The sequence below is a fragment of the Nonomuraea sp. 3-1Str genome (assembly GCF_031570565.1).
GTDB lineage: Bacteria > Actinomycetota > Actinomycetes > Streptosporangiales > Streptosporangiaceae > Nonomuraea.
Genome location: NZ_JALHBK010000025.1, coordinates 1 through 113,690, shown reverse-complemented (window position 1 = coordinate 113,690; position 113,690 = coordinate 1). Strand labels below are relative to the sequence as shown.

The window sequence follows — 113,690 nt, the reverse complement described above, 5'->3', positions numbered from 1 at the left end:
ATCGCGCCGATCAGCCCGGTCGTGGCCGCCGGCGGGGTGCCGATCAGCGTCGTCTGCGGGCTGCCGACCATGCCGAGCCTGGCGTACTGCTCCAGCTTGGCGCGCGAGTCGGCGATGTCGAGGTTGCGCATGGTGAGCTGGCCGATGCGGTCGACCGGCCCGAAGGCGGAGTCCTCGGTCCGCTCCATGGACAGCTTGTCCGGGTGGTAGCTGAACGCCGGGCCGGAGGTGTCCAGGACGGAGTAGTCCTCGCCGCGGCGCAGCCGCAGCGTCACCTCGCCGGTGATCGCCGTCCCGACCCAGCGCTGCAGTGACTCGCGCACCATCAGCGCCTGCGGGTCCAGCCAGCGGCCCTCGTACATCAGCCGGCCCAGCCGCCGGCCCTCGATGTGGTAGCTGGCGAGGGTGTCCTCATTGTGGATCGCGTTGACCAGCCGCTCGTACGCCGCGTGCAGCAGGGCCATGCCCGGCGCCTCGTAGATGCCGCGGCTCTTGGCCTCGATGATCCGGTTCTCGATCTGGTCGGACATGCCCATGCCGTGCCGGCCGCCGATGGCGTTGGCCTCCAGCACCAGGTCGACGGCGGAGGAGAACTCCTTGCCGTTGATCGTCACCGGCCGGCCCTGCTCGAAGCCGATCGTCACGTCCTCGGCGGCGATCTCGACCTCGGGGTCCCAGAACCGCACGCCCATGATCGGCTCGACGATCTCGATGCCCGCGTCGAGGTGCTCGAGCGCCTTGGCCTCGTGGGTCGCGCCCCAGATGTTGGCGTCGGTGGAGTAGGCCTTCTCCGTGCTGTCCCGGTACGGCAGGGCGCGGGCGAGCAGCCACTCGGACATCTCCTTGCGGCCGCCCAGCTCGCTGACGAAGTCGGCGTCCAGCCACGGCTTGTAGATCCGCAGGGAGGGGTTGGCGAGCAGGCCGTAACGGTAGAACCGCTCGATGTCGTTGCCCTTGAAGGTGGAGCCGTCGCCCCAGATCAACACGTCGTCCTCGAGCATCGCGCGTACCAGCAGGGTGCCGGTGACGGCCCGCCCGAGCGGGGTGGTGTTGAAGTAGGTGCGGCCGCCGGAGCGGATGTGGAAGGCCCCGCAGGCCAGCGCCGCGAGCCCCTCTTCGACGAGGGCCGCGCGGCAGTCGACCAGCCGGGCGATCTCGGCCCCGTAGGCGGTGGCGCGACCGGGCACCGAGGCGATGTCGGGCTCGTCGTACTGGCCGATGTCGGCGGTGTAGGTGCAGGGCACTGCACCGTTCTCGCGCATCCACGCGACCGCTACCGACGTGTCGAGGCCGCCGGAGAAGGCGATGCCGACACGTTCACCGACAGGCAGGGAGGTGAGTACCTTGGACACGAGCAGAAGTATATACACACCAATGCATGGCCATGCAAAGCAGCGCTCGCCGGATCACGGCATGGCGGCCGCCACCGCGACGGTGATCGTGCGGGGATTGGCCGGTACGGCGACGCCCTCCACCAGGACGGTCGGCGTTCCGCTCACCCCGCGCCGGATGGCCTCGGCCGTCACGTACGCGGTCCAGTCCAGGTAGGCGCCCGAGTGCACGCACGCGCCGAACGACTGGATGTCGAGCCCCACCGTGCCGCCGAGCTCGACCAGCTCGTCGTCGGTGAGCCCCGGACCTCCCTCGGGAGGCTGGTGGGCGAAGAGCGCGGCGGCGTACGGCACGAACCTGCCGCCGTCGGAGGCGCAGCCGGAGGAGGCGGACGCGCGGGAGGAGTAGCGGTTGGTGGACAATCCGTCCAGGAACCCCATCGGGTGGTAGACCAGCCTGATCGCGTGGTCGGCCACCAGGTCGCTGAGGACCGGCCCCGACGCCTGCTCGAACATCCGGCAGAACGGGCACAGGAAGTCGATGTAGGCGTCCACCCTGACCGGGCCGTCGCCGACGACGATCCCGTCCCCGCTCTCGGAGACCCCGGCCGGCACATGGTTGGGCGCCCTGGTCACGTGCGCTGGTGTGCTCATGCGTTTCGCGTTTCCCTTCTGGCCTCTTTCTGGCCTCTTTCTGGAACGTTGAGGTGGAGCCTTCGTACCCCCCGCCCTCGAAGGCTCCGCCAAGAACGGCCAAAAAGGCAGCGACGAACCGGCTATGTACGGCGTGCCGGAAGAAGCCGGTCGCCGGACCACGACGGTCGCCGCCCCATGAGAAGATCAACATCATGACTGGTCTCCCCGACCTGGGCCGCCGCGATCTTGAAGAGCTCCGGACGACGACCGACCCCGTGGCCGGGGCTCCCAGCATCGGGCAGATCGCCGGATTACGGCCGCGCCGCCGGCCCGGTGACGGCGGCGAGGTGAGCCATGCCGACGTCGCCCTGCTGGACACGCTGGACCCGTCCGACCGGCGTACCGTGGCGGGCTGGCTGGAGGCCGGGTCCTCCCCCGGCACGCGCCGCGTCCGCCTGCGGGAGATGGCCTCGTTCCTGCGCTGGCTGCGCGTCGCCGAGCCGGACGCCGACCTGCTCGCCGTCACCGGGCCGCAGGTGGACCGTTACTGCGACGCGGCGCTCGACGGCCGCCTGCCCGGAGGCGAGGCCGGGCCGGGCAGGTCCCTGGCGGACGCGACGGTGGCCAGGAAACGCGCCGTCCTGACGTCCTTCTACGTCTTCGCCTGGCGATGCGGCGCGACGCGGGCCGGCGGCCCCCCGGGAGCCAGGACGGCCGAGGGCCGGGGCGGGGACGGGGCGGCGGCGCTCACCCGTGACGAGCGGCGGCTGCTGCGCCGTGGGATCGAGCGGCTGGCCGGCGAGGGCCGCGCGGCCGAGGCGGCCGCGGTGGCCCTGCTGGACGCGACGGGCGCGCCCGTGGAGGCGCTGGCCGGGGTGACCGCGCAGGACCTTCGCACCGTGGCCGGCGTCGAGGGGGGCGACGGGGGCGAGCGGGCGGCGGTCGTCGTGGTGCGCGCCGGACGCGACGACCTCGCCGCCTTCCCGCTGCCTCCGCTGGCGTGCCGGCTGCTGCGCGAGCTGTACCCGGGACGGTCCGGAGCGGGGCCGCTGCTTCGCCGGGACGACGACGAACCCGTCGACTCCGCCTGGCTCAGCGCCGCCCTCACCAGCGCCGCCCTCGCCGGCGGCATCCCGCGGCGGCGCGCGGCGGCGCTGCATCCGCGCATGATGCTCGCCGCCCCGGCCGGTTCGTGGCGCTCGGCAGTGTGAGCCACCCCACTCGGCAACAGTGACACAACGGTGTCGCGGCACGGGCACACGATGGGCGCATGAACGTAGCGACCCTGCACCTGATCGGCCTCGACCCGGACGAGCTGGCCGAGACCCGAGCCGTCAACGACCACATGGAGAAGCTGCTCGACTCCCTCGTGCCGCTGCACGTCCAGGACGACCCCGTGGCGGCTCGTGAGTTCCAGCGCGCGGGCGGCGGCGGATTCCCCACCCTGGCGCCGGTTCCCGAGGCGAGCTGGCGCACCGTGACCACGTCCGGCGGCGGCCGGCTCCGGCTCCGGGCCTTTCTCCCGCCGGACGGGCGGGCGCCGGAGGGGGTGTTCCTGCACTTCCACGGCGGCGGCGGAGTGTTCGGCTCGGCAGACGGGCAGGACCCGCGCCTGCGCGACCTGGCCGCCGGCTGCGGCGTCGCAGTGCTCAGCGTCGAGTACCGGCTCGCGCCCGAGCACCCCTACCCTGCCGGGAACGACGACGCCGAGCAGGCGGCGCTCTGGCTGCTGGCCAACGCCGCCTCCGAGTTCGGCACGGAGCGGCTGCTCATCGGCGGCGAGTCCGCCGGGGCGCGGCTGGCCGTCACCACGCTCCTGCGGCTGCGTGACCGGCATGCCGTGGCGCCCGCCGAGGCGTTCCTGGCCGCGCAGCTCTCCTTCGGCGGCTACGACCTGGGCCACGGCACACCCAGCAGCCGCGCATCGGGCGACCGGAACCGGCTGATCAACAGGCCGACCCTGGAATGGTTCCGGAGCAAGTATCTTCCGGGACTGTCGCCCGACGAACGCCTTGGTCCCGACATCTCCCCTCTCTACGCTGACCTGCGCGGTCTGCCTCTCGCGCGGTTCACCGTGGGAACAGCCGATCCCGTGCTCGACGACACCCTGTTCATGGCGGCCCGCTGGTCCGCGGCCGGCAACGCGGCCGAGCTGGTGGTGGCCGAGGAGGGCTGGCACGGGTTCACGCTGCACCCCACGGCGCTGGCCCGGCGGGAGCTGGCCGCCCAGGAGGAGTTCGTCCGCCGGTGCCTGGCCTAGCCTGATGACGCGATGAACCGTACCGAACGCCTCTACGCCCTGGTCGACGAGCTGCGGGCCGCCGCGCCCCGGCCGCGTACCGTGGAGTGGCTGGCCGGCCGGTACGGCGTGTCGCGGCGTACCGTGCAGCGCGACCTGCAGGCGCTGATGGAGGCGGGGGTGCCGGTGCGCGTGGAGGCGGGCCGGCACGGGGGCTGGGTCATCGACCGTGACACCGCGCTGCCGCCCATCAACCTCCCCGCGGCGGAGGCGCTGGCGGTGGCGGCGGCGCTGGCCGGGGCCGAGCAAACGACCCCGTTCTCGGCGGCCGGCCCGACCGCGATGCGCAAGCTGGCCGCCGCGCTGAGCGAGTCCGCCGCGGAGGAGGTGCGCGCCCTGACCGAGCGCATCCACGTGCTGCCCGCCCGCACCACGCCCGGCGTCCTGCCGATCGTCGAGCGGGCGGTGGCGCTGCAACGCGTCGTGTGGATCCGGTACGCCGACGCGGCGGGGCAGGAGAGCGAGCGCGAGGTCGAGCCGGGCGGGCTGCTGACCGCCTCGGGGTCCTGGTACCTGATCGGCTGGTGCCGCAGCCGCCGGGCGGGCCGCGGGTTCCGCCTGGACCGTGTCCTGGCCGCCGAGCTGCGCGACGAGCCCTGCCCGGCCCGTACGGTGCCGCTGCTGGACCGAGCCCTGGCCGAGCGGGTCCGCCGGGCGGAGACCCTGCGGTCCCTCAGCCTGGACCGGCGACCGGCCGACACCGCTGGACCGCCTCGTGCCGCCGCGCGTCCAGGACGATCCCGTGGCGGCTCGTGAGTTCCGTCGCACCCGACGTCCCGGGTGAGCCATGGGGGCTGCGCGAGCAAAGTGATCGGTTGGCGGTCACGTGGTAACGGTTCGATCGCTCGGGCACGCCGTCGGCCAGGCCATCGTTCCCGATGGCATTCACCCAGTTCAGCGCGCGCCTCTCCCCTTGATCGGAGGCGGGGTTGCGAGCCCAACGTCCAGGAACTGGGGGTCGGGACTTATTTGTGAGAGTCTGGCACGCTGGGTGGAGCTGCTGCCGACAGGGAGCGGATCACCTGGGCGAGTTGTTCGGCGTAGTGCTCGACCAGTTCGGGGGAAACTGTGTCGGTGCCGAACAGGCCGCGGGCCAGGTGTGGGTAGACCGCGAGGGCGTTGCCGGCGCTTAGGCCGATGAGGATCAGCGCGGCCGGGTCGAAGCGATCGTCGATCTCACCGGCGCGCTGCCGCTCGCGGAGCACTCGCACCTCGTGCTGGAGCTGGGCGTTGCGTTCCCGCGCCTCCTCATCGTCCTCGCCGGTGTCGTAGAGGCCGTCCCAGGCGAGCAGGCGCCCGCCGAGGCGGGAGTCGACGCTCGCCCGCACGCCGTGCTTGATCTGCTCGGCGAAGTCCAGATCGTCAGGGATCGTCTCGGCCTCGTGGGCCCGCCAGCGGCGGCCGATCTCCTGGTACAGACCCCGCTTGCTGTTGAAGTAGTAGGAGATGAGCTGCTGGTTCACACCAGCGCGTTCAGCGATGTCGGTGACCCGGGCACGGTCGAAGCCCTTGGCGGAGAACACCTCCACGGCAGCATCGAGGATGCGCGCCTTGGTGCGCTCAGCGTCGCGCTGCCGCTCGTGTGGGGCGGGCGATCGCCTGGTCCGCTGCCGCCCGGCCGGTTCCTGGTCCTGGGGCGTGTGCTGTGTGGACATGAACATGATTCTGTCATAGGTGCGCGCGAGTTAATCAATCACAGATTTGACTATTTTACGCGAGAGATTGATACTGCTCCGCGGGCCGCTGATCCGACCGTGTGCCCTCAATGCCGGATGGCTTCGACGCTGCCGCCCGAGAGCGGGCGGCGTCTTCAAAGGAAGTGGCCATGTCCCGTACGAGTGACCGAGGGACCGGGTCCGCGGCCGTAGCGCCGGCGGCGTATCCGAAGCGGTGGGCCGCCGCGATCGTCATGATGACCGCGGCGCTGCTGGATCTGATCGACGCCTCGATAGTGAACACCGCCCTGCCGTCCATCGGCCGTAGCCTGCACGGCTCACCGGCGGAGCTGGAGTGGACGGTATCCGCCTACATGCTCGGGTTCGCCGCGACGCTGATCATCGCGGGGCATCTAGGTGACCGGTTCGGCCGCAAGAGGCTGTTCCTGACCGGCGTGGCCTGCTTCGCCCTGGCGTCCGTGGGCAGCGCCATCGCCTCCGACCCAGGCCAGCTGATCACCGCCCGTGCGGTGCAGGGAGTGGCCGCCGCGGCCCTGCTGCCGCAGGTGCTCGGTTCGCTGCGCACCATGTTCGACGGCGCGGAGCGCGGCAAGGTCTTCGCCATGTTCGGGGTCACGGCGGGCGTCGCGAACGCCGCGGGCGTGCTGCTCGGCGGGGTACTGACCGACTGGGACCTGTTCGGCTGGGGCTGGCGCACCATCTTCGTCGTGAATATTCCCATCGCCGCCGGGGCCCTGCTGCTGGGCGCGAAGTGGATCCCCACCTCACGGGAGCGCGCCGGCGGACGCATCGATGTGGCCGGCAACCTGATCCTCGCGCTGTGCCTGGTGGCGATCGTGCTGGCGCTGGTGGAGGGCCGCTCGAACGGCTGGCCACCATGGGGCTGGATCTGCCTGGCCGGCGGTGTCCTGGCCCTTGCCGCCCTGGTGGGCTACGAGTCCCGGCGCGGGATCGAGCACCCGCTGCTACCCGCCGCGCTCTTCAAGCGGCCGGCTTTCGGCTCGGGTCTGCTGATCCAGCTGCTGTTCGGAGCAGGCATGTCCGGCTTCTTCCTGGTCTTCACCATCTGGCTGCAGACCGGCCAGGGCTACACACCCAGCCAGGCCGGCGGGCTGATGATCGCCATGAGCGCCGGCTCCTTCATCTCCGCGCCCGTCGTCGTCACCTTGGTCGCCAAGATCGGCCGCAACGTCCTGGTCATCGGGAACCTGCTGATGGCCGGCGGGCTGTTCTGGGTCTGGTGCGCCCTGACCGACGCGGCCCCCCGGCACACCGGGGCCTGGCCGCTGGTGCCCGGCCTGCTCGTCGCCGGCATCGGCCTCGGCTTCGTGGTCGTGCCGCTGGTCGACATCGTCCTCACCGCAGTACCCGAGCACCTCGCGGGCGGCGCCTCCGGCATCTTCTCCACCGCCCAGCAGTTCGGCGGCGCCCTGGGCGTCGCCATCATCGGTGATCTCTTCTTCACCCACGCGAGCCGGGGCCTGACCGATGCCATCACCCACGCGGCCCCCTGGGCGATCGGCACCTTCCTCATCTGTGCCGTGCTCTGCCTGGGCCTGCCCGGCAAGAACCTCACCCGCCCCCTCGCCGACAGCTCCAGCGCCCTCGACGCCGCCTGACCCCCGCCCGATACCGATCCTGCGCATCGGGCCGTTCCACCCTCACTGTCAAGGAGATCCGTCATGGCCCACCTCGCCTTCATGAGCCTCGCCGAGTCCGGTCACCTCAACCCCCTCCTGCCGATCGCCCGGGAACTAGTAGAGCGTGGCCACCGCGTCACCTTTCCCGCCGATGAGTCGATGGCCGAACGCATCGGCCCGACCGGAGCCGAGAGCATCTCCTATGAGCCCCGCCCGGCCGAGACCATCGTGATCGACGGCATGGACGCCGCCGCACGCGCCACCCTCGCAGTGCTCCAGCAACTGGAGCACGTTCTGCCGCAGATCGAGGCCGGATACGCCGACGACCGGCCGGATCTGATCGTCAACGACTGGCTCGCCTGGGCCGGCCCGATGCTCGCCGCCAAGTGGCGTCTCCCCAGAATCCAGTCCTGGTCCGCCCACGCCGCCAGCGAGGGCTACGACTTCGGGAAGTTCATCGTCGGCATGTTCGCCGCCAGCCCCGTCAAGGCCGAGTTCGACACCCTGTTCGCCGCCATCCTCAGCCGGCACGGCATCCCCCCTCTCCACCTGCATGATTTCTACAAGCCCGCCGAGTTCAACCTCGTCTACCAGCCCAAGTCCTTCCACGTGCACAACGAGACCTTCGATGACCGCTATGCGTTCGTCGGCCCCACCCGGCTGCCCACCGCGCAGGACTGGACGCCCCCGGGACGTCCGCTGGTCCTTGTCTCGCTCGGCACGATCATCAGCCGCCCGGACTTCTTCCACACCTGCATCCAAGCGTTCGCCGACGAGCCCTACCACGTCGTGATGTCCGTGGGCCGCGGCATCAGCCCCGCCGATCTCGGGCCACTGCCCGCAAACATCGAGGCCCACCAGCACGTCCCCCAGCCCGCCGTGCTCGCACACGCCGATGCCTTCGTCACCCACGCCGGCATGAACTCCACGATGGAGGCCCTGGCAGCGGCCGTGCCGATGGTGGCCATCCCACACACCCCCGAAGAGCAGACCACCGCCGACCGCATCGCCGCCCTCGGCCTCGGCTCAACCCTCGCTCCCGCCGACGCCACCGCCGAACGCCTGCGCGAAGCCGTCCGCGGCCTGCTCGACCAGCCCGCCACTCGGCAGCGGCTCCGCGCCATGCAGGACGACGTGCGCGCGGCGGGCGGCGCGCTCCGCGCCGCCGATGCGATCGAGGCCCGCCTGCCCAGGTGAGGTCGCGGCCGGGACACACGCCCAACCCCCTGCCGCAGTGAATACCGGATTTACTGCGGCAGCGGCCCGCGCCGTGCCCTCCTGAGCTGGATCACCCACACCGATGATCATCATCGAGGTGTACGCGACGGCGCTACGGCTGGGCACCGCCGAGGCCCATCAGATGCTGCGCTGGATCGTGAGTGGTTTCGCGCCGCGTGCGCAGAACCCACCGCAGCCGCGCAACTGCGCGCGCACGTCCACGGCACCCGCGAGATCCTGGGCCGGGTCGCCCCGATCATGCCGCTGATCGCTGCTGCCGCGGCCACCGACCCTGAGATCGCCGCGCAATGGCCGGACGGCCCCGGCCCGCGTTACACCGTGCAGTACGCAGCGGCCGAGGCCCTGGCCGGCAAGCCCGACGCCCGCCCCGGCCTCTCCGTCGAGATGGCGGCGGACCTGCTGTTCGGCCTGCTCAGCCCACAGCTCTACCTGATCTTCGTCCGCGACCGCGACTGGTCACCGGACACGTGGGAGGAGTGGGCCCGCACCGCCTTGACCTCCCAGCTCTGCGCCGATCCCGGCCGAGCGGGCGGACGTCACGGTCGACCTCCAGCCCGCAATACTGGTGACCAACCTCCTGGACGACCTCCTGCGGGTCGGGTCGGACAACCTGGCCGACACCCATACCGGGCCCTACGCCGCGTCCGCGATCCCCAACTGCTCCACCAGATAGTCGATCACCTCGCTTGGCACCCCGTCGAGCGGATCCGCCAGAACCAGCCGATGTAGCGCACGCTGGTCAGCTGGACGGCATAGCCGAGCCGGTGGTGCGGACCCCTTTTCTTCCTGATCAGAGACTTGTCCGCGTTGTCCAGGAAGAACAGCCGTTTCGTTCCTCCACACTCCGAGGGCCGATTCCCCGCCCTGGGGCCGGTTCCCGAGGCGAGTCGGCGCACTGTGACCACGTCCGGCAGTGCCGAGTACGCGGGGGTACTCCGCGACGCGCCGTACCGCCGCTGAGCGCCGGCGCGGCGACAGGGCGACGCCAAGCGGGAGGGGGCCGCACCACGACGGTGCGGCCCCCTCCCGCCGCATCAGCAGTTCTTGTAGTCGGCGCGGGCGCTGTTGTACGAGCACGAGTGGACGAGCTGACCTCGGGCGTTGCGGAGGTAGCCGGTGTCCGTGCTCTGGTTCCAGATGTAGGCGTAGGTGCCGCCGCTCCTGCCCCAGTACAGGGTGGTGGAGGTGTCGCGGCCCTTACCGGTGCGCAGGGTCACCGCCTTCCCGGCCCCGAGCGTGAACGTGCCGAAGGTGTAGACGTGGTCCGCTCGGCTCGTCTTGTCGCGGACGGTCCAGCCGCTGAGGTTCACCGCGCTCCGACCGGCGTTCTTGATCTGCACGTACTCGCCGTTGAGGTTGCTGTTCGCGCCGGAGTCCGGCGAGCCGGGCGAGTCGTACCAGATCCGGGAGATCTTCACCGTGGGGGCGGCGGCCTGAGCGGGAGCCGCCGGCGTGAGAGCAGCGGCGGTGGCCACCATGGCGGCGACTGAAGCGGCAAGGCGCACTTGTGGTCCTTCTGGGAGTGGGGTGTGTGGGCCGTGTGTATGACGCCCCATGAGGGGCCGGCGTTCACACCTTCTTGGCGGGTCGGGGATTTCGCCGACGAGGTGGCGCCGCCCTGCCTGCACATCCCCGTGACGTCTGCCGTCAGTGACAGAGGAGGGTGAGGGGACCGGAGTAGGTGACCAACCCGGCTCTGGCCAGAATGGCGTTCTGCACTGCGGTGATGTCGGAGTATCCGCAGAGGATCTTCGGGTTGGCGCGGATCAGCTCCCAGTCCAGGAACGGCAGCAGCTCGTTGCTGTTGTACCCGCCGATGACCGTCAGGACGGCCGCCAGGGACGGGTCCGAAGGCCTCGTGCAGGTCGGTGACCCGGGAGGCGACGCTGGAGGAGCCGAACGCGTCGCGCTCATCGACGTGGCGGCCGTAGAGGGCTCGCGGGTTTTGGACCCGGGGCGATGGCGCAAGGGGATCGCGCCGCGGGCGTCCGGCCCGACCATCGTCAACTGGCGTTCCTGGGCGTCGAAGCGCTGGTCCCACAGCCCCGGTTGGGACAGCCGGCCAAGTACGGCATGCGTGGTCCTCTCCATGAGGTGCGGCGTGTCGCGGCCGCTGCACAATCCGCGCGACCCCTCCACCGGCCGCCGGGTGCTGCACCAGAAGAACATCGCCGCCGAGCTGGGCATGAGCGTCCCCGTGGGTGCGAGGGGAACGGGGTTTGTGACGAATCTTGTGAGCCATCGCCGCAGGTCAGAGGCACACCAGCACGGTTCTGCCAGGGGTGAACTCTGCCAGCGGTGAACACCGGCCCGACAAAAGTGGACGGTCACTACAGTCCAGTCTCATGACGACGATTACTACGCGCACGGTTGAGTACCCGGCCGACGGCCTGACGATGATCGGGCACCTCGCGCTCCCGGCCGGTGTCGACCGCCGGCCCGCGGTCCTGGTCGGGCCCGAGGGGCCGGGGCTCAGCGACGTCGAGCGCCGCCGAGCCGATGCGCTCGCCGAGCTGGGATACGTGGCGCTGGCCTTCGACATCCACGGTGGGCGCTTGCTCACCGACCCCGAGGAGATGCTGGCCCGTTGCATGCCGCTGCTCGCCGACCCCGACCGGATGCGGGACATCGGCCACGCGGCGCTCGACGTGCTGCGAGCCGAACCGCGGACCGACCCCGACCGGATCGCCGCCGTCGGCTACGGCACCGGGGGCATCATCGGGCTGGAGCTCGGGCGCGACGGCGTCAACCTGCGCGCGATCGGGACAGTCAACGGACTGACCACGGGCCGACCGGGCGAGGCGGCGCGCATTCGCTGCCCGGTGTGGGCCGGGGTCGGGTCAGAAGACCCGATCATGCCGCGCGCACAACGGGACGCGTTCACCGCCGAGATGCAGGCCGCGGGCGTCGACTGGCGCCTCACGGTCTACGGCGGCGCCTTGCACGCCTTCCACCACCCGCCGGTCGACGGTCCCGTGGTCCCCGGCGTCGGCCACCACCCGCGGCACGCGCAGCGAGCGTGGCGCGACGTCGTCGACCTGCTCGCCGAGTGCCTGCCCGTAACGGAGTGATGTGGTGAGTCCGAGCTCGGCCGGTAGCGCCAAGGTCGCCACCGACGACCGGCCCGCGCTGCCGAACGCACTGTCCCGCATCCGCGACGGCGACCTGCTGACCGTTCAGGAGGTTGACCGCCTCGGCCGCAACCTGCCGGAAGAGCTGATCGTCCGCAACGATCTGTTCCTGCACGGCATCGGCGTCGTTCACAAGACCCTGGCAGAAGATCCCGCCAGTGGCTCAGCAGGAAAAGTGACCCGCCGCTCGGACTCCAACGGCTCAATCGGAAGCGGCGGTAGCGAGGCTGCGCAGGGTGTGGGGTCCAGTGGAGTGGTATGAGATCGAGACGTTCCTGGCCCTGGCTGAGGAGCTCAACTTCACGCGCACCGCCGAACGTCTACTCGTCTCGCCGGGTCGGGTCAGCCAGACGATCAAAAAGATAGAACGTCGTATCGGCGGCGCGTTGTTCGAACGCAGCAGCCACCACGTGGCCCTCACCCCGGTCGGCCGGCAGCTCTACGCGGAGCTGCTGCCTGCATACCAGCAGATTCAACGTGCCCTCGGCAACGCTTCGGCGGCCTTCGCGGGGATCAGCGGTGAGCTACGCGTAGGATTCACCGCCCCATGGTCCGGTGCCCTCATCGTGCGGGCGGCCGATGCGTTCAACTCGCGCCAGCCCCGGTGCACCGTCGAGCTGCAGGAGCTGACGTACAACGCGGCCATTGCGGCGTTGCAGGGCCAGGACGTCGACCTGGTGGTGGCCGAGCCGCCTGTCGAAGACCCTGCCATCATCGTGGGCCCCGTCCTGTTCTCCGAACCCCGCGCCTTGGTCGTGCCCGCTGATCATCCCCTGGCGACACGGGAAACGGTGTCGTTGGAGGACCTGGCAGTCCTGCCGCTGATCACGGCTGTCGGGGTTTCCCGCGCCTGGCGCGACGCCTTCTTTCCCCGCCGCACCCCCCAGGGCCGCCCCATCAGGCACGGACCGGCCGCCGTCGGATGGCAGGAGGTGCTCTCGCTGGTCGGGGCGGGCAAGGGGGCAACGGTGGCCACCGTCCGGGCGGGGCGTTACCACGGTCGGCCCGATATCGTCTATGTCCCGTTTGATGACGCACCGCCCGTCGACTACGCGCTGATGTGGCGTAACGCAGGCGACACGGTCGGGCTGCGGGCGTTCATACAGACCGTCCTGGAGTTCGCCCCGCAGGCGGTCGGCAGGGCGTGACCTGGCGCGCGGGCCCGGGGCAAGGCTCACGCCTGCGCGTCCCGTCGTCCGCCCCGCGGCAGTGCCAGGGTCGCGGCCGCCGTCAGGACGAGCCCGGCCGCCGCGAGCAGCATGCTCCACCGCATTCCGGTCAGGAACGTGTCCGCCCCTGCCAGCAGCGCCCCGAAGATCGCCACCGCGAGCGCCCCGCCGACCTGGCGGGCGGTGTTGAGCACGGCGGAGGCGGTGCCTGCCCGTTCTGGGGGTACCGCGTCGAGCAGCATCGCGGTCAGCGCCGGCACCGCGAGTGCCCCGCCGAGGCCGACCGGCACCATCAGCGCCGCCACCGCCCACACATCGGTATGCGCGCCCACCGTGGTCAACGCCGCCAGCCCGGCCGTCCCGACCAGTTGCCCTGCCACTATCGGCACCCGCGGGCCGAACCGCCCGGCCAGCCTGGCCGAGGCCAGGTTCACCACTGCGACCAGTGCTGTCATCGGTATGAACATCAGGCCCGCGTGCAGCGCCGACTCACCACGCTCCTGCTGGAAGTACAGGCTGAAGTCGAACACCCCGCCGTAGTAGGCGGCATTGAGCATGAAGCCGACCACCACCGACACCACCACGACCCGTGAGCGGAACAGGGGCAGCGGGAGCATCGGATGCGCGCCCCTGGCCTGCGCGGCGAGGAAGGCGGCTGCCGCGACCGCGGCCACCAGGAGCGACGCCACCACGAGCGGCCGGCCGAAGCCCTCGGCGCCGCCCTCGATCACGCCGTACGTCAGCGCGCCCATCGCGACCACGGCTGTCACCTGCCCGACCGCGTCCAGCCGCGCGGGCAGTCGCGGGGAGGCCGGGACGCGGGCGAGCAGGGCGAGTGCCAGCAGCCCTGCGGGGAGATTGACGAAGAAGATCCACCGCCAGCCCACGGAGGCGGTGAGTGCCCCGCCGAGCACCGGACCGACCGCCACCGCGACCGCGCCGCCCACGGTCCAGACGGCGATCGCCCGCGCCCGCCTGGCCTGGTCGGGGAAGCCCTGTCGGACCAGGGCAAGGGACGCCGGCATCATCACCGCCGCCGCGGCCCCCTGCACCAGCCGCGCCGCCACCAGCACGCCGAGGTTGGGGGCGAATCCGCACGCGGCCGAGGTCAGCGCGAAGAGCACCAGCCCGCCGCCGAACGCCCGCCGGGCCCCGATGCGGTCGGAGAGGGCGCCGGCGGAGAGCATCAGGGCGGCGAACATCAGCGCGTATCCGTCCACCACCCACTGCAGGCCGGACATGCCGCCACCAAGGCTGCGGCCGATGTCGGGCAGCGCGACGGTGACGATCAACGCGTCCAGCGAGATGAGAAAGAAGCCCAGCAGGGCGGCGCCGAGCACCATGGGGGATCCGCCCCGGGCCGCCTCCGGCGCAGCGGCCGCGGCGCGGGCGGCAGAAGAGGGCTTGGACAGGGATTTCATCAGAGCACTCCTGAGGCGTTTCAGATAGGTGCGCAACCGAGACTGGGAGCCGCGGGAAGACCACTGACAGACGGTCCTGCTGCCGGCAAGCCGTGTGCCGGGGTGTGACAGAGCCCCGGCACACGGCGCATGCGTGCGGTCAGCCTGCCGCCTGTGCGGGCAGGTCCTTGTTGCCGTCACCCCACGTCGCCGTCATCACCACCGAGTTGATCAGCCATCGGCCGCCGGTCCGTGCCAGTTCCCAGCGGTAGTCGCCGCCGAGCGTCCACAACGGAGCCCCATGCGGGGTGGCGAGGCGGTGTGTGGCCTGGAAGGAGGCGGTGCACACAGCATGGACCCCGTCGATGCGGACCAGGTGGTTGGCGATCAGGTGCTGGGTGGCGTCGAAGCCACCGAGTGTCGCCGACCAGGCATCGACGATCTCCTGAGGAGTGAGCTGGATCGGGTCGCCGCCGTTGAGGCTTGTGTAGTCGAGGAGCACCTTTTCGGCGAACAGGCCGCGCAGGAGCGTCCATTCCCGGCGGTCCGCGTGCACCGCCATCCGGGTGCACGTCTCGACCACCTCGATCCTGGCCTCGGACGGGGACGGTGCAACGGCCGCAAAGGACTCGGACATGACGAGGTGACCTCCTGCTGTAGGGGCGATGAGTGGAGTGGCCGGGGGGCGGGGGTGCGAGCGCCGGGCGCTCACAGCGTGCGGGCGAAGTGCTCGGCCGCCGCATCCGCGGCGAAGCCGACCTGTGGTGACTGGTCGTAGAAGTCGAACTGGGTGCCCTCGGTCCACAGGAAATGCCTGGACCCGGCGAGATCTGCGTGGAAGCGGCGGGCGCCGTCCGGGATGGCGGCGTCCTCGCTGTGCACCAGCAGCACGGGTGCGGTCAACCGCGGCGCGATCGCGACGGCGTCGAAGTCCAGCCACCCGGTCCAGGCCATGACCGCGAACCGGTTGGACCACTGCGGGATACCGCCGCGCTGCGGGTCGAGGTAGAAGTCGATGTCGAAGGGCATGGCCGCGTTCGGGTCGCTGCCGCTGACCACCGGCACGTAGTCGACCTCCCCGGTCTCCTCGTACCTGCGCCGAGCCTCGGCCGCGGCCGCCTTCTTCGCCTCGATGCCCTCCGGACCGCCATAGTTCTCCTCACAGATACGCCGGTCGTGCAGCCACGGCGCCACCAGGGCAAGCGACCCCACCCTCGCGTCCTCGGCGGCGAGGGCGCTCGCGTACATCGCGCCGGCGCAGACGCCCAACGCGCCCAGGACTCCGTCACCCACCGCCGGATGCCCGGACAAGAAGTCGGCCGCCGCCCGGACGTCCCGGACCTTCAGCTCCGGCGACTCGAAGTCGCGCGGCTCACCGCCCGATTCGCCGTAGCCGGTGAAGTCGAACGACAGCGCCGCAAAGCCACGCCGGGCCAACTGCTCGGCATACCGGTCGGCCATCTGCTCCTTGACGCTGGTCCAGGTACCTGCGACCACGACCCCCGGCGCAGGGGCGGCGTCAGGGTCAGCGTTGTCGGGCAGAAAGAGGTGACCGGCGAGCTTTGCCGCAGCACCGGTGAAGCTGACCTGTTCTGGTAGGGGCATGTCGAGACTCTCTTTCGAGGCAGGAAGGGATATGGCACGTCAGCCGACGACCAACCGCCTCGCGACGGCCACCTGAGGAGACCGTCGGTTGAGCACACCGCGTGGACCGCGCTGGCCGCAGCCGCGTTGATGGACCGGCAGCATTGCCCGCTCGCCGTCCCCGACACGCTGGCATCTGACGCTCCGGCCGGGCAACGCCCAATCTCTCAAGGCACGTTTAGCGTGGCTAACAGCCTGCGGCCGGATGCCGACCTGACCTCCGCCTGATGGGAGCGCCGCGCCGGCAGACTCGGTGCCGGTGAGTGAGCACTCCCGCCGCCCGGACCGTGAGTCGAAGCGGCGGTGCGGCACGGGAAGGATCGTTGGGCGCACCCGGCCTTACAGTGGCGCCATGAGCAATCACTCCGAAGCGCCTGTCACGCCCGTCGAGGCCTATGAACCCCCCTACTACGTGGCTGTCTTCACGACGGTGCGAACCCAGGAGCAGAGCGGCTACAGCGAGACCAACGCACGCATGGAAGAGCTGGTGAAGGACATCCCTGGGTTCCTGGGGATGGATCACGCGCAGACTCCTGGTGGGCTGGGCATCACCGTCGGGTACTTCCGCGACGCCGACGCCCTCACGGAATGGCGGTCCAACCCCGAGCACCGCGCGGCGCAGAAGCGCGGGCAAGTCGAGTGGTACCAGAGCTACACGCTGCATGTGGCGAAAGTGGAGCGGAGCCACGGGTTCATCCGAACTTAGGTCCCGCAGCGCCCGGCAGCAGGTCGTCCCCGCGAAGTCACCTCAGCGACCGTCCCGCCACAGGCTCTCATCGAACGGGTCGGCGTGCCCTCGTGAGCCCGATCCAGCGGAGTCGAGCCCGGCCTGGTCCCGGTTCACCGACTGGCGCCCTGACGGGATCTCCGAAGGTGTCAGCGGCGACCGGATCGGCATCTTGGCCGGCGTCGGCCGCGTCCCCTGGCTAGCGGGCCTTGACGGTGGTCGGCAGGCTGCTCAAGCCGTGGATGTTCGGGTGGTGCACGCGCACGGGTGTGCCTACGCCGTAGTCCTCGTGTACGGCGGCGACCAACTCCTCCAGCACGATACGGGCTTCGAGGCGGGCCAGGCTCGCTCCGAGGCAGAAGTGCGGGCCTGTCCCGAACGCCAACGTGCGGGAGGTGTCGCGGTCGAGGTCGAACATCTCCGGGTTCGGGAAGACGCGCGGGTCGTGGTTGGCGGCAGCGAAGATCAGCAGTAGCCGGGAGCCGGCCGGGACCACGGTGTCATGCCACTCCACATCGCTGGTGACGAGCCGTGCCGTCATCTGGCCTGAGGAGTCGCAACGGAGCGTCTCCTCCACCCAATCGCCGATCCGGCCGGGCTGAAAGGCGATGCGCCGCTGGCCGGGATGGACGGCTGCCTGGTACCAGGCGTTGCCGAGGATCTTCGTGGTGGACTCGTTGCCGGCCACGCCGAGCAGCAGCAACACCGCGCCGATGTCCTGGTCGGACAGCCGCTGCCCGTCGATCTCTGCGGCGATGAGGGCAGACACCATGTCGTCGCCCGGGCGGGCGCGGCGATCGGCGATGAGCTGCCCGTAGTAGGTCATGAGCTGGATCGTCGCTGCGACGGAGGAGCCCGGGATGCCGGAGGGCCCGAGCTTCCCAGCCGATCCTGGGCCCGGGCAACGGCCCCGAGGGTCAGCCGCAGCCCGGCGGGCCAGAGCGGTGAACCGTAGACGCCGGCCGGTGCACGGCCCCAGGGCGACTCGCGCGTAAGGGCGACAACCTGAACGAGCGTCCCGCCGCGCGAGAACCGCCGCACGAAGCGGGCTCTGCGTTGTGATCACGTGGGGGGAAAGGGTTGGACGAGGTCGCGGGCGGCCTGGTAGCTTGCAGCCGACCGCGACACCGTCCGAGGAGGTGAGACCCATGAACGTATCCATGGTGGGTGCTCCCCCTGTCGTCACGGTCGGGCGATTGACGTAGGTGTCGCCGGGAGCGCCTATATGACAAGGCACTCCCGAAAGGCAACACCCGTGCACTCTCTGCAGTTCACCGCCGAGTCGTCGTCGAACGGCATGCTCGAACGTGACTTCACCGTGGGCGACGTCCCCGGTGTCATCTGGTCGCCGGCCTCCGATGCGCCGATCGCGCGCCCTTGGTCCTGATGGCCCACGGCGGCGGCAACCACAAGAAACACCCGGCGATGTCCGGCCGCGCCCAGCGCCTCGTGACCGGCTGCGGCTTCCATGTCGCCGTCATCGACGCGCCCGGTCACGGCGACCGGCCGCGCACGGCGCACGACGAGGCGGAGATCGCCGAGTTGTTCCGGGCGAGGGCGGCGGGCGAGCCGGAAGGCCCGATCGTCGTGCGCTACAACGACCACCTGGCGGAGCTCGCCGTGCCCGAGTACCAGGCGACCCTGGATGCCCTCCAGGAACTCCCGGAGATCGGCACCGACGGGCCGGTCGGTTTCTGGGGCATCAACATGGGCACCGCCATCGGCATACCGTTCGTGGCGATCGAACCCAGGATCACCGCCGCGGTCTTCGGTCAGCACTGGCCTGATGTCCTGGCCGAGAAGGCGAAGCAGATCACCATCCCGATCGAGTTCGACATGCAGTGGGACGACGAGCACATCTCGCGTGAGGAGGGTCTCGCGCTGTTCGACGCCTTCGCCTCGAAGGAGAAGTCGTTGCACGTGAACTCGGGCAAGCACAAGGAACTGCCTCGGTTCGAGGTCGACAGCGCGGTCCGGTTCTTCGCCCGGCACCTTGGCGGAGAGGTCACCGCGTCGGCCTGACCTGAGCGGTCGCGGCGTCCGGCTTGCGGCCGGGCGCCTCCACCGCGGCCCCGGGTTCTGGCTGCGTATCCATCCGCGTAGTTGGAGTCCCGCCACGTAGCCGCCTTGGTCCCGCGTCGGCGCGGTAGGCGCGGTTCGCCCGCGAGGAGTACGCCTGGCCGCATCCGCGGCCGCCGCCGGGTTCGCCGTGGTGCGCTCACGGCGGCATCCGGCAGGCGCGATCGACCTCGGGCTAATCCCGGCCGCGTCAGACCATGGCGAGGTACGCGGCGAGCTCGTCGGAGGAGTCAGTGGAGATGCCGACATATCCGTCCGGCCGGATGAGGGTGTGCCGTACCCCGCCGTACGGGTCGGCCGGCACGTACGCCCGTACCCGAGGCCCGTCCGGCACCCTGGGCGCGGGATCCGGCGAGAGCAGCGTGAAGTGCGGGCCGCGCAGCAGGTCGAACATGCGCGCCCGGCTGCCGTCGGCCAGGCGCAGCGGCCCGTCGGGCACCCGGTCCCCGCCGCTGCGGGCCAGCGCCGCGCCCCGGTAGCCAACCTGCAGCTGGTAGGTCTCCTCGTCGCGCTTGAAGGTCTTCTTGTCGAGCAGGTCGGTGCTGAGGCCGAGGACGCGGGCCGCGATCGGGCGGCGTTCCTCCTCATAGGTGTCCAGCAGCGACCGCGGCGCCCCGCCCAGGACGCGCGCGAGTTTCCAGCCCAGGTTGTACGCGTCCTGCACGCCGGTGTTGAGGCCCTGCCCGCCCGCGGGCGAGTGCACGTGGACGGCGTCCCCGGCCAGGAAGACCCGGCCGTCCCGGTACCTGTCCGCCAGCCGGATGTTCACCCGGTAGAGCGAGGACCACAGCACCTCGGTGACGCGCGTCCCGCGCAGCATCGACCGCTCGGCGAAGATCCTTTGGAAGCCGGACAGTGTCAGGTCCGGGGTCACGCCCGGCCTGAGCGGGGCGAGCAGCTGGAACGTGTCGGTGCCGGCCATCGGGTACAGCGCGACCATACCCCTGCCCGGCCGGACCCAGACGTGGATGTGGTGCCGGTCGAGCCCCTCGACGCGTACGTCGCCCAGCGCCATGCGCTCCTCCTCGCGGGTCTCGCCGGCGAACCCGACACCGAGCGCCTTGCGCACGAAACTCCTGCCGCCGTCGGCCGCGACCAGGTAGTCGGCTCGCACGGCTCCCCCCGTGCGCAGCGTGGCCGTCACCCCTCCCGCGTCCTGCTCGAAGCCGGTCAGCTCCGCGCCGTACTCCACCTTCCCGCCCAGCTCCGCCAGCCGTTCGCGCAGGACCCGCTCGGTGCGCCACTGCGGATGCATCACCACCATCGGGTACGGCACGGCGTCCGTCGCCGTGGCCCGCTTGTGCATGCGCCCCTGGTACACCGGCACCGGGCCGACCCGCACCCGCAGCGGCGGGTAGACCGTCGCGGACGCCAGCACGCGGTCGATCACGCCGAGATCGTCGAAGATCTCCTGCGTGCGGGGCTGCAGCCCCTTGCCCTTGGAACCGAGCGAGGGCTCCGGCGCCCGTTCCACGACGCGGTGGCCGATCCCGCGCCTGGCCAGCTCCACCGCGAGCGTGAGCCCCGTGGGGCCGCTGCCGACGATGAGCACGTTCGTCTTCTCCGTCATGCCCCGACCGTGCCAGGGCGCGCTGCCATATCCCTGTCACCGCCCTGCCGGCGGGTGGCCAGGTGGCGTGGTCACGGCAGGATCGAGTCGACGTAGCCGCCGTCGGCGCGGATGGCGCCGCCCGTGGTGGCGGAGGCGTGATCCGAGCTGAGGTAGACGACCATGTTGCCGACCTCGGACGGCTCGATCAGCCGCTGGATGAGGGAGCTCGGGCGGTGCTCGCGCATGAACCGCCGCTGCGCCTCGTCCCAGGGCAGGTCGTCGCCGACGAGGTCCTCGACGAAGATCTCGACGCCCGGCGTGTGCGTGGGACCGACGATGACCGAGTTGACGGTGACGCCGCTCCCCGCGGCGGCCTTGGCGAAGCCGCGCGTGACCGCCAGCAGCGCGGTCTTGGTCATGCCGTAGTGCACCATCTCGACGGGGATGACCACCGCCGAGTCGCTCGCGATGTTGAGCACCCTCCCCCAGCCGCGCTCCATCATGCCGGGCAGGTAGGTGCGGGTGAGGCGGACGGCCGACAGGACGTTGACCTCGAAGTAGCGGCGCCACTCGTCGTCGTCGATCTCCAGCACGGGCCTGGCGCCGAAGATGCCGAGGTTGTTGACGAGGATGTCCACGTCGGGCACCCGGCCGAGGAGCCCGGCCGCGCCGTCCGCGGTCGCCAGGTCGGCGGCCACGGCGGTCACGTCCGCGTCCGGCAGCCGGCCGGTGATGGTGGCGGCCGCCCGCTCGGTCTTCTCCTGGCCGCGCCCGTTCACGACGACGGCGGCGCCGGCGCGGGCCAGCTCGGTGGCGATGGCCAGGCCGATGCCCTGGCTGGATCCGGAGACCAGGGCCCGGCGGCCCGACAGATCGATGTTCATCGGTTGCGTCCTTTCCGGGTCGTCTTTCGACCGACCGGCGTAGGACGTGCCCAGAGATGGGCGGTGAATGTCGGATCCGATGGGGTCAACCGAGTGTGCAGGTCACCTGCGGCGGGGTGTTGACGCTGCCGTTCCAGCTCGCGATGAAGCCGAACGTGGCCGACGCGCCGGCCGCCAGGGCGCCGTTGTAGCCCGCGTCGCGGGCGGTGACGGCGGCTCCGCTCTGGGTGAGCGTGGTGTTCCACGACTGGCTGACCCGCTGGCCGTCGACGAAGGTGAAGGTCGCCGTCCAGGCGGCCGACGCGGCCGGGGATTCGTTCCTGACCGTGACCTCGGCCTGGAAGGAGCCGCCCCACTGGGAGATCAGCCGGTAGGTGGCGGCGCATCGTCCCCCGGTCGGTGAAGGCGACGGCGAGGGGCTGGGTGAGGGCGAGGACGAAGGGATCACGCCGTCCAGGACCCGCGCGAGCGCCGGGTACCAGCGGTCGGCCATCTTCTGGAAGCCGGTGTCGTTGGGGTGCACCCCGTCGCCGGTGTCGGTGGCCGTGTCGAAGCCGGTCCACTGGTCCACGACGACGATCGGCGACCGGGTGGTGGTGAGGCCGGCCGCCCAGCCCGGGATCGCCTTGTCCAGCGCCGTCACGTCGGCCGCGCAGGTGGTGCAGCCGGACGGGTTCATGGGGATGATCTGCGCCACGATGATCTTCATGTCGGGGTTGTTCGCCCGCATCTGGCCGACCAGCTTCGTGTACGCGGCCAGGACGGTGGAGGTGGGGAGGTAGCCGCCCCACATGTCGTTGGTGCCCAGGTGCATGAGGACGATGTCCGGTCTGGCCGCGTCCAGCCATGGTGGGAGCTGGTTCTGGTCGGCGATGCCGGTGGCGGCGTACCCGCCGTGGCCCTCGTTGTCGCCGTCGTAGGAGTAGCCGTAACCGCAGCCGCCGTCGGGGACGCTGCCGACGAAGTCGATGTTCGTGTATCCGGCCGTCTGCAGACGGTGCCAGAGCATGGCGCGCCAGCAGCCGGGCCCCGCGGTGATGGAGTCGCCGAGCGGCATGATGCGGACGGGCGCCGCCGCGGAAAGGGCGCGTACGCCGGCCGCCGGAGGCGCGTACAGGCCGGCGCCGAGGGTGAGTGCCGCGAGGAGGGCGGCCAGGGCGGCGTACAGGTGGGATCTGCGAAGCATGGCTCACTCCCGATGGACCCGGCCGGGCCCGCCGGATCGCGGCGGGCCCGGCCGGAAGCCGGTTCTAGGACGGTTCTGTCTAGGACAGGGGGTTCTGGGTGAGCAGGTGTGCCTTGAAGCCCGCGCCGTAGGTGCTGGTGGGGGTTCCGTTGTAGTCCTCGATGAGCACGTTGCCCTGGCTGCAGCCCCACGGGTTCCACGTCCAGGCCGTGTATCCGACGCCGTGCGCGTCGGCCCACGCCATGACCTGGTCGATGTAGTCGTGGGCGCAGGAGTTTTGGCCGATCTCGCCGGCGTGCACCGGCACCTGCGCGGCGACGGCGCCGACCTGGCTGTCCCAGCAGGAGACGTTGGAGCAGGTGTTGAAGTTGTAGGTGTGCCAGGCGGCCATGAGGTTGCCGGCCGGGTCGGACGGCTTGTAGGTGAGCCACTGGCTGAGGTCGTTGGACCAGGCCAGGCCACCGAGCATGATCACGTTGGTGGCTCCGGTGGCACGCACCGTGTCCACCAGTGACTGCATGCCGGCCACCTGGTAGCCGATGCCGGTGCAGGTGCCGCCGTCGCGCCAGCAGGTCCATCCCGCGGTCGCGTTCCAGTTGGCGGCGGCGTCCGGGTACGGCTCGTTGAACAGGTCGAAGACGACCGCGTTGTTGCCCTTGAAGGCGGTGGCCACGCCCTTCCAGAACGTCGGCGCGTACTGCGCGTCGGGCATCGGCTTCTGGCAGGTCGCCGTGGTGTCGGAGCAGCCGGCGCCCTGGCCGGTGTACTGGCCGTAGTTCCAGTGCATCTCCACGATCGGCGTGATGCCGTTGGCGACGAGCAGGTTCACGTAGTCCTTGACGTTCTGCTGGTACGTGGCGCCGCTGGGTGTGCCGTTGGTGCCGTTCCAGCACTCCTCGTTCAGCGGGATGCGGACCGCGTGGATGTTCCAGGCCTTCATCGCGTCGACCGACGCCTGGTCCACGGGACCGCTGTCCCACATGCCCTTGCCCTGGACGCAGGCGAACTCGCCGCTCGCCCGGTTGACGCCCAGCAGCCGGTACGTGGCGCCGGCGGAGGTGACCAGCCGGTTGCCGGAGACGCGCAGGGCGGGCGCCGCGCCGCCGGTGACGGCGTCGTTGTCGGCCTCGGTGGCGTTGACGGTGACGGAGGTCAGGCCGGAGGAGGCGACGCTGATCGGCCGGGTGCCGTTGGTGCTGTCGGCGTCCTCCGCGGCGCCGAGCGTCACGGTCTGCGGGGTGCTCCAGTTGGCGGCGGTGAAGGTGAGGCCGGCGCCGCCGGTCACGGTGATGTCGCCGTCGCCGGTGCCCGCGGTGCTGGTGACGGTCACGTTGCCGGACGGCTGGGACTGCAGGCGCACCGTGTAGGCGCCGGTTCTGCCCTCCGGCACGCTCACGCTGGTGGGCGAGACCACCAGGGCCTGCTGCGTCCCTCCGGAGCCGGTGCCGGTGCACGACACGGTCGGGGACGTGTTGGCGCCGGTGTAGGTGCCGTTGAAGCCGACGGTCCAGGTCGCGCCGGTGCCCTTGGCGGCGTTGTACGACTCCGGCTTGACGGTGACGGCCGCACCCGCGGGAGTGGGTGCGGCCGGGGTCGGCACGCCGCCCCACATCTGGGTGATCACCTGGTTGCCGGGGAAGTCGAAGCTCAGGGCCCAGGTGGTCAGCGGGTCGCCGGTGTTGGTCACCGTGATGGAGGCACCGAAACCGGTGCCGTTGTCCCAGCTCTTGGCGTAGGTGGCCGAACACGCCACGGCGGCGTCGGCGGCGGTCTGGACGGTGGCGAGTCCTGATCCGGCGAGCAGCACGGCAGCTGCTGCCATCAAGGGTCTGCGCCACGGGTTCCGGGGCATGTGCATGAGGGTTCTCCGTGACGGCATCGGCCCTCCAAAGGGGGGTGGGAGCGCTCCCAAACGATCTGCCCCTTTGCGGAGCCTCCGCAAGCCGGCTCCGGTGGCCTCCGGGCCGGCATCCATGCCGACCTCGGAGGACACCGTCGGCGCCGCTGAAACTTTCACCCCTCTCAGGTCATCGGTCGCCCGCCGCCGCCCGGCTGGACGACCACGATCGGGATCCGCCTCGACGTCTTGCGCTGGTAGGCCGTGTACTGCGGCCAGAGCCCGGTCATCGTCTCCCAGAGGCGGTCCCGTTCGTCCTCGGCCGCCGGACGGGCCACCGCGTCGAACACCTCGGCGCCGACCTGCACCGTCACCCGTGGCTCGGCGAGCACGTTGTGGAACCAGAGCGGATGGACGTCGGCGCCGCCGTTGGAGGCGACCAGGAGGTAGCGGCCGGCGTCACGCCCGTAGATGAGGGCGGTGCGGCGTGGGAGCCCCGAGCGGCGGCCGATCGTGGTGATCAGCAGGGTGGGCGCGCCGTGGAAGAGGTGACCGCGGGCGCCGCCGGACTCGGCGTAGCTCCTGACATGCCGGGCCACCCACCCGGTCGGGCTGTCGATCGGCTCCCGGCTCATCGGGCCGCCCCGCCCACGTGCCGGTCGGACCACGCGCGGGCCTGCGCGAACCAGCGGGGCGCGGTGCGGTGGCCGTTGAGCACGTGCCCGGCGCCGGGGATCACGACGGTCTCCAGCTCGGCGCGGGGACCGTAGAAGGGGGCCTCCTGGGCGTGCAGCGCGGCGGACGTACGGGCTCCGGCCAGCAGCCGGTCGTGCTCGCCGTTGACGATCAGTACGGGGACCTGGATGCCCTTGTTGATCGAGGGCGGGGTGTAGGAGTCGCCGGGCGGGAAGACGTCGGTCGTCTTGGCGGCCTCGTCGGCGGCGATGACCTCGGGGTCGGCGTCGGGCCGGTGGTAGAACCAGGTGGCCCGCAGGCCGGGCCGGGTGGTGAGGTAACCGTCGTCGAGCCCGCGCCCGGCGAAGCGGGGATCGTCGGCGGCGCGGTAAATGCCCGCGCCCATCTGCTCGAAGGCGGCTGTGTCGGGCATGCTCGACTCGCCGGTCAGGATGACGCCGTCCATCTCCGCCGGGTGCCGGGCGGCCAGAATGCGGGCGAGTGTCGAGCCCAGCGAGTGCCCGACCAGGACGACCTTGGCGAACCGGCGGCCGCCCAACCGGCCCTCGCGCAGCTGCCGGATGAGCTGGCGGAGGACGATCTCGTGGGTGTCCTGCCGGAAGCGGGCGCTCGGCGGGTAGGAGCTCGCACCGGTGCCGAGCCGGTCGATGGCCAGCGTGGCGTATCCGGCGGCGGTCATCGTCTCCACGTACGAAGGCCGCCGCTGGTCGCCGCGCATCCGCCAGTACGCCTGGCCGTAGAAGCCGCCGGGGATGAGCAACTGGACGGTGGTGGCATGGCCGCGCGGGAGGCACAGGGTGCCGGCCAGGCGCTGGTCGGCGGGGCCGTCGGCGGTCATCGCCACCTTGGCGTCGATGGATCGGCAGACGGGGGCGGCGTTCGCGGTCGCGGGCGCCGAGGCGACGGGGATCGAGGCGAGCGCCAGAAGCACCGCGGTGGTGATGCGCATAGAACTCCTTCGGATGTAGCCAAATTTGGTTAACCAAATTTGGGTATCGCACTATGGCGCACCCACGTCCCCACCGTCAAACCGGTTCCCTACCGTTCAGGTCGGCCGTTCCAGCCGCCTTGCCGTCCCGGTCAGGCGGGCTTCTCGCCCCGTTCCAGCCGTCCGATCAGCTCACGGGTCCACGAGGCGTCACCCTCGGCCTGCGCGGCGCGCAGCGCGAACAGCTCCGCCACATGCCCTGGGCGCTCGCCCTCACCGGCCGTGGCCACGATCCGCGCCCGTTCGTCCTCCAGAGCGCGTACCCGCTCCCTGAGCAGCGCGATCACTTCCTCCACGGGCAGCGCGGGCAGCATGACCAGGGCCGCGCCCAGCAGTTCCGGGCGTCTGTCGGGCACGCGCAGGGCGGCTCTGAGCAGCTGGAGGAACTCCGCCTCGCCCTTCTCGTTGATGGCGTAGTCGACGCGGCCCGGCCAGTCGTGCACCTCGCTCGCGTCCAGCAGCCCCTCCTTGGCCAGCTGGCGCAGGGCGTGGTAGATCGAGCCGGACCTGAGCCCGGCCCACCTCTCCGTCTCCCATGACTCCAGCTCGGAGCCCACCAGGTAGCCGTGCGCCCGGTCGTGCTGCCGCACCACGCCGAGAACCAGCAGTCGCGTCGCCGACATCGTCTCCCTCACTCGCCGGGGTACCTGGCATCCCGGACCAGGTTAGCCCGCACGCTCGGTATGAGCCGGTCGGCGGGCGATCAGGCCGGCCGAGGAACCCCCGTCCGGGGCCCTCCGCCGGCAGGGCCGCGAACACCTGGTCGGACTCGATCACCGGTAACATCTGCTGAGAGTCCCACGGCGCCCGTGCCACCGCCGAGTTCGGAGTTCCGGCAGTTGCTTTTCGACGTCACCCGCAGCGAACTCGCCGACATCTTCGGCGACGACCGGCTCGCGACCCTGCCCGCCACCGCCTTCCCGCCCTCCACCGCGGACCTCGAGGGCGCCCGCCTCCTGCAGACCGTCGGCGTCCCCACCGGGACGCTCTGGCTGCGCGAGCCTGACGAGGACTCCGGTCGGCTGCCCCTCGTCCAGGACGTCGTCTACACCGAGGACCTCGAGGGCGCCCCGGGGGACGCGGGCGAATGGCCCGTCATCGGCTGGCTGCTCAACGCCCACCTCGCCCTCGACCCCGGCTCCGGCAAGGTGCACGCCTTCGACCCCGACGAGGAGACCGTGCAGGAGCTCCACACGGACGTCTCCTCCCTCGTCCAGGTCACCTTCCGGCTCCAGCGCCTGCTCGAGGAGTTCACCTTCAGCGGCGGCGACGAGGAGGCCGGCTTCGATCGCTTGGAGCGCGAGATCGAGCGTATCCGTCAGGAGACGAGCAGCATCGACCCGCTCCCCTTCCAGGACGACGAGACCCTCTGGTCGGTGGTCGGCGACGAGATCGCCGCGGGCCAGCGCTTCAAGGGCACCAGCCCGGGAGCCCGCTCGCTCTACGGGTGATGCCGACGAAGGCGAGGAAGTGCTCAGCCTTTCGCGCGTGGAGCTCTCCTGCGGTGCACGGCTGTCGCCGCCCCGAGGGCGAGGGCGGCGTACCCGCAGGCCACGGCCAGACCCGCCCATGGCGCGAGCGGGTAATAGCCCCCGAGCAGCGACCGGTCCACGTCCACATGCGCGAACGTGGGGACGCTCTGCGTGATCGCGAACCCGGCGGCGGGGGTGATCGTCAGCAGCCATGGCGCCAGCCCCGCGGTCGCCAGCAGGTACGGGGCGACGACCAGCGCGATGGCCAGCCCGATGGCGACGACGCCCCGCTCGACCAGCGCGGCGAGGCCCAGGGCCAGCACGGCGGCGGCTGCCGTCAGCGCCGCGTAGCCGACGATCACCCGCAGCTCGGTGCCGGGAGTGATCGGCTGGACCGGGTTCTGATGGGCACGCAACATCGCCAGGCCGACAGGGACCACGACCCCCGAGGCCACCAGCCCCGCCACGAACGCGACCGCGCCGACCACCGTGGCCTTGGCCGCCAGCAGCCGCGCCGGCCGCGGCTCGGCCGGCGGGCCGGCCCCGATCGGCCCGCGCCGGTGTTCCGCCGTGAAGAACGTGACCCCCGCCACGAGCACCGGGATCAGCCCCAGGGCCCCGCCGATCAGCATGAGGTCAGCGCGCACACCGCCCTCCACCGTGGCGGGCCCGATGTCGCCACCCCCGGTCACGACGAGCTTGTCACCGGACTCGACGACCCCGCCCGGGTGATGCGGGGTCCTGCCGTCGGACTCCAGGGAGACGCCGACGTCGTCGCGGCGCCACGAACCGTTCGCGCCCTGCACTTTGATCTGGTCGAAGGTGGCGGTGGCCTGGGCGAAGGCTCGCGCCGTCTCCCACAAGGCTCCCGGTGAGGTGGCGAACAGCCCGATCTCGACCGTCTCCGGAAGCCCGGTCAGCTTGACCGCGCCGATCGCGGTCCACGTCCTGCCGTCGTCCGACTCGTAGCCGGTGATGGTGTCGCCCGACCTGGTCAGCCGCAGCCACTGCGGGCCGTTGTGCGGGCCGCCGGGCACGTCGTGGGTGAAGTTGTACTGCATCCGCACGCCGTGCTCTCCGGTGAGCATGACGGCGGCATACGGTGTGCCCTGCTTGAGGCTCTGCCTGACGAGGAGCCCGGCCTTCGCCCACGGCACCACCCCCTCCTTGATGTTGCGCACCCCGGGTACGGCGTCCGGCAGCCGGATCTGCCCCGTCATGTCCGACACACGGGCGGTGAGGCTGCCGTTCCCCTTGAGCGGCTGGTGCACGAAGTAGTACTTGTCCCTAACCGCGGTGCCATCGGGACCCACCAGCGGCGCGGGGCAGGGGCCCTCGCCCTTCCCCGTCACGCAGCTGCTGCGCACGCCCCCGGCGATCAGCAGGCCGAGCGACACGGTGACCAGTACGGAGGCCGCCATGGCGAGCGCCCAGCCGCGCGAGGTACGGAACGTGGTCCACTGCTCGTGCAGCAACCGGGGGAAGCCGTCCCGCCCGTCCCGCCGGGCGGATCGGTGAGGCGTACCGGAAGGGGTCACCGTGACACCTCCGTGGACGTCGCGGCACGGTGTGCCGGCACCTCGATCCGATCCGCCGCATATTGCTTGCGCGGCCCGGCGACGATGATCCCCGGGTTGGTAGATGGACTCATGCCGACGGTTGTACGCGGCCTCCGGTTCCATCCGGGTCGCAACGGCTGCGACCTGGCTGAGACCCGGGATCTGGCATCGTTGAACCATGGCACCTCGACCGGGCCGCCGCGCCCGCACGATGACCGGCGGTGAGCGGCGGTGAGGGTCCTCGTCGTCGAGGACTTCGAGGTCCTCGCCCGCTCCATCGGAACGGGGCTGCGCCGCGAGGGCATGGCCGTCGACGTCGTCCTGGACGGAACCGCCGCCCTCGACCGCCTGGCCGCCACCCGCTACGACGTGGTGATCCTCGACCGCGACCTGCCCGGCGTCCACGGGGACGAGATCTGCCGGCGGCTCGCCCACGGCCGCTGTGAGACCCGCGTCCTGATGCTCACCGCCTCCGGCACGATCGAGGACCGCGTCGACGACTACCTGCCCAAGCCGTTCGCGTTCGCCGAACTGGTCGCCCGCGTCCGTGCCCTGGCCCGCCGCGCCGCCCCGCCGCTCCCGCCCACCCTGGCATGCGGGGACATCACCCTCGATCCGGCCCGCCGTAACGCGTCCCGGGCGGGCCGGCGCCTTGACCTGAGCCCCCGCGAGTTCGCCCTGCTCGAATGCCTGCTCGCCGTACCCGGCCTGGTCATCTCGGCCGAGGAGCTGCTCGAACGCGTCTGGGACGAGGCCGCCGACCCCTTCAGCAGCGCCGTCAAGCACACCATGCACCGGCTGCGGGCCAAGCTCGGCGACCCTCCTGTGATCGAGACCGTCCGCGAAGCCGGCTACCGGCTCGGTCCGTAGTGCTCCGGCCTTCAGCCGGGGTGCAGCGGAGCGCGTCAACGCGTAGGACCGCCATGACCCCTCAGACGCTCGCCAGAAGGTCCCTGCAGACGCGGCTGGCGCTCGCCTACGCGGCGGGCATCTACGCCGCCGGAGTCCTCGTGCTCGTCCTCGTCGGCGTCCCGCTCGTCAGCATCGATGCGGCCGCACCCGAAGGCGGGCCCCCATCGAGCGCGATGCACCAGGCCGGGCCCGGGATCGGCCTGCCCCAACTCCTCATGGGCTCCGCCGTCGCCCTGGTCATCCTGATTCCCGTCGCCCTGGCTCTCGGCTGGCTCGTCGCCGGCCGGTTCCTGCGCCCGCTGCGCGCCATCACCGCCACCGCCAAGAGCATCTCCGCCGGCGACCTCCACCGGCGACTCGCTCTCGGCGAGCCCGCCGACGAGCTGACCGAACTCGGCCACACCCTCGACGACCTGTTCGCCCGCCTGCAAGCCTCCTTCGACGCCCAACGCCACTTCGTCGCCAACGCCTCCCACGAGCTGCTCACCCCACTGGCCGGCCTGCGCACCCTCCTCGAGGTCGCCCTCGCCGACCCCGACGCCGGCGCCGACACCCTGCGCTCGGTCTGCCAGGAGGCCCTCGCTCTCGGCGGGCACCAGGAGCGGCTCGTCCAGGCACTGCTCGCTCTGGCCACCAGCGAGCGCGGCGTCACCCGCCGGGACACCCTCGACCTCGCCCAGGTCGTCGAAGGGGTGCTCGCCACCCGCCGCGACCAAGCCACTAAAAAGGGCATCGACCTCGCCGGACACCTGGCGCCCGCAGTGACGGCCGGAGACCCGAGACTGATCGAAAGCCTCGTCGCCAACCTCGTCGACAACGCCATCCGCCACAACCACGCAGGCGGGCATGTCGAGGTCACCACTCAGACCTCCGGCACGGAGGCGACTCTCACGGTCACCAACAGCGGGCCGGCCGTCCCCGGCGACCAGATCCGGCGCCTCTTTCAACCCTTCCAGAAACTCGCACCGGAGCGTCACGGCCACCACGAGGGCTACGGCCTCGGTCTCGCCATCGTCAGCGCCGTCACGCAGGCCCACCACGCCACCCTCATCACCGGTGCACGCCCTGAAGGCGGCCTGTCTGTCACCGTGCGGTTCGCGCACGCCTCCCCTCCGAATGACCTCTGACGTCAGGGGACGGCTTCTCGATTTTCACGACAGCCCGGCCCTTTACATTGTAGATCACTGTCGCCGTTGATCCCGTGAGCCATGACCTCACCTCAGTGACGCGAGCGACGTCCGACGGCCTCACTCGTCTCGATAGAAGAGACAAAAGCGACATATGGGCATATAGAGGGTAAACTGCCAGGGCGTTTACCTCTCCCTGGAGAAAACCGATGCACCAGATTGTTCACGTGCGACCGGTCGACGACGCGGTGGGGCATGAGATGTCCCCGCAGTGCGTGTGCGGCCCCGTGAGTCAGGAAGTCAGCCTGAAGCTGAGCGGAGAGGCCGTCGGCACCATCTACCGGCACCACCCCCTCAGCCCCTGTCACGAATGGGAGGCCTCCGCCGCCTAGCCCCGGGACGAAAGCCTCATGGCCGTCCGCGCGGGCGCAGCGCGCTGACGACGATCGTGATGGCCGAGGTGACGATGACCAGGTCGAACACCGTCTGCACGATGACCGCCGCCTTCGCCGCCTGGCCGACGGGAACGATGTCGCCGTACCCGATCGTGCCCAGCGTCACCACCGCGAAGTACAGCGCGTCCAGCCTGGTGCGGATCCCGGCGAACTGATCGGCCATCACCACGTACGTGGCCGCGAAGAAGACCACCACCACGTTGACGCCGGTCAGCAGCATCGTGACCTGCTCCACCAGGAGCCGTTCCGGGCGCAGCGCCCGCTGCACCTGCCGCGTGAGCAGCCAGGTCAGGATGGCCAGACCCGCCAGGGACGCGAAGGAGCGCCACTGGAACAGGCCGCCTCCCGCCCCCGGCCCCGCCTGCGGCAGTGGCACGACGAAGTAGAGGCCGGTGACGACCGCGATGGCGCCCGCCGTCCGCGTCCATGCCAGCATGCGGGCTCCGTAAGGGGACATGCGGTCAACGTTCCGCGGTCGCCCGGCGCGCAACGTGGGACACGGTATGGAATCGCCCAAGAATGTCGGGGATCTTCTCCGTCTCGGAGGTGACGCCCCGTCGCCCCGCAGGCGGACGACGGCAGGCGCCCCCGACTTCTAACGTCAGCGGCATGTTCAACGACCAGGTGACATTTCGCCGCGTGGCGGCCGGCACCGTCCTCATCGTGGCCCCGCTGCTCCAGGCCGTGGCCGTCGTCGTCGATCCCGGCACCTGGGGCGACGACAGGGAGGCCGTCAGCTACGGCGACAACCCCGCGCTCGCGCAGACCGAATCGGCGCTGTACCACTGGAGCTGGATGCTGATGGCCGTCGCGGCCCTCGGGCTGGCCCATCTCACCCGGCGCAAGGCGACCAGGCTCGGCCACATCGCGGGCGCGGCGACGGTCATCGGGTACATCTCCACCTCCGCGCTGCTGATGAGCGACCCGGTCGAGTGGTGGCTGGGCCGGCACTACCCGCCGGAGCAGGCGCAGAAGATCCTCGACGAGATGCTGAACCTGCCCGGCGTCGTCATCGGCTTCCACATGCCGTGGATCTTCTTCGCGGTCCTCGGCCTGCCGCTGCTGACCGTGGCCGTGTGGCGGGCGGGCTTCGTCGGCTGGTGGGTGCCGCTGCTGGTGTTCGTCGGGTACGTCGCCTCCTTCCCCCTGGAGTACGGGCCCGTGACCGTGGCGTTCTGGGCCCTGCCGGTGATCGGCCTGGGCTGGACGGGGCTGAAGATCCTGCGCATGGGTGACGAGGCGTGGGCCGCCTACTACCCGTCCGCCGTCCACGACAGGACGGCCGTCCCGGCCCAGGGGTAGGCCGTCACGTGGGCAGGGGCCGGTCGTCCACCACGTGCTTCATCACGAGGGTGGAGTTGAGCCTCTGCACGCCGGGGAGCGCGGCCAGGACGTCGTCCTCCAGCTCCTGGTACGCGGTCAGGTCGGCGGTGACGATCCGCAGCAGGTAGTCGGGGTCGCCGAACAGCCGCTGCGCCTGCACCACCTCCGGCACCCGGGCGACGGCCGCCTCGAACCCCAGGAGCGTCTCGCGGTCCTCCTGGCGCATGGTGACGAACACCAGCGCCTGGAACGTCAGCCCGAGGGCCGCGGCGTCCACGATCGCCCGGTAGCCGCGGATCGTCCCGCCGCGTTCGAGCTCCCGGAGCCGGCGATGGCACGGCGACACGCTGAGGCCCACCCGCGCCGCCAGCTCGGTGACCGTCAGACGGCCGTCCTGCTGCAGCAGCGCAAGAATCTTCCGGTCGATCGCGTCCATGGAGCAGATCCTTCCACCAAGACGCCTCTGGCGGGCGAAAGTTGGAAGCCTCTTCGGCGTCACGAGCACTATTCTTCCCATATGACCAGCTAGCGGGGGGATTCTGCTCCATGGCCGCCAGTTCCGTGCTCGCCTTCTGGGCGGTCGCACTCCTGCTCATCGTCGTCCCGGGCGCCGACTGGGCGTTCACCATCGGCGCGGGGCTGCGCGGCCGCTCCGTGGGCCCGGCGGTGGGCGGGCTGGTCGTCGGCTACGCGGCCATCACCGTCGTCGTCGCGGCCGGCGTGGGCGCCCTGGTCGCCGGGAACCCGGTCATCCTCACCGGCCTCACCCTGGTGGGCGGCCTCTACCTGGTGTGGCACGGCGCCATGACCTTCGCCCGTCCCTCCACCCCCGCCTCCCCGCGGGAGGCCGCCGCCGGCACCGACCGGGCCGTCTTCCTGCGCGGCATCGGCGTCAGCGCGCTCAACCCCAAGGGCCTGCTGATCTTCCTCGCCCTGCTCCCGCAGTTCACGAACCTGCACGGCGCCTGGCCGGTGTCCGCGCAGATCGGCGTGCTCGGCCTGACCTTCATGATCACCTGCGGGCTGTTCTACCTCGGCGTGGGCCGGCTCACCCGGGTCGTCCTGCACGGCCGCCCCGCCGCCGCCCGCCTCATCAGCCGCCTGTCGGGAGCCGCCATGGCCGCCATCGGCGCCTGGCTCATCATCGACCACCTGCTGCGCTGACGGCGTACGGCGGAAACCTCGGCGCGCGGCGGGCAAGCGGCGAGCGAGCGGCCGACAAACCGCTTGCCGGAGGTCCGGGCCCCCGCACATGATCGGGTATGACGGTGACACGGGAGCTGCTCGCCTACTACGAGCAGGACAGGGAGCACGGCAGGCTGCGCGAGGGGCGCGGCCGGTGGGAGTTCTGGCGCACGCAGGACGTGCTGCGCCGGACACTGCCGCCGGCGCCGGCGCGCGTGCTGGACGTGGGCGGCGGAACCGGGGTGCACGCCGAGTGGCTGAGCGCCGACGGCTACGACGTGGAGTTGCTGGATCCGGTCCCCCTGCACGTCGAGCGCGCCGCGGAGTTGCGCGGGGTGAGCGCGCGGCTGGGCGACGCCCGGCATCTGCCGGTTCCGGACGCGAGCGTGGACGCGGTTCTGCTGCTGGGGCCGCTCTACCACCTTTCCGAGCGAACCGACCGGGTGCGGGCCCTGTCGGAGGCCCGGCGTGCCGTACGGCCTGGCGGCCTGGTGGCGGCCGCGACCATCAACCGTCACGCGGCCGTGCACGACACCGTCTACCTGGGCGACTACCTGGGCGAGCCTGAGCGGCAGGCGGCGCACGCCGCCGCGACCGACGGGATCATGCTCTCTCCCGGGCGCGGCTTCACCGCCTACTTCCACGATCCGGACGAGGTTCCGGGCGAGTTCGCCGACGCCGGGCTGCCCGAGGCCCGGCGGTACGGGCTGGAGGGCGCCTTCTGGCTCTACGGCGACATCGACGACTGGCTCGACGACCCGGAACGCCGCACGCTCCTCCTCGACGCCCAGCGCTCCATGGAGAGCGTGCCGTCGCTCCTCGGCGTCAGCGGCCACATGCTGACCGCCGCCTACCGGGACCGTCACATGTCAGCTTCTCGGCCGTGAACGACCGAGCTTGCAGCTCCTGGCCGTCGATGGCTTCGACGGGGTCTGGTCCGCGTCAGGCAGCGTGACTCACTGCCCAGTCCGTCACACCGCGTGCGGCGATGTTGCGGGCTGCGTTGACGTCGGCGTGCTCAGCGAAGCCGCACGACGTACAGCGGAAGGTTTCCTGGTTGGGCCGGTTGCGCTTGTCCACGTGCCCGCACGCCGAGCACCCCTGCGAGGTGTAGGCGGGGTCGACGTGGACGAGCGCGACCCCGGTGCGGGCAGCCTTGTAGGCGATGAATCGGCCGAGCTGGTGGAAGCTCCACGTGTGCAGCGTGACCCGCTGGGGCTTGCGAAGCCGTACCCGGTCCCGGATGCCGTGGAGGTCTTCCAGGGCGATGCCGTTCCCGGTGCGTTCTGCCTCGGTCACGATCTGCTTGGCGATGACATGGTTGGTGTTGGCGGCGAACCGTGCCTCGGCCCGGCGCCGTTTTTTCAGTAGCCGCTTGGCGGACTTGGTGCGCTTGGCCTGCAAGCGGCGGCGCAGCTCGCGCTGGCGGTGGCGGACAGCGTTCAACCCCTTGCCGCAGTGTCGGCTGCCGGTGCTGGTGGTGGCGATGTTGACGATGCCCAGATCCACCCCCAGGAAGGCGTCCGGGTCCTTGATGCGGGGGTCGGGCATGTCGCAGGTCGCGATCAGGAACCACATGCCGTCGCGGTAGAGGAGATCGGACTCGCCCTTGCGGTGTGCCGACAGGGTCTTGAGCTGTTCGGCGGAGGCGGTGAACCTCAGGTTCTTCAGCCTCCCGGTCACCGACCAGATCGACACCGTCCGCGCGGCGATCTGCCAGGACAGGCAGCGGTCGTCGAACGGCTGGGCGGCGTCGGCGCGGAAGGCGATCGACGTGGATTCGGCCCGTACCCGGCGGGCGGAGCCCACCTTGCCCAGGTTCCCGGCTCGGATATTGGCATGCAGGGTGGCGTAGGCGTCGGCGACCTTCTTGATGACGTGCTGCGCGGCCTGGGCGGCCAGCCCGTACCCGTCCTTGATCTGCGTGTAGGTGTGCTTGCGCAGGTCGTAGTTGCGAAACGTGCGCTGCTCATGGGCTTGGCGGGAGACATGGCAGGCGGCCGTGTTGACCGCGCGCAGGGTCGCCTCCAGCGCCGCACCCTGCTCGGGCGTCGGCAGGAGCTTCACCTGCACCACCAGCCTCATCATCGAACACATTATCGCTCGGTCCATGTCGCCGCGATGGGAATCCGATCCCGATATCCGCCGGGGGCGCACCGTCGTCTGCAGCCTTCACGCCCATGTGGTCTTCACCCCCATATACCGGCGGAACGTGTTCACCGACGAGATGCTGCGCCGCTGTGAAGCCATCATGATCGAGGTGTTCGACACCTTCGGCGCCGTCCTGGTCGAGTTCGACGGCGAGCACGATCATGTGCACCTGCTGGTCCGCTACCCGCCCAAAGTGGCCCTGTCGGTCCTGGTCGGGCGTGAACGCCCGGGGTTTCACGCCAGATTCCGCTGAACGGCCACCTGCCTCGTGGTCAGGGCTTCCTGAGCGTCGGTGATGCGGCCGATCATCGACGCCGCCAGGGCCGCGACGACGATCCACAGCGCGACGCTCCCCATGTCGGCCATGGCCACGACCGCCAGGCCCTCCAGATCGTCCAGGGACTCCACCTCGTCGGCCTGGCCGAGGACGCGGCTCGCCACGTAGGTCACCGACGAGGTGAGCACCCAGAGCGTCCACCAGGCGGTGATCACCCGGAGCCGGCGCGGCGGGGCGGCCGGCCGGGAGGCGGCCCAGATGTCGTCGACCAGCTGTTTGGGGTACCACCAGCAGACGATCGGCACCGCCCAGGCGAGGACCAGCCAGGGCCTGGGATGCCGGTGCCCGTCCGGCGCCAGCAGCTCGGCGTTCGACCGGACCCGGAAGAGCCAGACGAGGAACGCCACGGCGGCCACCACGAACGTCCCCGTCTGCACGAACGCCGAGCCGGTGTAGACGAGGTCGCTCGCGTCGAGCTCGGCGTCGCTGACCGAGTAGGGGTCGGTCAGCAGGCGGTCGATGACCGACACCTCCCACACGTCCGACGCGGCGGACGCCAGGCCCGCCAGGCAGTCGAGCGCGAGCGCGCCGAGAGCGAGGTTGGCCAGGCTGCGTACCGGCAGCAGCGGCAACGGTGGCTGCCATGCCGATGGCGACGATGGGGGGTACACGTCACGCCCTTCACAACGGATCCGATGGGACGACCCGCCAGTATCACCGGCACGGCGGGCCCCGCGGGAGGGCGTCTTCCACCCCGCACCCTTTTGTGATCAACTTGGGACTCCCCGGCCGCGCCCGCTCGCACCGTAGGAAAGCCTTAAGGAAGCCGTAAATGGGCTGCGCCAAGCTGAAGGCACATGAGGACGGCGGCCCTCACGGGGGCGCCGCGACGAAACGCGACACAGGGAGCAGAAGATGGCGAGCAGGCTGGTGGTCTCGGCGTTCCTTTCACTGGACGGCGTCATGCAGGGTCCCGGTGGCCCCGGCGAGGACGACTCCCACGACTTCCCGCACGGCGGATGGCTGCCCCCGCACGTGGACGAGGGCTTCGGCGAGATCATGGGCGAGCAGCTCGCCCGCGCGGACGGGATGCTCCTGGGCCGCCGGTCGTACGACATCCTCTCCTCGCACTGGCCGAACGTGCCCGACGAGGAGGGCGGCGCCGAGATCAACAGCATGCCCAAGTACGTCACCACGAGGTCGCCGATGGACGCCACGTGGCGCAACACCCGGGTGCTGGTGGGCGACGCCGCCCAGACGGTCGCCGACCTGAAGCGCGAGACCGACGGCGAGATCCTCGTCCAGGGCAGCAGCGACCTGCTGCGCACCCTGCAGCGGGCCGAGCTGGTGGACGAGTACCGCCTGCTGGTCTTCCCCGTCATCCTGGGCGAGGGGAAGCGCCTGTTCGCCGAGGGCACCGCCCCTGCCGGGCTGAAGCTCACCGGATCGAGGACCACGGGCGCCGGCGTCGTCTACGTCACCTACGACTGGGCGGGCAAGCCCTCGTACGGCTCCGTCGTCTGACGCGCACGCGGCCCGGGCCGTTCAGGGTGTCCCTCCGACCGGACGCTCCTCCTTCCCGGCGCCCGCGACGGAGGACGGGACGGCGGACGGGACGAACCTGCTCTGCGCCCGCTTGCCGGCCTCCACCGCCGCGTTCCCGCGCTCCAGCAGCTCCGCCTGGTACTCCGCGAGCGCCGAGGCGAGGTCGCGCTCGCCCCGGCCGGCCTCGGCCAGCAGCTCGGCCAGCAGGACGGCGTCCAGCAGCGCGGTGTTCGCCCCGTTGCCGCCGCTGGCCAGGGTGAGGTGCGCGGCGTCGCCGAGCAGCGTGACGCGGCCTGCCGGCCAGGGCGGCATCGGCCGGTCGAAGACCTTGGACCGGCCGACGGCGCTCATGTCGGCACCGCGCACCAGGTCCCGCAGGTCGGGGTGCCATCCGTCGATGAGCTCCAGCACCGGCTCGCGCGCGTCGCTCCGGCCGCTCTCGCGTGCCGCCGGGTGCCCCGGCGGCACCAGCAGCACCCATCGCACATAGCTGTCCCGGTACGGCATGTCCAGGCCGGGGGCCAGCTCGGCGGCGGCCGCGGACGGCTCCCTGCCGAACTCCATCCGACCCAGCATCAGCGTGGTGCCGGGGCCCTTCACCATCGTGCCGCGCCCCGGCACCAGCTCCAGGAAGCGGCCGGTGAGCGGGGTGCGGCCCATCGCCCCGCACAGGTCCGCGTCGACGAGCCCCACCTCGGGCGCCAGGTACCGCCGCACCACGGAGTTCCCGCCGTCGGCGCCGACCAGCACCTCGCCCGTGGCCCGCGTGCCGTCGGCGAAACGCGCGGTCACGGTCCCGTCCGCCTCCTCGGCGACGCCTGTCAGCCGCTTGCCGTGCTCGACCCGCCGCCCGAGGTCCCCGAGCAGGATCCGGCGCAGCACCTGCCGGTCGAACGCCCTCGCCTCCTCCGGCGGTCCCGGCAGGTCGCCGCTCAGCAGCGTGAGCTGCTCGTCGAACAGCAGCCCCGGCCCGGCCAGGCTGCCGCTGGTGGCCTCGACCAGCTCGTACAGCCGTTGCGGCAAGCTGCCGCGCAACGCCTCCATCGCCGGCGGCGCGAGCCCGATCCGGTAGCCCTGGGCCCGCTCGCCGCTGCCGTCGTCGGCCTCGTACACGCGTACGTCCAGGCCGGCGCGGACCAGTGCGTGCGCGAGCGTCAGCCCGCCGAGCCCTGCCCCGATCACCAGAATCCGTGTCACCGTGACCCTCCCGTCCTAGGTGAACACCGTTAACGTGTACATTGTTCACGTAGACGGCACCGGCGTGTCAACCCCCGGCGGCGCGGCATGCATCGACCAGGAGGTGTGTGTGGACGGGCCGACGCGGCGACGTCGCGCTGGTCGAAGACGTACGTCCGACCTGGGGCGGGTGCTGGGCCTCGGGGGTCAGCCGGGCGCTCGCCGACGGAGCCGGCGCGTCACCGGCCCGGCGTGCCCGGGGGCCGGGTCCGGCCGAGCTCGGCCAGGCGGGCCAGCGCGGGCAGGGCGCCGGCGATCGCCCGCCGCTGCTCGGCGGTCAGCTGCGCGACCAGCGGAGCCAGATGGCGCGTGCGGTCCTCGTGGCGTGAGCGCCCGATCCGCCGGCCGGCCTCGGTGAGGTGGACGAGGACGGCGCGCCCGTCGCTCGGGTCGGGGCGGCGCTCGACCAGCCCGTCGCGCTCCAGCCGGGTGACGAGCTGGGTGATGGCGGGCTGGCTGACCTGCTCCGTCCTGGTCAGGTCGGTCAGCCGCAGCGGGCCGTCGGCGCACGCGAGGGTGTCCAGCACCGACAGCGTCGTGAACGACAGCTTCTCCAGCGTCGGCAGCCGGATGTAGAAGCGGTTGAAGCTCTCGACGGCCGCGGTGAAGGCCTCCACGTCCAGGTCGTCGTCCGGGGTCTCGACCACCCCCCCAATATATCGCGAACTTATATAAGATGCTTATGATGTCGGCGCACACATCTGTCAGCGTGAGAAGAGGTACGCATGACTGTTCGTATCGGCATCAACGGGTTCGGGCGGATCGGCCGCAACGTCTTCCGCGCCGCCGTCGCGCGGAACGCGGACGTGGAGATCGTCGCGGTCAACGACCTCGGCGACGTGGCGACCATGGCCCACCTGCTGGCCTACGACTCGATCCTGGGCCGCTTCCCCGGCGAGGTCACCGCCGAACCGGGCGCGATCCACGCCGGTGACGCCACGGTCAGGGTGCTGGCCGAGCGCGACCCCGCCGACCTGCCCTGGGGCGACCTGGGAGTGGACGTGGTCATCGAGTCCACCGGCGTCTTCACGCAGGCCGCCAAGGCCCGCGCGCACGTCGAGGGCGGCGCGAAGAAGGTCATCATCGCCGCCCCCGCCAGCGGCGAGGACGTCACGATCGTGCTCGGCGTGAACGACGACGCCTACGACCCCGAGCGCCACACGATCATCTCCAACGCCTCCTGCACCACCAACTGCCTCGGCGTCCTGGCCAAGGTGCTGCATGACGCCGTCGGCATCGAGTCGGGCATGATGACCACGGTCCACGCCTACACCCAGGACCAGAACCTCCAGGACGCCCCGCACAAGGACCTGCGCCGCGCCCGCGCCGCGGCCCTCAACATCGTGCCCACCTCCAGCGGGGCGGCCAAGGCCATCGGCCTGGTCCTGCCCGAGTTGCAGGGCCGTCTCGACGCCTTCGCCCTGCGGGTGCCCGTCCCCACCGGCTCGGTCACCGACCTGACCGTCACCACCCGCCGGCCGACCACCGTGCAGGAGGTCAAGGAGGCCTACGCCGAGGCCGCCGCCGGCCCGTACAAGGGGCTGCTGTCCTACACCGAGGCGCCCATCGTCAGCACCGACATCGTCACCGACCCCGCGTCCTGCGTCTTCGACGCCGAGCTCACCCGGGTGCTGGGCACACAGGTGAAGGTGGTCGGCTGGTACGACAACGAGTGGGGCTACTCCAACCGCCTCATCGACCTGGCCCTCCTCGTGGGCGGCACGCTCTAGGGGCCACCGTCACCAGCGCCGCCATCAACGTGTGGCTCCGCGCCTCATGAAACACGACGGGCCGGGGGGTAGGAGCCGTCTCGCAGGTCGGCGACGGCGTCGGGGTGCCGGGGCTGCCAGCCCAGCCGGTCGCGTGCCCGCTCCCCGCTGACGGACTGGTCGAGTGCCAGGGCGTCGGCGAACAGCGCGCCGAGTTCCTCTCGCGCCTGGTCCAGCGGCCAGACGCGCGGCTCGGCGAGGATTCCGGCGGCCTGGCCGGCGGCGATGGCCAGGTCCCGGACGGGAACCGCCGGCTGGCTCACGCCGTGCCACAGCGTTCCGGCGGGCGCTTGCTCGACCACTCTGGCGAAAAGGTCCGCCAGGTCGTCGAGGTGGACCATGGGCCAGCGCACCGTCGAGTCCGCGATGATCAGGGGCGCCCCATGCTTGCGGGCCAGGTCGACCAGCAAGGCGGGGATGCCGCCGCCGCGACCGTGCACGATGCCGGGTCGGATCACGGTGGCGCGGACGCCGTTCTCGGCGGTGGCGAGCACCTGGTGTTCGATGCCGGGCCGGTATCCCACGATCGGGATCGGGTCGGTGGGCGTTTCCTCGTGGGCGGTCGCCGCCCCCGTGGCGCCCAGGACCCAGACGCCGCTGGTGTAGACGAACGCGCGCCCCGTGCCGCGCAGCGGGCCGGTCAACGCCGCGACGGCCGCGGCGTCGGCGGCGGCGTCACCGGTGGGCGTGGCCAGATTGATCACCGCGTCGATGTCGGGGGTGACCGCCGCTGTGAGCGAATCCGGGTCGGTCAGGTCGCCGATTCGCCGCTCGTACCGCTCCTCCGGCCGATCGCCGCCTGGACGGGCGAGTTCCACGACCTGGTGGCCGGCTGCCGCCAGCCTTTCGGCGACGGCCGAGCCCAGGTAACCACGAGCTCCTACGATCAGAGTACGCATCTCAACACTCCCTCGAAAATTTCGATGTCGAAACTTTAGGTCGAAACTCTCCCATGGTCAAACTCTTCGACATCGAAGACTTAGACTGTGAGAGAAGCCGCCTGACCCGGGAGGGAAGACCGTGACCGACGCGACCGAGCAGGACGGGGTCGATGTGATCATTCGGGAGTGGCAGGCGGTGCGGCCCGACCTGGACTGTTCCCCCATGGCGGTCGTCGGCCGCCTTTCCCGGGCGTCACGGCTGCTCGAACGCGCGATCAAGGACGAGTTCGCCGAGCACGGCCTGGAGTCCTGGGAGTTCGACGTGCTGGCCACACTGCTGCGCGCGGGGCCGCCCCACGTCCTCAGCGCAGGAGAGCTGAGCAGCGCGGGCATGGTGAGTTCGGCGGCGTTGACGAACCGCGTCGACCGGCTGGTGAGCAAGGGACTGGTCGAGCGCGAGGTGGACCCGGCGCATCGGCGACGTGTCCTGATCTCCTTGTCCGAACAGGGGCTGCGGCTGGTGAACCAGGTCGTCGAACACCACCTCGCCAACGAGCGCCGGCTTCTGGAGGGACTGCCCGTGGCCGGACGCGATCAGCTCGCCGCGCTGCTACGCCGCCTGCTCGTCTCCCTCGGAGACAACGGACGGCAACCGGCCGACACCTGATGCCGGAACCTACGTTTCTGCCCGAAACGCTCCATCCCCGATGAGCCGGGACCGGTGTAACGATTGGCTGTGAACCGGGTCCGGAACACGACGGCCTTACGCCACGCGTGGAACGCTACATCCCCGTCGTCTACCAAGGATCGGATGGGGATCACGTGTCATCGGGTTTCCCTGCGTCGTCAGGGCGGGGGCGTTCCAGGTGGATGGCCGCGGCGGGCGTCGCGGCGGCGCTCGTCCTCGCGGGCTGCACTCCGGAGAGCACCACGGGCAACGGCACGGGCGACAAGGCGCCCACCTCGGAGGCGTCCGGCGCCTCCTCGCCGCCCGCGGCCGGTGAGATCCGCAAGCCGCCGCCGGTGGACGCCGCCTGGCCGCGCTGGGGCTTCACCCACACGGGCGTCAGCGCGAACAACGTCAGCCCGCGGTTCGAGCAGGACGTGGCCGGGGCGCTGGCCCGGACGCCGATGCTGCAGAACCAGCACATCATGGGCTTCGGCGCGCTCAACCCGGAGCCGCGGCCCGGCGAGTTCTTCTGGGAGGACCTCGACAGCCGGATGAGCCTCATGCGCGAGTCGGGCGCCACCCCGGTCATGACGTTGTGCTGCGCCCCCGACTGGATGAAGGGCGGTCCCCAGGGCCCGACCGAGGAGTCGGCGTGGAAGGAGCACCTGGAGGACGCCCCGTACCCGGAGCACTTCGACGACTTCGCCAAGCTGGCCGCGGCCGTCGCCACCCGGTACACCGACGTGAAGTACTTCATGGTCTGGAACGAGCTGAAGGGCTTCTGGCGGGACCACGCCAAGCCGGCGGACGTCAAGGGCTATACGGAGCTGTACAACAAGGTGTATGACGCGGTCAAGGCGGCCCGGCCGGACGCCCAGGTGGGCGGCCCGTACATCGGCTTTGACAGCGACAACGAAGGACCGTCGGAGCTGCGCGGCCCGTGGGGCGTGGTCAACCAGAACGCGCTCGACGCCTTCGAGTACTGGTTCAAGAACAAGAAGGGCGCCGACTTCGTCGTGGTGGACGGCGCCTCCCCCACCGAGACGCACGAGCTGCGGCCGGACGAGTTCGGGGCGCTGGCCAAGTTCGGCGCGATCACCGCGTGGCTGCGCGAGCGGACCGGTGACCTGCCGGTCTGGTGGTCGGAGTGGTACGTCGTGCCGGAGGACGGCACCACCTGGCCCGAGCCGAAGCGCCTGGCCGTGCAGGCCGTCTCGATGATGGAGTTCGCCCGCAGCGGCGCCGCCACCGCCCTGTACTGGAACCCGCAGGCCAAGGAGGGGGAATGCCGGGCCTGCATGTGGGCGCCCGGCACCGGCTCGATGCTGCCGACGGGGCAGCTGGTGAGCGAGTTCGCCCGCTGGTTCCCCGCGGGGGCCGAGCTGGAGGACGTCACCTCCTCCGACCCACGGGTCCGCGTGCTGGCGCAGGAGCAGCAGCTGCTGGCGGTCAACACGGCGGACAAGGCCGTCACGGCGACCGTGGACGGCAGGCAGGTCACGCTCCAGCCGTACGAGATCAAGTGGAGCGGCCGCTAGAACCGCTCAGCCCCCGGCGGGGCACGGTGGTCGTCGGCCGCCCGAACTCTGTCGGCACTATACCCAGTAAGATTGTTGACAATATTGTCGCCCGAGATCTAGCCTCCTGGGACACCGCGAGGGAAAGGGCGACGATGCCGCACCGGGACGGCCCGATCACCGGCGAACAGGCGAAACAGCACGCGCTCGTACGGCTGCGCGAAGCCATCACGCGGGGGGACATGGTTCCCGCCCAGCGCCTGGTGGAGGCCGAGCTCGCCGAGCAGTTCGGGGTGACCCGGGCGAGCATCCGCGCCGCGCTGATCGACCTGACCGCCGCGGGCCTGGTCGAGCGCATCCCCAACCGGGGCGCCCGCGTACGGGTCGTCAGCGTCGAGGAGGCGGTCGCCATCACCGAGTGCCGGATGGTGCTCGAAGGGCTGTGCGCGGCCAAGGCGGCGGCGCGGGCCACCGACGAGCAGGCGGCCGAGCTCGCCGCGCTGGGCGAGGCGATGGCCAAGGCGGTCGCCGACGGCGAGCCCCTGACCTACTCGGAGCTCAACCATCGGTTGCACGCCCGCATCCGCGACATCTCCGGGCAGCAGGTGGCGGTCGAGCTGCTGGAGCGGCTCAACGCCCAGCTGGTCCGGCACCGCTTCCAGCTCGCGCTTCGCCCCGGGCGGCCCCAGCGGTCGCTCGACGAGCACCTGGCGCTGATCGAGGCGATCCGCGCCCGCGACCCGAAGGCGGCCGAGGCCGCCGCGCACGCCCACCTGGCCAGCGTCATCGAGGCGCTCAGCGACACCTGACGCCGTCCGGTGGCACGGCTCCCCCATCCCTCGAGGAGGACAACCCGATGACAGACGCCGTGAACCAGGCAGCTCCGGCGCCGTCCACCCTGGTCGTCAGCGCGCACGCCGGCGACTTCGTCTGGCGCGCGGGCGGGGCGATCGCCCTGGCCGCCGCGCGGGGCGAGAAGGTGACGATCGTGTGCCTCTCCTACGGCGAACGCGGCGAGTCCGCGAAGGCCTGGCGCGAGGGCAGATCGCTCGACGAGATCAAGGAGCTGCGGCGCGGGGAGGCGGAGCAGGCCGCGGCCACCCTGGGGGCCGGCATCCGCTTCCTCGACGCCGGCGACTACCCGCTGCGGGAGACGCCCGAGCTCGTCGACGAGCTGGTGCGCCTCTACCGGGAGGTGGCGCCCACGGTGGTGCTCACCCACCCGCCGGAGGACCCGTACAACGGCGACCACCCCGCGGCGGCCCGGATGGCGCTGGAGGCCCGGGTGCTGGCGCAGGCCGTCGGCTACCCGGCGCCGGGTGAGCCGCTCGGGGCGCCGCCGGTGTTCTTCTTCGAGCCGCACCAGCCCGAGATGTGCGGCTTCACCCCGCAGGTCCTGCTCGACATCACCGAGGTCTTCGACACCAAGCGCAAGGCCATGGAGTGCCTGCCCGCCCAGCGGCACCTGTGGGACTACTACACCGACCTGGCCACGCGCCGGGGCGTGCAGCTCAAGCGCAACGCCGGCCCCAACCTGGGGCTGCCCCACACCACGTACGGCGAGGCGTACATGCGGCCGTACCCGCAGGTGACGGGCGTCCTGGCATGAGCGGGGTGATCGTCACCGGCGTCCGCCGGGCGGACGCGGACGCGGTGGCCGCGCTGGCGGGGTTCGGCGTGGCGACCGTGCACGAGGCGCTGGGCCGTACGGGAAGCCTGGGCCCGGGGCTGCGGCCGATCCAGCAGGGCGTGCGCGTCTGCGGCACCGCGGTGACCGCCCTGTGCCGGCCCGGCGACAACCTCATGATCCACGCGGCGGTCGAGCAGTGCCGCCAGGGCGACGTGCTGGTGGTCACCACCACCTCGCCGTCCACCGACGGCATGTTCGGCGAGCTGTTGGCCACGGCCCTCCAGCGGCGCGGCGTGCGCGGGCTGGTCATCGACGCCGGCGTGCGCGACACCGCCGAGCTGCGCGCGATGGGGTTCCCGGTCTGGTCGGCGGCCGTCTGCGCGCAGGGCACGGTCAAGGCCGCCGCCGGGTCGGTCAACGTGCCCGTGGTCGTCGGGGGCCGGCTCGTCCGGCCCGGCGACGCGGTGCTCGCCGACGACGACGGGGTGATGCTCGTGCCCCGCGACCTGGTCGCCACAGCCGTGGAGGCGGCCGAGGCCAGGACGGCGAAGGAGGAGGCCTCGCGGGCCGCCTTCGCCGCGGGCGAGCTGGGCCTGGACCGCTACGGGCTGCGCGCGACGCTGGCCCGGCTCGGCGTGCGTCACGTGACGGCCGAGGAGTACGAGCGCGAGGGGACGGCGCCATGACCTCCGGACCCACGCCCCGGCACGGCGCCCCGATCCTGGACGGTGGGCTGCCCTGCGTGCTGATGCGCGCGGGCACCTCCAAGGGCGCCTACTTCCTCGCCGGGGACCTGCCGGCGGACCGGGCGGACCGCGACGACCTGCTGCTGCGCGTCATGGGCAGCCCCGACCCGCGCCAGATCGACGGCCTGGGCGGGGCCCACCCGCTGACCAGCAAGGTGGCGGTCGTCTCCCGCTCCGCCGACGACGCCGCCGACGTCGACTACCTGTTCCTGCAGACGGGCGTCGAGACCGCGCAGGTCAGCGACCGGCAGAACTGCGGCAACCTCCTCGCCGGGGTGGGCCCGTTCGCCGTCGAGCGCGGGCTGGTCCCGGCCGCCGACGGCGAGACCACCGTGCGCGTCCGCATGCTCAACACCGGCGAGCTGGCCGCGGCCACCTTCCCGACCCCGGGCGGCGTGGTCCGCTACGACGGCCCCACCGAGATCTCCGGCGTGCCGGGGACCGCCGCGGCCATCGTCATCGAGTTCCCCGGAGACGCGAGCGGCCGGCCGCTGCTGCCGACCGGCCACGTCCGCGACGAGGCGGCCGGCGTCACGGTGACGTGCGTGGACAACGGCATGCCCGTGGTCCTCCTCCGGGCCGCCGGCCTCGGCGTCAGCGGGTACGAGAGCCCCGCCGAGTTGGAGGGGGACGAGGCGCTGGCCGCCCGGCTGCGCGAGGTCCGCCTGGCCGCGGCCGAGCTGATGGGCCTCGGCGACGTCAGCGGCACGACCGTGCCCAAGCTCACGCTGCTGGCGCCGCCCAGGAGCGGCGGTGCCGTCTGCACCCGGACGTTCATCCCGGTCCGCTGCCACACCGCCATCGGCGTGCTGGGCGCGGCGAGCGTCGCCGCCGGTCTGCTCGTCCCCGGCGGGGTGGGCGAGGACCTGGCCGTGCTTCCCGAGAACGGGAGCCGGGTGCGCGTCGAGCATCCGACGGGGTTCCTCGACATCGAGACCGCTGTCGAGCAGGGCCCCTCCGGCGCTCCCCACGCGGCCCGCACCGCCGTCGTCCGGACGGCCCGCAAGATCTTCGACGGCACGGTGTTCCCGCGCCCGCCCGCATCCGGCTCCTGAGGAGGCTCCCCGATGGCCCCACCCCTGGGAGACATCGCCCATCTCGGCCATGTCGAACTCTTCACCCCCGACCCCGACCGCAGCCTGTGGTTCTTCACCCAGCTGCTCGGCATGACCGAGAACGGCCGCTCGGGCGAGTCCGTGTACCTGCGTACGTGGGACGACTACGAGCACCACAGCCTCACGCTCACCGCCCACCCGACCTCGGGCCTGCGCCGCACGGCGCTGCGCACGTCGAGCGAGGAGGCGCTGAACGCCCGCGTCAAGGCCCTGGAGGAGGCCGGCATGGGCGGCGCGTGGGTGGAGGACGAGCCCGGGATCGGGCCGCTGTACGTCACCCGCGACCCGGACGGGCACGAGATCGCCCTGTACTGGGAGAGCGAGTGGTACGAGGCGCCGCCCGAGCTGCGTCCCGGGCTGAAGAACCAGCCGCAGGCCAAGCCGTGCCAGGGCGTCGGCGTGCGGCGGCTCGACCACGTCAACTTCCTGGCCGCCGAGGTCGCGCCCAGCTCCGGCTTCACGCACCGGCTGCTCGGCGCCCGGCCGACCGAGCAGATCGTGCTCGACAGCGGCAGGCTCAGCGCGCAGTGGCTGACCTTCACCAACAAGTCGTACGACATCGTCTACACCGAGGACCGGTCGGGGTCGCGAGGGCGCCTGCACCACGTCGCGTTCGCCACCGACTCCCGCGAGGACATCCTGCGGGCCGCCGACCTGTGCCTGGACAACGGCGTGCACATCGAGACCGGTCCGCACAAGCACGCCATCCAGCAGACGTTCTTCCTGTACGTCTACGAGCCGGGCGGCAACCGGATCGAGCTGTGCAACCCCCTGACCCGGCTGGTGCTCGCCCCCGACTGGCCGCTGATCACCTGGACCCAGGCCGAGCGGGCCAAGGGCCAGGCGTGGGGCCTGAAGACGATCGAATCGTTCCATACGCACGGCACCCCGCCACTCGACTGAGCCCGCCCTGCGAACCCACCCGGGCGCCGGCCAGGACGGTGACGACGACGTGGGCGGTGGACATCGGGGGGATTCTCTGGGGCGGTGATGGGGCCAGCACCGAAGGCGCGGACCGTCGGGCGGCCAGGTCAGGCTCACGGCCGTCCCAGATCACCGGTCAGGTGGTGCCGCACGAGGGGGGCCAGGATGGCGACGAGCGCTTCGCGTTCGAGCGAGGCGAGCGGCTCGACCTTCAGCACGTACCGGGCCGTCGCCACGCCCAGCAGGTGCGCGCCCGTGAGGCTCGCGCGCAGCTCGGCCCGGTCGGTGCCGATGGCGCGGGCGAGGGGCAGCATCACCTCGTCGGTCATGAACGAGGCCACCATCGCCGACGCGCTGGGCGAGGCCGACGCGCCGCGCACGATCGCGAGCAGCCGGGCTCCGGTGTCCGGGGCCTCCCAGAGCTCCAGATAACGCCTCGCCAGCCGCTCCCCCAGGTGGTCGACGTCGCCGTCGCGCACCAGCGCCGTCAGGGGCCGGGTGGGTGGATCGGCCCGCAGGGCGGCGTCGAAGAGCCCGTCCTTGCTGCCGAAGAACTGCAGGATCAGCGCGGGATCGACGCCGGCGGCCGACGCGACGCCGCGGATGGTGGTCGCCAGGTATCCATGCTCGGCGAAGCTCCGCTGGGCGGCCGCCAGGATCGCCTCGCGCGTTCCCGACACTCCCGGCCGTCGCCCGCCGGCTCCCTTCTGACGTGTCTCGGTCACCCCGGCAGAGTAACTCACCCTTGTTGAGTTCGGCGCCGGCGTCGTCTACGTTCAACTCACCATCGTTGAGTTATTCCGTGAGGGGTTCGGCATGTCACCAGCCGTAGTGATCACCGGAACGTCGTCAGGGATCGGCCGGGCCTCGGCGCTGGCCCTCCATGCCCGGGGCTTCACGGTCTTCGCCGGAGTGCGCAAGGAGGCGGACGGCCAGGCGTTGCGGGCCGCGTCCGGAGGCGGGATCGTCCCGGTCCGCATCGACGTCACGGACGAGGAGTCGATCGCGGCCGCCGTCCACCGGGTGGAGCGGACCGTCGGCGCGTCGGGGCTGGCCGGCCTCGTCAACAACGCCGGCATCGGCGCGCCCTGGCCGATCGAGCTGGTGCCCCTGGAGGAGTTCAGGCGTCACCTCGAGGTCAACCTGACCGGCCAGCTCGCCGTGACGCAGGCGTTCCTGCCGCTGGTCAAGCGCGCCCGGGGCCGGATCGTCAACGTCGGCTCGGAGGGCGGGCGCATCACGCTGCCGTTCCTCGGCCCGATCACCGCCGCCAAGCACGGCCTCGTCTCCGTCACCGACGCGCTGCGCATGGAGCTGCGCCCGTGGGGCGTGCACGTCAGCATCGTCGAGCCGGGCGCCACCCGCAGCGACGCCCCGGCCAAGCTGGTGGCGAGCGGCCGGCGGGCGATCGCCGACCGGTTCTCCCCCCAGGGCCGCGCCGACTACGGCGACGCGTTCGGACACGTCATCGAGAAGATCGCCGCGAACCACCGGCGCAGCGGCAGCCCGCCCGAGACGATCGCCCGCGCCGTCGTGACGGCGTTGACCGCCCGGCGGCCGAGAACGCGCTACCCCGTCGGCGGCCACGCCAAGCTGCTCACCCGGCTCCAGCGCGCGCTGCCGGACCGTGCCGTGGACGCCCTGTTCAGGCGCATGCTCGGCCTGGGCGGGTGAGCGTGAGGCCGTGCCCGCCGCTCCCCCGCGGTCTCAGGCGGCGGGGCCGCACCACCGGGTGAGGGCTTCGGCGAGGCCGGCGTCGTCGCTGCGGTCGCCGGCCCAGGCGAGGTAGCCGTCGGGACGGACGAGCATGCACCTCGCCGCAGCTGAAGCCTCGGCCGGGGCGACGTGGTCGACGCGGTCGCTCCACCCCGCCGGCGGGCCGAGCCGGGTGACGAGCACGAACCTCCCGCGGCGCAGCGCCTCGTACAACCTGCCCGGCGCGTCGCCGGCGAGCGCGAGATCGGGGACGCGTCTTCCCACCCACGCGTGGGCGCCGTCCGGCGCGGGGTAGCGGACCGCGATGCCGGAGAGCATGTTGAGCGCCACCGCGCGGCGCAGCGGCCGGATGTTCATGACGGCGCCGCTGACCTGGTTGCGCACCGCGCGCGCCACCGGCGAGCGCAGCAGCGCCAACCAGGTGAGGAGGCCGCTGGTGCGCAGGACGGTCCTGCCCACGGGGTGCCGCTCGGCCTCGTAGCTCTCCAGCAGCCCGGCCGGGGCCCAGCCCCGAACGGCCGCCGCCAGCTTCCAGCTCAGGTTGGCGGCGTCCTGCAGGCCGGTGTTCATGCCCTGGCCGCCGGCGGGCGCGTGCACGTGCGCGGCGTCGCCGGCGATGAACACCCGGCCCGCGCGGTAGTGGACGGCCTGCCGTTCCTCGCTGTGGAAGCGCGACATCCAGCGCGGATCGTGCATGCCGAAGTCGGTGCCGTAACACTCGCGGGTCAGCCGCTTCAGCTCCTCGAAGTTGACGGGGACGTCGTCCGGGAGGTCGCCGTCGGCGTGGTCGCGGCCGATGATGCGGTACCAGCCGTCACCGAACGGGGCGATGAACACGAAGCCCTGGCGAACACCGTTGACCGACAGCAGCTCCCGGGGCTTCTCCGTCAGCCTGACGTCGGCGAGCATCACCGAGCGGGCGACGGCGTGGCCGGGGAAGCCGATGCCGGCGGCCTCGCGCACGGTGCTGTGCCTGCCGTCCGCACCGACCACGTACGACGCCCGCAGGGTGCCGGCGTCCTCGTCGAGCGCGCGGACGCGCACCGTGACGCCTTCGCCGTCCTGCTCCACGCCGGTGACCTCGTGCCCGGACAGCAACTCGGCGCCGTTGCCGAGCGCGCGTCGCATCAGCAACCGCTCGATCTCGTACTGCGGGGTGACGAGCATGTACGGGTGCCGGCCCGGCAGGTCGGTCATGCCGATCACGACGTGGTCCCAGATCAGCAGGCCCGGGACCGTGGTGCCGCCGGCGATGGCCTGGTCGGCCAGGCCACGCATGTCGAGGAGCTCCAGGGTGCGCGCGTGCACGGCGAAGGCCCGCGAGAGCGGCGACTCGCCGGTACGGCGCTCGACCACCGTCACGCGCACCCCGGCGCCGGCCAGGTCTCCGGCGAGCAGGAGCCCTGCCGGGCCGGCTCCGACGATGATGATGTCCGCGTTCATGATGCTTCCTCCGTGAAGGGGATCGCCCTGAGGAACAGGGCCACGTGCGCGTCGACGTCCAGCGCCTCGGGGGGCCGCCCGACCGAGGGAGGGACGAGCAGAACCTGCAGCAGCGCGTGGGTCACCAGGGGCGAGACCAGCAGGAGGGCCGCGGCGTCCAGATCGACGTCGTCGATGAGCCCGGCCTCGCGGGCGGCGGCCAGCAGACCTTTCGCGCCGGCCAGCGCCCGCTCGGGGACGGCGTTCCGGAACGTCTCGCCGACGTGCGGCAACCTGGGCGTCTCGGCGATGACGATGCGGGCCAGCTCCATGTACTCGCGGTCCATGAGTCCGGCCAGGAGCCGGCGGGCGAAGACGTGCAGCGCGCTCTCCAGGGCGGCCCTCGACGTGACGGCCGGAGCCGCCTCCGGCGTGTCCTCCGTGGTGGTGATCAGGTGTTCGAGCACGTCGGCGAGGACCGCCTCCTTGCTCGGGTAACGCGTGTAGAGGGTCTCCTTGGACACCCCCGCCTCCTTGGCCAGGGCCGCCGTGCTCACCTGGGCGAAACCGTGCCGGAGGAACAGCGTCTTCGCCGCCGTCCGGATCTGGCGGACCTTGGCGTCCTCTTGCTCCATCCGAGCCTCTCTCCCCTTGCCGAACCGTACCGTACGGTTCGACCGTACTCCGGACTGCTGGCCCTCACAAGGCCGGATCGGACGCCGGGCCCGGGGCCCGGCGGTCCCGGGCCGGTCAGCGGGCGGGCGAGACCAGGCCGGCGTCGTAGGCGGCGATGACGAGCTGGACCCGGTCGCGGGCGCCGAGCTTGGCCAGCAGGCTGGCCACATGCGCCTTGGCGGTGCCGGGGCTGATGTGCAGGTGCGCCGCGATCTCGGCGTTGGACAGGCCGCGCCCGACCAGGGTCAGCACCTCGCGTTCGCGTCCGGTCACACCGCCGAGATCCCGCGAGCCCGGCGTGGAGGGGGGCCGGGCGGCGAACTCCCCGATGAGGCGGCGGGTGACGCCGGGCGCGATCAGGGCGTCCCCCGCCGCGACCACGCGGACGGCCGCCAGGATGTCCTCCAGCGCCATGTCCTTGACCAGGAAGCCGCTGGCCCCGGCCCGCAGGGCGGCGTAGACGTTGTCGTCGTCGTCGAAGGTGGTCAGGATGACGACCCGGGGGGCCGGCTCACCCGTTGTGATCATCTGGGTGGCCTCGATGCCGTCCATGCCGGGCATGCGGATGTCCATCAGCACCACGTCGGGGCGCAGCTCCCTGGCCAGCCGCACGGCCTGGGCGCCGGTCCCGGCCTCTCCGACGACGTCCGCGTCCGGCGTCCCGGCGATGACCGTGCGCAGCCCGGCGCGGATGAGCGGCTGGTCGTCGGCCAGCACGACCCGGATCGTCACCGCGCCCCCTCGGCACTCGTCATCGCGCCCGACGCGTGGTCGTCGTCGGGCCTGTCCGGGACGGGCAGCCGGGCGGCGACCCGGAAGCCGCCTCCGGGCCGTGGTCCGGCGCTGAGGTCACCGTCCAGCAGCGCGACGCGCTCCCGCATTCCGGCGATGCCGTACCCGCCGCCGCCGGGCGGGGCCGCGGGGGCGGGGCCGTGCCCGGCGTCGACGATCTCGACGCGCAGCTCCTCGTCGCGGAAGTCGATCGACACCGCGCAGCGGGCGACGCCCGCGTGCCGGACCACGTTGGTCACCGCCTCCTGGACGATGCGGAACGCGGACCGGTCGACGGCGGCCGGCAGCGGGCGGCGTTCGCCGCTCCAGCGCACGTCCACGCGGACACCGGCGGCGGCGGTCATGGCCACGACCGCGTCGAGGTCCGCCAGCCCCGCGAACGGCGCCGGCTCCGCGGGCCGCGGCTCCGGCCGGCGCAGCACGCCGAGCAGGCTCCGCAGCCCTCTCAGGGTCTCGCGGCTGGTGGTCTCGATCGCGGTCAGCGCCTCGCGGGCCTTGGCCGGCTCGGCGTCCATCACCCTGGCGCCCGCGCCGGCCTGGATGGCGATGACGCCGATGCTGTGGGCGACCATGTCGTGCAGCTCACGGGCGATGCGCAGCCGCTCCGCCGTGACCGCCTCGGCGGTGGCGTGCGCGCGCAGCGCCCGGCCGTACTCGCGCCGCTGGCGGATCGAGGTGCCCGCCAGCCAGGCGACCAGGACGCCCAGGGCGAGCACGAGCGTCAGCCCGACGAAACCCGGTGCGAGGGCGCGGTGGCCGCCGCGCCACAGGTCGAACTGCCAGGCCGCCTGCTGGACCGCCAGCGCGGCGACCGCGGCGACGACGCCGGCCCGGCGTGCGCGTCCGGCCGTGACCAGGCCGGTCAGGATGTCGGCGGCCAGGAACACCGGCCAGATCCGATCGGCCATGACCCCCGCGGCCGTCGCGACGGGGATCTCGGCCAGCAGCACCGCGAGCACCGCCGACGGCCGGCGCCGCGACCCGGCCAGGGGCAGCGCCATGACGGCGGCCGCGGCCGCCGCGGCGGGGGCCTCCGGGTGGACGTCCCGGTCCTGGTTCAGCAGCGTGACGAACAGCACGAGGGCGAAGACCGCCACCGCGCACCAGGTGAGCGCCGTCCGCGCGCCCGGCGGCAGCCGCTGCGTCAGAGGCGGGCGGGGCGGGTCGTGGTGCACGCGGTCGATCGTAGCCACCGCCTGCCGGCCGGGCATCGGCCCAGGGGCGTACGCCCGCGGGCCACCTTCGTCGCGCCGGAACGGGCCCGTGGCCCGATGCCGCGGGAAGGCCACCCACGGCAGCGTTGACGACGTGATCGAAGTCAATGGACTGACCAAGCGCTACGGAGGCGTGACGGCCGTGAACGACCTGACGTTCACGGTGCGGCCCGGGCACGTCACCGGGTTCCTCGGCCCGAACGGCGCCGGCAAGAGCACCACGATGCGCATGATCCTCGGCCTGAACCGGCCCACCGCCGGAACCGCCACCATCGGCGGCCGCCCCTTCAGGCGGCACGGCGCCGGGCTGCGCCACGCCGGCGCGCTGCTGGACGCGGGCGACGTGCACCCGGGGCGCGGCGCCGCCGCGCACCTGTCGGCGCTGGCCCGCGGCAACGGCCTGCCCCGCCGCCGGGTGGCCGAGGTGCTGCGGGAGGTGGGGCTGGAGGACGTGGCGCGCCGCCGCGTCGGCGGGTTCTCCCTCGGCATGCGGCAGCGGCTCGGCATCGCCGCCGCCCTGCTGGGCGACCCGCCCGTGCTGCTGTTCGACGAGCCGGTCAACGGCCTCGACCCCGAGGGCGTGCGCTGGGTACGCGGCCTGTTCCGGCGGCTGGCCGCCGAGGGCCGCACCGTCCTCGTCTCCAGCCACCTGATGAGCGAGATGGAGAACACCGCCGACCGCCTCGTCGTCATCGGCCGGGGGGAGCTGATCGCCGAGGAGAGCCTGGCCGAGTTCGCGGCGCGCGGCGCCCGCGACCGCGTCACCGTGCGCACCCCGGACCCCGCCCGGCTCGCCGCCGTACTGACCCGGGAGGGCGCCACCCTCTCGCCGGGCGCGGACGTGCTCACGGTGACGGGGATGGGCGCCGCGCGGGTCGGCGAGCTCGCCCACCGGGACGGGATCGTGCTCCACGAGCTGGTCCCGCGCGCCGCGTCGCTGGAGGAGGCGTTCATGGAGCTGACCGCGGGCCACGCCGAGTACCTCGCCGGTGACCGCCGATGACCTCCGGAGCCTCCGGCGCGCCGCGTGCCCGCCTCCGTGACCTGCTCGCGTCGGAGTGGATCAAGCTGTGGTCGCTGCGATCCACCCGCTGGGTCCTCGGGCTCGGCACGCTGGCCGTCATCGGGCTGGCCGCGCAGTCGAGCCTTGAGACGTACGACGCGTGGCCGGCCTTCACCCCGATGGAGAAGGCCATGTTCAACCCGATGACCGAGGCCTTCAGCGGCCTGGCCGGGGTCATGGTGATGATCGGCGCGGGCGCCGTGGGCGCCCTGACGATCGCCGGGGAGTACGCCTCCGGCCTGATCCGCGGCACGTTCACCGCGGTCCCGGCCCGCCACCGCGTGGTCGTGGCCAAGGTGGCCGTCACGGCGGGCGTCATGCTCGCCACCGGCGCGGTCGCGGTGACGGCCGCGTTCGGCGTGAGCCAGGCCATCCTGTCCGGCCGGGGCGTCGCCGCCGCGCTCGGCGATCCCGGCGTCGCCCGCGTCCTCACCGCGAACGCGCTGCTCGCGCCCGTGTCGGCGCTGGTCGGCATGGGCATCGGCGCGCTGCTGCGGCACACCGCGGCGACCGTCGTCACGGTCTGCGCCGTGCTGGTCGTCCTGCCGATGTTCTTCAAGCCGACCGTGCACCAGTGGGCCAACGACCTGTACGCCCTGTTCCCCTTCTACGTCTGGCGTACCTGCCTGTCGCTGGTGGCGCCCCGCGACAGCCCCGCCCTGCCCACGGTCACGGGCTCGTGGCTCGTCTTCGCGCTGTGGCCGCTGGTGGCGGCGGCCGTGACCCTGCTCGTCGTCCACCGCCGGGACGTCTGAACGCCCTCCGACCCTCAACCGATCGTCCTTCGACGAGACCCTCCGACGAGAGAGAGACCATGCGACAGCACCACGCCCAGGAGCCCGCCCGTCGTGCCCGCCGGCCGCGCCTGACGGCGGCCGTTCCCCTGGCGGTGGCGGCCTGCGTCATGACAGCCTGCGTCGTGACCGCCGCCGCACCGGCGGCACCCGCCCTCGCCGCCCCCGTTCCCGCGGCCGCCCCAGCGGCCGGGCCCGCCTCGGCCGTGCGCCTCGAACTGCCCCGGCCGACCGGCCCGTACGCGGTCGGCCGCGACACGCTGCACCTCGTGGACGAGGACCGCAAGGACCCCTGGGTGCCGCAGGACGGCCCGCGGCAGCTCATGGTGTCGATGTACTACCCCGCCCGGTCCGACGCCGGCCCCTCCGCGCCGTACATGAGCGTGGCGGAGGCCGAGTCGCTGCTGCGGCGCAAGGCCCCCGGCGTCTCCATCCCGCCCGAGACGGTCAGCGCCACCCGCACCCACGCCCACACCGGCGCCGCCCCGAAGCACGGCCGGTTCCCGCTGGTGGTGCTCTCCCCCGGTCTGGGGCTGCCGCGCGCCAGCCTCACCTTCCTGGCCGAGGAGCTGGCCTCCCGCGGGTACGTCGTCGCGCTGGTGGACCACGCCTACGAGTCCTCCGGCACGACGTTCCCCGACGGGCGTACCCTCACCTGCGCCCCGCTCTGCGACCAGCCCAAACCGCCCGAGGGCGGGCAGGCGGCCATCACGAAGAGCCGCACCCTGGACGTCTCCTTCGTCATCGACGAGCTGACCGGCCGGCGGTCGGCGTGGAAGATGGCCGCGATGATCGCCCCCGGGCGGATCGGCATGGCCGGCCACTCGCTCGGCGGCGACGCGGGCGCGGCCACCATGGCGGCCGACAAGCGCGTGCGGGCCGGGGTGAACCTGGACGGCACCTTCCACCCCGCGGTCCCCGCCGGCGCCCTCGGCGGCCGGCCCTTCCTGCTGATGGGCAGCCATGACGACCACGTTCCCGGCAAGGACGACACCTGGGACGCGAGCTGGTCCCACATGGACGGCTGGAAGCGCTGGCTCACGGTCGCCCACACCGACCACACCGCCTTCACCGACCTGGCCCTCCTGCAGCAGGCGGCCGGCATGTCCGCGCCCGGCGCCCTGTCCCCGCAGCGCTCCCTGCAGATCACCCGGGCCTACGTCGGCGCCTTCTTCGACCTGCACCTGAAGAGGAGGAAGCAGCCGCTGCTCGACGGGCCTGCCGGCGCCGACCCGGAGGTCGCCTTCCACACCCCCTGACCTCAGCGGACGGCTCCAGCCGCTCAGCCGGCATGCTCGGCCGCCCACGCGCCGAGGCCCTCCTCCGTGAGGACGTGGTCGAGCGCGGTCGCCGCCGCCCCGTGCAGCGCGCCGTCCCCTCCGAGGGCGGCGGCCACCACGGGCGGCGGCTCCGCGCGTCGGAACCGCATCAGCCCGTCGGCCAGAGCCGCCGCGAACTCCTCCTCGGCGGCGGCCCGCAGCGGCTCGGCGAACCCGCCGAGCGTGACGATGCCCGGGTCGAACGCGTTGATCAGCCCGGCGAGCCCCCGCCCGAACCCGCCCGCCGCGCGTCCCACCGCCGACCGCACCGCCGTGTCGTGCTCCGCCCTGGCCAGGGCCGCCTGGGCGTAGCTGCGGGGGTCGCCGGGCGGCGGCTCTCCCAGGTGGCGGGCGATGGCCCGGCCGTCGACCGCGAGGTCCCAGCAGCCCAGGGCACCGCAGGGGCAGCGCAGCGCGGGGTCTCCGAGCGGCAGGTGGCCGAACTCGCCGCCGGCTCCGGTCGCCCCCTGGACCGGCAGGCCGTCCACGACCAGGGTCCCGCCCACGCCGACCTCGATCGTGACGTGCAGCGCCGTACCCGCCCCGGCGGCGGCGCCGTAACGCGCCTCGGCGGCGCCCGCGAGCGTCGCGTCGTTGCCGACCAGCAGCGGCAGGCCCGGTACGGGAGCCAGCGCGGTGAGGTCCACCGCGTCCCAGCCCAGCGTCGCGGACTGCACGACCCCGCCGTCGCGCACGGTCGCGGCGACCGCCACGGCCACGGCACGGACGCGGCCACCGAGCCGGGCGTGGACCCGGCCCACCGCCTCGGCGATCGTGCCGATCACGCGGTCCGGATCGCGGCTCCCGTGCCTGCCCTCCTCGGCGACGCGCGGCGTGCCGTCGAGCTCCGCGACCGCGCACCGCCAGTCCTCCTGGCGGAGGTCCACGGCGATGACGACCGGGCCGTCCGGGTGCGGATGGAGCACGGTCGTCGGACGGCCCCGCCCGGAGGCGGCGGCCGGGCTCTCGGCGAGCAGCGCCAGGTCGCGCAGCCGGGCGGTGATCTCGGTGGCCGATCCGGTGGACAGGCCGAGCCGCCGGGCCACGACCGCCCGGGTGACGCCCGGCCCTCGGCGCATCTCGTCCAGGACGGCCAGCGCGCCACGCCACCGGGCGTCCCGCGCTCGTACGGAGAGGGCGCGGACGGGCCGGCCGCGACCGGCGGGGCTTGCCATGGGCGGTGGTGCCTCCTTTATCCTCGTTTGACGAGTTTAACGTGAGGAGACCCCGTGCGGCGACGACCACCGGATCCCGGCCCACTCCGAACAGCATGCCCTGACGGCACCCCACCGGGCCCCGGCACCGCCCCGGCGGACCGATGACCGGCTTCCGGGACGACACAGACCTCCCGGACGAACAGCGGCTTCCCGCCGGGCAACCGCCCACCGGCCGGCCGGACGTGGCTCACCCGGGCGCGGGCCGAGCGGACATGGGTGGAGCGGACACCCGGCGGACCGTGCGGCAGGTCGCGCTGGCGCAGGTGGCGCTCGGGTTCACCATCAACAGTCTCGGCGCGTGCCTGGTGCTGCTGGCACGCGACCTGGACACGCCCGCCGGGGAGCTGGCGTGGCTGTCGTCGTCGTTCGGGGCGGGTCTGCTCGTCGTGGGGGCCGCCGGGCGGTGGGCGCTCAGGCGGGGGCCGCAGCCGGCGCTGCTCGGCGCGGCCCTCGTCGCCGCCGCCGGGGCCGCGCTGCTCGCGACGGCGCCCACCGCCCCGACGGCGGCGGCCGGCGCGCTCCTGCTCGGGCTGGGGGCGGCGGGCCTGGTGCTGGTCACTCCCGCGCTGCTGAGCGGTCCGGACGCGGCGGCCCGGTTGACCCGCGCCAACGCCGCCGCCAGCGTCAGCGCCCTGCTCGGCCCGCTCGCCATCGGCACCCTCGACGCCCTCAGCGGCCCGGGCCGCCCCGGCGGGTTCGGCGGATTCGGCGGTTCCGGCGGGTTCGGCGGGCTGGCCGTGAACGGCCGGCTCGCGCTGCTGCTGGCCGTTCCGCCGCTGCTGTTCCTCGCGGCCGACGCCTGGAGACGTGGACGGCCGCCCCGTGACGCGCCCGGCCCGCGACGTGACACCACGGCCGGCGGCGGGCCTTCGACCCGCGGGTCAGGCGGCGAGCCGGCCGGCAGGCCGGGCGGTGGAGCGGGTGGAGCGGAGTCTTTCGCGCCGGGCCGGGGGCGGGCGGTGAAGGCGTGGGCCGTGATCGTGGTGGCCGTGTCCATGGAGTTCTGCTTCACGATCTGGGGCACGGCCCGGCTGCAGGTCACCGGGCTGGCCCCGGGGACTGCCGCCGCGGCGGCCACCGCGTTCCTGGTGGGGATGGCCGCCGGTCGGCTGGTGGCGCCGCGTCTGCTCGCCCGCGACCTGCCGGTCGTCCCCCTGGGGTGCGGCCTCACGGCGGCCGGGACGCTCGCGGTCTCCCTCACCGACGCCCCCCTGCCGGTCGCGGCGGGGCTCGTGGTGGCCGGCCTGGGCATCGCGCCGTTCTACCCGGTGACGCTGGCGCGGCTGGTCCAGGTGCCGGGGCTCACGGTGGCGCGGTCGTCGGCGTACGGAGCACTCGCCTCCGGCACGGCGATCCTGGCCGCGCCCGCGGTGCTCGCCGCGCTGGGGGCCGCGCTCGACCTGCGGGCGGCGTACCTGGTGACGGTGCTGCCCCTGGCGGCCGTGCTGGCCGCGGCCACCCTTCCCGCCGCGCGCGCCCGCCGGTGAGGGCGAGCAGGAAGGCGGCACGGTCCCGGTGATGGCCCGCCTCCGCCGCTCCCACGGTCCGGCCCGCGAGGGCACTGCATGACGGTGTGGCCGCCACCGGGACCCTGCCCCGTTCCGCCGCGCCGGTGCGGGTGTACGGGCGCGCGGTTGACATCCGACTGTCCCTACCTGAATGTGGGAAGCCCCCCTGGTGCGTCGCCGAGCCGACGGAGGTCTGACCATGCCCGCGTCCGGAGCCTTCACCTGGGAGCCGAGCGAGCGCTGGGTGCGCGGCGTCCGCGGCGACGTCGTGGTCGTCGACAGCCGCGCTCCCGTGCTCGTCCGGGAGCCCGGCCGGCCGACGCCCCGCTACGCCTTCCCCGCCGATGACGTGCGCACCGACCTGCTGCGCGCCGCCGGCGAACCGCCGGATGACGCGCGCACCTTCTACGACCTCGCGGTCGGGGACGCCCTCGTGCGCAACGCCGCCTGGCGTTATCCCGAACTGCCCGGCCACATCGCCTTCGCGTGGTTCGGGCATCCGGAGGTGGTGCTCGACCACTGGTACGAGGAGGACGAGGAGATCTTCGTGCACCCGCGGGACCCGTACAAGCGGGTGGACCCGATCCCCAGCTCCCGGCACGTCGTCGTCGAGATCGGCGGGCGGGTGGTCGCGGAGACGCGCAGCCCGGTGCTGCTGTTCGAGACCGGACTGGTGACCCGCTACTACATCCCGCCCGGTGACGTGCGGTTCGATCTGCTGGAGGCGACGGCGACGCGGACGCGGTGCCCGTACAAGGGGCTGGCCTCCTACTGGTCGCTCAAGGGCGGGGGCGCGCCGCCCGACATCGCCTGGTCCTACCCCGACCCCGTGCCCGCGGCCTCGCCGATCCGGGGGTACGTGGCCTTCTACAACGAGGCCGTGGACATCGTCGTCGACGGCGTCAAGCAGGACCGCCCGGTCACCCCGTTCAGCAAGGGACCGAAGCGCTGACCACGACCGCGCCCAGCGCCCAACCATTCTGTCCGGTCGGTAGTCGAAGGACGATGAGGTCTGCACAGACGGGACAGGGGGCAGGAAGTGTTGCGCATCCACTTCACCAGCGAGGACCTGCGGCGTATTACTTTGGCCGAGGACACGGACCCGTTGTGGGACGTGTTGCTGAGCCTCCATGTGCTGCAGGAAGGCAGGGAGCTGACTTATGGCGAGTGGTGGCGGCGGACGCGGCAGGTGAAAGTCGCCGATATGCGCCTGCTGCTGTCGTTGACGCCGCCGCAAGGATATTCACCGGACTTCCTGACCCCGGGGCGCGGGAACGGCCCGCTGGAGGAGCAACTGGATTGGCTGCTTTCCACCCCCACACCACGGTTCCGCGAAGAGCTGAGCTATTTCAATGACAAGCAACCGAACTCCGCGTCGATCAGGGCGCTGCTGGACGGAGGAGCTCCGATGCTCCGCCGGTTGGGCAATGCCATCACCGAGTACCACCATGCCGGAATAGCCCCGTACAAACGCATGCTGCGCCCGCACCTGCAGGCTGACCACGCCCGGCGGCTGCAGGCGCTCGCCGACGGCGGCGTCGATCGCCTGCTGAACGAGCTTCATCCGGACGTGGTGTGGGAGCCACCGGTCCTCTGCGTGCTCGACTATGTGGAGCACGACGTGCACCTTGAGGGGCGCGGGATCGTACTCCTGCCGTCGGCGTTCTGCCGCCGCCACCCGATCACGTTGCGGGACACCGATCTGCCGCCCCTGCTGTGCTTTCCCGTGCAGCCGCCCGTCGGCTGGCTCCCGCGCGTGCGAGCGGACGACGCGCCGGAACACGAACCGGTCGTGGCGCTGCTCGGGCGGACCCGCGCGTACGTCCTGGAGCAGGTCGCCCGGCCCACGACCACGACGGAGCTGGCCCAGCGCCTGGGCATCTCACTGGCCATGGCGAGCCGGCACGCGGCGGTGCTGCGCAATGCGGGCCTCGTCGATTCCAGGCGTGACGGCAACACCGTCTTTCATCACATCACCGCTCTCGGCAGGGCGTTGCTCAACGGCCGGTCGTTCTCCTGAGGGGGACGGCCCCGCCCGCGCGGGCGGGGCCGTCCTCTATCGTGCCGGGGCGTAACCGGCCGGCCTGGTGGTGAACGTGCCGCGGCCCTGCGTACGGCTACGCAGCCGGGTCGCGTACCCGAACACCTCGGCCAGCGGGACCACGGCGGTGATCACCACCGTGCCGGCCCGCGCCGACGATCCCGAGATCCGGCCGCGCCGGGCCGCCAGGTCGCCCAGCACGCCGCCTGCCGTATCGTCGGGCACGGTGACCGTGACCTCCACCACCGGCTCGAGCAACTCCACCGCGCAGGCCCGTAGCGCCTCGCGCAGCGCCAGCCGCCCGGCTGTGCGGAACGCCAGGTCCGAGGAGTCCTTCGGATGGGTGGCCCCGTCGGTCAGCGTGACCCGCAGGCCGGTCACCGGGTGGCCGCCGAGCGGTCCGTCAGCCAGGGCGTCCCGGCAGCCGGCCTCCACCGCCCGCACGTACTCGCGCGGCACCCGGCCGCCGACCACGGTCGAGCGGAACTCGAAGCCCTCACTGCCCGGCTCGCCGTCCAGCGGCTCCACGTCCAGCACGACGTGGGCGAACTGCCCCGCGCCGCCGTCCTGCTTGACGTGCCGGTACAGCAGCCCGGCCACGCCGAGCGTCACCGTCTCCCGCAGCGCCACCTGCGGGCGTCCCACGGCGACGTCCAGCCCGTGGTCGCGCCGGAGCTTCTCCGCCGCGACCTCCAGGTGCAGCTCGCCCATCCCGGACAGCAGCGTCTGCCCGGTCTCGGCGTCCGTACGGACCGCCAGCGACGGATCCTCCTCGGCCAGCCGCGCCAGCGCCGAGGCCAGCCGGTCGGCGTCCACGCTCCGGCGGGCCTCGATCGCCACGGACACCACCGGGTCCGCCGCGCTCGGCGGTTCGAGCACCAGCGGAGCCTCGGGCGCGCACAGGGTGGTCCCGGTGCGGGCCGACTTCAGCCCGACCACCGCGACGATGTCCCCGGCCACCGCCCGGTCCACCTCGGTGTGCCGGTCGGCCTGCACCCGCAGGATGCGGCTGACGCGCTCGGTGCGGCCTGTGCCGGTGTCCAGCACCATGTCCCCCTTCCGCATCGTTCCCGAGTAGACCCGCAGGTACGTCAGCCGCCCGGTGGCGGTCGAGCTCACCTTGAACGCCAGCGCGGCCAGCGGCGCCTCCGGATCGGCGGCCCGTTCCGCGCCGTCCACGCCGCGCACCGCGGGCACGTCCAGCGGCGACGGCAGGTACGCCACCACGGCGTCGAGCAGCGGCTCGATCCCGCGGTTGCGGTACGCCGACCCGCACAGCACCACCAGGCCCGCACCGCTCGCGGTCAGGTCGCGCAGCGCGGCGGCCAGCGTCCGGTCGGAGATCGACGGCAGCGCGCAGAACTCCTCCAGCGCGTCCGCGTGCAGCTCCGCCACCGACTCCTCGAGCAGCCTGCGCCGCCGCCGAGCCTCGTCCAGCAGGTCCTCCGGCACCGGTCCTTCCTGGCACGCGTCGCCCTCCCAGACGAGCGCGCGCATCCTGACCAGGTCGACGACGCCGGCGAAGCGGTCCTCCTGCCCGATCGGCAGCTGGACCACCAGGGGGGCCCTGTGCAGCCGGCGGCGGATCGACTCGACGGCGGCGTCCAGGTCGGCGCCGGCCCGGTCCAGCTTGTTGACGAACGCGACGCGCGGCACGCCGTACCGGTCGGCCCGCCGCCACACCGACTCACTCTGCGGCTCGACGCCCGCGACGGCGTCGAACACCGCGATCGCGCCGTCGAGCACCCGCAGCGAGCGCTCCACCTCGTCGGAGAAGTCGACGTGGCCGGGGGTGTCGATCAGGTTGACGCGGTGCCCGTCCCAGACGCAGCTCACCGCGGCGGCGAAGATCGTGATGCCGCGGTCGCGTTCCTGGGAGTCGAAGTCGGTGACGGTCGTGCCGTCGTGCACCTCGCCGCGCTTGTACGTGGCGCCGGCCAGGTACAGCATCCGCTCGGTGACGGTGGTCTTGCCGGCGTCGACGTGGGCGAGGATGCCGAGATTGCGTACGACGGCCGGCAGGTCGGCCTGTTCTTGTTTCGAGAGGTGAGCACGCACAGCCCATGACCTTTCGGTCCAGAAAAGAAAGGGGACAGCGCGATTTCCCGGACGAGCCGGCCTCGGGTGGCGGGTCAGGTACTCGTCAGGGCGTCGTCCAGTGGCGGCCGCGCAGCCGGCACCGGGGCGACGGAGACGCCAGGATCACCTCGTGGCGCGACGGGGGGACGACGGCAGCGGTGCTGTGGCGCACGGCCGTTCTCCTTCCCCTCGTCGATGATCAGTGGCGAGTGTAGCGAAGGGCAGGAGAGCGAAGAAAGCGATTTGTTGCGGCCGTGGGCGAGGTTCACCACGCGGTCGCCGCACTGCCCCCGATGAGCGACACAGCCGTCATTTCGGCATGTCGACATAGGCGCGAGACGCTTTCATGGAAGGACGCGCCCATGACGATCACCCTGGACACCGGGCGGTACACGGTCGGCACGGCCACCAGCGCCGCCGCCACGGGTCCGGCGTCTCGGCCAGGTCCGGTGCCGTCAAGGGTGACCGATGCCTCGGCTTCGTCCGGCGCCTTCAGGTGACCGGTGCATCGGACGGGGCCGGTGCGTGAGGTGCAAGCGGTGTCTCGCCGGCACGGCGGGCAGCCGTCCGGTGTCCACGGAGAAGACCCACTGGCCGCTGCGCCTGTGCAGGTCGTGGACATAGGCCCGGACGTTACTCTTGGGAGACCGTGGTCCCGGGCGGCTGCTCAACCCGCCGTCTCTGCTCGGACTAGTTAGCCTCGGGCTTTCACGGGAATTTGAGCCGAGCTGATCGTTACATGAGAAAAGCGCCTTTGAGCTGGGAGGATAAGGCTTGTCGAGAGTCCTGCCCACGCCAGATCAGAAGGCACTTTTCGAGTGACGCGAAACCACCCTTCAGCCGAACCACCAACGCGACCATACGAAGATCACGAAATGTCGAGGTCAGCCATCTAGGCTAGTCAGGCAAGCAAAACCAATTCTGCCGGAGCTCGATCAATTCCCCGGAATCAACGAGCCGGCGGCATGCCGCGAGGATCTCCTCTCGACTTCTGTATTCTCCGGAAACGGCCACCCAGTGCATGATTATGCGCCAGTCATCGAAAATGCCGCGGCCCTTTTCGTCAATATCCACATCGACTTCTAGACCTTGGGGATCCGCCATCCTGCAGCCGATCCCGTGAACAGAGTAGCGCGTCCCGTCCTCAAGTGCGCCATCCCGGGGAACAGCCCCCCGCTGCGCCATGTGCACCACGTCTTCGATGCTGCCGGCATCAGCGATCTGAGCAATGACTCGATCACGAATAGAACGCAGCGCGGCCTCGAAAGACCGCACTGCGTCGATCGCCGCCCATTCAGTCACAAATGAAGCCTATCAAAGCCAACGACATACCACGACTCCAGAACGTCTTCCATATCCCGGTAGCCCTTGAACGGCAGCTCCACCACCCTGTATGGCACATCGATTTCGGCACGCTTCGCCGCCGCTATCCGATGGTGCCCGTCCACGACGAACAGTTTGGCGTCGTGCTTCACTACAGAGATCGGGTCGCCTTGCCATCCATCAGCGCGCATGCTCTGCGTTAATGCTCGCACTATCCGAGAGGAAGCATTCCCTTGGATTGAGTGTGTCCTTTCGAAGTCCCAAGGAGAGGCGGTTTCGCAGTTGTGGACGAGTACCGGCCGGTTCCCCGCCAGTACATAGAACGTGTGGACGGCCGCGACGGTGAGGTCGTGAACCGTGGGGTGGTTGCGCTGCTTCGTGGTGCTGACGACCTGGACGGTGGTGCCGTCCGGCGTGCGGAGGTGGTCGGCGTTCGTCAGGTGGTCGGCGCGGACCCACTGGCGGTCCTTGGCGTCCCAGAACAGGTGGTGTTCGGTGGCGAGGATGACGCCGGTCTCGTCGCCCTTCTCGCCGTCGGTGTCGACGGTGATCTGGACGAGGTTGAGGTAGCCGACGCCCGAGAAGGCGGCCAGCACGAGCTTCGGCGCGGTCCCACCCGTGTGAGGGTCTGTCGCCAGGACCTTCTCTCCGGGCTTGATCTTCTCGATGGCCTTGAACGTGCCGTCGGCCAACTGGACCTTCGTACCGGCGACGAAGCTGTTGCCGGTACAGCCCCCACGAGATCCGGACGACGCATGCGGGCGTCCGGCCTTGCTTCCGCCGGCTCTGGCGGCCGCGCCTTCCGCTCCGGCCGCGTCTTCTGCGGCGCCGCCCATCTTGCCCAGCGCGGATCTCGCCTTGCCGGCCGCCTTGGCTATCGCACCCGTGACGGCCTTGCCGGCCGCCGTGCTCGCGACCTTGCCGAGTACCGCCGATGCGGCCTTGCCGAGGAATCCGCCCGCTGCACCTGTGACGGCTCCTACCGCCGCCGCGTTGAAGGCGCCGCCCAGACTCCACTGGTCACGTGGGGTGGAGACCAGGTAGCCGGCGAGGTTGCCGGCGGCTCCGCCGGCTGCCGCACAGCCGATGCTTCCCGCCCCCGCCGTCGCCGCCTCGCAGCCGATCGTGACGACGATCGTGACGGTGACGTTGACGATGGTGGCCTTGTGCTGGTTCCAGAAGTGCCCGGCCTTGCAGCCGAAGTCCCAGGTGCCGCAGTGCCGTGAGCCGCCGCCACCGCCCGATCCGGAGGACCCGGAGTGGCCGGGGTGGTTGGGATGAGGCCAGCTGCCGTCGCTGCCGGCGCCAGGGTCCATCGCGCCCTTGTGGTGACGGCCGTCGGTACCGGTCCAGGGGCCGTCCGGTTGCAGGCCCGTGGGGTCGGACTTGGTGACCGGGTCGTTGTCGGCGTAGGCGTAGCCGTTCCAGCTCTGCGGGTCGGCGGCGTCGAAGACGGGGTCGACGGAGATGAAGCGGCCGGTTTCGGCGTCGTACTCACGGGCGCCGAGGTGGGTGAGGGACGTCGCCTCGTCGATGGTGCCGCCGACGAAGCCCTTCTGGCCGGGCCAGGACGACGGCGGTGAGCCGCGGAGCTGGCCGAACGGGGTGAAGTACCGGCGTAACGGGGTCTGGGTGTCGTCGTCGCTGACCGAGGCGTCGGTGGTGCCGTGGTTGTCGGAGGCGAGCCAGGTGACGCCCTTGCTGGTGCGGGCGGCGACGATCTGCCCGCCGTGGGAGTAGTACCGGGTCGCCGTCCTGGCGCCGGTCCTGGTGTCGAGCCGGATCTCCATCCCGGCGACGTACAGCGTCGTGGACGTGGGATCGCGGCGGATCAGCCGCTCGCCGTTGGCGTCGTAGAGGAAGGTGCTGACGCCGGACGGGTCGGTGGACTTGGCGAGGTGCCCCTCGACGTCCCACTCCAGCGCCCGGCCGGAGCCGCGCTCGGTGGTGTTGCCGGCGGGGTCGTAGCCATAGCTGTCGATCTGCCCGTCGCGGGTGCCGCCCTTGTACTCGACCGAGGTCAGGGTGTGCGGCTGCGGCTTGCCGGCCCCGGCGTAGGTGTAGGTCTTCGTGACGTCACCGGACGCCTGATGGTCGACCTCCTTGGTACGGTTGCCGGCGATGTCGTACGAGAAGGACTGCCAGTACGGTGCCGGTCCGCCGACGACGCCCTGTGAGGGGTCCGAGGCGCAGTCGTCGGTGGCCGTCCATGCTTCGGCCAGGCGCTGCAGGTAGTCCTGGCGGAAGCACTGCACGTCGGGCGTCTGGCCGGACGGGCTGTCGGCGATCTTGGTGATGTTCCCCGACTGGTCGTAGGTGTAGGTGGTGTCCGCGACCGAGATCGGCGACGTCTCGCGCTCGTACAGGGAGCGGGTGAGCCGGCCGGTGCCCTCGTCGTAGAAGTTGGTCTCCTTCACCCGCTTGCCGCCGCTCGACATCATCATGTCGAGCAGCTGGCCGACCTTGGAGTACGAGGTGGAGGTGACGTAGCTGGTCAGTCCCCGCATGGTGGTGGGGTTGCCGAGCTCGTCGTAGTCGTAGAGGAGCGTCTCCTTCAGCAGGCCGCCGGCCGCGGGCAGCACGGTGCGGTGGACGGTGCCGTCGAGGTTGTAGTCGGTGCTGGTCTCGTAGGTGCCGGTCAGCCCTCCCTCGGCGGCCGGGATGGTGGTCTTGGTGCCGAGGGTCCGGTAGGCGTCGTCGAAGCCGGTGACCGCCGTGGTGTAGGCGTCCATCGCCCCGGTGGTGGCGTTCTTGACGTACCGGGTCGAGGCCGTCGGCTGGCCGTTCACCACCGTGCCGTCGGCCAGCTTGTCGTAGGTCCACTCCGCGAGCTTGGTGCCACTGGCCGAGGTGCCCTCGTACTCGGCGCTCTTGCGGCCGAGCGCGTCGTAGCTGAAGAAGATGCTCTTGCCGCGCGCGTCGGTGGTCGTCACCAGGCGGTCGGTCTTGTCGTCGTAGGTGAGCTTCGCGGTGCCCTTGTCGGGGTCGTCGAGCTGGGAGAGCCGGCCGCGCAGGTCGTAGTGGTACGTCCAGGTGGTGCCCGCCGCGTCCTTGATCGTCGCAGGCTGCCCGGTCGGCGTGTAGGTGTAGGTGACGGCGTCGTAGTCGCCGGTCGGGCCGTCGCCCTTGTACTGCCGGAGCTCGACCAGCCGGCCGTCGGCATCGGTGATCTTCGTGATGGGCGTGGATCCGGCGGGCGGGTCGACGCTGACGCGGTCGCCGCCGTACGTCGTGGTGGTGCGCCACTGCTCGCTCCCGCGCTTGCGGAAGATCTGCGCGGTCGGCCACTCCATGCCGTTGAAGACCGTGACGTTCTGTCCGGGGACGTCGTCGTCACTGGCCGGAGTCCAGAGCGTGCTGCCCGGGTCGCCTTCGGCGTAGTAGTCCTCGTTGGTCTTGTGGACCAGGCCACGCGTGTCGTAGAGGGTGTCGTCCACGACCCGGCCGCCGCCCGGCGCGGGCTGCTGGGTCTGGCGGGGACGCAGCATGCCGTCGTAGAGGGCGTAGCCGGTGGTGTAGTGGACGCCGTCGTTGCGAAGCGTCGCGGTGGACACCGTGGTCGAGCCGCCGGTGCGGATCTGGTAGCCGAACTTCATGTTCGGGGCGGACGGGTACGTCGACCTGGCGTGTCCCGGCAGCCAGACTCCGGTGAGCCGGCCGAGAGGGTCGTAGGCCAGGTCGGTGCGCTTCTGGTTGACGTCGATGGTGGCCGTCGGGACGCCCCACGCGGGCTCCACCTCGGTCCTGGTGACGTGGCCCGCCGCGTTGGTGACCTCGGTGCCGGTGACGGGGCCGGTCGCCGGGGTGTACTTGGTGGTGGTCCTGCCGCCCGAGGCGTCGGTGACGACCTGCGGCCTGCCGTACACGTCGAAGGTGGTGGTGCCGACGGTGACGTACTGCGGTCCGCCGTTCCACGATCCGAGCTTCTCGGTCTTGCTGACGTCGCCCCGGGTGGGCGCGGCGCCGTAGGCCTGGTTGTCGTAGTACTTGCGCACGTCGGAGGCCACGTCGTCCGGCCGGTCAGGCGTGACGGCGCAGGCCTTGGTGACCGTCTCGACGCGCGAGACGTACGAGACCATCCATTTGGCGGCGTTGCGGGCGTACTCGGTGCGGGTGCACTGGTCGTCGTTCGCGGTCGACTCGTCGCCGAGGTCGTCGACCTGGGTGGGCAGGCCGTCGGCGTTGTAGTCGGTGTCGGTGGTGGTGTACCGCCAGCCGCCGGACGCCAGCGCCGTGCGGGTGCGCACCTTGTCCACCTCGACCAGGTGCGCGGTGGTCGTGGCCCAGGAACGGACCCGCTTGGCGGTCTGCCTGGTCCAGTAGCCGGTGATGGTGCCGCTCATGGCGGGTCCACCGGGCCCGTCGTAGTGGATCTCCTCGCGGACGCGTCCCTGCAGGGGCTCGGCGTCGGGCACCGCCGCACCCTCGGAGTCGGTGACCTGGACATCCTTCGTACCGCCGCCGGACTTCTCGTCCCCGTCCATGCCGCGGAAGTAGGTGTACTCCGACTGCGAGCGCTGCTCGGGGGCCTCGCCGTGGACGACCCGCACCTTGCCGTAGCCGCGCCACTGCGACCAGGTCTTGTACTTCTCCTTGGTCAGTCCGTCGTCGTCATCGTGGTGCCAGGCGCCGCCGCCGAGGTACTCGTAGCCGGTCACCTCGTCGGGCGCGCCGCCCGTGCGGTCGATGGCGCGCACCTGTGTGACGACGTACTTGTGGAACCAGTCCAGCTTCGGGCTGGTCGCCCCCTCCGGTGACCAGTACTGGGGGTAGCAGCGGCGGGTGTTGGAGTCGGGTTCGGGCGTGTCGCCGGCCTTGCAGTCCGGGTCGGAGTAGGCGATCGACAGGGAGCCGCCGGTCTCGTTGTCGATGGCGGAGATGCGCCACTTGGTGAGCGGCGGGCGTCCTTCGAGGGCGTCGACACGGTTGGGCTTCTGGATGCCCGCGAAGCGCACAGACGGCAGCTCCGCCGTGGCGCCGACCTTGCCGGCGTGCTGGATGCCCTCGAGCCAGACCGTGGCGGCGGTGCCGTCGCCGGGATCGCGCATCTTCTGCTGGAGCGTCCAGGTGTCGACGTCCTTGTACGTGCTGCCCGACGCCAGGACCTGGGTGGTCACGGAGGCGAGTCGCTTGCGCGTCCAGAAGGTCGGCGAGTACTTGTCGATGCACTTCTCGCCGGAGTCGCAGTTCTGGTCGTAGGGGACGTCGGGCCAGTACTTGGCGTTGTCCTTGGTGAACTTGGTCTCCGCGCAGTCGAAGGTCGAGGTCGGGTCGCAGCGCTCCTTGGTGTCGAACACGACCCGTGCGGGCGCGGAGGAGGAGAAGATCGCCTCCGAGCGCTGCCCGTAGTCGATGCGCTTGAGGTAGCCGCCCCGGTCGTAGACCGTCGGGGTGCCGTTCGGCACGCCGTCGGTGATGGTGGTGACGTCGCGGCGGTAGTAGTTGGTCTCCTTGCCGTACCAGAACGTGCTGACCGTGCCGTGCGGGTCGACGACGTAGTCGAGGTTCCACCGCCACGCCTGCTGACACCATGAGTCGGAGAAGGTGTCCTTGTGACAGGGCTCGCCCGAGTCGTCGCCGAAGACGGGGACGGTCCACGTGGAGTTGGTCTCCGCCTTGCCGCTCGCCCAGCCGGGCAGGTGGTTCTGGCCGAAGAAGTACTGCGTGCCGTCGGGAGTGGTGACCCGCCAGTACTCGCCGTCGTTGTCGCCGTTGTCGGCGCCGGACAGCTTCTCGATCTTGGTGCCGTCGTCGTCCTTGGGCTGCCACGTGCCGGTGGCGTCGTCCAGGACCAGCTCGGTGGCCTGGCCGTTGAGGGACATGGTGGCGTTGCTGTAGCGCCAGCACTGGTCGTTGCGCTTGGGTGTGACGTCGTCGTCGGCGCACTGCTTGTAGCGGCGCTCGATGAAGCCGGGCCAGTAGTCGAAGCCCTCGCCGATCCAGGAGGCCTGGTTGTTGGTGGCGACCGTACGGCCGTCGATGCTGCCGGAGGAGTAGACGAAGGCGACGTTGGGGGTGGGGCCGCCCGGGGTCGGTGGCAGGCGCAGCGGATAGGACCAGGAGAAGGCGCCGCTCTGGTTGCTCACGTTCCAGGTGGCCGAGGGCGACAGGGAGGTCGCCTCGTAGCTGCCCGCCGAGCCCGACGGCCCCGCCTCGGCCGCCAGGGTGGTCGCGCCGGCGGCGGCCAGGTCGACGTCGGCGACCAGGCGCCCGGTCTTGACGTCGTTGCTGGTGGGCAACGGCGTCCGGGCCTGGCATTGCGGCAGGTCGGGCGTGGTGGCCGCGCACGCGGGGAGCCGGACCAGGCGCAGACGGGACGCCCAGTCGCCGCCGTAGGCGTACCGGAAGCCCGAATAGTCCACCTCGACCGCCGCGCGGTGCGACGCGTCGCCCGACGTCCCCTGGGGAGTCAGCTGGATGCCGAGCCCGGTGATGCGCGACCGCTCGGCCGTCCGCGCGTCCAGCACCCGCACCTGGACGTCCGGCACCACGGCCGCGGAGGACGGTTTCCCGGACGAGGACGCCGACGGGGTACCGGACGGTTTCGCCGTCGCGTTCCCGGAGGTGGCGGCCTCGCCGGAGGCGGACGACGGCGGGCCGACCCAGACGGGGAGACTCCCCGCCCGGACCTTCGGCGGCCGCCCCGCCAGGGACTTGTCCGCGGCGGCGCTCGCCTGCGCCGGCCGCGCGACCGCCGTACCCGGGTGTGGCCAGGTCACGGCGGGGGCGCCCTTGAGGTCGAACGCCGCCCCCGGATCCGGCGGGGCGGGACGGGCCTTGCTCTGATGACCGGGTACAGGATGCTGGTCCTGTGCCTGGTGCCACGCCGGGTCGCCGGAGGCCTGGGCCTCCGGCAACGGGACGGCCAGCGTGGCGGGCACCACGACCGCCAGCAGTCCGGCGATCCGAACCCAGCCTCGCCAGGAAGCGAGCACGACTTACCTCCGGATGAACGTCGGTGCAAAGGGGGGCGGAAACGCGGCTTGCTCAGCCGTCCAGCGGCTGACCCATGGCGAGGTTGACGATCTGCCGGTCGGTGAGAGTCCCGGCGTAGGTCTGGACGTCGTCCACGTCGCCGGTGAAGTAGTCGACGACGTCGCCCTTGTACTTCGCGCGGCCGATCTGGAGCGGGCCGCCGGCGTTCCAGGCCGTCGCGAAGGGCCGCACGTCGGCGAGCTGGCCGTTGACGTACAGCCGGAGCTCCTTGGCGACCTCGTCGTACACGCCGGCCAGGTGTGTCCAGGTGTTCAGCGACATGCAGTCGACCACGTCGACCGACTTGGTCTGCGTCATCACCTCGGTGCCGGCGTCCTCGCTCGTCGTGGCGAACGACCAGTGGTAGACCTTCTGCCCGTTGTCGAGGAACCAGCGGTAGCCGAGGTAGAAGCCGCTGAACTTGTCGCCGTCCTGGCTGACCATGGTCATGTTCTGGCCCGGCACGGCGCAGCTGTCGTCGCCGGTCAGGCGCACCCGGGCCGTCACGGTGTAGCCGTGGTCGGTCCGCAGCGGAGCGGACGCGGTGGCCGCGTACGCCGTGGTGCCGTTGAGGCTCAGCACGTTCGAGCCGTCGAAGCCGTCGCCCGACCAACCCGCGTTCCCCTTGAGCGTCGCGGTCCTGGCGTAGCCGGAGGAGTCGGCCGCGGTGGTGCCCGTCCCCTCGTCGAACAGCCAGCGGCCGAGCTGGGCGGGCGGCTGCTTGGCCATGGCGGCGATCTCGTTGCCGAGTGCCGTGTCGTTCACGGTGCGGGGGTCGTCGGACAGGATCCGGTCCCAGACCTTCACCTCATCGATGTCGCCGGCGAAGTTCTCCTGGAAGGTCCCGTTGGCCTTGACCCGTCCGACCTGCAGCGGGCCGGTGGCGTCCCAGGGCGTGTAGGTGTAGGCGGCGGGGGTGGACTGGCGGATGCCGTTCACGTAGAGGCGGAGCTGCCTGGCCGGGGCGTCGTAGACGCCGACCAGGTGGGTCCACACGCCGACCTGCGGTTCGGCGTCGCTGAAGGCCCGGGCGATCGCGGGGTTGTCCTTGTCCGCGTCGTACTTGTTGAAGATCCAGCGCTTGTAGCCCCAGGAGTAGTACAGCTGGAAGCCGGCGCCCCTGTTGCCGGCCTGGCTCACCACCGTGGAGTTCTTGGAGTTGTCGTTCAGGCGTACCCACGCGGAGACCGACATGCCCCTGTCGGTGTGCACCACGGGGTCGCCGGTGGTGCCGTAGCCGGTGGCGCCGTCGAGGTGCAGCGCGCCCTTGACCCGCCCGCCCGTCCAGCCGGTGGTACCGGCCAGCGTCACCGGGTGCGGGCTCTCGGCCGAGTCGGCGGCGGTGGCGCCGGACGTCTCGTCCAGGTGCCATTGGCCGATCGCGTCCTTACCGGCCTTGACGTAGAAGGTGTAGACGGCGGGGGTCTTGCCCACGTTGCCCGCCGTGTCGACGGGGTAGACGTACAGCGTGTTCAGCCAGTCATGACGCGGCGCGACCCGCACGGTCACCGAGGTCTGCCCGGCGGGGACGCTCACCTGGGTCGCGGCCGTGGCGAGGCCGGGATCGTCGAGCGCGTACCTGAAGCGCGTCACATCGCTCTCGCCGTCACCAGGGGCGAGGGTGAACCCGCCGGCCGAGCCGACGCCGCCCTTCCAGTCGTCCGGCGTGCCCGCCGGATAGTCGGGTGAGGTGACCTTGGGGAGCTTCGCCGGATCGACCGTGTCGACCGTGAACTCGCACCACGCGCTCCACGCGCTGGCGTCGGTGCCGTCGAAGGCCCGCACTCTGTACGAGTAGGTCTCGCTCGTGACCAGAGCGGACAGCGTGATCTCGTGGTCGGTGGCCGTGGTCGTGTACTTGTAGGCCGTCTTGCCGCCCCCGGGCAGTGAGGAGGTGACGCTCTCCCACGCGCCGGTGGAGGCGTTGTAGCGGTTCATCATGAACTCGGCGCGCACGCCGTCGTTCGCCTTGTCCGGGTCGTAGATCTTCGCCTTGAGCTTGATCGGGTTCTGGGCGTCCCCGGCGTTCACGGACGGGCGGCCGGCACCCGTGACGCACGGCGTGCCCGGGTAGGTGCCGACTCCGGACGGCGCGGCGGGCGGGGTGTTGTAGTCGACCACAAGCTTCGGCGAGCCGCTGAAGCCCTTCCAGCCCCACACGCTGCCCGCGTCGTCGTTGTAGTCCCGCAGCCCGAAGGTCGTGTTCGACCAGCCGTTCCTGGCGGCTTTGACGATCGCGCTGGTGACGTCGAACTCGATGCCCTTGTCGGGGCAGGAGGAGCTGTAGCCGGCGTCGGAGGCGACGCTGTCCAGGTGATCGGCCCAGGACGGCTGGTGGCTCCAGGTCGTGGACGTGGAGATCCCGCCGGTCAGCCAGAGCTGCGCCGCCTGCGGGTCGTCGGTGCACCCCCATGACTTGTTCTGGGTCATCCGGAACGTGGCCTTCAGGATGTGCTTGCCGTTGACGTTGTCGGAGTCCATCCGGAAGAACGACCGCTTCACCCCGCCGCCGTAGTACCCGATCTCGGGGGCGTGGCTGGAATCCCAGTACGACTCGGACGGATAGGACTTGTCGACGTAGGTCCAGTGCAGCTTCGATCCTGACCACTGGGGATCGATGTAGACCGGGTAGGTGGTGTCGGGAGCGCTCAGCAGGTTCCGGTCCGGCGTGAGCGCGATCTGGTTCCGGGCCACCTCGACGCCCATGACGGCCTGCCGCGCCTCGCGTTCCGGGCCTGTGAGCAGGGGCGAGCGGGCGGCGGATCCGGAGGAGTCCCACATGCGCGGCGCCGGCGAATGGAACATCTCGATTCCCTGGTCGTTGACCGCGCTCAGACCGCCGGTCGCCGTCCTGCGCACCGCGAGACCGTTCGCCCGCATGCCGAAGACGATCTTGGCCAGCGCGGGGTCGGCCGCCGCCTCCTTGTTCTTGACCACCAGCACCTCGGAGAAGCCGAGCACCGACGCGGTGACCCTCAGATCGACACCCGGAAGCACCTCGCCGTACGTCGCGGTGCTCCCGTTGAGCACCGGTTTCGGCAGGTTTCCCGGCCAGCTCATCTCGACAGAGCGTCCGGCCTCCCCCAGCCGGGCCAGCGGGGCCGTCCCGCCGCCGGAGAACGTCAGCTCCAGCGGGGTGGCCACGGTCTTCACACTTCCGTCCGGCGCGAGGGCCAGGGTGGTGTCGACGTCGGCCCAGCCGTCTCCCCTGTGCACCCGCTCGGGCAGGGCCGAGGTCTCCGAGGTGAGCGAGCCGTCGGGGTTGGCGAACACCTGGCGGTTCTCCGTACGCAGGGCCAGCGCCTCCACCCGCTGCCTACCGCGGTGGGCCTGCTGCAGCGCCTCCTGCTCCGTCTGCGCCGGTGGATCGCCGGTGACCGCCGCGGCCGCGGTGTCGCCGCCGGCGAGGACACCACCGGCCACGAGTGAACCGGCCAGTAACGACATGACCGCGGCAAGGGACAACCCGCGGGGGGAACGGGGCATCAAGCCTCCAGGGCGTCTGCGTGATCGCGTGTTCGCGCAGCACTCTTCGGTTCCCGCCGCGTTCGCGAGGGCGCCTACCGCCCTCATGCACGCACGTCACGTCCCCGAGAGTGCCGATGATCTCGATACGCGACCATTTTCGGCATGAGCCAATGAGGGAGCAATTGTTTGCATCTGGATGCAAATTCCCTGGTAGCGGCCACGCCCCGCAGTCGCCATGCCGCACTGCCGGCGGCTCACAGGTGCGGCCTTGGTGCGGGGCACGGTGCGGATGTCAGCGACTGTTCCTGGCTATTTGCATGCAGATGCAAAGGCTGTTGATCGGCCGCTGTTTCCGGCAGGCTGCCTCTCATCGGTCCACAGGCGAATGCGAACGAACACATCCAGGTGCAGAAACGAGTCTGCAATGCCGAAAAGGAGGCTGGTCATGACCAGGAGATCGCGTCTGTCGCGGGGGCTTGTCACGGTGGCTGTGGCGGCGGCCACCGCCACGTCCGTTCTTTCGCCGGCGCCCGCCATGGCGGCGAAGTCGGGCTGCTCGGTCGTGCCGTTCACCCCCAGCGTGAAAAGCCACTACAGCGTCGTGGCCACCAACTCCGCGAGCTGTAAGGGCCGGGTGCGTAACGTTCGTGTCGGCGTGAAGCTGTATCAGTTCAAATCGGGGTGGTACGTGGCGGACAAGAAGTCCGTCTCCTGGGGAACCGTGGCCGTCTCGCGGACCGGTTACGTTCAGAAATGGATACATCCCGTCCCGGAGAGGATCTGCTACAAGTACATGACGTATGCCTGGGCGACCTGGACCTACGCGGACGGGAATCCCGGCGCGGCGGGCCTCTATTCCGCCACCAAGAAATTGTCGCCGAGCCGTTCCTGTTAGGCAGGCGACTCCCCTGCCCCGGGTGGGGGCGTCATGCGCCCCGCGTACGGTGAACCGGGACGCGAGCCGATCCGTGTAGGAGGAGAGGGCCGCCTACACGGGGGGAGGTTCTCGATGGGCGGGAGCAGCCGCCGGCGGGGGCCGGCGACGTTCGCGGCGGCCGCGGCCGCGGCCGCGGTGCTGCTGGGGCTGGCGGGATGCGGCGGGAGCCACGAGTGGTCCGCCGCCCCGCCCCGGTCCCCGGTGCCCGCCACGGCCGCCGCCGAGGTCACCACGGTGGACGTGACCATGGACGACTTCTCCTTCACCCTGCCCCGGCACGACCTGACGTCCGGCTCCTACACGTTCAGGCTGAGCAACGAGGGTGAGTCGCCGCACGCCATGGCGATCGCCGGCCCCGGCATCAGCGGCGCGAGGCGGTCGGGGACGATCACACCCGGGCAGCGGACGTTCCTCACCGTCACCCTCCGGCCGGGGCGCTACGAGGTGTGGTGCCCGGTGGACGACCACCGGGCCCTGGGCATGGACACCGCCTTCGACGTCCGCTGACACGTCACCCGCGCCGGGTCGTCACACGAGCGGGTCGTCACACGGGCGGGGCCAGCCAGGCGGTCGTGTCGGGCGGCAGCGCTCCCCCCGCCACGGAGCCGCTGGCCAGCAGGACCTCGCCCGGCGGGAGCGGCACCGGGACCGGGCCCAGGTTCGACACGCACACCAGGCCCGAGTCGCGCCGAAAGGCCAGCACGTCCTCGCTCAGCGGCAGCCAGGTCAGCGTGCCGTCGCCGAGCAGGTCACGGCGCAGGCGCAGCGCCGTGCGGTAGAGGGTGAGCATCGAGTCCAGGTCGGCGAGCTGCGCCTGCGCCGTGAGCTTGCGCCAGCCCTCCGGCTGCGGCAGCCAGGGCGGGGCGGACGGGTCAGGCCCGCCGAAGCCGAACGGCGGCTCCTCCCCCGACCAGGGCAGCGGCACGCGGCAGCCGTCCCGGCCGGGGTTGGCGCCGCCCGACCTGGCGAACATGGGGTCCTGCCGCGCCTCGTCGGGCAGGTCCTCCACCTCCGGGAGGCCTAGCTCCTCGCCCTGGTAGACGTAGACGCCTCCGGGCAGCGCCATCGCCAGCAGCGCCGCCGCCCTGGCCCGGCGCCGCCCCAGCTCCAGGTCCGTGGGGCTGCCGTGCAGCCGGCCGCCGTGCTGGAAGCCCGTGTCGGCCCGGCCGTACCGGGTCACGGGGCGGGTGACGTCGTGGTTGGACAGCACCCACGTCGGCGGGGCGCCGATCGGCACGTGCGTGGCCAGCGTCAGGTCGATCACCCGGCGCAGCTCCGCCGGGTCCCAGGGGCAGGACAGGAAGTCGAAGTTGAAGGCCGTGTGCAGCTCGTCGGGCCGCAGGTAACGGGCGAAGCGCTCCTGGTCGGGCAGCCACACCTCGCCGATCAGCACCCGCTCGCCGTACTCGTCGGCGATCCGGCGCCAGCGCCGGTACACCTCGTGCACGCCGTCCAGGTCCTCGTACGCGTCGTCCGACTTGTACAGCAGCGCGGCCGAGTCGACGCGGACGCCGTCCACGCCCCGGTCGAACCAGAAGCGCAGCACGTCCTCGAACTCCTGGTGCACCTCCGGGTTGTCCCAGTTGAAGTCGGGCTGCTCCGGGGCGAACAGGTGCAGGTACCACTGCCCGTCGGGCACCCGCGTCCACGCCGGCCCGCCGAAGATCGACGACCACCCGTTCGGCTCGTCCCGGAACCAGAACCGGTCCCTGGTCCGGGGGTCGGCCAGCGCCTCCTGGAACCAGGCGCTGGCGGTGGAGCCGTGGTTCGGCACGACGTCGATGATGACCCTGATCCCGTGCTCGTGGGCCTCGGCGACGAACGCCTCCGCCTCGGCCAGGGTGCCGAAGACCGGCTCGATGTCCCGGTAGTCGGCCACGTCGTAGCCGCCGTCGGCCATCGGCGACGGGTACCACGGGTTCAGCCAGAGGGCGTCGACACCGAGGTCCTTGAGGTATCCGAGGCGGGAGCGCAGCCCGGCCAGGTCCCCGCAGCCGTCACCGTTGCCGTCGGCGAAGCTGCGCAGGTACACCTGGTAGATCGCGGCCCCCCGCCACCACGTTCGCGACATGCTCATCCTTTGATGCTTCCGGCGGTCAGGCCCGCCATGATGTGCCGTTGGAAGAAGAAGAACACGATGATCGTCGGGACACTCGCGATGACGAGCCCGGCCATGATCGCGTTCTGTGACACCGCTCCGGCCGTCTGCGACAGGCCGACGCTGACGGTCATCCTGTCGCTCTCGGTCATGACCAGCAACGGCCAGACGAAATCCTTGAACGAGGCGACGATCGTGAAGATGGAGACCACGCCGAGAATCGGCCGCGACACCGGCAGCACCACGGACCACAGCACCCGCAGCGGCCCGGCGCCGTCGATGCGCGCCGCCTCGATCAGCTCCCTCGGTATGGAGTCGAAGAAGCGCTTGAGCAGGAAGATGTTGAACCCGTTGGCCGCCGCGGGCAGCCACAGACCCCACGGGTCGTTGAGCAGCCCGAGGTCGGCGACCGTGACGTACAGCGGGATCAGCACCACCATGGGCGGGACCATGAGCGTCGCCAGCATGGCGCCCAGCACCACGTTGCCGAACGCCGGGCGCAGCTTCGACAGCGCGTAGGCCGCGCAGACGTCCACCGCCATCGAGAACAGCCATCCGCCCAGCGCGTAGAACGCGGTGTTGCGCAGCAGCAGCCCGATGTCGAACAGCTCCCAGGCCTCGGCGAAGGCGTCCAGCGTGGGCGCCTCCGGCACCGCGGTGGGCGGCATCCGGGCGAGCTCCTCGCCGGTCTTCATCGCGCCCGTGACCATCCAGTACAGCGGGAAGACGAACGCGAGCGTGGAGCCGGCCAGCACCGTGAGCAGGACGGCCCAGTAGACGCGCCGCCCCCACCGGCTGTTGAGCTGCTGCGGCGAGACGATGGTCCGGAAGCGCACCTCGATCGGCTTGGGCCGGTTCCGCCCGCGCGCCCGGCCCGCGGAGGTGCGGGCGCCGATGGAGATCATGCGCTCTCCCCCCGGTCGTCACGGGTGAGCCGGAGCTGGAAGGCCGCGAAGATGAGCAGCGCCAGCATGAGCATCATGCCCAGCGCGCCCGCCTGGCCGTAGCCGTCGCCGTAGGTGAACGCGAACTGGTACATCAGGTAGGCGACGGTGACCGTGGAGTTCTCCGGGCCGCCGCCGGTCAGCATGTACGGCTCGATGAAGACCTGCATGGTGGCCACGATCTGCAGCATCAGCATGAGCAGCAGGATGAGCCGGGTCTGCGGGATCGTGACATGCCTGATCCGGGCGAGGATGCCGGCCCCGTCCAGCTCGGCCGCCTCGTACAGCTCGGGCGGGATGTTCTGCAGGGCCGCCAGGTAGATGAGCGTGGCGCTGCCCATGTTCATCCACGTCGAGACGAGCACGAGGGAGATCAGGGCGGTGGAGGAGGAGTCCAGCCAGGCCAGCGGGGGCAGGTGGACGAGGTCGAGGAGCTGGTTGAACAGCCCGGGGCCCGGGTCGTAGAACCACCTGAACAGCAGCACCGCCACGATCGGCGGCAGCATGACCGGCAGGTAGACGACGAACCGCAGGTAGCCCCGGGCGTGACGGAGCTCGTTGAGGACCAGCGCGGTGACGAACGGCACGGCGTAGCCGCAGACCAGCGCGAGCACCGTGAACTGCACGGTGTTGAGCCACGCGGTGCCGAACGCCGGGTCCTGGAAGACCGCCCGGAAGTTGTCCAGGCCCACCCAGCTGGGCGGATCGACCAGGTTGGTCCGCTGGAAGCTCAGCACGAACTCCCTGACCATGGGGTACCAGGCGAACACCGCGAAGCAGGCCAGCGCCGCGCACAGGAACCCGTAGGCCGTGAGGTTGCGTCTCAGGACTCCCACGCGGGTCAGCCCTTGGCGGCCAGCAGCGCGTTGGCCTTGGCCTCCGCGTCGGCGAGCAGCTTGCCGGGGTCGGCCTCGCGGCGGCTGAGCACTCCGGACATGACCACGTCGAGGATCGCGTACAGCTCCTGGGCGTGGGCGGGCTCGGCCTTGGGCGGCACGGAGGAGGCGGCGGCCACGTACGGCGCGTAGTTGGCGACCGGCAGGGTGGCGTTCTTCTCCCGGTCGGCCTGGATGGCCTTGCCGGTGGGCGAGCCGCCGTAGACGTCGTTGTCGGGCACGCCGACGGGGTTGCCGAGGGTCTTGCCGCGGGCGAAGTCGAAGCGTCCCTTGCCTACGGTGTTGTAGCGGAAGTCGAGCCACTGCAGGGCGGCCTTGGCCTGCTCGGGGGTGGCCTTGGGGTTGATCATGAACGCCTCGCCGCCGCTGAGCGACGCCTTGGCCTCGGGGAAGCCGGTGATGCCGTAGTCGGCGACGTTGCCCTTGAACTTGTTGACGACGTCGGTGACCACGTCGGGGGCGCCGAGCATCATGCCGACCTTGCCGCTGCCCATCGCCATCATCAGCGACTCCCAGCCGACCAGCAGCCGGCTGCCCATGCTGTCGTCGGTCCAGCGCATGTCGTGCAGGTTCTGCAGGACGGCGCGGCCCTCGGGCGAGTTGAACGCGGCCTTCTTGCCGTCGTCGGTGAGGACGGCGCCGCCGCGGCCGTAGAGGGCCTGGGTGAAGTGCCAGCCGCCGGTGTTGCCGCCGGAGTACTCGCCGTAGCCGACGTAGCCGGGGCCCAGGCCGGCGATCTTCTTGGCGGCCTCGCGGATCTCGGCCCAGGTGGCGGGCGGCTTGTCCGGGTCCAGCCCGGCCTGGGTGAACAGCTTGCGGTTGTAGACGAGGCCGACGCTGTAGTGGACGTTGGGGACGCCGTACACCTTGCCGTCCTTGGTCACCAGCTCGCGGACGTCGGCGCGCAGGTCGTTCCAGTTCCTGATCAGGCCCGTGTACGGGGAGACGTCCAGCGCCTGGCCCTTGCCGATGACGTCGGCGTAGTTGGTCACCGGCACCACGAAGGCGGTCTCCATCTGGCCGCCCGCCAGCTTCGGCCCGAACGTCTTGGGGTCGAAGCACGGCTGCTGGTCGGTGCTCCTGACCGTCACGCCCGGGTGCGCCTTCATGAACGCGGCGATGTCGTCGTCCCAGGCGGCGCGCTCCTTGGGCGCGGACTTCGCGGGCTGGCAGGCGACCGTGATCGTCACCGGCGCGGCGCCGCCGGGGCCGGGCTCGGCGGGCTCTCCGCCGCCGCACGCCGTGACCGAGAGGGTGAGCGCGGTGGCCAGTAAGAGTGCTGCCGATTTCTGCCCGGTGAATGTCTGCATGGGTTCGACCCTTCTGGTGCGAGGTGCCCACACCATAGGATCGCCGACCGTGCACTGCAATATCTCGACGGACTATTGCAAGATAACGACTCCGTCACGCACGTACGCGGGCCGTGGACGCCCGGACCACCAGCTCCGGCTCGTACAGCAGCTCGTCGGCGGGCACCACGGCCTTGTCGATCTGCGCGACCAGCAGGTCCACGGCCGCCCGTCCCATGGCGTCGATCGGCTGGCGCACGGTGGTGAGCGGCGGGTCGGTGCAGTTCATCAGCGCCGAGTCGTCGAAGCCGATGACCGAGACGTCGGCGGGCACGGACATCCCGGCGCGCCGCACCGCCCGGACCGCGCCCAGCGCCAGCAGGTCGCTGGCGCAGATCACGCCGGTCACGCCGCGCGCCACCAGCCGGGCGGCCGCCGCGTGGCCGCCCTCCAGCGAGAACATCGTGTGCTCCACCAGCGCCGGGTCGCCGCCGCCCGCCTGGAAGGTGTCCAGCTTGCGGCGCGACGGGACGTGGTCCTTCGGGCCGAGCAGCAGGCCGACGCGCTCGTGACCGAGCGCCCGCAGGTGGGCCAAGGCGATCTCGGCGGCCACCACGTCGTCGCAGGACACCTGCGGGAAGTCCAGCCGCTCCACGGCCGCGTTCACCAGGACCGTGGGCAGCTTGCGCTCATGCAGCAGCTCGTAGTGCCCGTGCGAGGCGTCGGCCTGGGCGTACAGGCCGCCGGCGAAGACCACGCCGCTGACCTGCTGCTGGAGCAGCAGGTCGACGTAGTCGGCCTCGGAGACGCCGCCGACCGTCCTGGTGCAGAGCACGGAGGTGAACCCCTGCTGGGCCAGCGCCCCGCCCACGACCTCGGCGAAGGCCGGGAAGATCGGGTTCTGCAGCTCCGGCAGCACCAGCCCCACCAGGCGGGCCCGGTCGCCGCGCAACTGGGTGGGCCGCTCGTAGCCGAGCACGTCGAGCGCGGTCAGCACGGCCTCCCGGGTGGCGCCGGACACCCCGGGCTTGCCGTTGAGCACGCGGCTCACGGTCGCCTCGCTCACCCCGACCTTCTTGGCCACGTCTGCCAGTCGTCGCGTCATGCGCAAACTATACGGCGAATCACGCAAATATTTGCAAGCACTTACGTAGACCCGACATGCCTCTGGAACGTCCCGGGCACATCCGGGCGGGGCGCGAAGCCGTCCGGGTCAGGGGCCGCAGGCCACCGTCAGGTCGGCCATCCCGAACACCAGCTCGTCGTTGTTGTACCAGGTCGCCGCGCCCATGCTGCCCGACACGGTGGTCCCGTAGGAGGTGAACCAGTACGAGTGATTCTCGATGGCCTCCAGGGCCGTCGGGTAGTTGGCCGGGCAGGTGACCTGCAGGTTGCCGTACGAGTGGCCGTTGACGTAGACGCTCTGCTTGAACTGCGGCCTCGGCAGCCCGGCGGGCTTCACGTTCGAGCACGTCAGCGTCAGCGTGACCGTGACCACCACGGGCCCGTACTTGCTCTCCTCGGCGTACGTCTGCGAGTTGTGGAAGTTGACCTTCGCGGCCTGCGCGCTGCCGTCCGGGATGGACTGCCAGAAGTCGTCGTAGTGGCCGTACGACAGGTCCTCCTGATTCCCGGTCTTGGTGGTGGCGCTGGTGCCCTTGATGTACGGCATGGTCGAGGGACATTTGGCCAGCACGTACCCCTTGCCCTGGGCACGCGCCGAGGAGAGGTTCGACACCGTACCCGTCACCTCTCCGGTGTCCGCGGCGAGGCCGTTCGCGGCGTGCGCCGGAGCGGAGAGCCCCAGAAGCCCCGCGGCCGTCAGCACGGCGGCCACTCCCATGCGTGCGTGGTTCGACATCATTCCGATTCCTTCCTCCGTAACGGTCGCGCCCCGGGGATCCGGTGGCGCGGAGGGAGCACGGTCGACGTCCGGGGGGTATCGGGGTCACCGTCCCTTCCGGGCGTCTCGCTCTTCTCACGGTAGGAAGGCGGGCTTGGGGCCCACTTGGTCCGGGCTTGGGCCGCACTGGCCGGCACCGGCCGGCGCGGGACCGGCCGGTGCGGCGCCGGTCAGTCGGCCTCGACGGGTACGGACGTCACGCCGGCCACGCCGGTGGCGGGGCGGCGCCAGGGGCCGTTGAAGAAGAAGACGGCCGGGATGAACAGGACGAGACAGCCAAGGCAGACCAGCAGCCACGTCTGCCAGCTCGTCGCCTCGACCACGCGCGGGATGACCAGCAGGCCGACGACCGCGATGGCCTTGGTGAGGAAGCCGAACAGCCCCCACGCGGTCCCCTGGAGCCTGGGGTCCACGTCCTCCGCGTCCTCGGAGTAGTTGGCCATCCAGGGCGCGTAGGCCACGCCGAGCGAGCCGCCGAGCAGCGCCCCGGCGATCATCAGCGTGCCGGTCGGCACGTCGCCGCCGCCGAGGGCGTGGGCCAGGTAGGCGGTGACGAGGACCGCCGCGACGGTCCCGCCGAGCGCGAAGGGCTTGCGCGTCCGGGTGCGGTCGGAGACGCGCCCGAAGACGATCAGCGTGAGCAGGTTGAGGCTCCAGAAGGCGGCCATGACCGTGGACGCCTGGGCGGCGCTCATGCCCAGGGAGTCGACCAGCATGACCTGGCCGAACAGGGTGAGCGTGAGGAACAGCACCAGCCACAGCGAGATGCCGACGACGTGGGCCCAGATGGCGCGGTCCGCGAACAGCGACCGCACCCGGGACGGCCGGGTGAGGTCGACGACGTGGGCGGCGTCGTGCTCGGAGTGCTGGATGCGGGCGCGCAGCTCGGGCGAGAGGTCGGCGATGTTGAAGGCGATCACCAGCGAGATCACCAGCGAGAAGCAGCCCATGATGACGAACTGCGAGCGCCAGGAGTCGCCGAAGACGGGCAGCGTCCAGCCCGCCACGGCGGAGGCGAGCAGGTTCGCCCCGACGGGGCCCCAGGACCAGAAGCCGAACGCCTGCGCCCGGCCCAGGCGGGGGGAGAAGTCGCGGACCAGCGGCGCCGTGCTCGCCATGGCGACGCCGTCGACGAAGGCCAGCGCGATCCTGGCGATCAGCAGGTCGCGCGGGCTGTGCACCAGCGTCATCGCGAAGCAGCAGAGGGCGGTCACCAACATGAGCGGCACCAGCAGCCGCACGCGGCCGACCCGGTCGGTCAGCCTGCCGCCCAGGGCCGACGCGACGGCCCCGGAGACGGCCGCGGCGCCGGACACGGCCCCGTACGTGGCGAGCGACATGTCGAGGTCCTTCAGCAGCAGCGGGACCACCGGAGCGATCTGCGCCTCGTAGGAACCGATGAGGACGGCCAGGACCGCCATGGTGAGGATCTTCATGCGGCGGGCGCCGGTGGGGTACTCGTCGAGCTCGCGTACGGAGAACAGGCCCATGAACACGCCTTTCTGGTGGGATGTCCCCTCGCCCATGAGTTCTAGAAGCAAGCTCTAGAATTCGTTTCCACGAATGGTCCGTCGCCGCACGCCTCCCGTCAAGGGGCTGTGAGCCCTCGCCAATTTTAGATGTACGTTCTAGAATCTGCTTCTGGCACTTCTCTCTCACGAGCAGGAGCACGATGACCGCCTCACGCAAACCCGTCCCCAAGCCGACGCCGGAGACCCAGCCGTTCTGGGACGGAACGGCCAGGGGCGAGCTGCGGGTCCAGCGCTGCCGCGGCTGCAAGCGGCACTACTTCTATCCACGGCCGGCCTGCCCGCACTGCGGCTCCGGCGACGTCGCATGGGTGACCACCGGCGGCCGGGCCACGCTGGTGTCCTACGTGATCAACCACCGGCCGGCGCCCGGCTTCGAGGACGACGGGCCGTACGCCATCGCCCTCGTCGAGCTGGAGGAGGGCGTCAGGATGATGACCAACATCGTCGGCGTGGAGATCACTCCGGAGAATTTGCCCCTCGACATGGAGCTGCGCGTGGTGTTCGAGCAGCGCGGCGACATGGCGGTCCCGCTGTTCCAGCCGGCCGGAGCCGCCCGATGAACATCGTGATCGCGGGGGCGGCCGAGACCGACGAGGTCGGCAGGCTGCCCGCCCACTCCACCCTGGCGCTCCATCTGGAGGCCGCGCGCAACGCCCTCGCCGACGCCGGCATGACCAAGGACGACATCGACGGCGTCGCCACCGTCGGCGTGCCGGGCCCCGTGCAGATCGCCCACGCCCTCGGCATCACCCCGGCCTGGCTCGACGGCACGGGCGTGGGCGGGTCGTCGTTCCTCTTCCACGTACGGCACGCCGCCGCGGCCATCCGGGCCGGCCAGTGCCACACGGTGCTGATCACGCACGGCGAGTCGGGCCGCTCCCGGGTGGGCGCCGGATACCCGGCGCTGGGCCGGGACTCGCTGATGGGCCAGTTCGAGCTGCCGTACGGCGTGTCCGGCCCGTCCACGGCGTTCACGCTGACCGCGCTGCGGTACATGAAGGAGACCGGGCTCACGCACGAGCAGCTCGCCGAGGTCGCCGTCGCGCAGCGGCGGTGGGCGCACCTCAACCCGCGCGCCATGTACCGCGACCTGGTCACGGTGGAGGACGTGCTCGCCTCGCGGCTGGTCGCCTACCCGTTCCATCTGCTGGAGTGCTGCCTGGTCACCGACGGGGGCGGCGCGCTGGTCGTCACCTCCGAGGAGCGCGCCCGCAGGCGGCCGGTCCACCTGCTCGGCTCCGGAGAGTCGGCCGATTCGCCGATCGTCTCCCAGATGGAGGACCTCACCACCTCCAAGGGCTTCCGCCTGTCGGGGGAGGCGGCGTTCGCCGAGGCGGGCGTCTCCCACGGCGACGTCGACCACCTCATGATCTACGACGCGTTCGCCCACGTCCCGATCTACGGCCTGGAGGACCTCGGCTTCCTCAAGCGCGGCGAGGCGGGCGCGTTCATCGCCGAGGGCCACACGTCGCCGGGCGGGCGGCTGCCGCTCAACACCAACGGCGGCGGGCTGTCCTACACCCATACCGGGATGTACGGCATGTTCGCCATCCAGGAGTCGGTGCGCCAGCTTCGCGGGGAGGCCGCGGCGCAGGTGCCCGGCGCCGAGGTGAGCGTGGTGCTCGGCAACGGCGGCATGTTCGCCTCGGCCGCGACCCTGGTGCTGGCCAACCGGCTGCCGTGACGGCGGCGTCCGCGCGAGGGTCCGGCCGCGGTGACAGCCGGACCCTCGCGCGAGCCGGCCGGGGACGGCGGCAGGGTCGCCGTCCCCGGCCGGTCGGCGCGGAGCCGCCGCGTTTCACTCGCGCCAGGTCACCAGGGCGTCCAGCGCCTCCACCCGCGAGCCGTCGACCAGCAGCGGGTTGATCTCCAGGGCTTCGAGGCGGGGTCCGAGGGCCTGCGCGTACGCGGCCACGCGGGCCACCACGGCCGCGACCGCGTCGAGGTCGGCCGGCTCCGCGCCGCGGGCGCCCTCCAGCAGCCGGACGCCCCGCAGTTCCCCCAGGGCCCGGCGCACCTCGCGGGCGTCCACCGGCAGCAGCCGCAGCGCGGTGTCGCGCAGCACCTCCACCCACACGCCGCCGAGGCCGACGGCCAGCGTGAGTCCCCAGCCGGGGTCCCGCACCACGCCGACGAGCAGCTCCACTCCCCCGCGCCGCTGCGGCTGCACGAGCACGCCCACGGCACCACCGGCGTGCCCCGCGCCAGGGGCGGCCCGCACCGCGGCGACGATCTCCCGAAAGGCGGCGCGGACCTCCTCCGGGCCGGTCAGGCCGAGCCGGACCCCGCCGATGTCGCTCTTGTGCCCGAGCCCCTCCGCCGACGCCTTCAGCACCACCGGGTAGCCGAACCGGCCGGCCGCCGCGACCGCGGCCTCCTCCTCGTACGCCTGCTCGGAGGGCACCACGGGGATGCCCGCGGCGGAGAGCAGGGCCGCGGCGCGGTGCTCGGCCCACACGCCGCTCGCGCTCGCCGCCTCCGCGGGCACGCCGCCCTCGAAGACGGCGTCCCCGGACACGGCGGCCTCGGATACGGCGTCCCCGGACACGCCGTCACCGGACACGGGCCGCTCCGCGACCGGGGCGGCCAGCGCGGCGCGGCGCGCCTCCGACCATCGCACGGCCGCGCCGATGGCCTGCATGCCGTGCTCGATCCCGCCCACGACGTGCGGGAAGCCGGTCTCCTCCTGGACGGCCCGGCCGAACTCGGTGACGTCGACCAGGGCGTTGCCCATCACCACGACGGGCAGCGGGGAGCCCGCGATCTGCTTGGCGCTGGCCGCGTACGCGGCGAGGACGGGCGCGGGGTGGGCCGGGGCGAGGCGGGGCGGCTCGGACAGCAGCACGACGGCGTCGATGCCCGGGTCGGCGGTCACCGCCTCCAGGGCGCGGGCGAGCAGGGTCCGGTCGACGAGCACGTACCCGGTGACGTCGAGCGGGTTCTGCACGGTGCCGAAGGCCGGGAGGATCCGCTCCAGCCGGGCGGCCGTCTCCGGGGCGAACGGCGGCAGCTCCAGCCCCTCGTCCTCCGCCCGGTCGGCGATGATCTCCGACGCGCCGCCCGACGGCGTGACGACGCCGAGTCTCGGCCCCGGCAGCGGGCCCACCTCGGCGAGCAGCCCCGCGGTGATGATGAGGTCCTCCAGCGAGCGCACCCGGATGACGCCGAGCCCGCGGAAGGCGGCGTCGATCACGTTGTCGTCGCCGACCAGCGCGCCGGTGTGGGCCTGGGCGGTGCGCGAGGCGAGCCCGCTGCGGCCGATCTTCAGCGCGACGATCGGCTTGCCCGCCAGCAGCGCCCGCCGGGCCACCCGAGAGAACTCGCCGGGGTCGCGCACCGACTCCAGGAACAGCGCGATGGCCCTGGTGGCCGGGTCGTCCACGAGGTAGTCGACGACGTCCGTGACGGTCAGCGTGGACTCGTTGCCCATCGAGGTGAGCAGGCTGACGCCGACGTTGCGGGCCTGGGCGAAGCCGAGGACGGAGCTGGCCAGCGCGCCGCTCTGCAGCACCACGCCCACGGAGCCGCGCAGCAGCGGCGACGGGATGGGCAGCCCGTACGGGGTGATGCCGGCGGCGGCGTTGATGAAGCCGTTGCCGTTCGGGCCGAGGACGGTCAGGCCGTTGTCCCGGGCGAAGGCGGCGATCTCCGTCTCCATCCGGGCGCCCTCCTCCCCCGCCTCCCCGAAGCCCGCGGTCAGGACGACGTAGCTGGTGACGCCCGCCGCGGCCCCCTCGCGCAGCACGGGCAGGACGGCCGTGGTCGGCACCATCACGTAGGCGAGATCGACCGGGCCGGGCACCTCGGACAGGCTCCGGTGAGCCGGCTCGCCGTGGACGACGCCGCCTCGCGGGTTGACCAGGTACACCTCGCCGGTGAACCCGTGCGTGCGCAGGTTCAGCAGCGTGCTGATCGACCAGCCCGACTTGTCGGTCGCCCCCACCAGGGCGATCGAGCGCGGGTTGAACAGCTGTGCGACGGGCATCTCACTCCCCGATCGTGGCGAGCCGCGCGTGACCCTTGATCAGGTTACGGGCGATGGTGCGGCGCTGGATCTCGTCGGTGCCCTCGAAGATGCGCAGCAGGCGCAGCTCCCGGTACCACCGCTCCACGGGCAGCTCCTTGGTGTACCCCATCCCGCCGTGGATCTGCAGGACGCGATCGACGACCTGGTTGGCCATGACGGCCCCGTTCAGCTTGGCGATGGACGAGGCGTGCCGGGCGTCCAGGCCCTCCCGCACCCGCCAGGCGGCGTAGAGGGTGAGCCACTTGGCGGCCTCGATCTCCACCTGCGAGTCGGCGATCATCCACTGGATCGCCTGGTAGTCGGCGATGGGGTGGCCCATGGACGTGCGGATCCTGGCGTAGTCGATCGCCATCTGGAGCATCCGCTCGGCCGCACCGATGGCGCCGGCGGGGATGAGGTAGCGTCCCTGGCCGATCCACTGCATGGCCAGCTCGAAGCCCTTGCCGACCTCGCCGAGGACGTTCGCCTCCGGCACCCGGACGTTCTCGAAGACCAGGGCGGCCGGCCCCCACTGCCCCATGGTGGGGATGGGCTCGGACTTCCATCCCATGTCGCGGTCGACGAGGAAGCAGGTGACGCCGCCGTCCGCCCCCTTGTCCGGGTCGGTCACGGCGAACACCATCACGAAGTCGGCCTCGCTGCCGCCGGTGATGAACGTCTTCTCGCCGTTGATCACCCAGTCGCCGCCGTCCCTGACCGCGCGGGTGCGGATGTTGCGGGCGTCCGACCCGGCGCCCGGCTCGGTGATGGCGAAGCAGGAACGGCGCTCGCCCTCGATCGTCGGGATCAGGTAGCGCCGCCTCTGCTCCTCGTCCCCGGCGTAGAGGATGTTGTCGGCCGAGCCGCCGAAGCTGAACGGCACGAAGGTGCGGCCGGTCTCCATCGCGATGATCGCGGACATGACCGGGCCCAGGGCGGCTCCGCCGTACTCCTCGGGGGTGTTGATGCCCCAGAAGCCCATCCGCTTGGCCTTCAGCCGCAGCTCGCGCAGGACGGAGGGGTCGAGACCCGGCCGGCCGGCACGCTCGTTGCGCAGGACCTCCGGCTCCAGCGGCATGACCTCCCTCTCGATGAAGGAGCGGATGGTGTCGCGGATCTGCCGTTCCTCGGTGCTGAGCGAGAAGTCCATGCCCCAACCTTTTCTAGAATCATCCTCTAGGAATCGATTCCAGACTGGTCCCGCACATCGGTGATGTCAACCCCGCTTTTAGAATGTAATTCTAGAACTGTGTGGAGTACGATGGGGAGTCCCCGCACCGCGAAGGAGCCACCATGGCGCGCAGGTCCACGGGCAAGGGCGGGTCGTGGGAGTGGAGCCGTACCGCCCAGACCCGCAGGAGCATGCTCCAGGCGGCCCGCGAGGTCTTCTCCGAGCACGGCTTCGCCGACGCCAACGTCTCCGACGTGGTCGCTCGGGCCGGCTCCAGCGTGGGCAGCCTCTACCACCACTTCGGCGGCAAGACCGAGCTCTTCCTCGCGCTGTTCGAGGAGCACCAGGCCGCCCACGAGGAGGCCGCCGCCTCCAGCGTGGCCGCGGCGAAGAAGGCGGGCGTCCGCGACCCCGTGGAGCTGTTCATCACCGGCGCCCGCGCGTTCCTCGAAGGGTCGTGGGCGCGGCGCGACCTCGCCATGCTGTTCATGGACGGCGACGGGCCGCCCGGCTTCGAGCTGATCCGCCGCACCCGCGGCCGGGAGTGGGTCCGGCAGAACGCCGTCCTGCTCGGCGCGGGCGACACCCCGATGGGCCGCCTCACGGTCTCGGTGCTGACCAGCGTGATCGGCGAGGCCGCCCGCGAGGTGGCCACCTGCGACAGCGAGGACGAGGCCAGGGACGTGGTCGAGGCCGCCGTCGCGCTGATCCGCCGCTTCGACCCGCTCACCGCCCCCGCCCCCGCTGCCGGTCCGGAGGCCTGAGGCGGGGTCAGCCCGGCCGCAGCGCCATCCTGCCCCGGTCGAGCACCACCGTCCCGTCGTCCTTGGCCGTCCGGAACAGCACCTCGTCACCGTCCTGCCAGATCGACACGGTCAGCGACTCGCCCGGGAAGACCGGGCTGCTGAACCGTCCCGACATGCCGGCGAACCTGGCCGGGTCGGAGCCGGCGACCGCGTGCAGCAGGGCGCGCCCGGTGATCCCGTACGTGCACAGGCCGTGCAGGATCGGCCGGGGGAAGCCGGCCCTGGCCGCGAACGCGGGATCGGAGTGCAGCGGGTTGCGGTCTCCCGACAGGCGGTAGAGCAGCGCCTGGTCGGCCCGCGTCGCGCAGGTCACCCGGTGGTCCGGCGCCCGGCCGGGAGCCGTCCACTCCTCGCGTGGCCCCCGGTCGCCGCCGAACCCGCCCTCGCCCCGGATGAACACCGCGCTGCGGCTGGTGACCAGCGGCTCGCCGCCAGGATCGACGGCGCGGGCCTCGCTGGTGACCAGCGCGCCCGAGCCCTTGTCGTAGACGCCGGTCACCTGCGAGGTGACGGCCACCGTGCCCTCGGCCGGCAGCTCGCGGTGCAGCTCGAACGCCTGCTCGGCGTGGACCAGCATGGCCGGGTGGAAGTCGCCCAGCCTGCGCGCGACCGGCGCCTGGGCGGCCAGCACCGCGAACGTCGGCAGCACCCGCTGCGGGGTCCCGGCCGAGTTCTCGGTGGTGAAGGCGAGCTCGCCGGTGCCCGCGCCGACGCCCAGGGCGTACAGGAGGGTGTCGCGGGACGTCCACGAGCGCTCGTACGGCCCGCTCTCGACGCCGACCAGGCTGTGATCGATCGGCATGTCAGCCCTCACCGCCCCGCGGGCCGGCCGGGACGCGGCCGTCGGTCCGCGCGTTGGGCGCGGCCTTGGCGACCAGGGCGGGGATGACGTCGTCCAGCTCGGCCGGGTCCCACCGGGCGCCCTTGTCCACGCCCGGCCCCGCGTGCCAGCCCTCGGCCACGCTGATCCGCCCGCCGAGCACGTTGAACACCCGCCCGGTGACCTCCCGCGCACGCGCGCTGCCCAGCCAGACCACCAGCGGCGCGACGTTGTCCGGGTCCGCCGGGTCGAACGGACCCTCGACGGGCCGCCGGGGGCCGCCGAGCCCTTCGGTCATCCGCGTCAGCGCCGCCGGGGCCACCGCGTTGACGGTCACGCCGTAGCGGGCGAGCTCCTGCGACGCGATGATCGTCAGCGCCGCGACGCCCGCCTTGGCGGCGCCGTAGTTGCCCTGTCCCGGGTTGCCGTAGATGCCGGACGACGACGTCGTGTTGATCACGGCGGCCTCCACCCGCTCGCCGGCCTTGCTCCGGGCCCGCCAGTACGCGGAGGCGTGCCGCAGCGGCGCGAACGTCCCGCGCAGGTGCACCCGGATCACCGCGTCCCACTCCTCGGCCGTCATGTTGACCAGCATGCGGTCCCGCAGGATGCCGGCGTTGTTGACCAGGACGTGCAGGTCGCCGAACCGCTCGACCGCCGACGTGACCAGCCGCCGCGCGCCCTCGAAGTCGGAGACGTCCGCGCCGTCGGCGACGGCCTCGCCGCCCATCGCCCTGATCTCCTCCACGACCTCTCCGGCCGGGCCCGGGGACGAGCCCGTGCCGTCCACCTCGGCGCCGAGGTCGTTGACGACGACCTTGGCCCCCTGACGCGCGAACTCCAGCGCGTGGCCGCGCCCGATCCCCCGCGCGGCCCCCGTGACGATCACCACGCGGCCTTCCGCGATCCCGCCCATACGACACTCCTTCGACCGGCTCGTCGTCCAGAATTCGATTCTAGTATCGCGATCTAGAATCGGATAGGGCGAGCGGCCGCCCGGTCCGTGGAGTCGTCGAGGAAGACGCTGTCGATGAGCCCCCGGCCGATGCCCGCTCAGGAGGGCAGGCAGCGGCCCGAGACCACCGAGAACAGCCGCTCCTTGCCCGGCAGGATGCGCAGGTTGACGCGGTCGCCCTTGGCCGGCGGCGCGTTCGGGTCGACCCGGGCGATGACCGTCTGGCCGGCCAGCGCCGGTTCGCGGGCGTCGGCGTACTCGCCGTAGAGGAAGGCGTCCGAGCCGAGCTCCTCGACCACGGTGACGGTGATCGGGAACGTCGACGGGTCCGTCCCGCCGTCGCCGGCCACCTCGACCGCCTCCGGCCGGAAGCCCAGGATGACGCGGTCGCCGCCCTCCTTGCGCAGCGCCTGGAGCGTCTCGCGGCTCAGCCGGATCCGCTGCGCGCCCAGCACCGCCTCCTCGCCCTCGACGCGGAACTCGGCCAGGTTCATCGACGGCGAGCCGATGAAGCCGGCGACGAAGACGTTGGCCGGGTGCTGGTAGAGCCGCAGCGGCGTGTCCACCTGCTGCAGGATGCCGTCCTTGAGCACGGCCACCCGGTCGCCCATCGTCATGGCCTCGACCTGGTCGTGGGTCACGTACACCGTCGTCACCCCGAGCCGGCGCTGCAGGGCGGCGATCTGGGTACGGGTCTGCACGCGCAGCTTGGCGTCCAGGTTCGACAGCGGCTCGTCCATGAGGAACACCTTCGGCTCGCGCACGATCGCCCGGCCCATGGCCACGCGCTGCCGCTGACCGCCGGACAGCGCCTTGGGCTTGCGGTCGAGGAACTCCTCCAGGTCCAGCAGCCGGGCCGCCTCGTGGACCCGCCGGTCGCGCTCCTCCTTCGGGGTCTTCATCACCCTCAGGGCGAAGCCCATGTTGTCGGCCACCGACATGTGCGGATAGAGCGCGTAGTTCTGGAACACCATCGCGATGTCCCGGTCGCGCGGCGGCAGGTGCGTGACGTCCCGCTCGCCGATGCTGATGTGGCCGCCGTCGACCCGTTCGAGCCCGGCGAGCATGCGCAGCGACGTGGACTTCCCGCAACCGGACGGGCCGACGAGGACCAGGAACTCGCCGTCCTTGATGTCGAGGTCGAGGGCGTCCACCGCGGGCCGCTCGGTGCCCGGGTACACGCGGGTCGCCTCGTCGTAGAGAACTTTGGCCATCGGTCTCTCCTCAGTGACTCACAGGTAGGGGTTCGGTCAGGGTGGCGGGGCGGCGGAGCTCGACATCGACGAGGAGGACGCGGGCGGTCAGCTCGCGCAGGATCCTCTCCTCCTCGCGCGGCACGCCGCTGTCGGTGATCACCGTGTCGTACGCGCTCGCGTCGCGGTGGCTGAAGGCGGCGTGCCGCCCGAACTTGGAGGAGTCGACGAGCAGCAGGTGCCGCCGGGCCGCGTCGAGCATGGCCTCCTTGACGGCGGCGTACCTCTGGACCGGGTGGTAGAGGCGGCCGTGCGTGATCGCCACCGCCGACATGAGGGCGACGTCGGCGTGGATGCGCTGCAGGGCGCGGGACACCTCGGGCCCGGTCGTCGAGTCGAAGGCGCCGTCGTAGTCACCGCCGAGCAGGATCGCCTGGCTGTGCTCGGTGGCCGCGACGATGCGGGCGACGCTGACGGAGTTGGTCACCACCGTGTAGCCGCCGCGCTCGTCGAGGCGCCGGGCCAGCGGGAACAGGGTGGTCGAGTCGTCCATGAGGAGCACGCCGCGGGGCGGCAGCTCCCACAGGGCGACCTCGGCCAGCGCCTCCTTCTCCGCCGGCCGCGTCCGCCTGCGCAGCTCCGGCGCAACCTCCATCGTGACGGCGGCGACGGCCGCCGCGCGGCCGCGGGACTTGCGCAGCAGCGCGCCGCCGGCCAGGGCGTCCAGGTCACGGTGCATGGTCATCACGCTGACCCCGAACTCGCCGGCCAGCTCGGCGATGCCCATCTCGCCCCTTTCCGCGACGCGGGCGAGCACCGCCCGCCTCCGCTCCTCGAGACCGGCGGTCGTGGCCCGAGCCCTGGCCATGTCCTCACTCCTGCGGCCGTACCACTGCCTTGACCAGCTCGGGGTCGCGCGTGCCGGCCGTGAGCGCCTCCTCGACCCGGTCCAGGCCGTAGTGGCCGGTGACCAGGGCGTCCAGCTCGACACGGCCCGCGGCGGCCAGCGCGACGGCCCGCGGCCAGGTGTTGGCGTACCGGAAGGTGCCGGTCACCTCCAGCTCGCGCGTCTGCACGTACGTCAGCGGGAGCGGGATCTCGTCGCCGCCCATGCCGATGAGCACGACGCGCCCGGCCCGCGCCATCGTGCGGACGGCCTGCGCGGTCGCGGCGGGCCGGCCGGAGCATTCGAGCAGCGCGTCCGGCTCGAAGAGGGCGTCGGTCAGGCTCTCGGTGCGCACGTCGAGGATCGCGGTGGCGCCCAGCTCGCGGGCGCGCCCGAGCCGGGCGGGGTTGACGTCGGTGACCATGATCTGCGTGGCGCCGAAGGCCCGCGCGGCCTGGAGGCAGAGCAGCCCGATGGGGCCGGCGCCGGTGACGAGCACGCGGGTGCCCGGCCCGACCCGTGCCTTGAGGCAGGCCCACACGCCCACCGACAGCGGCTCGATCAGCGCGGCCGCGTCGTCGGAGACGGTGTCGGGGACAGGGTGGGCGAACTCCTCGTGCGTGACGACGTACTCGCAGAAGGCGCCGTCGATCGGCGGGGTGCCGAAGAAGCGCATCCGCGGGCAGAGGTTGTAGCGGCCCGCCCGGCACTGGGCGCAGGTGAAGTCGGGCACCCCCGGCTCCAAGGAGACGCGCTGCCCCGGGTGGTGGCGGCCCGCCCTCGGCCCGGTCTGCACGACGATCCCGGCCGGCTCGTGGCCGAGCACCAGCGGGGACTGCACGACGAAGTCGCCGATCCGCCCGTGCTCGTAGTAGTGCACGTCGGAGCCGCAGGTGCCGACCGAGGTGACCTGGACGAGCACCTGGCGGGGGCCCGGCTCGGGCCGGGGCCGCTCCTCCATGACGATCTTGCCGACCCCGTGCAGCACGGCTGCGCGCATGACCCCTCCTACTCTCCCGTGACGGCGCCGAGGGTCAGCCCGGTGACCAGCCAGCGCCGGACGGCGAGGCCGGCGAGCATCATGGGCACGACCACGATCGTGCCGATCGCGGTGAGCTGCCCCCAGTCGACGCCCGTCTGGGTGACGAGCTGCGAGGCGGCGATCGGCAGGGTCTGCGAGCTCGGCCCGGAGAAGACCACGGCGAAGGCGTAGTCGTTCCAGGCGAAGACCAGGCACAGGATGAAGGTGGTGACGAGCCCGGCCTTCGTCAGCGGGAGGATGACCGTCCAGAAGGCCTGCCAGCGGGTGCAGCCCGCGACCAGCGCCGACTCCTCCAGCGACGGCGGCACCTCGGCGAAGAACGCGCTCATCAGCCAGATGGCGAACGGCAGGTTGAACGTCAGGTACGCCAGCACCAGCCCCGGGATGGTGTCGATGAGGCCGAGGCCGCGGAAGATGAGGAACAGCGGCACCACGACCGCCGCGATGGGCGCCATGCGGGTCGAGATGATCCAGAACGCCAGGTGCTTCTTCCCGCGCATCTGGGTCCTGGCCAGGCCGTACCCGGCCAGCGCCCCCAGGCAGACGGCGAGCACCGCGGAGATCCCGGCGGCGAGCACGCTGTGCCAGATGTAGGGCACGAGGTTGTTCGGCCCGGAGAACAGGCCCCGGTAGTTGTCCAGGGTCGGCTGGAACAGCACCTGCGGCGTGCCCGAGGTGACGTCCGTGCGGTTCTTGAACGAGGACATCAGCATCCACACCAGCGGCACCAGCGTCCAGAGCATGGCCACGACGACGACCAGCCCGACCATCCAGCGGGTGCGCCTGCCGGTCTCCTCCAGCGGCGACTGCGGCGTCCCCCGCGGGGCGGCCGTCACCGGCGCGGTGCGCCGCTCGACCTGTGTGGCGCTCATCGGGTCAACCCCCTGACGTCCAGCAGCCGGACGAAGGTACGGGCGATGAAGATCGAGAAGGCCAGCATCGCCAGCCCGATGGCGGCGGCGTAGCCGAGGTCGAAGAAGCGGAACGCGGTCTCGTACAGCCGGACAGGGACGATCTTGGTGGCGTCGGCGGGGCCGCCGTTGGTGGTGACCCAGATGATGTCGAAGTACCGGATCGCGTCCATGGAGCGGATGAGCAGCGCGACGAGCAGCACATTCGCGATCGCCGGGAAGACGATGTACCGCAGCGTCATCCAGCCCGGCGCGCCGTCCACGGCGGCGGCCTCCCGCACCGACTGCGGCACGCTGGACAGGCCGGCCAGGGTGATCAGGGCGATCAGCGGCGTCCACTCCCACACGTCCATCAGCACGACGGCGGCGAAGGCGCTGATGGGGCTGCCGAGGATGTCGCCGGTGTAGCCGACCGAGCGCAGCACCCACGCGTAGAGGCCGAAGGTCGAGTCGGTGAGGTAGCGGCCCAGCAGGCCGACGATCGACGGGGCGACGAACATCGGCAGCAGCAGCAGGCCGAGCAGGACGTTGCGGCCGCGCAGCACCCGGAACAGGCACAGCGCGACGGCCACGCCGAGGACCATCTCCAGCCCGACGGTCAGGACGAAGTAGACGATCGTCCGCAGCCACGACATCCACATGTCGGCGTCGGTGAAGAAGCGCGCCCAGTTGCGCAGCCCGATCAGGTCGAGCCGCACCCCGCCGAGCAGCCGGACGTGGGCGAAGCTCATGGCGATCAGCGCGATGAACGGCACGATCGACAGCGCGGCCAGCAGGAGCAGGCCGGGCGCCATCATCCTGCCCTCGAAGCCGATACGCGGCTCACGGGGCGCGGCGGTGTCCGGCCGGGAGCGCTCCAGCACCGGCGAGTGATCCGCTGCGTGCGTCATCTACGCCACCCACCCTCGGGCCACGATCTGGTCCACCCGCGCCTTGATGGAGCGCATCGCCTCCTCCGGCGACGACCCGCCGGTGAGCATCCGGGACAGCTGGGTGAAGATCGCGGTGTTGCACTCGTTCCACATCGGGATCTTCGGGCGCAGGCCGATCTTGTCGGGCTCCCAGGCCTGCCGGACGGCGGCGGCGGTGAGCATGTTCGGCATCGGCGTGGGCCGGTGCTCGGCCGCGCGCACCTCCGGCAGCTCGTACACCGAGGTCCGGGTGGGGGTGCCGCCGCCCGCCTTGCTCTTGAGGTTGGCGAGCTGTGTCTGGGGCGAGGTGGCCCAGGCGATGAACAGCCAGGCGGCCCCGCGCTCGTTGGGCAGCGTGTTGCCGCTGATGGCCACCCCCGTGCCCCCGTACATGTTGGCGGTGCCGGCCGGCCCCTTGGGCAGCGGCGCGTAGCCGACCTTGCCGGGCAGCACCTGCTCGTTGCTGGCCGCGAACTCGTGCCAGTTGGGGCACATCGCCAGCCGCCCGGCGCGGAACGCGGCGCCGACGCCGTCCCAGTCCCAGGTCGTGGACGCGGGGTCGGCGATGGCGAGCAGCCGCTGGTAGAACCGCGCGCCGGCGATGGCGGCCTCGGAGTCGAGCCGGCAGGGACCGGGGTCGCGCGAGCCGATCCGCCCCACCTGCTTGCCGTTGTCGAAGTAGGCGCCGCCGTAGGACCACAGGACGTTGCTGAAGTCGTTCATCAGGGAGTCGTGCTGGCGGGCCTGGTGGCCGGTGCCGTACTTGACGTCCGCGGTGGCGTTCTTGTTGAACCACCGCGCCATCCTGTAGTACTCCTCCCAGGTCCGATCGCCGCCCGGCGTCGGGTCGAAGCCGAGGTCGTTGGCCATGCGGTCGTGGTACTTGTCGAACAGGTCGCGGCGGTACTGCCAGATCATCGTCGGCGCGTCGTAGGGCAGCGTGTAGATCGCCTGCGGGTCGACGAACCGGCCGGCGGCGTCGAGCTGGGCGGGGATGAAGTCCGCCACGCCGCCGGGCAGGTCGGGCAGGTTCGGGTCCGCCTGCATGGTGCGCAGGTCCACCAGCCCGCGCTGGTACGGCGCCAGCACCTGGTACGGGTCGGCGTAGATGACCTGGTACTGGGCGTGCCCGGAGGCCAGGTCCAGGGCGACCCGCTGGACGAGCGCGGTCAGCTCCAGCGTGACGATGTTGACGGTGATGCCCGTCAGGTCGGTGAAGGGCCGCGTGTCGGCCGCGATGGCGGCGGTGGGAGCGGTGTTCTCCGAGATGAAGTTCAGGGTGGCGCCCTTGAACTGGCGCCACTGGTCCCCGGCGGCGGTCGCGACGTGCGGCGCGTCGGCGTGGGATCCGCAGGAGCTGAGACTCCCGCCCAGGGTGACCGCGGCGCCCGCGGCCAGCGCGCCCCGCAGGATGTCACGCCTGCTCGGTTCGAGCGGGTTCCGGTCCACTGTCCCCTCCCCCACGGTCATGCGACAGGTAAGGGCAATGAGGCCGGTTTATCCGTAATAAATGCTGATGTAAACGCATATGTGAGATTTTCTCGCATTTCATATGAGATCTTTGCTTTTCTGGTGGGTTCTGGCTGGTCACCGGCTCGTAGGCTCAGCGAGTGGGGCTGCCATGACACTCGTCGCGGGCGTCGACTCGTCGACCCAGAACTGCAAGGTCGTACTCCGGGACGCCGGCTCCGGGGCTCTGGTCCGCTCCGGCAGGGCGGGTCATCCGCCCGGCACGGAGGTGGACCCCGTGCGCTGGTGGGAGGCGATGCGGGCGGCGTTCTCCCGCGCGGGCGGGCTCGACGAGGTCGCGGCCATCTCGGTCGCGGGCCAGCAGCACGGCCTCATCCCGCTCGACTCCGCCGGCCGCGTCATCCGGCCGGCGCTGCTCTGGAACGACACGCGCTCGGCCGCCGCCGCCCGCGACCTCGTCGGGGAGGTGGGCGCCGGACCCTACGCCAGGAGGGCGGGAAGCGTGCCCGTGGCCTCCTTCACCGCCGCCAAGCTGCGCTGGCTGCGCGACCACGAGCCGGGCAACGCCGCCGAGGTCGCCGCCGTCGCGCTGCCGCACGACTGGCTGACCTGGCGGCTGCGCGGGTTCGGCCCGGCCGCGTCCAGCCCGCTCGGGCCGGAGCTCGGCGAGCTGGTCACCGACCGCTCCGAGGCGAGCGGTACGGCGTACTGGAACCCGTTCACCGGCGAGTACGACCAGGAGCTCCTCGAACGGGCGCTGGGCCGGGCGGTGATCGTGCCCCGGGTCCTCGGGCCCGGCGAGCGCGCGGGGACGGCCGCGGGGACGCCGATCGTCGTCGGCCCCGGCGCCGGCGACAACGCCGCGGCGGCGCTCGGCCTCGACGCGGCCCGCGGCGACGTCGTCGTGTCGATCGGGACGAGCGGCACCGTCTTCGCGGTGACGGACCGTCCGGCGTGCGACGAGACGGGGACCGTCGCCGGGTTCGCGGACGCCACCGGCCAGTTCCTGCCGCTGATCGCGACCCTGAACGCGGCCCGCGTGCTGGACGCCGTGGCGCGCCTGCTCGACGTCGGCCACGACGAGCTGGGGCTGCTGGCCCTCGACTCCCCTCCGGGCGCCGGCGGCCTCGTGCTCCAGCCGTACTTCGAGGGGGAGCGCACGCCGAACCTGCCCGACGCCACGGCCACGCTCTTCGGCCTGACGCTCGCGTCGGCGACCCGGCCGGCCCTCGCCCGCGCGGCCTTCGAGGGCATGCTGTGCGGCCTGGCCGACGGCCTCGACGCCATCCGCGCGCAGGGCGTGAAGGCGGACCGGGTGCTGCTGATCGGCGGGGCCGCGCAGAACACCGCCGTGCAGCGGATCGCCGCCCAGACGTTCGAGCCGCCCGTGGTCGTGCCGCGGCCGGGCGAGTACGTCGCCGACGGGGCCGCGGCCCAGGCCGCCTGGGCGCTCATGGGGGAGCGCCCGCACTGGCCGCGCTCCGTCGCGGCCGAGCCGCCGCCCGACCACCGCCCGCTCATCCGCGAGCAGTACGCCCGGCACGCGCCGCCGCCGACCGCTCAGCCGTTGTGATCGCGTCAGCCGTTGTGATCGTGCCGGGGGCGGCGCGTCACCGGCGCTCGCCGTGGCGGGCGAGCTCCTCCACCGTCACGTGGGCCCCCCTGGTGTGCAGCGATTCGAGAGCGCGCAGGTACGGCTCCGCGAACCGCTTGTCGTCGGCCAGGTCGCCGAAGAGCGCGCGGTTCTCGATGAAGGCCGCGGGCCGTTCGCGCTGCGACCTCGCGATGGCCGTCAGCTCGTCGCTCAGCCGGTCGACGACGGTGATCGGCTCGCCCCGCTCGTCCACGCCCTCGGCGTAGCGCGCCCAGGCGGCCACCACGGCGGCCGAGCGGGTGACCTCGCCGCCCCGCGCGAGCTGCTCGCGCACGACGGGCAGCAGCCACTTCGGGATCCGGTCCGACGACTCGGCGCACAGGCGCGCGATCGTGTCGCGCACCTCGGGGTTGGAGAAGCGCTCGATGAGGGTGCTCTTGTAGGCGTCCAGGTCGACGCCCGGCACGGGGCGCAGCGTCGGCGTGGCCTCGGCGTCCATGTAGCCGCGGACGAACGCGGCGATCGCGGGGTCGCGGGCGGCCTCGTGGACGTAGCGGTGCCCGCTGAGGTGGCCGAAGTAGCACAGCGCCTGGTGCCCGGCGTTGAGCAGGCGCAGCTTCATCAGCTCGTACGGCTCCACGTCGGCGACGACCTGCACCCCCGCCTCCTCGAAGGGCGGCCGGCCCGCGGTGAAGCGGTCCTCCAGCACCCACTGGGTGAACGGCTCGCAGACCACCGGCCAGGCGTCGCGGACGCCGGACAGCCGCGCCACGGACTCGCGCTCCTCGTCCGTGGTGACGGGCGTGATGCGGTCCACCATGGAGTTGGGGAAGGCGACCTCGGTCTCGATCCAGGCCGCGAGGCCGGGGTCGGCGAGGCGGGCGAACGCCGTGAACGTGCGGTGCGCCACGTCCCCGTTGCCCTGGATGTTGTCGCACGACATGATCGTGAACGGCGGGATCCCGCGCTCGCGCCTGAGCCGCAGCGCCTCGGTGACGAGCCCGAACACGGTGGCCGGGACCGCGCCGGGCGCCGCGTCCGCCCGGATCGCGGGCGTCCGCGGGTCGAACTCGCCGGTGACGGGGTCGATGTTGTAGCCGCCCTCGGTGACGGTGAGCGACACGATGCGCACGGCCGGATCGGCCATCTTCTCGATGACCGCCCGCGGGTCGTCGGGGGCGAAGAGATAGTCGACGATCGAGCCGATGACGCGGGCCTCGCGCGTCCCGTCCGGGTGCTTCAGCACGAGGGTGTAGAGGCCGTCCTGGGCGGCGAGCGCGTCGCGCATCCGCGCGTCGCCGGGCAGGACACCGACGCCGCAGACGGCCCAGTCGCGTGCCTTGCCGTCGTTCATCAGCCGGTCGAGGTACATCGCCTGGTGCGCGCGGTGGAACCCGCCCACCCCGAAGTGCACGATGCCGGCGGTGAGCCCCGAACGGTCGTAGGAGGGGACCGCGACCTCCCCGGGCAGGCTCGCCAGCGTGTCCTGCGTCAGTGTCGTCAGCGCCATGATCTCCCCTTCGGCGGCCCCCCGCGCCGCCTCTACGCTCAGCATGGCCGGGCTTCCCCCGCTTCAAACGTACACCACTATGTAGCAGAACGTAATCGATTGTTCGCTTTCTGCTACTTTCTGCGTTTTCGCCAACATGCGACCGCATCTGCCGGGAATCGAGCTGGAGGACGGACAGCCGTCCACGCTCATGTACGGGGGGTAGTGATGTCGCTACGTGTCACGTTCGCCGGAGTCGCCACGGTCGCCGCGGTGGTGGTGCTGGGCGGGTCGCCGGTGCCGGCCGCCACCGCACGGGGGACGGCGGTCTCCCAGCAGGACACGGCGTATCTGCGGGCGGCCCACCAGGGTAACCTCGCCGAGATCGCCGCCGGGAAGGTCGCCCAGGCCAAGGGAGTGTCCGACGCGGTCCGCTCGATCGGGGCCACACTCGTCGCCGACCACACCGAGCTGGACGCGGCAGTGCGGGAGGCCGCGCGACGGCTGGACGTGACGCTGCCCACCCGCGCGACCCAGCGGGACAGGGCCATGCTGGAGCGCGTGTCCGCGCTGTCCGGACCCGCCTTCGACCGCGCCTGGGTCACCGCGATGATCGCAGGCCACCGCGCGGCCCTGCGGCTGGGCAAGAAGGAGCTCCAGGAAGGCTCGTCGACGACGGCCAAGGAGGTGGCGCAGTCCGGCGCGCCCGTCATCCGCAAGCACCTGAACGAGCTGCTGAGCGCCCAGAAGTGACGACCGCCCCGGCCCAACCCCCTCCGGGCGGTCGTGGAGATCCGGGTGACCCGGCTGCTCGGCGACGGGCGAGCTGAAACCGACATATCGTAACGATCTGACAAAAGCCATAATGATCTTCTTCAGCCGGGGTACGGGATCGGACGGACCGGCCTGAGGAGGCGCGGTGATGGCCGAGAGCAGACTGTCAGCGGAAGAGCAGCGATCCCAGATCAGGAAGGCCGCCACGGCCAGCGTCGTCGGCACCGCCATCGAGTGGTACGACTTCTTCCTGTACGGCACGGCGGCCGCCACGGTCTTCGCCGGGGTCTTCTTCCCCAAGTCCACCCCCTACGCGGGCACCCTGTCGGCGTTCGCCACGTACGCGGTGGGCTTCGCGGCCCGCCCGGTCGGCGCCGCCATCTTCGGGCACTGGGGCGACCGGATCGGCCGCAAGGCCACGCTGATCGTGACACTCGTGATGATGGGCGTGTCGAGCGCGCTCATCGGCGTGCTGCCGAGCACCGCCAGCATCGGCGTGGCCGCGCCCATCCTGCTCGTCGTCCTGCGCATCCTGCAGGGCATCGCGGTGGGCGGCGAGTGGAGCGGGTCGGTGCTGCTGTCCATGGAGTGGGGCGACCAGCGCAGGCGCGGCCTGATGGCGAGCTGGCCGCAGATCGGCGTGCCGATCGGCCTCATCCTCGGCACCGGCGCGATGTCGCTGCTGGCCGCCGTCGCGGGCGACGCGTTCAAGGTCTGGGGCTGGCGCGTGCCGTTCCTGGCGAGCCTGGTGCTGGTGGCCATCGGACTGTGGGTGCGGCTGCGCGTGATGGAGACCCCGCTGTTCAGCCGGCTCCTGCAGACGCGGCGGGTGGCCAAGCTGCCCGTCGTCGAGGTGCTCAAGCGGCACCCGAAGGAGGTCGTGCTCAGCGCGCTGCTCCGCGTCTCGGAGCAGATGCCGTTCTACCTCTTCACGACGTTCGTCATCACCTACATCACCGCGCCCCACATCGGGATGTCCGAGACGTTCGCGTTCGCCGCCGTCACCTGCGCGGCGGTCGTCGAGCTGGCCGCGATCCCGTACTTCGGCCATCTCAGCGACCGGGTCGGGCGCCGGCGGCTCTACGCGCTCGGCGCGATCCTGCTCGCGATCATCGCGTTCCCGTACTACGCGCTGCTGAACACCGCCATCCCGATCGTCATCCTGCTCACGATCATCGTCGCGCAGTTGCAGCACGCGATGGAGTACGGCCCGCAGGCGTCACTCATCGCCGAGAACTTCCCGACCGGCCTCAGGTACGGCGGCGCCGGGCTCGGCTACCAGCTGGCCTCGGTCGTCGCGGGCGGCCCCGCCCCGCTGATCGCCACGTGGCTGCTGCACGACCACGGCTGGCAGGCGATCTCCATCTTCATGGTGGTCGGGGCGGTGATCGGGCTCGCGGCCACCCTGGCGCTGCCGGACCGCTCAAGGATCGACATCTCCGACGACGCCGCGTACGGCGCCACCCCCGCGTGACGCGCCGGCCTCCGCTGCCGGGGCCTCGCCCGCCTGCCCGAGAGGGTCGCCAGCCTGCCCGAGAGGGCCGGCCAGTCTGAGAGCGTCGGACAGGTCGCCGGCGCGCGGGAAGCGCAGGATCAGCGCGGGCGGGACCTGCCGCCCGGTACGGCGCTCCAGGTCGGCGGCGAGCCGGGCCGCCAGGAGGGAATGGCCGCCCAGCCGGAGGAAGTGGCTGTCGCGCCGGATCCGCTCCACGCCGAGGGCGTCACGGTAGGCGGCGAGGACGGCCTCCTCCAGCTCGTCGGCCGCCGCGGGAGGCGCGGAGGCCGTCACGTCCGCGCCCGCCCCCTGGTCCGGGTCCGCACCCCCGGCCGGACCCCGGTCCGCGCCCGCGTGCCCGCCGGGCAGGGGTGTGCCGGGGTGCTGCTCCGTCAGGTAGGTGGCGGTGTACTGCTCGGCGAGCAGTCGTTTGCGTACCTTGCCGTTCGGGGTGACGGGCAGCTCGGCCACGACGACGATGTCGGCCGGCACGTGCTCGCGCGGCAGCCGCCGGGCGCAGTGGTCGCGCAGATCCGCCGGGGTGGCCGGGCCCGACAGCACGACCGCGGCGGCGACGGCCCGGCCGAGCGCCGCGTGCGGCACCCCGAACACGGCCACCTCGGCGACGGCCGCGTGGGTCCGCAGCGCCGCCTCGACCGTGGCCGAGGCGACGTTCAGGCCGCCGGAGACGATCACGTCGTCGGCGCGCTCCACGAAGTACACCGTCCCCCGCTCGTCCCGCCGGCACAGGTCACCGGTCGCGATCCAGCCGTCCGCCAGATACCGCGTACCCGCGCCGGAGCCACCCCCCACCGGCTCGACCTGCCCGTCCGCACCCTTTTCCAGGCCGAGTCCCCTTTCCTGGCCGAGTCCCCTTTCCTGGCCGAGTTCTTGTTGCTGGTCGAGGTAGCCCAGTGCCGGGCCGGTGTGGCGCAGCCACAGCTCTCCCACCTCCCCCGGAGCGACGTCCCGGCCCGCGCGGTCCACCAGGCGCGCGTCCGGGCCCAGCTCGCCCAGCGCGGGCGGCCGGTCCGGCAGGCAACGGTGCTGCAGTCCGGCGCCGCCCTCGGCCACCGTGTAGACATTGAAGATCTCCGCCGCCGGGAACACCTCGGCGAGGCCCGCGACGGTGGGCTGGTCGAGCGGGGCCGACGACGACACCACCGAACGGACCCGGGACGGCGCGCAGCCCTGCCCGCGCAGCGCGGCCACCGCGAGCCGCGCCGTGGTCGGCACCAGGCTGAGCGCGGTCACCCGGTGCTGCTCGATCAGCGCGGCCAGCCGCTCGGGCGCGAACGGCTGGCCGAGGACGACGTGCACGCCGTTCAGCAGGCAGCTCTTCAGCACGGACTGCGCCGCGTTCGTGCCGATCGCGACGGCGGTGAACAGGGCGTTGACCTGCGGTGGCGCGACGTCCTCGTCCGGCGGCCAGTCGTCGGTGAGTGAGGCGTGGACGCTGAGCACGGCCTTGGCCGCGCCGGTGGTGCCCGAGGTGAGGATCACCGCGGCGGGGTCTTCGCCCGTGCGGACCACCTCACCGGCGTTCGCCGGCGGACCCGGCGCGGCCGGACGCGACGCGGCCGGTCCCGCGGCCGGCAACCCACCGGCCGCCAGCGCACCGGCCAGCAGCTCACCGGCTCGCAGCCGCCGGCCCCCGAACGCCTCCTTCGACTGGTGTCCGCCCCGCCCGTCCCCGGTGACGAGGGCGGCCGCGTCCACCCGGGCGGCGATCGCCGGCAACTGCCCCTCGGGGACGGGAGCGCGCACCGGGACGGCCACCCCGCCGGCCGCCAGCACGCCCATGAAGCAGCAGGCGAAGGAGAGCCAGTCGCGGTCCTCGAAGGCGAGCACCACCCGCTCCCCCGGCCGCACGCCGCCGGCGGCCAGCCCCGCCGCGACGCGCCGTGCGCCCGAGTGCCAGCTCAGATAATCGAGCGTGCCCACCCCGTCGACGGTGAAGGCCGGCGCCGCCGGATGGACGGCCGCTCGCCGGGCGAGGATGTCGTGCAGCAACACGGGCGACGGCGATGACACGGGCAACGGCGATTCCTCCCCGGCGAAGGCGCACAAGGCATCTTCGCCACCATACGCACCGCCGGCCCACATGATCAGTCCGCTCAATGCGGACATGTGTTCATCGTTGACGCCGTTACCGCCATTTCCAAGAATCGTGCCGGAATTCGCACCCGATTGGAGGTACGAGATGGGGCACAGCGACTTACCTCGTGACAGCTGTGGTGGCGTTCGCCGGTGCGGGGGCAATCTCCTCGTCGCCAACGCCGTACAGCCGAGCGAGACGGCCGTCCGCCGTAACGTCCGGGCCGTCTCCGAGTTCTGGGCCACGTTCCGGGCGTCCCGGAAGATGCTGAACAAGAAGCGGTAACCACTCCTTGCGATCAGAACTCAGCACCTCTGGAGGGGTTTCGGACATCCTGTCCGAGCCCCTCTTCTCACGTACCGGGGACGGCTCGCGCACCGGGGACGGCGCGCTCGACCGTGACCCGCTGCGCCTGGCCGGGCCCGGGAAGAGGTTCTCGCTGGAGCGGCTGGCGCTGCTGCTGCACGGTCTGCCGTTCGAGGCGGAGTTCCCGCCCGAGTGCCCGTGGGAGGGCGTGGTACGGCACCGCCCGCCCCTCGCCCTGCCTCCGCTCGGCTCGTCCGACGAGTCGGCGCTGGAGGAGGAGTTCGGGGCGGCCGTCGCGCGATGCCTGGGCGACGCGGAGTCCGCCGTGGTGCTGCTGTCGGGCGGCATGGACTCGTGGGCGGTCTTCGTGCACGCCCTGCGGCAGGCCGAGCGGGAGGGACGCCGGCTCAGCGCGGTCGTGTGGAACCTGCGCGACCAGTTCGGCAGGGCCACCGCCGGCATGGTCCATCGGCAGCTCCAGGCCCTCGGCATCTCCTGTGACCTGCACGTCCTGCCCGCCGAGTGGCGGGAGCTGCCCGAGCCGGCGTGGTCGCCGCTGGGCCCCCGGCACGACTACTACACGCGGCTGCACCAGGCCACCGTGGACCACGCCGCCGCCCTCGGGGCGACCGTCCTGCTCAGCGGCCAGGGCGGCGACGAGGTGCTCGGCGCCTGGAACCACCTGTCCGCCCCTCTGGCGCGCGGACGCAGGTGGCGTGACCTGCGCCGTTACCTGGCGGCGTTCGGCCGGGGCGACTCCCTGGTGGAGGTGGCGGGCGAGGCGGCGGCGCTGGCGGCGCGGCGGCTGCCCCCGCAGACGTCCTTCCAGTTGTACGTGGCGACCGCGCTGCACGAGGTGGTCGAGAGCGGGCGCCCCTCGGTGCTGACCGCCGCCTATGAGGAGTCGGTCGGGAACTGGACCGCGGGCTGGCTGGCCGACAGGTTCGAGTCGTTCCGGGCGGCGGGCGGCGACTGGGCGACGGCCAGCCTGTACGACTCGATCTTCCCGTGGGCGTACGACGCGCATCCGCTCGGCGCGCCCATCCAGCAGCGCTCCCCGTTCGTCGACGAGGGGTTCGTCAGGTACGCCTTCGGGCTGCCTCCCGCCGCCCGGTTCCGGGCCGAGGGGCCGTACCCGTACCAGTGGTACAAGGCGCTGCACCTGCGGCTGCTGCCCGCCGCGCTGCGGCCGCTGCTGCCGGAGTACAAGCAGAGCTACTCGGACGCCTTCCGGCGCTACGTGCTCGACGTGCTGCCCGAGGGGCCGCTGCTGGTCGAGGAGCTGGGACTGATCCAGCCCATGGACCGGCTCGACCTGGAGCGGCTCCATCCGCGGCTGCCCATCGTGGTGCGCAACGTGGAGCGGTGGGTGGCGGGTGCGCTGGAGGCCGGCGCCGAGCCGGTGGCCGCCCGCTAGCATGCGCGGCGCGGAACGCAGGTGGTTCGGCGCGGAGCCGGCCGTCCACCTCGCCCTGTCGCCCGACGGCCGGGCGGTGAGCTGGCAGAGCGAGCGAGAGCCGGGGCTGTTCGTCTGGCGGCCCGAGGAGGGCGTGCGCAGGCTCCCGCTCGGCCGCGCCCCGATCGTGGACCACGCCTGGTGGCCCGAGGGCGGCGCCGTCCTGGCGGTCGTGGGCGGCGATACTCAACGGGCCGTCGTGTACGACGAGGCCACGGGCCGGACCACGGACGTCACGCCGGAGGGTCTCGCGCAGATCCACGTCGTGGACCGCGACCAGCCGCGGCTGCGGAGCCTGCTGCTGGGGGGCGCCGACGTGGAGGGGCGGCGGGCGTGGCACCTCCTGGCGGCGCCCTCCGTCCCGGCTCGTCGCGTGCAGGTGGACGCCGGAACGGGCCGCCTGTTCAGCGACCCCGGCGACCGGCTGTGCGCCGCCACCACCCGCGCCACCGACGGCTCCCTCGTCGTGCACGCGCCGGCCCGGACGGAGGAGGGCCTGATGGCGGCGGGGGCGGACGGCCGGTGGGAGGTGTGGCGGTCCGGGCCGCCCGGCTCGCTGGTCACCCACCCGGTCGACGTCACGGCGGACGGCCACGGTCTCTACCTGTCCGGACCCTGCCGCGGCGGCTTCCTCGGCGTGCGGCTGCTGGACCTCCGTACCGGGAAGGTGCGCACCGTGCTGGACGACGGCGAGCACGACCTGGACGTCGTCCTGCACCCGGTGACGCGGCTCCCCCAGCTCGCGCTCGTGTCCGGGGCCCGCCAGGAGCACCGTGCGCTCGCCCCGGACCTGGCCGCCGACCTGGGCGATCTCGGCGCGCGTCACCCGGGCGAGCTCCAGCTCGCCGGCCTGACCCGGGACAACATCACCTGGCTGGTACGGATCGACGACGGCGAGACCCCGCCCCGCCACCTCCTCTGGAACCGCGCCGCGAACACCGCCCTCCCGGTCCCCGTGGAGCTGGGTGCTCCCGGCCCGGCACGCCGCGCGGCGACCCACCTCCTCTCCGCGGCGGCCCGGCTCGGTCCCGGCGCGGCCAGGCGGGTGACGTCCGGTGTCAGGGTCGCGCCCACGCTCACGGTCGCCATCCCGGCGCGCGACGGCCTGACGCTCGACGGCTACCTGGTCACCCCGGCCGGCGGAGCCGCACCGCCGTACCCGACCGTGCTGCTCGTGCACGGCGGCCCGTGGTCGCGCGACTCGTGGGGCCTGTCCCCCGAGGCGCAGTGGCTGGCCGAGCGCGGCTACGCGTCCCTGCGCGTCAACTTCCGCGGCTCCGAGGGGTACGGCACCCGCTTCCTGGATCTGGGCCGCGGGGAGTGGGGCGGCGCGATGCAGGACGACCTGGAGGACGCGCTGCGGTGGGCGGTCGCCGAGGGGCACACCGACCCGGACCGGGTGGCCGTCATGGGGCAGTCGTACGGCGGGTACGCGGCGCTCATGGCCGCGACCGCCCGGCCGAAGGCGTTCGCCCTGGCCGTGGCCGTGTGCGCGCCCACCGACCTGGTGGCGTTCGTCCGGCATGTGCGGGAGTCGTCACACCACGAGCGCGCGCACTTCCTGCACCGTATCGGCGACCCCGACGAGGACGCCGAGCTGCTGCGCGCCCGCTCGCCCCTCACCCACGCCGCCGCCTGCCACACGCCGGTGCTGCTGGTGCACGGCGGGGACGACCCGCTGGTCCCCTCGACGCACGCCACCACCATGGCCGCCGCGCTCGCCGGGCACGGCCACCCCCACCACTGCCTGGTGCTCTCCGGCGAGGGCCACGGCATCACCCGCCCCGCCAACCGGATCCGGCTCGCCCGGGTGGTGGGGCGCCAGCTCGCCTTCCACCTTCGAAAGAGGCGCACGTGACCAGCCCCCCGCACCCGGACGCCATCCCCGGGCACATCCCCGCCCAGCAACGCTCCTCCATCCCGGAGCGCGCCTCCACCACCGCCCCGGAGCAGACCTCCCCTCCGCAGCAGACCGCCGCCCCGGAACCCGCTCCCGCCCCCTCCTTCCGTTACGCCGCCACCTCCGACCGGCTCGCCCCGTTCGTCACCCACCCGGTCTACCGGGAGGCCGGCTCCGAAGGCACCGCGGCCCCGTCGGCCGCCGGCGGGGAGACCGGCTCCGGGCGTGCCGGTGGCCCGCCCGCCTCCGGGGGCGCCTACTCCCTGGCCGCGCTGGCCACCTGGTTCACCTGGCCGGGGCTGAGCACCGACCTGTTCCCGGCCTCGCCGTGGGCGGGGCTGGAACGGGTCCGGCACGCTCCGCCCCGGCCGCGCGGCCACGCCCGCCCGGACGAGCTGCGCGACCGGCTCGAAGCCGCGATCGAACGGGCCATCGGCGACCGGGAGCACGTCGCCGTCGCCACCTCGGGCGGGCTCGACTCCGCCGCCCTCCTCGCCGTCACCGCCCGGGTCTGCCGCCGTACCGACCGGCGCCTGCTGACCGTCACCATGGACATCCCCGACGACCGTGGCCGCCGCCCCAAGGTCGTGGTGGACCGGCTGCTGGAGTTCCTGGGGCTGCGCTGCCCGCACCTGCGGGTGGACCCCGCCCCCCGGCGCTGGCCGGAGCCGGACTGGTGCGCGCACGGCCCGCGCTTCGACGGCTTCCCCCGGCTGCACCGCGGCATGGCCGAGCTGGCCGCGGAGGCCGGAGCGCAGGTACTCCTCCACGGCAGCGGCGCCGACCAACTGCTGGAGGCGCCCGGCTACATGGCGGCGCGGCTGCTCCGCCCCGGCTCCTTCGGTGACCTGACCGCCTACCTGCGGGACGCCTCCGCGGGTGGCGGGCCGCCCGTGCGGGAGCTGACGGCGCTGCTGGCCGGGCGGCTCAACCGCAGGGTCTCCTCCGCGCTCTACTGGCCGACCGCCTGGCCGCGCCGTCTGCAGGAGCACGGCTCCGCGCTGCTGTCGGAGGAGGTCCACGCGCAGGCGTGCGCGTGGGAGGACGACTACCGGCGGGAGTCGGCGAGGGTCGCCGCCGAGGCGGGCGCGTCGTGGGCGGAGGCGCTGATGATCCACCGGACGTTCCCGTACGACGTCATGGTGCCCGCCACCGAGCTGCCCGAGGCCGCGCCGTACTACGACCCCGCCTTCGCCGAGTACGCCTTCCACCTGCCGCAGGCAGCCCGCTACTCGGGGGCGTACGAGAACGAGTATCTGCGCAGGAAACGGCTGGTCGCCGACCTGCTCCCGGACGGGATCGGGGCGGTGCTGCCGCCCTACCGGCAGCGCGGCTCGCAGTCGTACGCCCGCTACTGGCGGCTGGCGCGGGTGGAGCCGTCGCTGGCCGTCGAGCGTGGGCTGCTGCGGCCGGACTGGCGGACGCGGTGCAGGGACACGTTCGAGATCGCGACGGCCAGCGCGGTGGAGCTGTGGCTCCGGGGCGCGGAGGACCGCGGGGCCCGCGGTTCGGCCGGGGGTACGGCATGAGCGGGCGGGTCCCCGGCTCGCCCGGGTACGGCTCGCTGGACTCGGACGGCGGCCGCCACGACGAGGCCCCGCGACGGATCGACGCGGACGCGCTCGCCTTGTACCTGTCGCGCCCGTCGCTGGCGCTGGGACTGTATCCGGCGTCTCCCTGGGCGGACATCGCCGCCTCCGACGCCCCGGGCGGCCCGTACGACGCGACCGGGGGACGCCCGGCGGGCGCGCGGGACGTGGGGAAACGGCTCGGCGTGTCGGAGCGGGGCGCGGCCGATCCGCGGGAGCCGGCCGATCCGCGGGAGCTGGGGGAACGACTGGGGGACGCCGTGCGGCAGGCCGTCGGGGCGCACCGGACGGTGGCCGTCCTGCACGACGGGAGCCTGGGCGCGACGGCGCTGCTGGCGGCGGCGGACGCGGTGGGACGGGAGCTCGGCGTGGAGGTGACCGTCGTGATCGCCGACCACCCGGGCCCGGACGGCGCGAGCGCGGCCGTACCCACGCAACGGGTTCTCGCGGCGCTCGACGGCCGCCACCGCTTCCTGCTCGCCGAGATCGACCGGCTGCCCGGCCCCGACAACGGCCCCGAGTTCCGAGCCGCAAGCGACGGGCGGTCCGGGCCTGGGAGCGGCCCCGTGTTCCGAGCCGCAAGTGACGGGGGGTCCGGGCCTGGAAGCGGCTCAGCACCCGAGAGCGGCCCGCCCATCGGGGCCGGGAGCGGCCCGAGGTCTCTGGAGGACGGGGAGCGGGGGTCCGGCGGGCATGGCGCCGTGTGGAATCCCGTCGCCCCGGATCTGGCGCGAACGGCGTTGGTGCGGGCGGCCGAGGTCCGGGCCGCCCGGCTCGGCGCGACGCTGATCCTCACCGCCGACGGCTGCGAGGAGCTCCTCCAGGCGGGCCCCGTAGCGCTGCCGTCCGGCCTGGCCGGGCTGACGGCCGTCCGCCGGGGGCTCGCGGACCGATGGCGCGGGGAGGGGGTTCGATCACCGCTGCGGGGTCGTCGAGCCACTGCCGGTAGAGCTCGACGCAGGCGAGCAGAGCCCGACCGGCGTCGTGCCGGTCGTAACCGCAGAG

General features: G+C 72.1%; 99 protein-coding genes and 2 pseudogenes (1 of these 101 running past the window's edge). 47 read left to right on the top strand and 54 right to left on the bottom strand.

Annotated features, from left to right (window positions below; all coding sequences use genetic code 11):
• Positions 1–1,352: the 5' portion of an argininosuccinate synthase gene (argG, locus tag MTP10_RS31510; protein ID WP_310713873.1), read on the bottom strand. It extends 97 nt beyond the left edge of the window; only the first 1,352 of its 1,449 coding nucleotides appear in the window; its start codon is at positions 1,350–1,352; its stop codon lies off the left edge, out of view.
• A 54-nt stretch (positions 1,353–1,406) separates the two neighbouring features.
• Positions 1,407–1,985, bottom strand: coding sequence for a thioredoxin domain-containing protein (locus MTP10_RS31505; RefSeq protein WP_310713869.1), 579 nt, complete (start codon positions 1,983–1,985; stop codon positions 1,407–1,409).
• 194 nt (positions 1,986–2,179) lie between these two features.
• On the opposite strand from MTP10_RS31505, the gene MTP10_RS31500 reads away from it, so the two are divergent.
• Genes MTP10_RS31500 through MTP10_RS31490 form a run of 3 tightly spaced genes read left to right on the top strand, consistent with a single transcriptional unit; the run spans position 2,180 to position 5,022 of the window.
• Positions 2,180–3,178, top strand: a complete 999-nt coding sequence (locus tag MTP10_RS31500; RefSeq protein WP_310713867.1) for a hypothetical protein — start codon at positions 2,180–2,182, stop codon at positions 3,176–3,178.
• A gap of 59 nt (positions 3,179–3,237) precedes the next feature.
• A complete protein-coding gene (locus MTP10_RS31495) occupies positions 3,238–4,227 on the top strand; it encodes an alpha/beta hydrolase fold domain-containing protein (RefSeq protein WP_310713865.1) in 990 nt (329 codons plus the stop codon).
• A gap of 12 nt (positions 4,228–4,239) precedes the next feature.
• The gene (locus MTP10_RS31490; protein ID WP_310713863.1) at positions 4,240–5,022 is read left to right on the top strand and encodes a WYL domain-containing protein; all 783 of its coding nucleotides are present in this window, start codon (positions 4,240–4,242) and stop codon (positions 5,020–5,022) included.
• A gap of 209 nt (positions 5,023–5,231) precedes the next feature.
• Here MTP10_RS31490 and MTP10_RS31485 read toward each other — a convergent pair whose 3' ends face one another.
• Positions 5,232–5,921: a TetR family transcriptional regulator gene (locus MTP10_RS31485; RefSeq protein ID WP_310713861.1), complete on the bottom strand. Its 690-nt coding sequence runs from the start codon at positions 5,919–5,921 to the stop codon at positions 5,232–5,234.
• 170 nt (positions 5,922–6,091) lie between these two features.
• Here MTP10_RS31485 and MTP10_RS31480 point away from each other — a divergent pair, with 170 nt between their 5' ends.
• From MTP10_RS31480 to MTP10_RS31470, 3 genes are all read left to right on the top strand, one after another.
• The gene (locus tag MTP10_RS31480) at positions 6,092–7,561 is read left to right on the top strand and encodes an MFS transporter (RefSeq protein WP_310713859.1); all 1,470 of its coding nucleotides are present in this window, start codon (positions 6,092–6,094) and stop codon (positions 7,559–7,561) included.
• Between the two features lie 63 nt (positions 7,562–7,624).
• A complete protein-coding gene (locus tag MTP10_RS31475) occupies positions 7,625–8,779 on the top strand; it encodes a macrolide family glycosyltransferase (protein WP_310713857.1) in 1,155 nt (384 codons plus the stop codon).
• A gap of 279 nt (positions 8,780–9,058) precedes the next feature.
• The gene (locus MTP10_RS31470) at positions 9,059–9,550 is read left to right on the top strand and encodes a hypothetical protein (RefSeq protein ID WP_310713855.1); all 492 of its coding nucleotides are present in this window, start codon (positions 9,059–9,061) and stop codon (positions 9,548–9,550) included.
• Here MTP10_RS31470 and MTP10_RS42070 read toward each other — a convergent pair.
• The 3 genes from MTP10_RS42070 to MTP10_RS31460 form a co-directional block, all read right to left on the bottom strand.
• Positions 9,499–9,717: a DUF4158 domain-containing protein gene (locus MTP10_RS42070; RefSeq protein WP_397334538.1), complete on the bottom strand. Its 219-nt coding sequence runs from the start codon at positions 9,715–9,717 to the stop codon at positions 9,499–9,501. The two genes, MTP10_RS31470 and MTP10_RS42070, sit on opposite strands and share 52 nt — an antisense overlap.
• Positions 9,718–9,855: 138 nt before the next feature.
• Positions 9,856–10,326, bottom strand: coding sequence for a lamin tail domain-containing protein (locus MTP10_RS31465; RefSeq protein WP_310713852.1), 471 nt, complete (start codon positions 10,324–10,326; stop codon positions 9,856–9,858).
• Positions 10,327–10,468: 142 nt separating this feature from the next.
• The gene (locus MTP10_RS31460; protein ID WP_310713850.1) at positions 10,469–11,008 is read right to left on the bottom strand and encodes an LD-carboxypeptidase; all 540 of its coding nucleotides are present in this window, start codon (positions 11,006–11,008) and stop codon (positions 10,469–10,471) included.
• Positions 11,009–11,166: 158 nt separating this feature from the next.
• On the opposite strand from MTP10_RS31460, the gene MTP10_RS31455 reads away from it, so the two are divergent.
• Genes MTP10_RS31455 through MTP10_RS31445 form a run of 3 tightly spaced genes read left to right on the top strand, consistent with a single transcriptional unit; the run spans position 11,167 to position 13,100 of the window.
• Complete coding sequence (locus tag MTP10_RS31455) at positions 11,167–11,892, top strand: dienelactone hydrolase family protein (RefSeq protein ID WP_310713848.1); 726 nt, start codon at positions 11,167–11,169, stop codon at positions 11,890–11,892.
• Between the two features lie 4 nt (positions 11,893–11,896).
• A complete protein-coding gene (locus tag MTP10_RS31450; protein WP_310713846.1) occupies positions 11,897–12,214 on the top strand; it encodes a recombinase family protein in 318 nt (105 codons plus the stop codon).
• The gene (locus tag MTP10_RS31445) at positions 12,201–13,100 is read left to right on the top strand and encodes a LysR family transcriptional regulator (protein WP_310713844.1); all 900 of its coding nucleotides are present in this window, start codon (positions 12,201–12,203) and stop codon (positions 13,098–13,100) included. The genes MTP10_RS31450 and MTP10_RS31445 overlap by 14 nt, the downstream gene beginning before the upstream one ends.
• A 26-nt stretch (positions 13,101–13,126) precedes the next feature.
• On the opposite strand, the gene MTP10_RS31440 is transcribed toward MTP10_RS31445, so the two are convergent.
• The 3 genes from MTP10_RS31440 to MTP10_RS31430 form a co-directional block, all read right to left on the bottom strand.
• Positions 13,127–14,542, bottom strand: coding sequence for an MFS transporter (locus MTP10_RS31440; protein ID WP_310713841.1), 1,416 nt, complete (start codon positions 14,540–14,542; stop codon positions 13,127–13,129).
• A gap of 139 nt (positions 14,543–14,681) precedes the next feature.
• A complete protein-coding gene (locus MTP10_RS31435) occupies positions 14,682–15,158 on the bottom strand; it encodes a nuclear transport factor 2 family protein (protein ID WP_310713839.1) in 477 nt (158 codons plus the stop codon).
• Between the two features lie 71 nt (positions 15,159–15,229).
• A complete protein-coding gene (locus tag MTP10_RS31430; RefSeq protein WP_310713838.1) occupies positions 15,230–16,126 on the bottom strand; it encodes an alpha/beta hydrolase in 897 nt (298 codons plus the stop codon).
• A 391-nt stretch (positions 16,127–16,517) separates the two neighbouring features.
• On the opposite strand from MTP10_RS31430, the gene MTP10_RS31425 reads away from it, so the two are divergent.
• Positions 16,518–16,871 (top strand): antibiotic biosynthesis monooxygenase, encoded by a 354-nt coding sequence (locus MTP10_RS31425; RefSeq protein WP_310713837.1) that lies wholly within the window; start codon positions 16,518–16,520, stop codon positions 16,869–16,871.
• A gap of 220 nt (positions 16,872–17,091) precedes the next feature.
• Here the strand turns inward: MTP10_RS31425 and MTP10_RS31420 are convergent, their stop codons facing one another.
• Complete coding sequence (locus tag MTP10_RS31420; RefSeq protein ID WP_310713835.1) at positions 17,092–17,718, bottom strand: cytochrome P450; 627 nt, start codon at positions 17,716–17,718, stop codon at positions 17,092–17,094.
• A 429-nt stretch (positions 17,719–18,147) separates the two neighbouring features.
• On the opposite strand from MTP10_RS31420, the gene MTP10_RS31415 reads away from it, so the two are divergent.
• Together MTP10_RS31415 and MTP10_RS31410 are read left to right on the top strand one after the other, a co-directional pair.
• Positions 18,148–18,279: a hypothetical protein gene (locus MTP10_RS31415; RefSeq protein ID WP_310713834.1), complete on the top strand. Its 132-nt coding sequence runs from the start codon at positions 18,148–18,150 to the stop codon at positions 18,277–18,279.
• Entirely contained in the window at positions 18,270–18,914 is a 645-nt protein-coding gene (locus tag MTP10_RS31410) for an alpha/beta hydrolase (RefSeq protein WP_310713832.1), read from the top strand. Before MTP10_RS31415 ends, MTP10_RS31410 begins: the two co-directional genes overlap by 10 nt.
• A 247-nt stretch (positions 18,915–19,161) precedes the next feature.
• On the opposite strand, the gene MTP10_RS31405 is transcribed toward MTP10_RS31410, so the two are convergent.
• The 7 genes from MTP10_RS31405 to MTP10_RS31375 all read right to left on the bottom strand — a co-directional run bounded on the left by MTP10_RS31405 (position 19,162) and on the right by MTP10_RS31375 (position 26,737).
• A complete protein-coding gene (locus MTP10_RS31405) occupies positions 19,162–20,541 on the bottom strand; it encodes an FAD-dependent monooxygenase (RefSeq protein ID WP_310713831.1) in 1,380 nt (459 codons plus the stop codon).
• 71 nt (positions 20,542–20,612) lie between these two features.
• Complete coding sequence (locus MTP10_RS31400) at positions 20,613–21,407, bottom strand: SDR family oxidoreductase (protein WP_310713830.1); 795 nt, start codon at positions 21,405–21,407, stop codon at positions 20,613–20,615.
• A gap of 85 nt (positions 21,408–21,492) precedes the next feature.
• Positions 21,493–22,593, bottom strand: coding sequence for a cellulose binding domain-containing protein (locus tag MTP10_RS31395; protein WP_310713829.1), 1,101 nt, complete (start codon positions 22,591–22,593; stop codon positions 21,493–21,495).
• A gap of 79 nt (positions 22,594–22,672) precedes the next feature.
• The gene (locus MTP10_RS31390; protein ID WP_310713826.1) at positions 22,673–24,415 is read right to left on the bottom strand and encodes a cellulase family glycosylhydrolase; all 1,743 of its coding nucleotides are present in this window, start codon (positions 24,413–24,415) and stop codon (positions 22,673–22,675) included.
• A 200-nt stretch (positions 24,416–24,615) separates the two neighbouring features.
• Positions 24,616–25,065, bottom strand: coding sequence for a nitroreductase family deazaflavin-dependent oxidoreductase (locus MTP10_RS31385; protein WP_310713824.1), 450 nt, complete (start codon positions 25,063–25,065; stop codon positions 24,616–24,618).
• On the bottom strand, positions 25,062–26,075 hold the full coding sequence (locus tag MTP10_RS31380; RefSeq protein ID WP_310713822.1) for an alpha/beta fold hydrolase: 1,014 nt from the start codon (positions 26,073–26,075) through the stop codon (positions 25,062–25,064). Before MTP10_RS31380 ends, MTP10_RS31385 begins: the two co-directional genes overlap by 4 nt.
• Before the next feature lie 131 nt (positions 26,076–26,206).
• The gene (locus tag MTP10_RS31375) at positions 26,207–26,737 is read right to left on the bottom strand and encodes a PadR family transcriptional regulator (protein ID WP_310713820.1); all 531 of its coding nucleotides are present in this window, start codon (positions 26,735–26,737) and stop codon (positions 26,207–26,209) included.
• Between the two features lie 216 nt (positions 26,738–26,953).
• Here MTP10_RS31375 and MTP10_RS31370 point away from each other — a divergent pair, with 216 nt between their 5' ends.
• The gene (locus MTP10_RS31370; protein WP_310713818.1) at positions 26,954–27,565 is read left to right on the top strand and encodes an SUKH-4 family immunity protein; all 612 of its coding nucleotides are present in this window, start codon (positions 26,954–26,956) and stop codon (positions 27,563–27,565) included.
• Between the two features lie 23 nt (positions 27,566–27,588).
• Here MTP10_RS31370 and MTP10_RS31365 read toward each other — a convergent pair whose 3' ends face one another.
• A complete protein-coding gene (locus MTP10_RS31365; RefSeq protein ID WP_310713816.1) occupies positions 27,589–29,124 on the bottom strand; it encodes a hypothetical protein in 1,536 nt (511 codons plus the stop codon).
• 252 nt (positions 29,125–29,376) lie between these two features.
• Here MTP10_RS31365 and MTP10_RS31360 point away from each other — a divergent pair, with 252 nt between their 5' ends.
• Complete coding sequence (locus tag MTP10_RS31360; protein ID WP_310713813.1) at positions 29,377–30,015, top strand: response regulator transcription factor; 639 nt, start codon at positions 29,377–29,379, stop codon at positions 30,013–30,015.
• A 53-nt stretch (positions 30,016–30,068) separates the two neighbouring features.
• Positions 30,069–31,184, top strand: coding sequence for a HAMP domain-containing sensor histidine kinase (locus MTP10_RS31355; protein ID WP_310713811.1), 1,116 nt, complete (start codon positions 30,069–30,071; stop codon positions 31,182–31,184).
• 408 nt (positions 31,185–31,592) lie between these two features.
• On the opposite strand, the gene MTP10_RS31350 is transcribed toward MTP10_RS31355, so the two are convergent.
• Positions 31,593–32,096 (bottom strand): potassium channel family protein, encoded by a 504-nt coding sequence (locus MTP10_RS31350; protein ID WP_310713809.1) that lies wholly within the window; start codon positions 32,094–32,096, stop codon positions 31,593–31,595.
• Positions 32,097–32,248: 152 nt separating this feature from the next.
• Between MTP10_RS31350 and MTP10_RS31345 the strand changes: the two genes are divergently transcribed.
• Positions 32,249–32,941, top strand: coding sequence for a hypothetical protein (locus MTP10_RS31345; protein ID WP_310713808.1), 693 nt, complete (start codon positions 32,249–32,251; stop codon positions 32,939–32,941).
• A 4-nt stretch (positions 32,942–32,945) separates the two neighbouring features.
• Here MTP10_RS31345 and MTP10_RS31340 read toward each other — a convergent pair whose 3' ends face one another.
• Complete coding sequence (locus MTP10_RS31340) at positions 32,946–33,398, bottom strand: Lrp/AsnC family transcriptional regulator (RefSeq protein WP_310713806.1); 453 nt, start codon at positions 33,396–33,398, stop codon at positions 32,946–32,948.
• A gap of 110 nt (positions 33,399–33,508) precedes the next feature.
• Here MTP10_RS31340 and MTP10_RS31335 point away from each other — a divergent pair, with 110 nt between their 5' ends.
• Together MTP10_RS31335 and MTP10_RS31330 are read left to right on the top strand one after the other, a co-directional pair.
• Positions 33,509–34,126 carry a LysE family translocator gene (locus MTP10_RS31335; RefSeq protein ID WP_310713805.1) on the top strand — a complete coding sequence of 206 codons (618 nt, stop codon included), beginning with the start codon at positions 33,509–33,511 and terminating at the stop codon, positions 34,124–34,126.
• 98 nt (positions 34,127–34,224) lie between these two features.
• Complete coding sequence (locus tag MTP10_RS31330; RefSeq protein ID WP_310713802.1) at positions 34,225–35,034, top strand: methyltransferase domain-containing protein; 810 nt, start codon at positions 34,225–34,227, stop codon at positions 35,032–35,034.
• Positions 35,035–35,089: 55 nt separating this feature from the next.
• Here MTP10_RS31330 and MTP10_RS31325 read toward each other — a convergent pair whose 3' ends face one another.
• A complete protein-coding gene (locus MTP10_RS31325) occupies positions 35,090–36,232 on the bottom strand; it encodes an RNA-guided endonuclease InsQ/TnpB family protein (RefSeq protein WP_397334537.1) in 1,143 nt (380 codons plus the stop codon).
• Positions 36,233–36,257: 25 nt separating this feature from the next.
• On the opposite strand from MTP10_RS31325, the pseudogene tnpA reads away from it, so the two are divergent.
• Positions 36,258–36,512, top strand: a pseudogene (gene tnpA, locus MTP10_RS31320) (IS200/IS605 family transposase); the annotation flags it as partial.
• A gap of 20 nt (positions 36,513–36,532) precedes the next feature.
• Here tnpA and MTP10_RS31315 read toward each other — a convergent pair.
• Complete coding sequence (locus MTP10_RS31315) at positions 36,533–37,207, bottom strand: DUF4328 domain-containing protein (RefSeq protein WP_310713800.1); 675 nt, start codon at positions 37,205–37,207, stop codon at positions 36,533–36,535.
• Between the two features lie 283 nt (positions 37,208–37,490).
• Here MTP10_RS31315 and MTP10_RS31310 point away from each other — a divergent pair, with 283 nt between their 5' ends.
• On the top strand, positions 37,491–38,099 hold the full coding sequence (locus MTP10_RS31310) for a dihydrofolate reductase family protein (RefSeq protein ID WP_310713798.1): 609 nt from the start codon (positions 37,491–37,493) through the stop codon (positions 38,097–38,099).
• Positions 38,100–38,120: 21 nt separating this feature from the next.
• Here MTP10_RS31310 and MTP10_RS31305 read toward each other — a convergent pair whose 3' ends face one another.
• Positions 38,121–39,317, bottom strand: coding sequence for an NAD(P)/FAD-dependent oxidoreductase (locus MTP10_RS31305; RefSeq protein ID WP_310713796.1), 1,197 nt, complete (start codon positions 39,315–39,317; stop codon positions 38,121–38,123).
• 218 nt (positions 39,318–39,535) lie between these two features.
• Entirely contained in the window at positions 39,536–40,003 is a 468-nt protein-coding gene (locus tag MTP10_RS31300; protein ID WP_310713794.1) for a MarR family transcriptional regulator, read from the bottom strand.
• A 78-nt stretch (positions 40,004–40,081) separates the two neighbouring features.
• Here MTP10_RS31300 and gap point away from each other — a divergent pair, with 78 nt between their 5' ends.
• A complete protein-coding gene (gap, locus tag MTP10_RS31295) occupies positions 40,082–41,086 on the top strand; it encodes a type I glyceraldehyde-3-phosphate dehydrogenase (protein WP_310713792.1) in 1,005 nt (334 codons plus the stop codon).
• 44 nt (positions 41,087–41,130) lie between these two features.
• Here gap and MTP10_RS31290 read toward each other — a convergent pair whose 3' ends face one another.
• Positions 41,131–42,024 (bottom strand): NAD-dependent epimerase/dehydratase family protein, encoded by an 894-nt coding sequence (locus MTP10_RS31290; RefSeq protein ID WP_310713789.1) that lies wholly within the window; start codon positions 42,022–42,024, stop codon positions 41,131–41,133.
• A gap of 121 nt (positions 42,025–42,145) precedes the next feature.
• On the opposite strand from MTP10_RS31290, the gene MTP10_RS31285 reads away from it, so the two are divergent.
• From MTP10_RS31285 to MTP10_RS31255, 7 genes are all read left to right on the top strand, one after another.
• Positions 42,146–42,673: a MarR family transcriptional regulator gene (locus MTP10_RS31285; protein ID WP_310713787.1), complete on the top strand. Its 528-nt coding sequence runs from the start codon at positions 42,146–42,148 to the stop codon at positions 42,671–42,673.
• A gap of 203 nt (positions 42,674–42,876) precedes the next feature.
• A complete protein-coding gene (locus MTP10_RS31280; RefSeq protein WP_310713785.1) occupies positions 42,877–44,214 on the top strand; it encodes a GH39 family glycosyl hydrolase in 1,338 nt (445 codons plus the stop codon).
• 134 nt (positions 44,215–44,348) lie between these two features.
• Entirely contained in the window at positions 44,349–45,002 is a 654-nt protein-coding gene (locus tag MTP10_RS31275) for a GntR family transcriptional regulator (protein WP_310713783.1), read from the top strand.
• 47 nt (positions 45,003–45,049) lie between these two features.
• A complete protein-coding gene (locus MTP10_RS31270; RefSeq protein ID WP_310713781.1) occupies positions 45,050–45,802 on the top strand; it encodes a PIG-L deacetylase family protein in 753 nt (250 codons plus the stop codon).
• Positions 45,799–46,509, top strand: coding sequence for a 4-carboxy-4-hydroxy-2-oxoadipate aldolase/oxaloacetate decarboxylase (locus MTP10_RS31265; protein WP_310713779.1), 711 nt, complete (start codon positions 45,799–45,801; stop codon positions 46,507–46,509). The genes MTP10_RS31270 and MTP10_RS31265 overlap by 4 nt, the downstream gene beginning before the upstream one ends.
• On the top strand, positions 46,506–47,624 hold the full coding sequence (locus MTP10_RS31260) for a 4-oxalomesaconate tautomerase (protein ID WP_310713777.1): 1,119 nt from the start codon (positions 46,506–46,508) through the stop codon (positions 47,622–47,624). The genes MTP10_RS31265 and MTP10_RS31260 overlap by 4 nt, the downstream gene beginning before the upstream one ends.
• A gap of 12 nt (positions 47,625–47,636) precedes the next feature.
• Positions 47,637–48,587, top strand: coding sequence for a catechol 2,3-dioxygenase (locus tag MTP10_RS31255; protein WP_310713775.1), 951 nt, complete (start codon positions 47,637–47,639; stop codon positions 48,585–48,587).
• 134 nt (positions 48,588–48,721) lie between these two features.
• Here MTP10_RS31255 and MTP10_RS31250 read toward each other — a convergent pair whose 3' ends face one another.
• Positions 48,722–49,333: a TetR family transcriptional regulator gene (locus MTP10_RS31250; RefSeq protein ID WP_310713774.1), complete on the bottom strand. Its 612-nt coding sequence runs from the start codon at positions 49,331–49,333 to the stop codon at positions 48,722–48,724.
• Positions 49,334–49,424: 91 nt separating this feature from the next.
• On the opposite strand from MTP10_RS31250, the gene MTP10_RS31245 reads away from it, so the two are divergent.
• Entirely contained in the window at positions 49,425–50,282 is an 858-nt protein-coding gene (locus tag MTP10_RS31245; protein ID WP_310713772.1) for an SDR family NAD(P)-dependent oxidoreductase, read from the top strand.
• A gap of 33 nt (positions 50,283–50,315) precedes the next feature.
• Here MTP10_RS31245 and MTP10_RS31240 read toward each other — a convergent pair whose 3' ends face one another.
• From MTP10_RS31240 to MTP10_RS31225, 4 genes are all read right to left on the bottom strand, one after another.
• Entirely contained in the window at positions 50,316–51,767 is a 1,452-nt protein-coding gene (locus tag MTP10_RS31240; RefSeq protein ID WP_310713769.1) for an FAD-dependent monooxygenase, read from the bottom strand.
• Complete coding sequence (locus MTP10_RS31235) at positions 51,764–52,381, bottom strand: TetR/AcrR family transcriptional regulator (protein WP_310713767.1); 618 nt, start codon at positions 52,379–52,381, stop codon at positions 51,764–51,766. The genes MTP10_RS31240 and MTP10_RS31235 overlap by 4 nt, the downstream gene beginning before the upstream one ends.
• 115 nt (positions 52,382–52,496) lie before the next feature.
• A complete protein-coding gene (locus MTP10_RS31230; protein WP_310713765.1) occupies positions 52,497–53,153 on the bottom strand; it encodes a response regulator transcription factor in 657 nt (218 codons plus the stop codon).
• Positions 53,150–54,388 carry a histidine kinase gene (locus tag MTP10_RS31225; protein ID WP_310713763.1) on the bottom strand — a complete coding sequence of 413 codons (1,239 nt, stop codon included), beginning with the start codon at positions 54,386–54,388 and terminating at the stop codon, positions 53,150–53,152. The genes MTP10_RS31230 and MTP10_RS31225 overlap by 4 nt, the downstream gene beginning before the upstream one ends.
• 133 nt (positions 54,389–54,521) lie before the next feature.
• Here MTP10_RS31225 and MTP10_RS31220 point away from each other — a divergent pair, with 133 nt between their 5' ends.
• Genes MTP10_RS31220 through MTP10_RS31210 form a run of 3 tightly spaced genes read left to right on the top strand, consistent with a single transcriptional unit; the run spans position 54,522 to position 57,543 of the window.
• Positions 54,522–55,430, top strand: a complete 909-nt coding sequence (locus MTP10_RS31220) for an ABC transporter ATP-binding protein (protein ID WP_310713760.1) — start codon at positions 54,522–54,524, stop codon at positions 55,428–55,430.
• Positions 55,427–56,245 (top strand): ABC transporter permease subunit, encoded by an 819-nt coding sequence (locus MTP10_RS31215; RefSeq protein ID WP_310713758.1) that lies wholly within the window; start codon positions 55,427–55,429, stop codon positions 56,243–56,245. Before MTP10_RS31220 ends, MTP10_RS31215 begins: the two co-directional genes overlap by 4 nt.
• Before the next feature lie 59 nt (positions 56,246–56,304).
• Positions 56,305–57,543, top strand: a complete 1,239-nt coding sequence (locus tag MTP10_RS31210) for an alpha/beta hydrolase (protein ID WP_310713756.1) — start codon at positions 56,305–56,307, stop codon at positions 57,541–57,543.
• Between the two features lie 23 nt (positions 57,544–57,566).
• Here MTP10_RS31210 and MTP10_RS31205 read toward each other — a convergent pair whose 3' ends face one another.
• Positions 57,567–58,778, bottom strand: a complete 1,212-nt coding sequence (locus tag MTP10_RS31205) for an ROK family transcriptional regulator (protein WP_310713754.1) — start codon at positions 58,776–58,778, stop codon at positions 57,567–57,569.
• Between the two features lie 254 nt (positions 58,779–59,032).
• Here MTP10_RS31205 and MTP10_RS31200 point away from each other — a divergent pair, with 254 nt between their 5' ends.
• The 3 genes from MTP10_RS31200 (at position 59,033) to MTP10_RS31190 (ending at position 62,348) form a co-directional block, all read left to right on the top strand.
• Complete coding sequence (locus tag MTP10_RS31200; RefSeq protein ID WP_310713753.1) at positions 59,033–60,307, top strand: hypothetical protein; 1,275 nt, start codon at positions 59,033–59,035, stop codon at positions 60,305–60,307.
• A gap of 220 nt (positions 60,308–60,527) precedes the next feature.
• Positions 60,528–61,280 (top strand): DUF427 domain-containing protein, encoded by a 753-nt coding sequence (locus MTP10_RS31195; protein ID WP_310713750.1) that lies wholly within the window; start codon positions 60,528–60,530, stop codon positions 61,278–61,280.
• Positions 61,281–61,367: 87 nt separating this feature from the next.
• The gene (locus MTP10_RS31190) at positions 61,368–62,348 is read left to right on the top strand and encodes an ArsR family transcriptional regulator (protein WP_310713748.1); all 981 of its coding nucleotides are present in this window, start codon (positions 61,368–61,370) and stop codon (positions 62,346–62,348) included.
• A 36-nt stretch (positions 62,349–62,384) separates the two neighbouring features.
• On the opposite strand, the gene fusA is transcribed toward MTP10_RS31190, so the two are convergent.
• The 4 genes from fusA to MTP10_RS31170 all read right to left on the bottom strand — a co-directional run bounded on the left by fusA (position 62,385) and on the right by MTP10_RS31170 (position 76,232).
• Positions 62,385–64,427 (bottom strand): elongation factor G, encoded by a 2,043-nt coding sequence (fusA, locus tag MTP10_RS31185; RefSeq protein ID WP_310713745.1) that lies wholly within the window; start codon positions 64,425–64,427, stop codon positions 62,385–62,387.
• A 918-nt stretch (positions 64,428–65,345) separates the two neighbouring features.
• Positions 65,346–65,750 (bottom strand): DUF6896 domain-containing protein, encoded by a 405-nt coding sequence (locus MTP10_RS31180; RefSeq protein ID WP_310713743.1) that lies wholly within the window; start codon positions 65,748–65,750, stop codon positions 65,346–65,348.
• Positions 65,747–72,706 (bottom strand): RHS repeat-associated core domain-containing protein, encoded by a 6,960-nt coding sequence (locus MTP10_RS31175; RefSeq protein WP_310713741.1) that lies wholly within the window; start codon positions 72,704–72,706, stop codon positions 65,747–65,749. Before MTP10_RS31175 ends, MTP10_RS31180 begins: the two co-directional genes overlap by 4 nt.
• 52 nt (positions 72,707–72,758) lie before the next feature.
• Entirely contained in the window at positions 72,759–76,232 is a 3,474-nt protein-coding gene (locus tag MTP10_RS31170) for a LamG-like jellyroll fold domain-containing protein (RefSeq protein ID WP_310713739.1), read from the bottom strand.
• Positions 76,233–76,659: 427 nt separating this feature from the next.
• Between MTP10_RS31170 and MTP10_RS31165 the strand changes: the two genes are divergently transcribed.
• On the top strand, positions 76,660–77,109 hold the full coding sequence (locus tag MTP10_RS31165; RefSeq protein ID WP_310713736.1) for a hypothetical protein: 450 nt from the start codon (positions 76,660–76,662) through the stop codon (positions 77,107–77,109).
• Between the two features lie 114 nt (positions 77,110–77,223).
• On the top strand, positions 77,224–77,658 hold the full coding sequence (locus tag MTP10_RS31160) for a cupredoxin domain-containing protein (protein ID WP_310713734.1): 435 nt from the start codon (positions 77,224–77,226) through the stop codon (positions 77,656–77,658).
• 37 nt (positions 77,659–77,695) lie between these two features.
• On the opposite strand, the gene MTP10_RS31155 is transcribed toward MTP10_RS31160, so the two are convergent.
• The 7 genes from MTP10_RS31155 to MTP10_RS31125 all read right to left on the bottom strand — a co-directional run bounded on the left by MTP10_RS31155 (position 77,696) and on the right by MTP10_RS31125 (position 85,807).
• Positions 77,696–79,222: a glycoside hydrolase family 13 protein gene (locus MTP10_RS31155; protein ID WP_310713732.1), complete on the bottom strand. Its 1,527-nt coding sequence runs from the start codon at positions 79,220–79,222 to the stop codon at positions 77,696–77,698.
• Positions 79,223–79,224: 2 nt separating this feature from the next.
• Complete coding sequence (locus MTP10_RS31150) at positions 79,225–80,154, bottom strand: carbohydrate ABC transporter permease (RefSeq protein WP_310713729.1); 930 nt, start codon at positions 80,152–80,154, stop codon at positions 79,225–79,227.
• On the bottom strand, positions 80,151–81,029 hold the full coding sequence (locus MTP10_RS31145) for a sugar ABC transporter permease (RefSeq protein ID WP_310713726.1): 879 nt from the start codon (positions 81,027–81,029) through the stop codon (positions 80,151–80,153). The genes MTP10_RS31150 and MTP10_RS31145 overlap by 4 nt, the downstream gene beginning before the upstream one ends.
• Positions 81,030–81,034: 5 nt before the next feature.
• Positions 81,035–82,399, bottom strand: coding sequence for an extracellular solute-binding protein (locus MTP10_RS31140; protein WP_310713723.1), 1,365 nt, complete (start codon positions 82,397–82,399; stop codon positions 81,035–81,037).
• Between the two features lie 94 nt (positions 82,400–82,493).
• Positions 82,494–83,483 (bottom strand): LacI family DNA-binding transcriptional regulator, encoded by a 990-nt coding sequence (locus MTP10_RS31135; RefSeq protein ID WP_310713721.1) that lies wholly within the window; start codon positions 83,481–83,483, stop codon positions 82,494–82,496.
• Between the two features lie 108 nt (positions 83,484–83,591).
• Positions 83,592–84,242, bottom strand: a complete 651-nt coding sequence (locus MTP10_RS31130; protein ID WP_310713719.1) for a hypothetical protein — start codon at positions 84,240–84,242, stop codon at positions 83,592–83,594.
• 209 nt (positions 84,243–84,451) lie between these two features.
• Positions 84,452–85,807: an MFS transporter gene (locus MTP10_RS31125; protein WP_310713717.1), complete on the bottom strand. Its 1,356-nt coding sequence runs from the start codon at positions 85,805–85,807 to the stop codon at positions 84,452–84,454.
• 146 nt (positions 85,808–85,953) lie between these two features.
• On the opposite strand from MTP10_RS31125, the gene MTP10_RS31120 reads away from it, so the two are divergent.
• Complete coding sequence (locus tag MTP10_RS31120; protein WP_310713715.1) at positions 85,954–86,373, top strand: Zn-ribbon domain-containing OB-fold protein; 420 nt, start codon at positions 85,954–85,956, stop codon at positions 86,371–86,373.
• Positions 86,370–87,497 carry a thiolase C-terminal domain-containing protein gene (locus MTP10_RS31115; RefSeq protein WP_310713714.1) on the top strand — a complete coding sequence of 376 codons (1,128 nt, stop codon included), beginning with the start codon at positions 86,370–86,372 and terminating at the stop codon, positions 87,495–87,497. Before MTP10_RS31120 ends, MTP10_RS31115 begins: the two co-directional genes overlap by 4 nt.
• A 114-nt stretch (positions 87,498–87,611) precedes the next feature.
• Here MTP10_RS31115 and MTP10_RS31110 read toward each other — a convergent pair whose 3' ends face one another.
• Positions 87,612–89,798, bottom strand: a complete 2,187-nt coding sequence (locus MTP10_RS31110) for an acetate--CoA ligase family protein (RefSeq protein WP_310713713.1) — start codon at positions 89,796–89,798, stop codon at positions 87,612–87,614.
• A gap of 1 nt (position 89,799) precedes the next feature.
• The gene (locus MTP10_RS31105) at positions 89,800–90,969 is read right to left on the bottom strand and encodes an acyl-CoA dehydrogenase family protein (RefSeq protein ID WP_310713711.1); all 1,170 of its coding nucleotides are present in this window, start codon (positions 90,967–90,969) and stop codon (positions 89,800–89,802) included.
• 143 nt (positions 90,970–91,112) lie between these two features.
• Between MTP10_RS31105 and MTP10_RS31100 the strand changes: the two genes are divergently transcribed.
• Entirely contained in the window at positions 91,113–91,754 is a 642-nt protein-coding gene (locus tag MTP10_RS31100) for a TetR/AcrR family transcriptional regulator (RefSeq protein ID WP_310713710.1), read from the top strand.
• Between the two features lie 7 nt (positions 91,755–91,761).
• On the opposite strand, the gene MTP10_RS31095 is transcribed toward MTP10_RS31100, so the two are convergent.
• From MTP10_RS31095 to MTP10_RS31060, 8 genes are all read right to left on the bottom strand, one after another.
• The gene (locus tag MTP10_RS31095) at positions 91,762–92,598 is read right to left on the bottom strand and encodes a MaoC/PaaZ C-terminal domain-containing protein (RefSeq protein WP_310713709.1); all 837 of its coding nucleotides are present in this window, start codon (positions 92,596–92,598) and stop codon (positions 91,762–91,764) included.
• A 1-nt stretch (position 92,599) separates the two neighbouring features.
• Complete coding sequence (locus tag MTP10_RS31090) at positions 92,600–93,532, bottom strand: SDR family oxidoreductase (RefSeq protein WP_310713708.1); 933 nt, start codon at positions 93,530–93,532, stop codon at positions 92,600–92,602.
• 137 nt (positions 93,533–93,669) lie between these two features.
• Positions 93,670–94,785: a sn-glycerol-3-phosphate ABC transporter ATP-binding protein UgpC gene (locus tag MTP10_RS31085; RefSeq protein WP_310713707.1), complete on the bottom strand. Its 1,116-nt coding sequence runs from the start codon at positions 94,783–94,785 to the stop codon at positions 93,670–93,672.
• A gap of 10 nt (positions 94,786–94,795) precedes the next feature.
• Entirely contained in the window at positions 94,796–95,632 is an 837-nt protein-coding gene (locus MTP10_RS31080) for a DeoR/GlpR family DNA-binding transcription regulator (protein WP_310713706.1), read from the bottom strand.
• Between the two features lie 4 nt (positions 95,633–95,636).
• Complete coding sequence (locus tag MTP10_RS31075; RefSeq protein WP_310713705.1) at positions 95,637–96,650, bottom strand: NAD(P)-dependent alcohol dehydrogenase; 1,014 nt, start codon at positions 96,648–96,650, stop codon at positions 95,637–95,639.
• 8 nt (positions 96,651–96,658) lie between these two features.
• The gene (locus tag MTP10_RS31070; protein ID WP_310713703.1) at positions 96,659–97,564 is read right to left on the bottom strand and encodes a carbohydrate ABC transporter permease; all 906 of its coding nucleotides are present in this window, start codon (positions 97,562–97,564) and stop codon (positions 96,659–96,661) included.
• A complete protein-coding gene (locus MTP10_RS31065) occupies positions 97,561–98,493 on the bottom strand; it encodes a sugar ABC transporter permease (protein ID WP_310713701.1) in 933 nt (310 codons plus the stop codon). Before MTP10_RS31065 ends, MTP10_RS31070 begins: the two co-directional genes overlap by 4 nt.
• A complete protein-coding gene (locus MTP10_RS31060) occupies positions 98,494–99,963 on the bottom strand; it encodes an extracellular solute-binding protein (RefSeq protein ID WP_310713700.1) in 1,470 nt (489 codons plus the stop codon).
• Positions 99,964–100,135: 172 nt separating this feature from the next.
• Between MTP10_RS31060 and MTP10_RS31055 the strand changes: the two genes are divergently transcribed.
• On the top strand, positions 100,136–101,557 hold the full coding sequence (locus MTP10_RS31055; RefSeq protein WP_310713698.1) for an FGGY family carbohydrate kinase: 1,422 nt from the start codon (positions 100,136–100,138) through the stop codon (positions 101,555–101,557).
• Positions 101,558–101,594: 37 nt separating this feature from the next.
• Here MTP10_RS31055 and MTP10_RS31050 read toward each other — a convergent pair whose 3' ends face one another.
• Entirely contained in the window at positions 101,595–103,133 is a 1,539-nt protein-coding gene (locus MTP10_RS31050; RefSeq protein ID WP_310713696.1) for a mannitol dehydrogenase family protein, read from the bottom strand.
• Between the two features lie 162 nt (positions 103,134–103,295).
• On the opposite strand from MTP10_RS31050, the gene MTP10_RS31045 reads away from it, so the two are divergent.
• Complete coding sequence (locus MTP10_RS31045; protein WP_310713694.1) at positions 103,296–103,820, top strand: DUF4142 domain-containing protein; 525 nt, start codon at positions 103,296–103,298, stop codon at positions 103,818–103,820.
• A 169-nt stretch (positions 103,821–103,989) separates the two neighbouring features.
• A complete protein-coding gene (locus tag MTP10_RS31040) occupies positions 103,990–105,315 on the top strand; it encodes an MFS transporter (protein WP_310713692.1) in 1,326 nt (441 codons plus the stop codon).
• Here the strand turns inward: MTP10_RS31040 and MTP10_RS31035 are convergent.
• Positions 105,265–107,352 (bottom strand): AMP-binding protein, encoded by a 2,088-nt coding sequence (locus tag MTP10_RS31035; protein ID WP_310713690.1) that lies wholly within the window; start codon positions 107,350–107,352, stop codon positions 105,265–105,267. The genes MTP10_RS31040 and MTP10_RS31035 overlap by 51 nt on opposite strands.
• 374 nt (positions 107,353–107,726) lie before the next feature.
• Here MTP10_RS31035 and MTP10_RS31030 point away from each other — a divergent pair, with 374 nt between their 5' ends.
• From MTP10_RS31030 to MTP10_RS31015, 4 genes and pseudogenes are all read left to right on the top strand, one after another.
• Positions 107,727–109,157, top strand: a complete 1,431-nt coding sequence (locus MTP10_RS31030) for an asparagine synthase-related protein (RefSeq protein ID WP_310713688.1) — start codon at positions 107,727–107,729, stop codon at positions 109,155–109,157.
• Between the two features lies 1 nt (position 109,158).
• Complete coding sequence (locus tag MTP10_RS31025; RefSeq protein WP_310713687.1) at positions 109,159–111,054, top strand: alpha/beta fold hydrolase; 1,896 nt, start codon at positions 109,159–109,161, stop codon at positions 111,052–111,054.
• The gene (locus MTP10_RS31020) at positions 111,051–112,625 is read left to right on the top strand and encodes an asparagine synthase-related protein (RefSeq protein ID WP_310713685.1); all 1,575 of its coding nucleotides are present in this window, start codon (positions 111,051–111,053) and stop codon (positions 112,623–112,625) included. The genes MTP10_RS31025 and MTP10_RS31020 overlap by 4 nt, the downstream gene beginning before the upstream one ends.
• A pseudogene (locus MTP10_RS31015) lies at positions 112,622–113,690 on the top strand (hypothetical protein); the annotation flags it as partial. The gene MTP10_RS31020 and the pseudogene MTP10_RS31015, both read left to right, overlap by 4 nt.

What these genes read in the sequence shown, in the direction of transcription:
- MTP10_RS31505 (WP_310713869.1), bottom strand. Translation starts at nt 1,985, where the DNA reads ATGAGCACACCAGCGCACGTGACCAGGGCGCCCAACCATGTGCCGGCC.
- MTP10_RS31500 (WP_310713867.1), top strand. Translation starts at nt 2,180, where the DNA reads ATGACTGGTCTCCCCGACCTGGGCCGCCGCGATCTTGAAGAGCTCCGG.
- MTP10_RS31495 (WP_310713865.1), top strand. Translation starts at nt 3,238, where the DNA reads ATGAACGTAGCGACCCTGCACCTGATCGGCCTCGACCCGGACGAGCTG.
- MTP10_RS31490 (WP_310713863.1), top strand. Translation starts at nt 4,240, where the DNA reads ATGAACCGTACCGAACGCCTCTACGCCCTGGTCGACGAGCTGCGGGCC.
- MTP10_RS31485 (WP_310713861.1), bottom strand. Translation starts at nt 5,921, where the DNA reads ATGTCCACACAGCACACGCCCCAGGACCAGGAACCGGCCGGGCGGCAG.
- MTP10_RS31480 (WP_310713859.1), top strand. Translation starts at nt 6,092, where the DNA reads ATGTCCCGTACGAGTGACCGAGGGACCGGGTCCGCGGCCGTAGCGCCG.
- MTP10_RS31475 (WP_310713857.1), top strand. Translation starts at nt 7,625, where the DNA reads ATGGCCCACCTCGCCTTCATGAGCCTCGCCGAGTCCGGTCACCTCAAC.
- MTP10_RS31470 (WP_310713855.1), top strand. Translation starts at nt 9,059, where the DNA reads ATGCCGCTGATCGCTGCTGCCGCGGCCACCGACCCTGAGATCGCCGCG.
- MTP10_RS31460 (WP_310713850.1), bottom strand. Translation starts at nt 11,008, where the DNA reads ATGCCCAGCTCGGCGGCGATGTTCTTCTGGTGCAGCACCCGGCGGCCG.
- MTP10_RS31455 (WP_310713848.1), top strand. Translation starts at nt 11,167, where the DNA reads ATGACGACGATTACTACGCGCACGGTTGAGTACCCGGCCGACGGCCTG.
- MTP10_RS31440 (WP_310713841.1), bottom strand. Translation starts at nt 14,542, where the DNA reads ATGAAATCCCTGTCCAAGCCCTCTTCTGCCGCCCGCGCCGCGGCCGCT.
- MTP10_RS31435 (WP_310713839.1), bottom strand. Translation starts at nt 15,158, where the DNA reads ATGTCCGAGTCCTTTGCGGCCGTTGCACCGTCCCCGTCCGAGGCCAGG.
- MTP10_RS31430 (WP_310713838.1), bottom strand. Translation starts at nt 16,126, where the DNA reads ATGCCCCTACCAGAACAGGTCAGCTTCACCGGTGCTGCGGCAAAGCTC.
- MTP10_RS31425 (WP_310713837.1), top strand. Translation starts at nt 16,518, where the DNA reads ATGAGCAATCACTCCGAAGCGCCTGTCACGCCCGTCGAGGCCTATGAA.
- MTP10_RS31420 (WP_310713835.1), bottom strand. Translation starts at nt 17,718, where the DNA reads ATGACCTACTACGGGCAGCTCATCGCCGATCGCCGCGCCCGCCCGGGC.
- MTP10_RS31405 (WP_310713831.1), bottom strand. Translation starts at nt 20,541, where the DNA reads ATGACGGAGAAGACGAACGTGCTCATCGTCGGCAGCGGCCCCACGGGG.
- MTP10_RS31400 (WP_310713830.1), bottom strand. Translation starts at nt 21,407, where the DNA reads ATGAACATCGATCTGTCGGGCCGCCGGGCCCTGGTCTCCGGATCCAGC.
- MTP10_RS31395 (WP_310713829.1), bottom strand. Translation starts at nt 22,593, where the DNA reads ATGCTTCGCAGATCCCACCTGTACGCCGCCCTGGCCGCCCTCCTCGCG.
- MTP10_RS31390 (WP_310713826.1), bottom strand. Translation starts at nt 24,415, where the DNA reads ATGGCAGCAGCTGCCGTGCTGCTCGCCGGATCAGGACTCGCCACCGTC.
- MTP10_RS31385 (WP_310713824.1), bottom strand. Translation starts at nt 25,065, where the DNA reads ATGAGCCGGGAGCCGATCGACAGCCCGACCGGGTGGGTGGCCCGGCAT.
- MTP10_RS31380 (WP_310713822.1), bottom strand. Translation starts at nt 26,075, where the DNA reads ATGCGCATCACCACCGCGGTGCTTCTGGCGCTCGCCTCGATCCCCGTC.
- MTP10_RS31375 (WP_310713820.1), bottom strand. Translation starts at nt 26,737, where the DNA reads ATGTCGGCGACGCGACTGCTGGTTCTCGGCGTGGTGCGGCAGCACGAC.
- MTP10_RS31355 (WP_310713811.1), top strand. Translation starts at nt 30,069, where the DNA reads ATGACCCCTCAGACGCTCGCCAGAAGGTCCCTGCAGACGCGGCTGGCG.
- MTP10_RS31350 (WP_310713809.1), bottom strand. Translation starts at nt 32,096, where the DNA reads ATGTCCCCTTACGGAGCCCGCATGCTGGCATGGACGCGGACGGCGGGC.
- MTP10_RS31345 (WP_310713808.1), top strand. Translation starts at nt 32,249, where the DNA reads ATGTTCAACGACCAGGTGACATTTCGCCGCGTGGCGGCCGGCACCGTC.
- MTP10_RS31340 (WP_310713806.1), bottom strand. Translation starts at nt 33,398, where the DNA reads ATGGACGCGATCGACCGGAAGATTCTTGCGCTGCTGCAGCAGGACGGC.
- MTP10_RS31335 (WP_310713805.1), top strand. Translation starts at nt 33,509, where the DNA reads ATGGCCGCCAGTTCCGTGCTCGCCTTCTGGGCGGTCGCACTCCTGCTC.
- MTP10_RS31330 (WP_310713802.1), top strand. Translation starts at nt 34,225, where the DNA reads ATGACGGTGACACGGGAGCTGCTCGCCTACTACGAGCAGGACAGGGAG.
- MTP10_RS31325 (WP_397334537.1), bottom strand. Translation starts at nt 36,232, where the DNA reads ATGAGGCTGGTGGTGCAGGTGAAGCTCCTGCCGACGCCCGAGCAGGGT.
- MTP10_RS31310 (WP_310713798.1), top strand. Translation starts at nt 37,491, where the DNA reads ATGGCGAGCAGGCTGGTGGTCTCGGCGTTCCTTTCACTGGACGGCGTC.
- gap (WP_310713792.1), top strand. Translation starts at nt 40,082, where the DNA reads ATGACTGTTCGTATCGGCATCAACGGGTTCGGGCGGATCGGCCGCAAC.
- MTP10_RS31290 (WP_310713789.1), bottom strand. Translation starts at nt 42,024, where the DNA reads ATGCGTACTCTGATCGTAGGAGCTCGTGGTTACCTGGGCTCGGCCGTC.
- MTP10_RS31280 (WP_310713785.1), top strand. Translation starts at nt 42,877, where the DNA reads ATGGCCGCGGCGGGCGTCGCGGCGGCGCTCGTCCTCGCGGGCTGCACT.
- MTP10_RS31275 (WP_310713783.1), top strand. Translation starts at nt 44,349, where the DNA reads ATGCCGCACCGGGACGGCCCGATCACCGGCGAACAGGCGAAACAGCAC.
- MTP10_RS31270 (WP_310713781.1), top strand. Translation starts at nt 45,050, where the DNA reads ATGACAGACGCCGTGAACCAGGCAGCTCCGGCGCCGTCCACCCTGGTC.
- MTP10_RS31265 (WP_310713779.1), top strand. Translation starts at nt 45,799, where the DNA reads ATGAGCGGGGTGATCGTCACCGGCGTCCGCCGGGCGGACGCGGACGCG.
- MTP10_RS31260 (WP_310713777.1), top strand. Translation starts at nt 46,506, where the DNA reads ATGACCTCCGGACCCACGCCCCGGCACGGCGCCCCGATCCTGGACGGT.
- MTP10_RS31255 (WP_310713775.1), top strand. Translation starts at nt 47,637, where the DNA reads ATGGCCCCACCCCTGGGAGACATCGCCCATCTCGGCCATGTCGAACTC.
- MTP10_RS31245 (WP_310713772.1), top strand. Translation starts at nt 49,425, where the DNA reads ATGTCACCAGCCGTAGTGATCACCGGAACGTCGTCAGGGATCGGCCGG.
- MTP10_RS31240 (WP_310713769.1), bottom strand. Translation starts at nt 51,767, where the DNA reads ATGAACGCGGACATCATCATCGTCGGAGCCGGCCCGGCAGGGCTCCTG.
- MTP10_RS31235 (WP_310713767.1), bottom strand. Translation starts at nt 52,381, where the DNA reads ATGGAGCAAGAGGACGCCAAGGTCCGCCAGATCCGGACGGCGGCGAAG.
- MTP10_RS31215 (WP_310713758.1), top strand. Translation starts at nt 55,427, where the DNA reads ATGACCTCCGGAGCCTCCGGCGCGCCGCGTGCCCGCCTCCGTGACCTG.
- MTP10_RS31210 (WP_310713756.1), top strand. Translation starts at nt 56,305, where the DNA reads ATGCGACAGCACCACGCCCAGGAGCCCGCCCGTCGTGCCCGCCGGCCG.
- MTP10_RS31205 (WP_310713754.1), bottom strand. Translation starts at nt 58,778, where the DNA reads ATGGCAAGCCCCGCCGGTCGCGGCCGGCCCGTCCGCGCCCTCTCCGTA.
- MTP10_RS31200 (WP_310713753.1), top strand. Translation starts at nt 59,033, where the DNA reads ATGGGTGGAGCGGACACCCGGCGGACCGTGCGGCAGGTCGCGCTGGCG.
- MTP10_RS31195 (WP_310713750.1), top strand. Translation starts at nt 60,528, where the DNA reads ATGCCCGCGTCCGGAGCCTTCACCTGGGAGCCGAGCGAGCGCTGGGTG.
- MTP10_RS31170 (WP_310713739.1), bottom strand. Translation starts at nt 76,232, where the DNA reads ATGCCCCGTTCCCCCCGCGGGTTGTCCCTTGCCGCGGTCATGTCGTTA.
- MTP10_RS31165 (WP_310713736.1), top strand. Translation starts at nt 76,660, where the DNA reads ATGACCAGGAGATCGCGTCTGTCGCGGGGGCTTGTCACGGTGGCTGTG.
- MTP10_RS31160 (WP_310713734.1), top strand. Translation starts at nt 77,224, where the DNA reads ATGGGCGGGAGCAGCCGCCGGCGGGGGCCGGCGACGTTCGCGGCGGCC.
- MTP10_RS31155 (WP_310713732.1), bottom strand. Translation starts at nt 79,222, where the DNA reads ATGTCGCGAACGTGGTGGCGGGGGGCCGCGATCTACCAGGTGTACCTG.
- MTP10_RS31150 (WP_310713729.1), bottom strand. Translation starts at nt 80,154, where the DNA reads ATGATCTCCATCGGCGCCCGCACCTCCGCGGGCCGGGCGCGCGGGCGG.
- MTP10_RS31140 (WP_310713723.1), bottom strand. Translation starts at nt 82,399, where the DNA reads ATGCAGACATTCACCGGGCAGAAATCGGCAGCACTCTTACTGGCCACC.
- MTP10_RS31135 (WP_310713721.1), bottom strand. Translation starts at nt 83,483, where the DNA reads ATGACGCGACGACTGGCAGACGTGGCCAAGAAGGTCGGGGTGAGCGAG.
- MTP10_RS31130 (WP_310713719.1), bottom strand. Translation starts at nt 84,242, where the DNA reads ATGATGTCGAACCACGCACGCATGGGAGTGGCCGCCGTGCTGACGGCC.
- MTP10_RS31125 (WP_310713717.1), bottom strand. Translation starts at nt 85,807, where the DNA reads ATGGGCGAGGGGACATCCCACCAGAAAGGCGTGTTCATGGGCCTGTTC.
- MTP10_RS31120 (WP_310713715.1), top strand. Translation starts at nt 85,954, where the DNA reads ATGACCGCCTCACGCAAACCCGTCCCCAAGCCGACGCCGGAGACCCAG.
- MTP10_RS31115 (WP_310713714.1), top strand. Translation starts at nt 86,370, where the DNA reads ATGAACATCGTGATCGCGGGGGCGGCCGAGACCGACGAGGTCGGCAGG.
- MTP10_RS31110 (WP_310713713.1), bottom strand. Translation starts at nt 89,798, where the DNA reads ATGCCCGTCGCACAGCTGTTCAACCCGCGCTCGATCGCCCTGGTGGGG.
- MTP10_RS31105 (WP_310713711.1), bottom strand. Translation starts at nt 90,969, where the DNA reads ATGGACTTCTCGCTCAGCACCGAGGAACGGCAGATCCGCGACACCATC.
- MTP10_RS31100 (WP_310713710.1), top strand. Translation starts at nt 91,113, where the DNA reads ATGGCGCGCAGGTCCACGGGCAAGGGCGGGTCGTGGGAGTGGAGCCGT.
- MTP10_RS31095 (WP_310713709.1), bottom strand. Translation starts at nt 92,598, where the DNA reads ATGCCGATCGATCACAGCCTGGTCGGCGTCGAGAGCGGGCCGTACGAG.
- MTP10_RS31090 (WP_310713708.1), bottom strand. Translation starts at nt 93,532, where the DNA reads ATGGGCGGGATCGCGGAAGGCCGCGTGGTGATCGTCACGGGGGCCGCG.
- MTP10_RS31085 (WP_310713707.1), bottom strand. Translation starts at nt 94,785, where the DNA reads ATGGCCAAAGTTCTCTACGACGAGGCGACCCGCGTGTACCCGGGCACC.
- MTP10_RS31080 (WP_310713706.1), bottom strand. Translation starts at nt 95,632, where the DNA reads ATGGCCAGGGCTCGGGCCACGACCGCCGGTCTCGAGGAGCGGAGGCGG.
- MTP10_RS31075 (WP_310713705.1), bottom strand. Translation starts at nt 96,650, where the DNA reads ATGCGCGCAGCCGTGCTGCACGGGGTCGGCAAGATCGTCATGGAGGAG.
- MTP10_RS31070 (WP_310713703.1), bottom strand. Translation starts at nt 97,564, where the DNA reads ATGAGCGCCACACAGGTCGAGCGGCGCACCGCGCCGGTGACGGCCGCC.
- MTP10_RS31065 (WP_310713701.1), bottom strand. Translation starts at nt 98,493, where the DNA reads ATGACGCACGCAGCGGATCACTCGCCGGTGCTGGAGCGCTCCCGGCCG.
- MTP10_RS31055 (WP_310713698.1), top strand. Translation starts at nt 100,136, where the DNA reads ATGACACTCGTCGCGGGCGTCGACTCGTCGACCCAGAACTGCAAGGTC.
- MTP10_RS31050 (WP_310713696.1), bottom strand. Translation starts at nt 103,133, where the DNA reads ATGCTGAGCGTAGAGGCGGCGCGGGGGGCCGCCGAAGGGGAGATCATG.
- MTP10_RS31045 (WP_310713694.1), top strand. Translation starts at nt 103,296, where the DNA reads ATGTCGCTACGTGTCACGTTCGCCGGAGTCGCCACGGTCGCCGCGGTG.
- MTP10_RS31040 (WP_310713692.1), top strand. Translation starts at nt 103,990, where the DNA reads ATGGCCGAGAGCAGACTGTCAGCGGAAGAGCAGCGATCCCAGATCAGG.
- MTP10_RS31025 (WP_310713687.1), top strand. Translation starts at nt 109,159, where the DNA reads ATGCGCGGCGCGGAACGCAGGTGGTTCGGCGCGGAGCCGGCCGTCCAC.